At 64.3% G+C, this 115,343-nt stretch carries 90 protein-coding genes (1 of these 90 only partly in view); 41 read left to right on the forward strand and 49 right to left on the reverse strand.

Features of this window, described 5'->3' with window-relative positions:
• The 6 genes from U5782_RS13760 to U5782_RS13785 all read left to right on the forward strand — a co-directional run.
• A protein-coding gene (locus U5782_RS13760) for a branched-chain amino acid ABC transporter permease (protein ID WP_322044380.1) crosses the window boundary here: on the forward strand, positions 1–410 show its final stretch. Its footprint begins 460 nt before the window's first position; the window shows 410 of its 870 coding nt (coding positions 461–870); its start codon lies off the left edge, out of view; it ends in the stop codon at positions 408–410.
• Entirely contained in the window at positions 407–1,420 is a 1,014-nt protein-coding gene (locus tag U5782_RS13765; protein ID WP_322044381.1) for a branched-chain amino acid ABC transporter permease, read from the forward strand. The genes U5782_RS13760 and U5782_RS13765 overlap by 4 nt, the downstream gene beginning before the upstream one ends.
• A complete protein-coding gene (locus tag U5782_RS13770; protein WP_322044382.1) occupies positions 1,413–2,180 on the forward strand; it encodes an ABC transporter ATP-binding protein in 768 nt (255 codons plus the stop codon). The genes U5782_RS13765 and U5782_RS13770 overlap by 8 nt, the downstream gene beginning before the upstream one ends.
• A complete protein-coding gene (locus tag U5782_RS13775; protein WP_322044383.1) occupies positions 2,164–2,871 on the forward strand; it encodes an ABC transporter ATP-binding protein in 708 nt (235 codons plus the stop codon). Before U5782_RS13770 ends, U5782_RS13775 begins: the two co-directional genes overlap by 17 nt.
• A 74-nt stretch (positions 2,872–2,945) precedes the next feature.
• Positions 2,946–4,121, forward strand: a complete 1,176-nt coding sequence (locus tag U5782_RS13780; RefSeq protein WP_322044384.1) for an ABC transporter substrate-binding protein — start codon at positions 2,946–2,948, stop codon at positions 4,119–4,121.
• Between the two features lie 79 nt (positions 4,122–4,200).
• Complete coding sequence (locus U5782_RS13785) at positions 4,201–5,055, forward strand: SMP-30/gluconolactonase/LRE family protein (protein WP_322044385.1); 855 nt, start codon at positions 4,201–4,203, stop codon at positions 5,053–5,055.
• Between the two features lie 48 nt (positions 5,056–5,103).
• Here the strand turns inward: U5782_RS13785 and U5782_RS13790 are convergent, their stop codons facing one another.
• The 12 genes from U5782_RS13790 to U5782_RS13845 form a co-directional block, all read right to left on the reverse strand.
• Positions 5,104–6,672, reverse strand: coding sequence for a class I adenylate-forming enzyme family protein (locus U5782_RS13790; protein ID WP_322044386.1), 1,569 nt, complete (start codon positions 6,670–6,672; stop codon positions 5,104–5,106).
• A gap of 16 nt (positions 6,673–6,688) precedes the next feature.
• Positions 6,689–7,906, reverse strand: a complete 1,218-nt coding sequence (locus U5782_RS13795; protein WP_322044387.1) for an acyl-CoA dehydrogenase family protein — start codon at positions 7,904–7,906, stop codon at positions 6,689–6,691.
• 66 nt (positions 7,907–7,972) lie between these two features.
• Positions 7,973–9,061 carry a phosphotransferase gene (locus U5782_RS13800; protein ID WP_322044388.1) on the reverse strand — a complete coding sequence of 363 codons (1,089 nt, stop codon included), beginning with the start codon at positions 9,059–9,061 and terminating at the stop codon, positions 7,973–7,975.
• Between the two features lie 393 nt (positions 9,062–9,454).
• Entirely contained in the window at positions 9,455–10,261 is an 807-nt protein-coding gene (locus U5782_RS13805; protein WP_322044389.1) for an IclR family transcriptional regulator, read from the reverse strand.
• A 117-nt stretch (positions 10,262–10,378) separates the two neighbouring features.
• Positions 10,379–11,605, reverse strand: coding sequence for a porin (locus U5782_RS13810; RefSeq protein WP_322044390.1), 1,227 nt, complete (start codon positions 11,603–11,605; stop codon positions 10,379–10,381).
• Positions 11,602–13,080 (reverse strand): cytochrome c, encoded by a 1,479-nt coding sequence (locus U5782_RS13815; RefSeq protein WP_322044391.1) that lies wholly within the window; start codon positions 13,078–13,080, stop codon positions 11,602–11,604. Before U5782_RS13815 ends, U5782_RS13810 begins: the two co-directional genes overlap by 4 nt.
• A 3-nt stretch (positions 13,081–13,083) precedes the next feature.
• On the reverse strand, positions 13,084–14,733 hold the full coding sequence (locus tag U5782_RS13820) for a GMC family oxidoreductase (RefSeq protein ID WP_322044392.1): 1,650 nt from the start codon (positions 14,731–14,733) through the stop codon (positions 13,084–13,086).
• A 27-nt stretch (positions 14,734–14,760) separates the two neighbouring features.
• Positions 14,761–15,357, reverse strand: coding sequence for a sugar dehydrogenase complex small subunit (locus tag U5782_RS13825; RefSeq protein ID WP_322044393.1), 597 nt, complete (start codon positions 15,355–15,357; stop codon positions 14,761–14,763).
• A gap of 338 nt (positions 15,358–15,695) precedes the next feature.
• Positions 15,696–17,105 carry an MFS transporter gene (locus tag U5782_RS13830; RefSeq protein ID WP_322044394.1) on the reverse strand — a complete coding sequence of 470 codons (1,410 nt, stop codon included), beginning with the start codon at positions 17,103–17,105 and terminating at the stop codon, positions 15,696–15,698.
• 99 nt (positions 17,106–17,204) lie between these two features.
• Positions 17,205–18,032: a shikimate dehydrogenase gene (gene aroE / locus U5782_RS13835; RefSeq protein WP_322044395.1), complete on the reverse strand. Its 828-nt coding sequence runs from the start codon at positions 18,030–18,032 to the stop codon at positions 17,205–17,207.
• A gap of 69 nt (positions 18,033–18,101) precedes the next feature.
• On the reverse strand, positions 18,102–19,283 hold the full coding sequence (locus tag U5782_RS13840; RefSeq protein WP_322044666.1) for a YncE family protein: 1,182 nt from the start codon (positions 19,281–19,283) through the stop codon (positions 18,102–18,104).
• A gap of 65 nt (positions 19,284–19,348) precedes the next feature.
• A complete protein-coding gene (locus tag U5782_RS13845) occupies positions 19,349–20,125 on the reverse strand; it encodes a glucose 1-dehydrogenase (protein ID WP_322044396.1) in 777 nt (258 codons plus the stop codon).
• A gap of 152 nt (positions 20,126–20,277) precedes the next feature.
• Between U5782_RS13845 and U5782_RS13850 the strand changes: the two genes are divergently transcribed.
• Positions 20,278–21,174: a LysR family transcriptional regulator gene (locus tag U5782_RS13850; protein ID WP_322044667.1), complete on the forward strand. Its 897-nt coding sequence runs from the start codon at positions 20,278–20,280 to the stop codon at positions 21,172–21,174.
• A 640-nt stretch (positions 21,175–21,814) separates the two neighbouring features.
• Here U5782_RS13850 and U5782_RS13855 read toward each other — a convergent pair.
• From U5782_RS13855 to U5782_RS13880, 6 genes are all read right to left on the reverse strand, one after another.
• Positions 21,815–23,374 (reverse strand): methyl-accepting chemotaxis protein, encoded by a 1,560-nt coding sequence (locus U5782_RS13855; protein WP_322044397.1) that lies wholly within the window; start codon positions 23,372–23,374, stop codon positions 21,815–21,817.
• A gap of 13 nt (positions 23,375–23,387) precedes the next feature.
• Complete coding sequence (locus U5782_RS13860) at positions 23,388–23,696, reverse strand: hypothetical protein (RefSeq protein ID WP_322044398.1); 309 nt, start codon at positions 23,694–23,696, stop codon at positions 23,388–23,390.
• Positions 23,697–23,737: 41 nt separating this feature from the next.
• Positions 23,738–26,302 carry an EAL domain-containing protein gene (locus U5782_RS13865; protein WP_322044399.1) on the reverse strand — a complete coding sequence of 855 codons (2,565 nt, stop codon included), beginning with the start codon at positions 26,300–26,302 and terminating at the stop codon, positions 23,738–23,740.
• A 193-nt stretch (positions 26,303–26,495) separates the two neighbouring features.
• Complete coding sequence (locus tag U5782_RS13870; protein ID WP_322044400.1) at positions 26,496–28,298, reverse strand: hypothetical protein; 1,803 nt, start codon at positions 28,296–28,298, stop codon at positions 26,496–26,498.
• Between the two features lie 563 nt (positions 28,299–28,861).
• Positions 28,862–29,809, reverse strand: a complete 948-nt coding sequence (locus U5782_RS13875) for a DMT family transporter (RefSeq protein WP_322044401.1) — start codon at positions 29,807–29,809, stop codon at positions 28,862–28,864.
• A gap of 173 nt (positions 29,810–29,982) precedes the next feature.
• Positions 29,983–32,178 carry a TonB-dependent receptor gene (locus U5782_RS13880; RefSeq protein WP_322044402.1) on the reverse strand — a complete coding sequence of 732 codons (2,196 nt, stop codon included), beginning with the start codon at positions 32,176–32,178 and terminating at the stop codon, positions 29,983–29,985.
• Between the two features lie 306 nt (positions 32,179–32,484).
• Between U5782_RS13880 and U5782_RS13885 the strand changes: the two genes are divergently transcribed.
• Complete coding sequence (locus U5782_RS13885; RefSeq protein ID WP_322044403.1) at positions 32,485–33,096, forward strand: carbapenem self-resistance protein CarG family protein; 612 nt, start codon at positions 32,485–32,487, stop codon at positions 33,094–33,096.
• A gap of 452 nt (positions 33,097–33,548) precedes the next feature.
• Here the strand turns inward: U5782_RS13885 and U5782_RS13890 are convergent, their stop codons facing one another.
• Complete coding sequence (locus U5782_RS13890) at positions 33,549–34,667, reverse strand: MBL fold metallo-hydrolase (protein ID WP_322044404.1); 1,119 nt, start codon at positions 34,665–34,667, stop codon at positions 33,549–33,551.
• Between the two features lie 214 nt (positions 34,668–34,881).
• Between U5782_RS13890 and U5782_RS13895 the strand changes: the two genes are divergently transcribed.
• Positions 34,882–35,373: an NUDIX hydrolase gene (locus U5782_RS13895; protein WP_322044405.1), complete on the forward strand. Its 492-nt coding sequence runs from the start codon at positions 34,882–34,884 to the stop codon at positions 35,371–35,373.
• Positions 35,374–35,423: 50 nt separating this feature from the next.
• Here U5782_RS13895 and U5782_RS13900 read toward each other — a convergent pair whose 3' ends face one another.
• From U5782_RS13900 to U5782_RS13915, 4 genes are all read right to left on the reverse strand, one after another.
• Positions 35,424–36,710 carry a c-type cytochrome gene (locus tag U5782_RS13900; RefSeq protein ID WP_415914325.1) on the reverse strand — a complete coding sequence of 429 codons (1,287 nt, stop codon included), beginning with the start codon at positions 36,708–36,710 and terminating at the stop codon, positions 35,424–35,426.
• A gap of 52 nt (positions 36,711–36,762) precedes the next feature.
• Positions 36,763–38,364 carry a GMC family oxidoreductase gene (locus U5782_RS13905; RefSeq protein ID WP_322044407.1) on the reverse strand — a complete coding sequence of 534 codons (1,602 nt, stop codon included), beginning with the start codon at positions 38,362–38,364 and terminating at the stop codon, positions 36,763–36,765.
• A gap of 13 nt (positions 38,365–38,377) precedes the next feature.
• Positions 38,378–38,926, reverse strand: coding sequence for a sugar dehydrogenase complex small subunit (locus U5782_RS13910; RefSeq protein WP_322044408.1), 549 nt, complete (start codon positions 38,924–38,926; stop codon positions 38,378–38,380).
• A gap of 357 nt (positions 38,927–39,283) precedes the next feature.
• Positions 39,284–39,592 (reverse strand): hypothetical protein, encoded by a 309-nt coding sequence (locus U5782_RS13915; RefSeq protein WP_322044409.1) that lies wholly within the window; start codon positions 39,590–39,592, stop codon positions 39,284–39,286.
• Here U5782_RS13915 and U5782_RS13920 point away from each other — a divergent pair.
• Positions 39,591–41,456: a TonB-dependent siderophore receptor gene (locus tag U5782_RS13920; RefSeq protein ID WP_322044410.1), complete on the forward strand. Its 1,866-nt coding sequence runs from the start codon at positions 39,591–39,593 to the stop codon at positions 41,454–41,456. The two genes, U5782_RS13915 and U5782_RS13920, sit on opposite strands and share 2 nt — an antisense overlap.
• A gap of 53 nt (positions 41,457–41,509) precedes the next feature.
• Here U5782_RS13920 and U5782_RS13925 read toward each other — a convergent pair whose 3' ends face one another.
• From U5782_RS13925 to U5782_RS13940, 4 genes are all read right to left on the reverse strand, one after another.
• A complete protein-coding gene (locus U5782_RS13925; protein WP_322044411.1) occupies positions 41,510–42,646 on the reverse strand; it encodes a porin in 1,137 nt (378 codons plus the stop codon).
• Between the two features lie 84 nt (positions 42,647–42,730).
• The gene (locus tag U5782_RS13930; RefSeq protein WP_322044412.1) at positions 42,731–44,032 is read right to left on the reverse strand and encodes an MFS transporter; all 1,302 of its coding nucleotides are present in this window, start codon (positions 44,030–44,032) and stop codon (positions 42,731–42,733) included.
• Positions 44,033–44,107: 75 nt separating this feature from the next.
• Positions 44,108–45,574 (reverse strand): coniferyl aldehyde dehydrogenase, encoded by a 1,467-nt coding sequence (locus tag U5782_RS13935; RefSeq protein WP_322044413.1) that lies wholly within the window; start codon positions 45,572–45,574, stop codon positions 44,108–44,110.
• A 55-nt stretch (positions 45,575–45,629) separates the two neighbouring features.
• Positions 45,630–46,529: a TauD/TfdA dioxygenase family protein gene (locus U5782_RS13940; protein WP_322044414.1), complete on the reverse strand. Its 900-nt coding sequence runs from the start codon at positions 46,527–46,529 to the stop codon at positions 45,630–45,632.
• Between the two features lie 140 nt (positions 46,530–46,669).
• On the opposite strand from U5782_RS13940, the gene U5782_RS13945 reads away from it, so the two are divergent.
• Positions 46,670–47,338, forward strand: coding sequence for a helix-turn-helix domain-containing protein (locus tag U5782_RS13945; protein WP_322044415.1), 669 nt, complete (start codon positions 46,670–46,672; stop codon positions 47,336–47,338).
• 102 nt (positions 47,339–47,440) lie between these two features.
• Here U5782_RS13945 and U5782_RS13950 read toward each other — a convergent pair whose 3' ends face one another.
• The 7 genes from U5782_RS13950 to U5782_RS13980 all read right to left on the reverse strand — a co-directional run bounded on the left by U5782_RS13950 (position 47,441) and on the right by U5782_RS13980 (position 58,236).
• Positions 47,441–49,414: an alkyl/aryl-sulfatase gene (locus tag U5782_RS13950; RefSeq protein ID WP_322044416.1), complete on the reverse strand. Its 1,974-nt coding sequence runs from the start codon at positions 49,412–49,414 to the stop codon at positions 47,441–47,443.
• 67 nt (positions 49,415–49,481) lie between these two features.
• A complete protein-coding gene (locus U5782_RS13955; RefSeq protein ID WP_322044417.1) occupies positions 49,482–51,605 on the reverse strand; it encodes a cation-translocating P-type ATPase in 2,124 nt (707 codons plus the stop codon).
• Positions 51,602–52,735 (reverse strand): SPFH domain-containing protein, encoded by a 1,134-nt coding sequence (locus tag U5782_RS13960; protein WP_322044418.1) that lies wholly within the window; start codon positions 52,733–52,735, stop codon positions 51,602–51,604. Before U5782_RS13960 ends, U5782_RS13955 begins: the two co-directional genes overlap by 4 nt.
• Complete coding sequence (locus U5782_RS13965; RefSeq protein WP_322044419.1) at positions 52,732–53,772, reverse strand: protease modulator HflC; 1,041 nt, start codon at positions 53,770–53,772, stop codon at positions 52,732–52,734. Before U5782_RS13965 ends, U5782_RS13960 begins: the two co-directional genes overlap by 4 nt.
• Before the next feature lie 42 nt (positions 53,773–53,814).
• The gene (locus tag U5782_RS13970) at positions 53,815–55,737 is read right to left on the reverse strand and encodes an SPFH domain-containing protein (RefSeq protein WP_322044420.1); all 1,923 of its coding nucleotides are present in this window, start codon (positions 55,735–55,737) and stop codon (positions 53,815–53,817) included.
• A 296-nt stretch (positions 55,738–56,033) separates the two neighbouring features.
• Positions 56,034–57,068 carry a transporter substrate-binding domain-containing protein gene (locus tag U5782_RS13975; RefSeq protein ID WP_322044421.1) on the reverse strand — a complete coding sequence of 345 codons (1,035 nt, stop codon included), beginning with the start codon at positions 57,066–57,068 and terminating at the stop codon, positions 56,034–56,036.
• 214 nt (positions 57,069–57,282) lie between these two features.
• The gene (locus tag U5782_RS13980) at positions 57,283–58,236 is read right to left on the reverse strand and encodes a hypothetical protein (protein ID WP_415914326.1); all 954 of its coding nucleotides are present in this window, start codon (positions 58,234–58,236) and stop codon (positions 57,283–57,285) included.
• Between the two features lie 385 nt (positions 58,237–58,621).
• Between U5782_RS13980 and U5782_RS13985 the strand changes: the two genes are divergently transcribed.
• Positions 58,622–60,034 carry a DUF2252 domain-containing protein gene (locus U5782_RS13985; RefSeq protein ID WP_322044423.1) on the forward strand — a complete coding sequence of 471 codons (1,413 nt, stop codon included), beginning with the start codon at positions 58,622–58,624 and terminating at the stop codon, positions 60,032–60,034.
• 79 nt (positions 60,035–60,113) lie between these two features.
• Here U5782_RS13985 and U5782_RS13990 read toward each other — a convergent pair whose 3' ends face one another.
• On the reverse strand, positions 60,114–60,449 hold the full coding sequence (locus U5782_RS13990; protein ID WP_322044668.1) for a response regulator: 336 nt from the start codon (positions 60,447–60,449) through the stop codon (positions 60,114–60,116).
• Between the two features lie 411 nt (positions 60,450–60,860).
• On the opposite strand from U5782_RS13990, the gene U5782_RS13995 reads away from it, so the two are divergent.
• Genes U5782_RS13995 through U5782_RS14005 form a run of 3 tightly spaced genes read left to right on the forward strand, consistent with a single transcriptional unit; the run spans position 60,861 to position 62,689 of the window.
• Positions 60,861–61,643 carry a DUF2092 domain-containing protein gene (locus U5782_RS13995; protein ID WP_322044424.1) on the forward strand — a complete coding sequence of 261 codons (783 nt, stop codon included), beginning with the start codon at positions 60,861–60,863 and terminating at the stop codon, positions 61,641–61,643.
• A gap of 4 nt (positions 61,644–61,647) precedes the next feature.
• Positions 61,648–62,157, forward strand: coding sequence for a hypothetical protein (locus U5782_RS14000; RefSeq protein ID WP_322044425.1), 510 nt, complete (start codon positions 61,648–61,650; stop codon positions 62,155–62,157).
• Between the two features lie 19 nt (positions 62,158–62,176).
• Positions 62,177–62,689, forward strand: a complete 513-nt coding sequence (locus U5782_RS14005; RefSeq protein WP_322044426.1) for a hypothetical protein — start codon at positions 62,177–62,179, stop codon at positions 62,687–62,689.
• 29 nt (positions 62,690–62,718) lie between these two features.
• Here the strand turns inward: U5782_RS14005 and U5782_RS14010 are convergent, their stop codons facing one another.
• Together U5782_RS14010 and U5782_RS14015 are read right to left on the reverse strand one after the other, a co-directional pair.
• Entirely contained in the window at positions 62,719–64,557 is a 1,839-nt protein-coding gene (locus U5782_RS14010) for an ATP-binding protein (RefSeq protein ID WP_322044427.1), read from the reverse strand.
• A 133-nt stretch (positions 64,558–64,690) separates the two neighbouring features.
• Positions 64,691–65,341, reverse strand: coding sequence for a response regulator transcription factor (locus U5782_RS14015; RefSeq protein WP_322044428.1), 651 nt, complete (start codon positions 65,339–65,341; stop codon positions 64,691–64,693).
• 366 nt (positions 65,342–65,707) lie between these two features.
• On the opposite strand from U5782_RS14015, the gene U5782_RS14020 reads away from it, so the two are divergent.
• Complete coding sequence (locus U5782_RS14020; RefSeq protein ID WP_322044429.1) at positions 65,708–66,472, forward strand: hypothetical protein; 765 nt, start codon at positions 65,708–65,710, stop codon at positions 66,470–66,472.
• 21 nt (positions 66,473–66,493) lie between these two features.
• On the opposite strand, the gene U5782_RS14025 is transcribed toward U5782_RS14020, so the two are convergent.
• Positions 66,494–68,200 (reverse strand): ShlB/FhaC/HecB family hemolysin secretion/activation protein, encoded by a 1,707-nt coding sequence (locus tag U5782_RS14025; protein ID WP_322044430.1) that lies wholly within the window; start codon positions 68,198–68,200, stop codon positions 66,494–66,496.
• 112 nt (positions 68,201–68,312) lie between these two features.
• A complete protein-coding gene (locus U5782_RS14030; RefSeq protein WP_322044431.1) occupies positions 68,313–77,900 on the reverse strand; it encodes a YDG domain-containing protein in 9,588 nt (3,195 codons plus the stop codon).
• Between the two features lie 699 nt (positions 77,901–78,599).
• Between U5782_RS14030 and U5782_RS14035 the strand changes: the two genes are divergently transcribed.
• The 4 genes from U5782_RS14035 to U5782_RS14050 all read left to right on the forward strand — a co-directional run bounded on the left by U5782_RS14035 (position 78,600) and on the right by U5782_RS14050 (position 82,311).
• Positions 78,600–79,562 (forward strand): formylglycine-generating enzyme family protein, encoded by a 963-nt coding sequence (locus U5782_RS14035; RefSeq protein ID WP_322044432.1) that lies wholly within the window; start codon positions 78,600–78,602, stop codon positions 79,560–79,562.
• Between the two features lie 81 nt (positions 79,563–79,643).
• On the forward strand, positions 79,644–81,155 hold the full coding sequence (locus U5782_RS14040; protein WP_322044433.1) for an arylsulfatase: 1,512 nt from the start codon (positions 79,644–79,646) through the stop codon (positions 81,153–81,155).
• An 84-nt stretch (positions 81,156–81,239) separates the two neighbouring features.
• Positions 81,240–81,695, forward strand: coding sequence for a DUF202 domain-containing protein (locus U5782_RS14045; protein WP_322044434.1), 456 nt, complete (start codon positions 81,240–81,242; stop codon positions 81,693–81,695).
• 67 nt (positions 81,696–81,762) lie between these two features.
• On the forward strand, positions 81,763–82,311 hold the full coding sequence (locus U5782_RS14050) for a hypothetical protein (RefSeq protein WP_322044435.1): 549 nt from the start codon (positions 81,763–81,765) through the stop codon (positions 82,309–82,311).
• A 428-nt stretch (positions 82,312–82,739) separates the two neighbouring features.
• Here U5782_RS14050 and U5782_RS14055 read toward each other — a convergent pair whose 3' ends face one another.
• Entirely contained in the window at positions 82,740–82,973 is a 234-nt protein-coding gene (locus U5782_RS14055; RefSeq protein ID WP_322044436.1) for a hypothetical protein, read from the reverse strand.
• A gap of 400 nt (positions 82,974–83,373) precedes the next feature.
• On the opposite strand from U5782_RS14055, the gene U5782_RS14060 reads away from it, so the two are divergent.
• Together U5782_RS14060 and U5782_RS14065 are read left to right on the forward strand one after the other, a co-directional pair.
• On the forward strand, positions 83,374–84,693 hold the full coding sequence (locus tag U5782_RS14060) for a glycosyltransferase family 87 protein (protein ID WP_322044437.1): 1,320 nt from the start codon (positions 83,374–83,376) through the stop codon (positions 84,691–84,693).
• A gap of 521 nt (positions 84,694–85,214) precedes the next feature.
• Positions 85,215–86,609, forward strand: a complete 1,395-nt coding sequence (locus tag U5782_RS14065; RefSeq protein WP_322044438.1) for a sigma-54 dependent transcriptional regulator — start codon at positions 85,215–85,217, stop codon at positions 86,607–86,609.
• A gap of 56 nt (positions 86,610–86,665) precedes the next feature.
• On the opposite strand, the gene U5782_RS14070 is transcribed toward U5782_RS14065, so the two are convergent.
• Positions 86,666–87,604, reverse strand: coding sequence for a LysR family transcriptional regulator (locus U5782_RS14070; RefSeq protein ID WP_322044439.1), 939 nt, complete (start codon positions 87,602–87,604; stop codon positions 86,666–86,668).
• 175 nt (positions 87,605–87,779) lie between these two features.
• Here U5782_RS14070 and U5782_RS14075 point away from each other — a divergent pair, with 175 nt between their 5' ends.
• The 8 genes from U5782_RS14075 (at position 87,780) to U5782_RS14110 (ending at position 96,957) form a co-directional block, all read left to right on the forward strand.
• Entirely contained in the window at positions 87,780–88,385 is a 606-nt protein-coding gene (locus tag U5782_RS14075) for an FMN-dependent NADH-azoreductase (RefSeq protein WP_322044440.1), read from the forward strand.
• Between the two features lie 34 nt (positions 88,386–88,419).
• Positions 88,420–89,901, forward strand: coding sequence for a DHA2 family efflux MFS transporter permease subunit (locus U5782_RS14080; protein ID WP_322044441.1), 1,482 nt, complete (start codon positions 88,420–88,422; stop codon positions 89,899–89,901).
• Between the two features lie 38 nt (positions 89,902–89,939).
• Complete coding sequence (locus U5782_RS14085) at positions 89,940–91,724, forward strand: ABC transporter transmembrane domain-containing protein (RefSeq protein ID WP_322044442.1); 1,785 nt, start codon at positions 89,940–89,942, stop codon at positions 91,722–91,724.
• A 229-nt stretch (positions 91,725–91,953) separates the two neighbouring features.
• A complete protein-coding gene (locus U5782_RS14090; protein ID WP_322044443.1) occupies positions 91,954–92,454 on the forward strand; it encodes a hemerythrin family protein in 501 nt (166 codons plus the stop codon).
• A gap of 30 nt (positions 92,455–92,484) precedes the next feature.
• Complete coding sequence (locus tag U5782_RS14095; protein WP_322044444.1) at positions 92,485–93,474, forward strand: PDR/VanB family oxidoreductase; 990 nt, start codon at positions 92,485–92,487, stop codon at positions 93,472–93,474.
• A 47-nt stretch (positions 93,475–93,521) separates the two neighbouring features.
• A complete protein-coding gene (locus U5782_RS14100; protein WP_322044445.1) occupies positions 93,522–94,823 on the forward strand; it encodes a Rieske 2Fe-2S domain-containing protein in 1,302 nt (433 codons plus the stop codon).
• 26 nt (positions 94,824–94,849) lie between these two features.
• Positions 94,850–96,118 carry a Rieske 2Fe-2S domain-containing protein gene (locus U5782_RS14105; RefSeq protein ID WP_322044446.1) on the forward strand — a complete coding sequence of 423 codons (1,269 nt, stop codon included), beginning with the start codon at positions 94,850–94,852 and terminating at the stop codon, positions 96,116–96,118.
• Positions 96,119–96,129: 11 nt separating this feature from the next.
• On the forward strand, positions 96,130–96,957 hold the full coding sequence (locus tag U5782_RS14110) for an SDR family oxidoreductase (RefSeq protein WP_322044447.1): 828 nt from the start codon (positions 96,130–96,132) through the stop codon (positions 96,955–96,957).
• Between the two features lie 126 nt (positions 96,958–97,083).
• Here the strand turns inward: U5782_RS14110 and U5782_RS14115 are convergent, their stop codons facing one another.
• The 4 genes from U5782_RS14115 to U5782_RS14130 form a co-directional block, all read right to left on the reverse strand.
• Positions 97,084–97,686: an NADPH-dependent F420 reductase gene (locus U5782_RS14115; protein ID WP_322044669.1), complete on the reverse strand. Its 603-nt coding sequence runs from the start codon at positions 97,684–97,686 to the stop codon at positions 97,084–97,086.
• Positions 97,687–97,825: 139 nt separating this feature from the next.
• The gene (locus U5782_RS14120; protein ID WP_322044448.1) at positions 97,826–98,749 is read right to left on the reverse strand and encodes a LysR family transcriptional regulator; all 924 of its coding nucleotides are present in this window, start codon (positions 98,747–98,749) and stop codon (positions 97,826–97,828) included.
• 8 nt (positions 98,750–98,757) lie between these two features.
• A complete protein-coding gene (locus U5782_RS14125) occupies positions 98,758–99,663 on the reverse strand; it encodes a LysR family transcriptional regulator (protein WP_322044449.1) in 906 nt (301 codons plus the stop codon).
• A gap of 73 nt (positions 99,664–99,736) precedes the next feature.
• Positions 99,737–100,159, reverse strand: a complete 423-nt coding sequence (locus U5782_RS14130; RefSeq protein WP_322044450.1) for a DoxX family protein — start codon at positions 100,157–100,159, stop codon at positions 99,737–99,739.
• A 243-nt stretch (positions 100,160–100,402) separates the two neighbouring features.
• Here U5782_RS14130 and U5782_RS14135 point away from each other — a divergent pair, with 243 nt between their 5' ends.
• The 6 genes from U5782_RS14135 (at position 100,403) to U5782_RS14160 (ending at position 106,812) form a co-directional block, all read left to right on the forward strand.
• Positions 100,403–101,311 (forward strand): LysR substrate-binding domain-containing protein, encoded by a 909-nt coding sequence (locus tag U5782_RS14135; protein ID WP_322044670.1) that lies wholly within the window; start codon positions 100,403–100,405, stop codon positions 101,309–101,311.
• A 337-nt stretch (positions 101,312–101,648) separates the two neighbouring features.
• Positions 101,649–103,313: an AMP-binding protein gene (locus U5782_RS14140; RefSeq protein ID WP_322044451.1), complete on the forward strand. Its 1,665-nt coding sequence runs from the start codon at positions 101,649–101,651 to the stop codon at positions 103,311–103,313.
• Between the two features lie 59 nt (positions 103,314–103,372).
• Positions 103,373–103,744: a VOC family protein gene (locus tag U5782_RS14145; protein ID WP_322044452.1), complete on the forward strand. Its 372-nt coding sequence runs from the start codon at positions 103,373–103,375 to the stop codon at positions 103,742–103,744.
• A gap of 29 nt (positions 103,745–103,773) precedes the next feature.
• Positions 103,774–104,796, forward strand: a complete 1,023-nt coding sequence (locus tag U5782_RS14150) for an LLM class flavin-dependent oxidoreductase (RefSeq protein ID WP_322044453.1) — start codon at positions 103,774–103,776, stop codon at positions 104,794–104,796.
• A complete protein-coding gene (locus U5782_RS14155; protein WP_322044454.1) occupies positions 104,793–105,929 on the forward strand; it encodes a flavin reductase in 1,137 nt (378 codons plus the stop codon). Before U5782_RS14150 ends, U5782_RS14155 begins: the two co-directional genes overlap by 4 nt.
• A gap of 19 nt (positions 105,930–105,948) precedes the next feature.
• Entirely contained in the window at positions 105,949–106,812 is an 864-nt protein-coding gene (locus U5782_RS14160; RefSeq protein ID WP_322044455.1) for an alpha/beta fold hydrolase, read from the forward strand.
• Positions 106,813–106,885: 73 nt separating this feature from the next.
• On the opposite strand, the gene U5782_RS14165 is transcribed toward U5782_RS14160, so the two are convergent.
• Positions 106,886–107,662 carry an IclR family transcriptional regulator gene (locus U5782_RS14165; RefSeq protein WP_322044456.1) on the reverse strand — a complete coding sequence of 259 codons (777 nt, stop codon included), beginning with the start codon at positions 107,660–107,662 and terminating at the stop codon, positions 106,886–106,888.
• Positions 107,663–107,966: 304 nt separating this feature from the next.
• On the opposite strand from U5782_RS14165, the gene U5782_RS14170 reads away from it, so the two are divergent.
• The 4 genes from U5782_RS14170 (at position 107,967) to U5782_RS14185 (ending at position 111,419) form a co-directional block, all read left to right on the forward strand.
• Complete coding sequence (locus U5782_RS14170; protein WP_322044457.1) at positions 107,967–109,058, forward strand: porin; 1,092 nt, start codon at positions 107,967–107,969, stop codon at positions 109,056–109,058.
• A 232-nt stretch (positions 109,059–109,290) separates the two neighbouring features.
• Positions 109,291–110,082 (forward strand): pirin family protein, encoded by a 792-nt coding sequence (locus U5782_RS14175; protein ID WP_322044458.1) that lies wholly within the window; start codon positions 109,291–109,293, stop codon positions 110,080–110,082.
• Positions 110,083–110,130: 48 nt separating this feature from the next.
• Positions 110,131–110,565, forward strand: a complete 435-nt coding sequence (locus U5782_RS14180; RefSeq protein ID WP_322044459.1) for a DoxX family protein — start codon at positions 110,131–110,133, stop codon at positions 110,563–110,565.
• Positions 110,562–111,419 carry an aldo/keto reductase gene (locus U5782_RS14185; RefSeq protein ID WP_322044460.1) on the forward strand — a complete coding sequence of 286 codons (858 nt, stop codon included), beginning with the start codon at positions 110,562–110,564 and terminating at the stop codon, positions 111,417–111,419. The genes U5782_RS14180 and U5782_RS14185 overlap by 4 nt, the downstream gene beginning before the upstream one ends.
• A 57-nt stretch (positions 111,420–111,476) precedes the next feature.
• On the opposite strand, the gene U5782_RS14190 is transcribed toward U5782_RS14185, so the two are convergent.
• Positions 111,477–112,505, reverse strand: a complete 1,029-nt coding sequence (locus tag U5782_RS14190) for a porin (RefSeq protein ID WP_322044671.1) — start codon at positions 112,503–112,505, stop codon at positions 111,477–111,479.
• A 401-nt stretch (positions 112,506–112,906) separates the two neighbouring features.
• Here U5782_RS14190 and U5782_RS14195 point away from each other — a divergent pair, with 401 nt between their 5' ends.
• Positions 112,907–113,587, forward strand: a complete 681-nt coding sequence (locus U5782_RS14195; RefSeq protein ID WP_322044461.1) for a MarR family winged helix-turn-helix transcriptional regulator — start codon at positions 112,907–112,909, stop codon at positions 113,585–113,587.
• A 55-nt stretch (positions 113,588–113,642) separates the two neighbouring features.
• Here U5782_RS14195 and wrbA read toward each other — a convergent pair whose 3' ends face one another.
• The gene (wrbA, locus tag U5782_RS14200; protein ID WP_322044462.1) at positions 113,643–114,242 is read right to left on the reverse strand and encodes an NAD(P)H:quinone oxidoreductase; all 600 of its coding nucleotides are present in this window, start codon (positions 114,240–114,242) and stop codon (positions 113,643–113,645) included.
• Positions 114,243–114,314: 72 nt separating this feature from the next.
• Entirely contained in the window at positions 114,315–115,031 is a 717-nt protein-coding gene (locus U5782_RS14205) for a pirin family protein (protein WP_322044463.1), read from the reverse strand.
• Positions 115,032–115,343: the final 312 nt, after the last annotated feature.

Below are 115,343 nucleotides of genomic sequence, written 5' to 3' on the forward strand. Positions count from 1 at the left end.
TGCAACTGTTCCTGCATCACACCGTGGCGGGCTCGACCATTCTCGCGGTCGCGCAGAACCGCGAAGGCGCCGCGCTCATGGGCATCGATCCGCGCAAGGTCGGCATGGCCACATTCGCGCTCTCGGGCGTGCTGGCGGCCGTGGGGGCCGCGCTCTATGCGCCCATCAACCTCATCTATCCGGCGATGGGCCAGTTAGTCATCCTGAAGGCCTTCGTCATCATCATCCTGGGCGGCATGGGCAGCGTGCCCGGCGCCGTGGTGGGCGGCCTCATCATCGGCCTCGCCGAGAGCTTCGGCGCCTTCTACGTCTCGCCCGACTATCAGGATCTGATTGCCTTCGTCCTGCTCGTGGCGATTCTGTCGCTGCGTCCTCAAGGGCTCTTTTCGCGGGAGATGCGCGCATCATGACCCACACGCCAAACACTGCACGCGTGCGCCTGGGCTGGCTCGCGCTGTTCGCCGCCGGTCTCGTGCTGCCGTTCTTCGTGCGCAACGACTACTCGCTCACGGTGATGTCCACGGCCTATATCTTCGCGCTGGCGACGATCGGCCTGAACCTGCTCACCGGCTACACCGGGCAGTTCAATCTCGCGCACGGCGGCTTCATGGCGGTGGGCGCCTATACCGTGGGCATCCTGACCGTCGACTATCAGGTGCCGTTCTGGGCGGCTTTCGCGCTCGCGGGCGTCGTGAGCGTCGTGCTGGGTTTCTTCGTCGGCATCGTTTCGCTGCGCCTGAAGGGCAATTACTTCGCGATCTTCACGCTCTGCGTGGGCTACATCATCTTTCTCGTGATCGAGAAGTGGGACAGCGTCACGCACGGCGTGGTGGGCATCATCGGCATCGCCGCGCCGCCCGACATCGGCCCCATCTCGTTCGAAAGCCCGCGCGCGCTCTATTACCTCACCTTCGTGTTTCTCGCCGCGGGCATGGCGATCATGCATCGCATCGTACATTCGCTGCTGGGCCACACGTTCGTCGCGATCCGCAACAGCGAGCATCTGGCCCAGGCGCTCGGCATCGACCTCATGCGCAACAAGATGCTGGCGTTCCTGATCTCGACGTTCTATGCGGGCATTGCGGGCGGGCTCTATGCGGGCTTCGTGCGCTTTCTCGGCCCCGATCTCGCCAACATCAGCCACACCTTCGACATGACGATGTATGCGGTCGTGGGGGGCATCGGCACGCTGGTGGGCCCGCTGCTCGGCGCGATCGCCCTGCCCTGGCTCACGCAGTCGTTGCAGTTCATGCAGGACTATCGCTTCATCGTGTTCGGCCCCTTGCTGATCGTGCTGCTCATCTTCCTGCCGCGCGGTCTCGTAGGCCTCTATCAGAGCGCGCGCAGCCGTATCGCGCTGCGCGAAGTCGCCGCGCCCACTGCGCGCCGCGCCACGTCGAGCGGAGACGGCCATGCTTGAGATCACCACGCTTTCAAAACAGTTCGGAGGCCTGAAGGCGGTCACGAACGTCAGTACGCAGATCGAGGAAGGCCGCGTGAACGCCATCATCGGTCCCAATGGCGCAGGCAAGACCACGTTCTTCAACCTCATCAGCGGCATGTACCGGCCGAGCGCGGGCGCGATCCGCCTGCGCGGCCACGACGTGACGGGCCTGCGCGCGGACCAGATGGCGCGCCTGGGTGTCGCGCGCACGTTCCAGGCAACGGCGTTGTTCGAAGCGGCTTCGGTGCTGGAGAACCTGATCGTTGGCCACCGTCTGCGCACGCGCTCGAATCTTTGGGATGCGCTGCTGCGAACGAAGCGCTGCAAGAGCGAGGAACGCACCTGCCGCGACAAGGCGCGCGAAGCCCTCGATTTCGTGGGTCTCGCGCATCTGGAAGCGCGGCCTGCGGGGGGCATCACGCAGGAAGAGCGCAAGCGCGTGGCGATTGCGCTCGCACTCGCGACCGAGCCCACCCTGCTATTGCTCGACGAACCCGCGGGCGGCGTGAATCCCGAGGAGACCGACGGCCTCGCCGCGCTGATCCGCAAGATCGCGCAGCGCGGCATGACGGTGTGCCTCGTCGAACACAAGATGAGCATGATCATGAATCTCGCGGACAAGATCATGGTGCTGGATCACGGCGAAAAAATCGCCGAGGGCACGCCCGACGAAATCCGCAAGAACCAGGCCGTCATCGACGCCTATCTCGGGAGCGAACATGCTGACGTTCAATGACGTGAGCCTCGACTACGGCAGCTTTCGCGCGCTGCATGGCATTACGCTGCACGCCGACGAAGGCGAACTCGTGGTGTTGCTGGGCGCCAACGGCGCAGGCAAAAGTTCGATCTTTCGCGCGGCCAGCGCGCTCACGCGAGCGAGTACAGGACGCATCCGGCTGAAAGACGTCGATCTGATCGGCAAGGGTCCAGCCGATGTGGTGCGCGCGGGCGTGATCCACTGCCCCGAGGGGCGCAAGCTGTTTCCGGCGATGTCGGTGCTCAAGAACCTGATGCTGGGCGCTTATACGCACCGGCGCGACCGGGCGGGCAATCGCCAGCGCCTGGACGACGTGCTCACGCTGTTTCCCGATCTCGTGAGCCGCAAGGACGATCCCGCCGGGTCGCTGAGCGGCGGCCAGCAGCAGATGGTGGCCATTGGCCGCGCGCTCATGAGCCGCCCGCGCGTGCTGCTGCTCGACGAACCGTCGCTCGGTCTTGCGCCGCTCGTCGTCAAGCAGACCTTCGAGGTGATCCAGCGCATCAACCGCGCGGGCACCACCGTCCTGCTCGCGGAACAGAACGCACACGCGGCGCTGAAGATCGCGCATCGCGCCTATGTCGTGGAATCGGGCCGCATCGTGCTCGAAGGCACGTACGAAAGCCTGGCCAGTAACGACGCCGTGCGGCGCGCCTATGTGGGCGGCTGATGCCTGAAAAGGCCTGCATGTTTTTACGTTTGAATTCAGCGGTACTTCATCGTCACCCCTTCGAGGATACGTTCATGATCGTCAGGAAGCTGTCCCTTGCAGTTGCCGCTACTCTCGCCGTTTCCTTTGCCTTGAGCGCGCCCGCCATGGCGCAGGAAGCCACCGTGCACATCGGCTATTCCGGGCCGCTGAGCGGCGGCGCGGCAAAGTACGGACAGGAAGTGCTCGAAGGCATGCAGATGGCCGTGGCCGAAATCAATCAGGCCGGGCTCGTGGTGGGCGGCAAGAAGGTCAAGCTCGACGTAGTCGCGCTCGACGACCAGTACAACCCGAGCGAAACCGCCATCAACGCGCGCCGTCTGTCGCAGGAATACAGCGCGAGCGTCGTGCTGGTGCCTCACTCCGGCGGATGCTACGCAGTCCAGACCATCAACCAGCAACAGAAGCTGCTGCTGCTCGCCTATACGAGCGTGCCGCAACTGGCCGCGCGCGGCAATCCGCTCACCATCCGCATCCCGCCGGAATTCACCTCGTACACGGCTTCGTTCGTGAAGTACGAGATGGACAAGTTCGGCAAGGACGCGGCCATCGCGAATACCGACACCGACTACGGCAAGGCCTGGACCGCCGCGTTCAAGCCCGCGTGGACGGCGGCGGGCGGCACCATCGTCGCGGACAATCCCATGTCGTATAACCGCGCCACCGACTTCTACAGCGGCGTGAGCCGCGTGCTGGCCGCAAAGCCCAAGGTGATCTTCGTAGGCGGGCCTTCGGAGCCGACTGGCCTGATCATTCGCCAGGCGCGCGAACTGGGCTTCAAGGGCGGCTTCGTCGTGATGGACCAGGCCAAGCTCGACGAAGTCGCGAAGATCGCGGGCGGTTATGGCGCGCTCGATGGTTCCGTTGGCGTGATGCCGATCGGCGACGATCCGTCGCCCGACGCCAAGGCCTTCGTCGCTCGCTTCACCAAGACGCACGGCGGCCGCCTGCCGACCCAGGAGGCCTCGCTCAACTACACGGCCGTCTGGGCGACGGCGCAGGCGATGAAGCTTGCGGGCACAACCACCGACGCCGACGCGATCCGCAAGGCCTACGATCAGGCGCTCAAATCGCTCTCGCCGCAAAACAACCCGCACACGCTCACCGGCGTCGATGCGCGTGGCGGCATCACGATGGGCCGCGCCGTGGTCGCGGTGGTGGAAGGCGGCAGTCTCAAGTTGCTGCCGGATACGGCGCTTGCCGCCAAGTAATCGTTGTTCCGATCCTTGATGTGAAATACGCGGGTCGCACGTTCAACGTGAGCGGCCCGCCTTCCATTTGCGAGGCCGCATGACGACATCCACCGCTACGCTCGACGATTTCATAGTCGGGCTTTGCTTTCCCGAAGCGCCGCGCTGGCACGCGGGCCAACTCTGGTTCTCCGACTTCTATCGCCATGAAATCCTGCGTGCCGACACGCAGGGCCAACTCGACACGATTGCGCACGTAGATGCCTGCCCGAGCGGGCTAGGCTGGCGTCCCGACGGTACGATGCTGGCCGTCTCGATGCACGATTGCCGTCTGCTGGGCGTCGCCGATGGCAAGACCTCCACGCTCGCGGAACTTGGCGGCCACGTGCCCGGCCCCTGCAACGACATGCTGGTGGACACGGCGGGCCGCGCGTATATCGGCAACTTCGGCTTCAATCTTTACGCGGGCGAGCCGCCGCGCTCGACCGAACTGCTCTGCGTGCTGCCCGATGGAACGGTACGCGTAGCCGCGCAAGACTTGTTGTTCCCGAACGGCATGGCGCTCACGCCCGATGGCCGCACGTTGATCGTGGCGGAAACCTTTGGGCAGCGCCTGAGCGCATTCGATGTTGCGCCCGACGGCACGCTCGCGCGCCGCCGCGTGTTCGCCGATCTGGCGGGCAGCTATCCGGATGGGATTTGTCTCGACGCCGAAGGCGCTGTGTGGGTCGCCGATGCACGCGGCAACCGGGTGCTGCGCGTGATGGAAGGCCGGGGGATTGTAGAGGCCATCGCGATTAACGATCAGCAGTGCTACGCCTGCATGCTGGGCGGCGACGATGGGCGCACGCTGTTCCTCTGCACCGCGCCTGGCACGGGGCCGGAGAACGGCGCACGCCGCGAAGGCCGTATTCGCGCGGCGCGTGTGGATGTGCCGCGTGCGGGTCTGCCTTGACGCTGAAGCGGCACAAGCAAAATGGCGCGCCACGGGGCGCGCCATTGATCAAAGCGGACTGGATGGTCTGAAACCCTCGCGCAATTCCCGCTTCAATATCTTGCCGATTGCGCTACGCGGCAACGCATCGGCGATCACGACTTCCGAAACGCGCTGCATCTTCCCCAGCCTTTCATTGGCCCATGCCGCAAGCGCTTGGGCGTGCGCCGAGACATCGCCGCGCAGCGTGACGAACGCTACCGGGGTTTCGCCCCAACGCTCCGAACTCACGCCCACGACAGCGGCCTCCGCGATATCCGGATGCTGGAGCAACACCTGTTCGAGATCGCTAGGATAGATGTTGAATCCGCCCGAGATAATCATGTCCTTCTTGCGGTCCATCAGCACGAGAAAACCATCCTCGTCGAAGCGGCCGATATCGCCCGTGCGGATAAAGCGCTGGCCGTCGCGGTCGTACCACTCGGCTTCGGCGGTCTTGTCGGGCTGGCGGTAGTAGCCCGTCATCATGGTCGGCGAGCGGCCCACGATCTCGCCGATGCTGCCCGGCGGCAATTCATTGCCCGCAGGGTCGATCAGCCGCATCTCGTGACCGGGCATGACGCGACCGACCGTATGGAGCTTGTCCGGGTGCTCGTCGGCGCATAGCTCGCACGACGCGCCGCCTTCGGTCATGCCGTAGAACTCGGTCAGGCTGCCAGGCCAGCGGCGCACCACATCCGCCTTCAGGCCTGCATTGAACGGCGCACTCGTGCAGGACTTCGAAACAAAGCTCGACAGGTCGTAGCGATCGAAATCCGGCTCGGCCATAAGGCGCTGATACTGCACCGGCACCAGCATCGTATTGGTGGCGCGATGCTGCTGCGCCAGTTCCAGATAGCGCTTCGTCTCGAACTTCGGCATCAGCACGACCGTGCCGCCTAGCGCGAAGGTGGGGAAAAAACTCACGAGCGTGGTGTTCGAATAGAGCGGCGTCGAGATCAGCGTGACCGATTCCGGCCCGTAGCCACGCGCGACGCTGCGTAAGCCGTAGGCGAAACGCATCGCGTGCGACTGCACGATGCCCTTGGGCACCCCCGTCGTGCCCGACGAATAGATGATGTTGAACGCCCACTCGGGCCGGATATCGACATGGCGCGGCACCGCGCCGCGCGGCGCGAGCCAGGCGTCGATGCCGGTGGTGTCCTCGGCGTCGCCTTGCGCATCGAGTCGAACGGTACGCACGCTGGGTGGTGTGGCCGCGCTTTGCAACGCTTCACGCACCGAGGCATCGAGAAACAGCACACGCGCGCCGGCGTTCGCGATCATGCCCGCGAGGCTGTCCGGATGCGAAGAAGGCGCGAGCGGTGCAACGGCCGCGCCTGCGCGCAACGCGCCCAAAAACACCGCCGCATACCAGGGCGAGGCGTTCGCGCAGATCGCAACCACATCTTCCGGCATGACGCCATCGCGTTGCAGCGCGCTCGCGCAGCGGTCGATCATCACGTCGAAATCGGCGTAGCTATAGGTCGTGCCCTCGCAGACCAGCGCCGGATGGTCGCCCTGCTCGACCGCCCAATTGCGGATCTGATCGCCGATACTCACGAAAGGCGCGTCGTAGGGATTCGAAGTCGCGTTCATGGATTCCACTCCGCCCTTAAAGGTAGGCCGCCAGTTCCATCTTCGCGATGGCGTTGCGGTGCACTTCGTCCGGACCGTCGGCAAGGCGGATCGTGCGTGCGTTCGCATAGGCGCGCGCGAGGCCGAAATCGTCGCTCACCCCGCCGCCGCCGTGCGCCTGGATGGCCCAGTCGATCACCTGGCAGGCCATCGAGGGCGCGGCGACCTTGATCATCGCAATCTCCTTGCGCGCCGCCTTGTTGCCGACCGTATCCATTTTCCAGGCCGCATGCAGCACGAGAAAGCGCGCCTGATCGATCAGGATGCGCGCATTGGCGATACGTTCGCGCGTCACGCCTTGATCCGAAATCGCACGGCCAAACGCGGTGCGCTTCGTCGTGCGCTTGCACATCGCTTCGAGCGCGCGTTCGGCGCGGCCGATCAAACGCATGCAATGGTGAATGCGGCCCGGCCCGAGCCGGCCTTGCGCGATCTCGAAGCCGCGCCCTTCGCCCAGCAGCACGTTCGACACCGGCACGCGCACGTTCTCGAACAGCACTTCGGCGTGGCCGTGCGGCGCATCGTCGTAACCGAACACGGGCAGATGGCGCAGCACCGTCACGCCCGGCGTGTCGAGCGGCACCAGCACCATCGACTGGCGCTGATGGCGGTTGGCGCCTTCGGGATCGGTTTTACCCATGAAAATAAGGATCTGGCAGCGCGGATCGTTGGCGCCCGAGGTCCACCATTTGCGCGCGTTGATGATGTAGTGATCGCCATCGCGCTCGATGCGCGCCTCGATATTGGTCGCATCCGACGACGCCACGGCCGGCTCGGTCATCGCGAACGCCGAGCGGATCTTGCCGTCCAGCAGCGGCGCGAGCCATTCGCGCTTCTGCGCGTCGTTGCCGTAGCGCAGCAGGGTTTCCATGTTGCCGGTGTCGGGCGCCGAGCAGTTGAACGGCTCCGCGCCAATCGACGAACGTCCCATGATTTCGCACAGCGGCGCGTACTCCAGATTCGTCAGCCCTTCCTGGCCATCGTGCGCGGGCAGAAACAGATTCCAGAGCCCGGCTGAGCGCGCCTTGTCCTTGAGTTGTTCCATCACGGGCGCGGGCTGCCACGGATTGCCCGCGCGCCGGGCCGCGTCCATTTCGGCGGCGAATTGTGCCTCAGCCGGATACACATGCTGTTCCATGAACGCCGTGAGACGCGCCTGCAGTTCCTTGACCTTGCCCGAGTGTTCGAAGTTCATAAGCCTTTTTCCGCGTGAATTGTCAGCCTGAAGTTGTGCCTGCGTGCGTTCGACGGATGCGCCGCGCTAGCGCAGCGCGTCCACCTCGCGCGCGAGCGCCCATGCCTGCTCCGCAAGCGGCCGCGTGCGCTTACCGGTTTCGAGCGCGAGCGCGTTCGAAGCATTGCCTTGCAATGCGCGCGCCAGCACGCCTTGCAGGATGCCCACCAGCCGGAACATGTTGAAAACGAGGTAGTAGCCCCAATCCGTCTGCGGGACTTCCGCATTCGATGCGCGCGCAACCGTCTCAAGATAGCAGCGCAAATAGGTCTTTTCGTCGGGAATGCCGAGTGCCGCGAGGTCGAGACCCACGAGGCCGCGCCGCGCGCCGGCCTGCATATGCCAGATCATGCAGTGATAGGCGAAGTCCACCAGCGGATGCCCGAGCGTGGAGAGTTCCCAATCGAGCACCGCGAGAATGCGCGGCTCCTGCGGATGAAAAATGACGTTATCGAGCCGGTAATCGCCGTGTACGATGCGGCGCTCGTCGCCGGCCGGAATATGCTTCGGCAGCCAGTCGATCAGTTGATCGGCGGCCTCGATACGCTCGGTTTCCGAGGCGCGATACTGGCGCGTCCAGCGCGCCACCTGACGCTCGATATAGTTGCCCGCGCGGCCGTAATCGCCCAGCCCGATCGCGTCCGGATCGACCGAATGCAGCGCGGCGATCACGCGATTCATTTCGCCGTAGATCGCCCCACGCGCCTCGCGCGTCATGCCTGGCAGCGCCGCGTCCCAGAAGATGCGGCCCTCCACATACTCCATGAGATAGAACGGCGTGCCGATCACATCGGCGTCCTCGCAGAGCGCGTAGGCCTTCGCGACCGGCACCTCCGTCTGTGCGAGCGCGCGGATCACGCGATATTCGCGCTCCACCGCATGCGCCGAAGGCAGCAAGTCGCCAGGCGGTTTGCGGCGCAATACATACCGCTCGCCCGCGCTTTCGAGCAGAAAGGTGGGATTCGACTGGCCACCCTTGAACTGCTCGACACGTAGGTCGCCTGCAAAACCCTCGGCATGCTCGCGCATCCAGGCCGCGAGGCGCGCGACGTCGAAAGCGTGCGCGGGCGCGACAGGACGCGTCCCGCTAAAGCTCGACTGGAGATCGATGCTCATGGAATCGACAAGCCTCCATTGGCGGCAGCGTCACGGGGAGTCGTGACGGTTGGCCATCGTTAGATTATTCTGCAAAGCAAGTTTGAATTCTGCACTGCAGAAATGCTAACGCGTAGGATTCGTACCTGTAAAGCGCCGATTCGCATCAAGAGATTGGGAAAAACCCCACTGTTCAGGGCATGTTGGGGCAGAGAGGATTGTGTGGCGTGGGTGGGAAATAGCTTTGCCGCGATTCATTGAGCATTGAATTCACGACCGGCATTCTGATAGGCAGACGTGTGTTATCACCGCGCGAGACCCCGCATTTCACGCATTTATCGCTTGCATTTATTTAGCATCGCGAAATATCTAGCGCAAAAGAAAAGGCGCGAGCGACCCGCTCGCGCCTGTGCCTTACTGACCCGCGATCGCCGCTTCCAGCTTCGCAATCATCTGCAACAGCCGCGGTTTCACTTCGTCGAGCAGAAATTTCGGTGTAAGCGAAAAGGAAGGTCCACCCACGTTGATCGCCATCGCCGGCAGTCCGCCGCCTGGTTCGAACGCGCGCGCGATACCGTTGACATCCTTCTGCCACTCGCCGAACGAACAGGTGACGCCCAGTTCCGCATGATCCCTCAAACCCTGCTCGATGCCGCGGCGCACGCTCGGCCACGCCACGTCGTCGAGTTCGCGGATCTGCTCCATGACGTCCTCGCGCTCGCGCGCGGGCGCGGCGGCCAGCCAGGCCCGACCAATCGCCGAAGTCGCGAGCGGAATGCGCGAGCCCACGTCGAGCGTGAGTGCCAGCGCCGCCGTACTGCGGCAGCTTTCGATATACAGCATCGACAGCCGGTCGCGCGCGCCGAGCGAGACCGTGCCGCCCGAGAACTCGGAAAGCTCCTGCATCATGGGCCGCGCGAGCTTGCGCACGTCCAGGCGCGCGAGCATCGAACTGCCGAGCGCCAGGCAGGCCGTGCCGAGCCGATAGCGCCCGGTATCCTCCAGATGGATGAGGTATCCAAGTTTGGTGAGCGTCATCGTCAGCCGCGAGACCGTCGATCTGGGCAGCTTGCAGCGCTGGGCGATTTCCTGATTGGTCAGCGTCGTGTCGCCGCCGCGAAAGCACGCGAGGACGTCGAGTCCGCGCGCGAGCGCAGTGACGAAATGGCGGTCTTCCTTGTGAGCGCTGGCTCGGGCCGGCTTCTGCGCGGTATCGGACATTGCGGATAGTGGGAATATTGAGCGCGATAAACCGCGGGTGCGGTGAGTTCGCGAAATTATATTCTGTATCGCAAAATCGTCAGACGGCGTCAATGGGTAGGCGACCCTAATCCACCTCTAGAACAATTGCCGCAAGCCCACGCGCGCCACGAACTGCCGCCCATTGGCCGACGACGCGCCATTCGAGACATCGCCCAGCGACGCCGTTGCCGCCACCGCATTGCCCCACGCGTCGAGGGTGGCCCCACTGGCCTGCTGATAGCCCGCGAGCGCGTAGAGCCACGTACGCTTGCTCAGCGCGTAGAACGTCGAGAGATTGAACTCGTGATACTGCGCGCTCGCCGCGTCGCTCACCGAAGTGCGATGCGTGTAGCCGTAGCCGCCCGCCACGCGCAGCGCGGCCGTGGCCTGCCAACTGAGCGTCGCCTGTACCGTGTCGAATACCGCGCTGCCCGAGAACAGCGAACCCGCGCCCGCGTCATAGCGCGCGTTGCTCCAGTTGAGCCCCGCCGTGAGCGCGCGGTAACGATATGTCATCGCGGCGGCGAACACGTCGAGCCGTGCCGCGGACGCGAAGCCCTCATTGATCGACGACGAATAGTAACCGTCGTAGGTACCATTCCATGCGCCCTGCGATGGATCGCTACTGGCGTGCAAATACGCCGCCGCGAGATTCAGCGGACCGCCGCGATACGCGAGCCCCGCGCTCCACGCATTGCGCGCCGCCACACTGCCCGCTTCGCCGCCAAAGCCGTAGATCGCCTCGAACTGCCAACCGGCAAAGCGCGGGCTCGCGTATTTGATCGAGTTGTTGATGCGCGCGTTGTTGTCGACGTTGTCGATATCGCCGGGATGCGCGGCCATTCCCGTGAGAAAACTGGTCGGCCCGATCGAGCCGACCATGTCGATGACGGCGTCGTACTGGCGACCCAGCGTCAAGGTGCCAAGACGATCGTCGGCTAGACCCATATACGACTGTCGCCCGAACAAACGACCGCTCTGCCCTGCGGCGCCCGTGCCCAGATTGAAGCCGTTCTCGAAGTAGAACAACGCCTTGCGGCCCGCGCCTAGATCCTCGCTGCCGATCAGGCGCCAGCGGTCACCGTTCCAGGTGCCGCTCTGGAAACCGTAGCTCGGGCGGCCCACGTACACAGCGGGCGCTCCTGCCGCTCCCGCTGTCTGCGCGACACGCACGTTGCTGCTGTAGCCGAAGCCACCATCGACGATGCCCGAAAGCGTGATGCTGCCCTGTGCGGCGGCCGCACCAGAAAAGGCCACCGCACCGCCTACCACCGAAAACACTGCGAAACTGCGTACACGTGCGCCTGCTGCCAAACCCGTCATACCTTCCCGGCCTGCGGCGCTGCAACGGCCTTCGCGGCACGACGGCGCGCAAACCCGATCGCCAGCGCGATCACGAGCAAGACCGCCACGACGATTCCCGGCACCATCACCGGTTGCAGACGCGCAAGCAACGGACGAGGACCACCGTTGCGCGCCTGCGCAACCTCTTCGACGGAGACGCGTACATCGGCATTGCCGTATTGCGTGAGCACATAGTTCGCGATCGACGCAATCTGCTCATCGCTAAGCGGCTGTACATAGGAATCCTCGCCAAAACTCGGCATCAGCACATGCTGACCACCGGCTTCGCGATCCACGCCATAGAGCATCGCCGCGACGAGATTCGACGGGTTGAGCGAGCCGGTCGCCGTGTTCGCCGAAAGCGAGGGATACGCCTGGCTCGGACTGCCGGTGCCGTCCACGCGGTGGCAACTCGCGCAATAGCCGCTAAAGAGCGCCGCGCCCGTGGTGAGCGTGCCGTTGGCGTTCGAGGGCTGCATGCCGCGCAAACCCGTCTCGACGCTCGCCGACGCGCCATGCGCAAACGCGGGCTTCGTCTCGCGTGCATCACGGATCGGCGGCGTGCTGCGCAGATACGCGACGATTGCCGCGAGGTCGTCGTCGGAGAGATATTGCAGGCTGTTCTGCACCGCCTCCGCCATCGGCCCGGCCGCCTGGTTCTTGCCCGGCGCGCGGCCCGTCTTGAGATAGCTCGCGAGTTCGGCGTCGGTCCACGCGCCGATGCCGCTCACGGCATCCGAGGTGATGTTCGGCGCGTACCAGGCCCCAAGTTGCGCGCCGCCCAGATCCTGCTTCGCATCCTCGGCCATCATGAAGTTGCGCGGCGTATGGCAGGCGCTGCAATGCGCGAGCACATTGGCGAGATACGCGCCGTGGTTCCATTGGGCGTCGTGCCTGGGATCGGGGGCGAAGCGGCGCTCGTTCAGATAGAGCGTGTTCCAGAGCGCCATCGAGGCGCGCACGCTGAACGGGAATGGCAGCTTCGTCGGCGGCGCGGCGTCGTCTATGGGCGTCACGCCGTGCATGAAGTACGCGTAGAGCGCATGCACATCAGCATCGGTCAGGCCCGTGTACGACGTGTAGGGCATCGCAGGATAGAGATGCGCGCCGTCCGCACGCACGCCCTCGCGCAACGCCCGCGCGAACTGCACTTCCGTGTAGTTGCCGATACCTGCGGTCTTCGACGGCGTGATGTTGCTTGAATAGATCGTGCCCATCGGCGAGGCGATGCCGTAACCGCCCGCGAAGGGCTTGCCGCCATTGATGGCCGTGTGACAGGCCATGCAGTCGGCCGCAACGGCAAGCTGATGACCTTTGGCGATCAGCGCAGGATCGGCGTCGTTCGCCGTGACTTGCGCCGAAGCGAACTGCGCCGCGCCCATTAAACCGGCCGAAACCAACACGAGTACACCAGCGCGCTTCACATGCGTGCGAAGTTGATCAGCAATCCTCATGGCTTATCCCTTCAGGCTGACCGAAATCGAATCGGCCGCCTTGATGGCGAGTGCCGCCATCGAGAGCGTCGTGTTCACGACCGAGGCCGATGGCATCGCGCCGCCACCCGGTAGCCAGAGGTTGTCGTGATCGTGCGCACGGCAATTGCCATCGACGACCGAATCCTTCGCGCTCGCGCCCATGATGGTGCCGCCCATGATGTGGTTGTTCGCGTTGAGCGCGGTCGTGATGTTGAATTCGACCGCATTGAACAGGCTGCCGATGTGCTCCAGTTGCTTGTGCGCCGCTTCGGCGCCCTTGCGCACGTAGTCGCCCACGTCGTAGTGGATATCCGGGCACGCGAGGCCCAGCGGATCGACGCGCGTTTTGCTCAGCGTAAGACGGTTGTTCGGATCGGGCAGCGGCTCCAGGCTGATCGAGAGATCGACGCCATAGATCGCGCGGCGGCGGATTTCCTCGTCGAGCTCACGACCGACGAGGCCGAGCTTGAGCGCCTGCTGCGTGGCCGGACCAACGCGCGAGATATTGTTGAGAATCATCTTGTTCGCCGAGTATTGGCCACGGAATTCGCCATCGCGCGGCCCGACGATGCAACTGCTCTGCGCCGGCCCGCGGCCGAGCCACATCGGCTCGTCCGCAAGGAAGGTGCAGTGAAAACCCGAGTGGTCCATCATGTTGCGGCCCACCTGATCCGAACCGTTCGCAATGCCGTTGGGATTGCGTTCGTTGGCGGCGAGCAGCAACAGGCGCGGCGTTTCGATGCCGTTGCAGGCCAGCACGAAACGCTTGCCGCTAGCCTTGTGCGAATTGCGCGCCTTGTCGTACCAGTGCACGGCGGTGATGCGATTGTTCGCATCGGTGTCGATCCGATACACCACCGATTCCGCGAGCACGTGTGCGCCCTTTTGCTCCGCGCGCTGCACGTGATGGATGCCGTTGTACATCGCGCCGATCGGGCAGATCGGCTGGCAATTGTTGTTGCCGCAACAAGTCGGGCGGCCGTTCCAGGGGCGGGTGCTGCGCGCCTGCGGGATCGGAATCGAATGATAGCCGTGGGCGTTCACGACTTCCGCGAAGCGCTTGTCGCCGTGGCCCCAGGGCACCATGTCCATCGGATACGGGCGGCTGCGTTCGGTGGGCGACTGCATCGACGGATCGTTGGGACCGGCCACGCCCAGTTCCTCTTCTGCGCGGCAGTAGTACGGCTCCAGTTCCTCGTAAGGGATCGGCCAGTCGCGGCCCACGCCATAGGTCGAATGCATGCGGAAATCGACCGGCAGATGGCGCCAGCACGAAGCCGCCCAGTGCCAGGTCGTGCCGCCCACCGTGCGCAGATAGCCCTGCTGGAAGCTGTTGCCGTCCGGCCCGCTCAGCCCCACGTAGTTGTTCTTCGGGAAGTACAGCGGCGCGGGCGCATGTTCGGCCTGCGGATAAAGGCCCTGAAAATCAGAGCCGACGCGATTGTCGAACGGCATGTTGCGCCAGTTCTCGACCGCCTGGCCGCGCTCGATACGCAGACCGGCTTCGAGCATCAGCACGGAATGGCCTTCGCTCACGAGTTGATCGGCGATCAACGCACCGACCACGCCGGAGCCGACGATCACGACATCGGCGGTAACATCGCCATTGGCTTCAAATACAGGTGTTTTCATGGGGTGTGCGAGTCCGTGCGCGGACGCTTAAGCGGGTCGGTGGGCAGTGGCGGCGCGGCGCGCAGCCTGCGCAGCGGCGGGCGAGGCGACGTTCGCCGCCGGCGGCTCGGCGGTCCACCAGAGCGGGCCGTTTGCGCAGTAGGTGGGCGGGCTCATGCCGTCGCCGACGGTGCCGTACATGAGCGCATTCGCGTAGGTCACCATCACGGCTTGCGTGCCGTGGCCGACCGTGCCCGTGTACCACGCGGCCACGATCGCGAGCGCGGTGTCGCGTAACTTCGCGGCGTCCGCGGCGGCGAGCAGTTGCTGCGACGTCTGGCCGGCGTGCACAAGCTTCGCGAGAGCGGCGGCGCGGGCGGCGAAACCTCGATCGGCGTCGCTCAGCGCGCTGAAGAGTCGCGCACCGATGCCCGCATCCAGGTTCCGGTGGCCGGTGAGCGCCTGCGAGACGGCGACGAAATCCTGCGCGCCGAACGGCTCGCCCGCGAAAGCGCGCGGCGCGACGGCGAGGAAGCCCGCGTGCGTCAGGGCGGCCACGAGGGTCTTGAGCACGGTGCGGCGCCGGGCGCTGTGGCGCGGATCGCGCGGTGCGTCTCCAGCAGTCGGCGGGTTGATCTTTTTCATTTTCTTGAATGGTTACGCGGCCTTACCAGCATAGCCCTACGCCATGCGGCACAGCTCCAATGAGGCTTCCAACCGTGCGCGAGCCAGCACCCCAAGGCCTGGTGAACGCCGAGGGACTGCGACGATCTGAAGCGGCGCGAATTATGGAACCGGTTCCATTGATCCGTCAAGCACAGAACAATTGCTGAAAATGCAATAAATCTCCACGTGGAGATTTCAAGGCGCTTCGATTGATGCGGAATGGATCGAACGAGGGTTCACGGAACCGTGGGCTCGGAAAAGAAAAACGGCGGCCTGAATAGCCGCCGTCGTGCCGGGAGTGTTGGAGACGTCTTCGATCAGGCGTCGTTGAGATCGTCGAGACTGCGTCCGCGCGTTTCGGGGATATGGAAGGTCGTCAGCACGCCGATAAAGCTCAGGATTGCGACATAACTGGCGAGCGGAATCCAGGCGAGCACGGTGCCGTGGCCCGCGCCCCAATGCGTCGTGGCCCACGCGATGATGGACGCCCCTACCAGCGGCGCGACGCCGCCTGCGATCACGGCCGACACCTCGCGCCCCACCGCCACGCCCGCATAGCGGTGCTGTGCGCCGAACAATTCAGGCAGCAGCGCACCCTGGGTGGCGAACATGCCCCAGACGCCCGCGAGCGCCACGCACAGCATGACGATGCTGGCCGTGGCGTGACCGAGACTGAGCACCCACCAGGTGGGAAACGCCAGCAAAAGCTGATACAGCGCGAAGATTCGATAGGTCCGCACGCGCCCGATGCGATCGCTCAGCACTCCTGCCAGAGGAATCACGATCGCGCCGGATGCCCCCGCTAGCAACAGCGCAAGCGGCCCGATCTGGCCTTTGAGACCCGTCGCGGTAGCGATATAGCTGATCGCGAGCGACTGATAGATCGACGAGCCGCCATTCTCGGCCATGCGCAGCCCGATCACCTTGAGCAAGGTGGGTTTCGAGTTGCGTAGCAGATGCCGCAGCGGGCTTTCCTTGACCTGCTGGCGCGCTTCGAGCCGCGCGAACGACGGCGATTCGCGCAGGCGCAAGCGAATCCACACCGCCACCGCGATGATCACCGCGCTCAGCAGGAAAGGCACGCGCCAGAGCGGCGTCTGCGAGATGTCCTCCACACGCACGAGCGCGAAGTAGATCGCCGCCGCCATCACGGTGCCCAGCAGCACGCCCATGAACGGCAGCGCCGCGAAGTAGCCGCGCCGCTGCGGCGGGGCGAATTCGGCCATCAGCACGGCCGCGCCCGCCTGCTCCGCGCCCGCGCCAAGCCCTTGCAGCAGGCGGCAGCCCACCAGCAGAACCGGTGCCCAGACACCCACGCTCGCATAGGTGGGCAACACGCCGATCAGCGTGCTCGCCACGCCCATCAGCAGGATAGTCGCCATCAGCACGAACTTGCGCCCGTAGCGATCACCCAGCGCGCCGAACAGGATGCCGCCCACGGGCCGGATCGCGAAGCCGAGGAAGTAGGCGCCGAAGCTCGCGATCAGCCCGAGCGCGGGATCGCTCGACGGGAAGAACAGCGGCACGAAGATCAGCGCCGACGCCAGGTTGTAGAGCGCGAAATCGTAGTACTCGAGCGCACTGCCGATCGACGCGGCCCATGCCGCGCGGTAGAGGTCCGCCGACGTCACCTGGGCTTGCGCGGCGCCCGCCTGGGCAAGCGCGCTCGCGTTCGCACTCGTGCGCGGCGTGGCGCCGCTGCTCATCGCTACCGATTGCTGTTTCATGTCGTCTCCTTCCATGTCAACTCCTGTGCATGCGGGCGCCGCGTGCGGCTTCCCCCTCCAGCGCCCATCTGATGCGGGCTGCCGGCACACGCGGGTCTACTAAGCAGCCGCGCGCGTCACGCGTTCGATCTCGTCGAGCAGTGCCGTGCGCATCGCCTCGAACGGTGCGGGCCGATCGGTGTAAAGCTCGATCTGTCCGCAGAATTGATGAAGCAGCATGCGCGTGCCATCGACCGTCGCGCAGCCGGCTGCGGCCGCCTCGCGAATCAGGCGCGTCTCTACCGGCAGAAACGCTGCGTCCATCACGAACAGATGCGACGCCAGTTGATGTGCCGCGAGCGGACTCGCATCGGGCGCGCGAAACCCTGCCGCCGTAGCGTTCACCACGCCATCGAACGCGTGCGCATCGAAGTCCTCCAACGCACCGCCGAAGTGCAACCCGAAGGCATCGGCCAATGCCTGGCCGCGCTCGGCCGTGCGGTTGAAGACGGTCACGCTCGCGCCCGCGCGCCGCACGCCCCACGCGATCGCGCGCGCCGCGCCACCCGCGCCGAGCAGCGCGATGCGCTTGCCCGGCAAGCTGGTGACCTCTTCGAGCGCGCGTACCGCGCCAACGCAGTCGGTGTTGTAACCGGTCAGGTATCCAGAACGATTGTCGATGGTATTCACCGCGCCGATCTCGCGCGCCGTTTCGTCGAGCGCATCCAGATACGGAATGACAGCCTGCTTGTGCGGCATCGTCACGTTCATGCCGCGAATGCCGAGCGTGCGGATGGCCTGCACGGCGAGCGGCGCGTCTTCGACGCCGAAGCTCACGAACGTATAGTCGAGGCCCAGTTCGCGATAGGCGGCGTTGTGCACCTTGACGTTGAAGGTGAACGGCTGGCCCGCGAGCGAGCCGCAGAGTGCGGGTATCGAATGAGGCATGATCAAGGTAATAAGAGTCGGAATGGCTAGTAGTTAGTTATCTTTATTGTTTTTCACTGTCGGACCGGACTAGCGCGGCGTGGTGCGCAGCGACGACGGGCCGCCCTTGATCTCGATGCGCTTGCCGGAGTCGCGCAGATGCCCGCCATTGACCGCGTAGAGCGCCAGTTGATGCTCGACATTGAACTGCACGATCAGATAGCGGCTGTCCGCCGTGAACACGATGCCCTGCGCGGCCTCGCCGCCGGGCGCTTCAGAAACCTGATGCGCCACGCCGTTGCGAATCTCGAACAGCACGATCTTGCCGCGCGCATGACGACCGGGGTTATCGGGCGTGAGGTTCGAACCATCCATTGCCTGCACGCCGATCCAGCGGCCATCGGGCGAAATCGCCACGCCTTCGGGCAGCGAGGGCACCGTGAGATGCTGCACCGCGCGGAACGGCTCATGCGAGACGTCGATGAGCGTGATGGCGTCCGCATCGCCCGCGAGTTTGCCCGTGTAGTTCGGCAGACCCGCGAGGCCAACGTCGCTCACCACGGCCCATTTGCCATCGCTCGAAACGTCGATGGTGTAAGGCGCGACGCCCGACGACAAACGCACGCCGCTATCACTCACGTGGCCCTCGTTCACATTGAGCACCGCCACGCCCTGCTCGTCGCGCAGCGACACCAGCGCATGACGGCCATCGTGCGTGAAGCTCACGCCCGCGAGACGCTTTTCGCCCAGCTTGAGCCAGTCGACGATCTTTGCGCTCTTGCCGTCGATCTGCACCACTGCCACGCGGCCATCCACGCCGGTCACGAGCGCGAGACGGCCGCTGCGCTCGATCGCAATGCCTTGCGGATGCATGCCCAGATCGACACGCGTAACCGTGGGCGGCGTGGCTTGCAGATCGACGACTTGCAGGAACGTGTCCATGACGAGCTTCTTCGCGGTCTCGTCGTAGCGCGTGGGCGCGGCCACCAGCGCGAGCGCGCCGTCGGGCGTGATCGCCACGGCTTGCGGCGGCCCTTGAATGCCGTTTTCCACTTCCACGGTGGCTTTCACCTGCGGCGGGAAATGGCTCGCGTCGAGCAGCGTGAGCGTGTCTGGCGGCGGATTCGCGAGGTAGGTATCGCGCCCTTCCACGCGCTGATACTTGCCATCGTTACCGGACACGATCCAGTCGGCCGCATGCGCCGCCGTGGTCAACGTGAGCGCGAGCGTCATGCCCGCGAGCACACGCAGCGGCCGCGTTTTCAGCGTCATGTTGCGCTGGGTGGTTTGATTTGACTTCATTGCTTGATCCTTGATTGCGAGGTCGCGATGCCGCGTCACACTACGCTGGTGAGTCCGCCGTCCACGAAGAGCGTCTGCCCGTTGACGAAGTTCGACGCATCCGAGGCGAGAAACACGGCGGCGCCGCACAACTCCTCGACGCGCCCCCAGCGGCCCGCTGGCGTGCGCTTGCACAGCCACGCGCTGAACTCGGGATCGTCCACGAGCGCGCGGTTGAGGTCGGTTGCGAAATAGCCCGGCGCCAGCGCGTTGATCTGGAGACCGTGGCGCGCCCAGTCGGCGCACATGCCCTGCGTGAGCATGCGCAGCGCGCCCTTCGAAGCGGCATAGGGGGCGATGGTGGGCCGCGCGAGCGCGCTCTGTACGGAACTGATGTTGATGATCTTGCCGCGTCCGCGCCCGAGCATATGACGCGCAACGGCCTGCGAAACATGGAACACGCCGTCCAGATTCACGCGCATCAAGTCGTTCCAGTCGCTCGCGGCGAACTGGTCGAGCGGCGCGCGACGCTGGATGCCAGCGTTGTTCACGAGGATGTCGATGGGACCGAGACGGGCTTCGACGGCATCGACCGCGCGCGTGACGGCATCGGGATCGCTGACGTCGAACACGGCGATATCGGCTGCGAAGCCCTCGTCACGCAAACGCGCGGCCACGTCGGCGGCCTGGGCTTCATTGCGACCGTTGATCACGAGCGGCGCGCCGGCTCGCGCGAGGCCTGCGGCGAGCGCCAGGCCGATGCCTCGTCCCGAGCCCGTCACCAGGGCGCGGCGGCCTTGCAGGCCGAACAGGCGGAGTGTCTCGTTCGTCATTGTCGTATGCGTCGCGGGGGCGGACTACCCTCCGACCTCGCGTTGCGCAGAATTACGGTGTATTCCTCGTGAGTTGACCGTATTCTGCGCGCTTGCGCCAATAGTCTTTCGTGACCTTGTTATCATGAAACTTGATAACCGCGAGGATCATGATGGAACTGAAACACCTGCGCGCCTTCGTGGCGCTCGCGGAAGAACTGCATTTCGGCCGCGCCGCCGAGCGCCTGAACATCGTGCAGCCCGCACTGAGCATGCAGATCAAGGCACTCGAAGCCGACCTGGACGTGCGCCTGTTCGACCGCGACCGCCATCGCGTAGCACTGAGCGATACGGGCTCGGCGTTTCTGCCCGAAGCGCGCGCGACGCTTCATCAAGCCGCACGGGCGGAGCAGACGGCACGGCTTTCAGCGCGTGGCGAGATCGGTACGCTGCGCGTGGCCTTCGTGTCCTCGGTGCTGCCGCGCCTGTTGCCCGCCCTGATGCGTCGCATGCACGAACGCTACCCAATGATCGCGCTCGAACTCAAGGACATGCCCACGCCCGCACAGATTGCGGCACTGCATGAGAGCAAACTCGACTTCGGCTTGATTCGCCTGCCGGTGAGCAGTGCGGGCGTGGACATTCGCGTGGTCATGGAAGAAACGTTCGTGGTGGCCGTGCCCGAAGATCACGAACTGGCGCACAGGGCGCAGATTCGCCCCGCGGATCTGCGCGGCCACGCCGCCTTCGTGCTCGCGCGCCGCTATGCGCCTGGGCTATACGATGAGATGCTGGTGGCGTTTCGGCAGCAGCGCGTGTCGCTGGAAATCGCCGCGGAGCTGGGCGAGTACACGACCATGCTGGCGTTGATTGCTGCGGGGTTGGGTATCGGCGTGATTCCGCAGCATGCGGCGATGGCGCTGCCGCCTAAAGTCATCGCGCGGCCGCTGGATCTGCGCGATCATCGCACTGGTATTGGACTCGCGTGGCGCGATCTCGACAGTCCTGCCAAGCGTATTTTTGTTGACGTTATGCAAGCGTGCGCTGAAGAGGTGAAAGAGGCTAACTAGCAGCCTCATCTCTGTGATGCGATGGTTGGCGCTTGCGCGGCCAGCGATTTGATCGTGGTTCTTTGCGGTTTTGGCATTTTCTTGTTTTCTTGTCGGTCTATTAGCGTTGCCCCTGTGCGGGGCGGCACCTACTTTTCTTTGCCGCGGCAAAGAAAAGTAGGCAAAAGAAAGCCGCTCAAACCGCTAGTGTGACGCAGTCCACAACCAGCCGTTAAGGGAGAATGGTATAGGAGCGTCTGCCACCTCGCACCACCAAACGAAGTGACAAAGGACTCATTCATCCCGCTGCTCGCTACGCGTGCAGCGGACGGGTTTTCACGGGAAACCCCTGTACTGAAGGCATTTTCGCGAGTTCTGCCAAACCTTCGGTTTGCCGTTATGCCCCACGGGGCGCGCAGCGCCCCCGGATGTATGACGGCCTTGTCACTTTGTTTAGTGGTGCGATGTGACGGATGCTCCTATACCTTTCCCTCTAAAAGGCTGTTTGTGGACTTCGTCACACTGGCGGTTTGAGCGGCTTTCTTTTGCCTACTTTTCTTTGCCGCGGCAAAGAAAAGTAGGGGCCGCCCCGCACAGGAGCAACGCTAATAGACCGACAAGAAAACAAGGAAAGGCCAACACCAAAAAAGCCACGCCATAGTCAAGCACCAACCGCCCGCAATCGAAAAGTAGCAACAGCTTCAGCCATGACGCTAGCCTGCTGCTCGAGCGACCCAGCCGCGGCAGCGGCCTCTTCAACAAGCGCGGCATTCTGCTGCGTAACCTGATCCATCTGACTAACGGCCTGCTCGACCTGCTCGATACCAGCGGTCTGCTCCACAGTCGCGGAAGCGATCTCCTTCATGAGCCCGGAAACCTTCTCAATCGACTGAACGATTTCGGCCATCGTCTCGCCGGCCTCACTCACCCGCGCCCGCCCCCCAAGCACCTCCTTAACCGAAGCGTCGATCAGCGATTTAATCTCCCGCGCCGCCGCAGCACTGCGCTGCGCCAGCATGCGCACTTCCCCCGCCACCACAGCAAAACCCCGCCCCTGCTCCCCCGCCCGCGCAGCCTCAACCGACGCATTGAGCGCCAGAATATTAGTCTGAAACGCAATGCCATCGATGATGCCAGTGATATCGGCGATCTTGCCCGAGCTGCGCGTGATCGCCTCCATCGTCTCCACCGCCTCCTCGACCACACGGCCGCCGCGCTGCGCAACTTCAGCGGCACCCGCTGCCAGCGCGCTCGCCTGGTTCGCATGATCGGCGTTCTGGCGCACCGTAGCGGTCAGTTGCTCGGTGCTCGCCGCCGTCTGTTCGAGCGAGGCGGATTGCTGCTCGGTACGGCTCGACAGGTCGAGATTACCCGCCGCAATTTCGCGCGCCCCCGTGTTGATCGCGTCACAGCAGCCACGTACGTTGCGCACGGTCTGCGTGAGTCCGTCCTGCATGCGGCGCATGGCGTCGAGCAGTTGGCCGATCTCGTTGCGGCCGCCCGCCGCGATCGGTACTGCGAGATCGTTCGCGGCAATCTGATTGAGCGCGTCGACGGCCACGGCGAGCGGCGCGGTCACGAGGCGGCGCAGCGCCAGATGCGTGGCAACCACCAGCGCAAGCGCCCCCGCCAGGCCGACAGCCACCATCGCCATCACCCAGTCGTGCTCGCGTGCGCCCTGTGCAAGCGTCGCCCGAACGGTTGCGTCCGCATCGGTATGAAAAGCGGCGATATCGGCGTTGAGTTGTGCGCCGGCGTGCGCGATGTCGCCGAGGGCGAGCGTTGCGTACGCTGCGGTATCGCCGCGTTGAAGTGCATCGGCGGCGCTTTGCAGGGTGGCCGCAAGCGATGCCTGCGTGTCGATCACGGCCGTATTGCGCGATCGAGCGGCATTCGCGTTGCTGGCTGCCCGCAGTGCCTCGCCTTCATGCGTTGCCTGCGTGATGAGCGCGCGCGCCTCGCCAAGCGCACTGTCGCGTGCCGAGGTATCGCTCTGTTCCTTCAGCGCCGCATAGGCTCGCGCGAGCGCCGCCTCGGCCTGCGCCGCGTGTCGGCCCAATGCATCCGCCAGCACCGAAGCGCGTGCAGCTTCATGAACGCGGCGCGCCGCGTCGTCGGCCCGGCCGATCATCAGCACGCCGACGGCCGCGCCCACCACCAGCATCGCCGCGAACGTGCACAGCACCGCCAGCAGGCCGCTTCGAATCGTCAAATTGCGCATCGTCTCTCCGTTCTCAGCGCGGTGCGGCGGCGCTGTCGCCGAGCCGGTTCAACAGCACGTTGCTCTGTTCAAGCAGCGTAGCGCGGTAGTCGCCGGGCAGCGCCGCATGGCCGGTCTCGTCGGCCACGTCGAGCGCGTCGCCAATCAGCGCGCGAAACGCTTCGATCGTGCACTCGATCTGCGTCGTCGTCAGTTGCGGCAACACCGCTTCGGCGAACTTGCTCATTACGACCACGCTCGCGCCGAAACGCGAAATGGCCTTGCCGTGCGAGCTGACGAGCGCCGTCATCGAGCGCAGCAGCATCTCATCGTGAGTGGTCACGTCACTCTCCAGATCAACAGGATTGCAAAATGATTAGGTATTCAAACGAACAGGCCGTGGACTTCGAGGTCCGCCACGAAGGCAGGTAGCGCACGCGGCATCGTCGCGGCGGGTCCCGGCCGTGCGAGCAGGAAGCCCTGCGCACGATCGCAGCCGATTTCGCGCAGAAGTCGCCATTGCTGCGCTGTCTCCACGCCCTCCGCCACGACCGACACGTCCAGCGACTTCGCCATCGCCACGATCGCGCGCACGATGGAGCCATTGCCGCTGGCCGCGTCGCCGATCTGTGCGAGAAAGGAGCGATCGACCTTGAGTGTGTCCACCGGCAGCTTCTGCAAATAGCGGAACGATGAATAGCCCGTGCCGAAGTCGTCGATGGCGAGGCTGATGCCGCGCGCGGCCAGTTCCTGCAAGAGCGCCTCGATGCCGCCGTTGGTAGACGTCATCGCCATGCTCTCGACCAGTTCGAGTTGCAACCGGTTCGCCGGCAAACCGGTTTCGCCGAGGATGTTCGCCAGTTGCGGCAGGAAGCCGTCATGGAGGCACTGGCGCGCCGAGAGATTCACGCAGATGCGACCGAATTCGAACCCTTCGTCGAGCCAGGCGCGCGCCTGGCGGCACGCTTCGCGCAGCACCCACGCGCCAATCGGCACGATCAATGCGGACTCCTCCGCAATCGGAATGAACTGGTCGGGCGACACGAGCCCGCGTTGCGGATGCTGCCAGCGCACGAGTGCCTCGACGTTCGAGAAGCGGCCCGTCTTGACGTCGAACTCGGGCTGATAGTGCAGCAGCAATTCGTTCGCATGGATCGCGTGGTGCAGCTCCGTTTCGAGCTGGATGCGCTCCATCGCGCAACTGGTCATCGGCGCGGCGAAGAACTGGAAGTTGTTCTTGCCCGCGTCCTTGGCTTCGTACATCGCGCGGTCGGCCTGCATCAGCAGTTGCTTCGCGCTCTGCCCATCGTCGGGGAACATGCTGATGCCGATGCTCGGCGTGACGAAAAGCGTCTGCTCGGCGGCACGGATCGGTGCGGCCACGGTGGTCAACAACATCTCGGCGATGCGGCCCACGTGGCGGATATCGTCGATGTCTTCGATCAGCAGCGTGAACTCGTCGCCGCCCAGCCGCGCGACGGTATCGGTCTCGCGCACCGAGTCGCGCAGGCGTCGCGCGATCACGGTGAGCGCCTCGTCGCCCACGCCGTGACCCATCGTATCGTTGATGAGCTTGAAGCGGTCGAGGTCGAGAAACATCACCGCCACGCGCTTGCCCGAGCGCCGCGCGCGCGCCAGCGCCAGCGCGATGCGCTCGGTAAACAGCGTGCGGTTGGCGAGGCCCGTGAGTGCGTCGTGGGTGGCGAGGTAACTCAGGCGCTCTTCGGTTTCGCGGCGTTGCGTGATGTCCGCGAAGATCGCCGCGTAATGCGTGCAACGGCCGTGCGCGTCGCGGATGCTGGAAATCGTGAGGTATTCGAGGAAGATCGTGCCGTCCTTGCGGCGATTCCAGATCTCGCCCTTCCAATGGCCCGTCGTTTCGATGCTTTGCCAGAGCGACGCGTAAAAGGCCGCGCCCTGGCGGCCCGAGCTCAGCAGACGCGCGTTGCGGCCGACCGCTTCGCGCTCGGTATAGCCGGTGAGGCGGGTGAAGGCCGGATTGATGCGCTCGATCGTGCCCGCCAGATCGGTAATCATCACGCCGTCGAGCGTCGACTCCACCACCTGATCCGCCAGCCGCAGGCTCGCGCGCGACGCGAGCAGCGCGTCGTCGCGCTCGCGCAGTGCGTCCTGCAATTCGCGTACGTACTCGTGCTCCAGGTCGCGCAGGATATCCGCTAGACCTAGCAGGCCAGTCAGTTCGCCCGCATCGTCCACTACGCCGACGTGGCGCATGCGATGTTCGAGCAGATACTGGCGCGCGGAATACAGGCTGCGCGTGTGCGCGAGCGAGCGCAACGGGCGGCTGGCATAGCGGCCAACCTCAACGCTCGTCTGCGTGTCCTGTCGTTCCAGCGCGCCTTGTGCGACCGCTCGCACCACGTCGCGCTCGGTCAGGATGCCGAGCCCGCCGTCGGGATCGCGCACGACGATCGCGCTCAGGCGGTGCGCGCGCATCTGCGCCATCGCTTCCTCAAAGGTTGTGTGCGCATCGATGCAATGCGGGCGCGGCGGCTTCGCGCAGGCAAGCGTGCGCAGGCGCAGAAAGCACTCGGGGCCCTGGCTCATGACGAGATCGGTCTGCGTGACGAGGCCGAGCGGCTCCCCCGCCGCATCGACGGCGAGGCAATGGCGGATGCCTTCGCGCGCGAACAGCGCCGCGGCCTCGCGTGCGCTGGTGTGGGCCGGCAACGCGCGCACCGGCCGGCTCATCGCGGTGGCGATCGGCTGGGTGGCGGCGCTCGCTTGAGTGGCGTGTGTACCCAGCGCCAGCGCGTCGCGCTCGGTCCAGATGCCAATCGGCCGCCCCGCGTCGACGACGACGATCGCGCTGTAGCGATGCTCGGCCATCAGGCGTGCGGCTTCGCGGATCGTCACGTCGGGACCGCAGGCAAGCAGTGGCCCGGATAGAAGGCGCCCGATTTCGACGTCCAGCGTGTGGTGTTGCATGTCGCGCCCCGTACCGCTTGTGTTTGTCTTTTTGAGATGCGCTGAACTTAGCAGGCGGGGGGCTTTGATTAGATGATCTAGATCAAGGTTGTGGGAGATGGATGATGAGATGGATGCGCCGGCCCCGAAAGCGCGTGAGCGTTTCGGGGCCGGCTGAGGGTTACGCGATGCGATGAGCCCTGTGGGGTTGGCGTTAGTGCTTGTGCGATCCCGAGCCCGGCGTGGAGGTGGTGCCGCCACTGCTGCCGCCCAATCCGCCCGTAAGCCCGCCGAGCAGGTTCGTCAATGGCGAGAGCGGCGAGGACGTGCTGCTGCCCGCGTTGCCACCGCTGCCGCCACTACTCCCGCCACCGCTGCCGCCCGTCGCGCCGCCGAGCGCGCCCGTCAGTGTGCCGACAAGGTTCGTCAGCGGCGCTGCCGGACTGGACGTCGTCGACGACGACGACGAGCCGCCGCCCTTGTTGCCGTGCGAGGACGAGCCGCCCGATGCGCCACCCGTTGCGCCACCCAACGCACCGGTCAGGCTGCTGAGCGGGTTGGTCGACGACGAACCGGCATTGCTGCCGCCTTGCGAGCCACCGCTGCTCACCGGCAGCACGGACGCGCCGCCGAGCAAAGCCGTCACCGGCGCGAGCAGGCCGCCCGAGCTGTGGCCGCCTGAACCGCCTGAGCCGCCCGATGTTGCGCCGTGCGATCCCGCAGACGAGCCGTTGGCGACACCATTGCCGTTGCCACTGCCGCTGTTATTGCCGATCGTGATGGGCACGATCGGCACGCTCACGGCGCCGACGTTGACGATGAGGTTCGCGATCGGGCTCAACAGACCGCTGCTGCTCTGGTTGCCATTGCCGGAGCCGCCAACGCCCGTGTTGTTGCCCGGGTTACCGCCGGAATTGCCGCCGCCATGGCCGCCTGAGCCAGGGTTGCCGCCGGCGCCGCCGCCCAAACCTCCGTGGCCGCCTGAGCCGCCCGAACCACCACTTCCACCCGAGCCGCCGCTGCCGCCCGAGCCGCCGCTACCGCCCGAGCCGCCGCTACCGCCCGAGCCGCCATGACCGCCATCGCCAGAGCCACCGCCCCAACCGCCGTGACCGCCATCGCCCGAGCCGCCTGAACCACCTGTGCCACCGGAGCCCCCGCTGCCACCCGAGCTGCCCGAACCACCGCTACCGCCCGAGCCGCCATGACCACCATCGCCAGAGCCACCGCCCCAACCGCCGTGGCCGCCATCGCCCGAGCCACCTGAACCACCGGAGCCGCCGCTGCCGCCCGATCCACCGGTGCCACCATTGCCACCCGAGCCGCCACTGCCGCCCGAGCCTCCATGACCACCGTCGCCGGAGCCACCGCCCCAACCGCCGTGACCACCATCGCCCGAGCCGCCTGAACCACCTGTGCCACCGGAGCCCCCGCTGCCGCCCGAGCCGCCGCTGCCTCCAGAACCACCCGAGCCGCCATGACCGCCATCGCCGGAGCCTCCTGAACCACCAGAACCACCGGTGCCGCCACTACCACCCGAACCACCATGACCACCATCGCCAGAGCCACCGCCCCAACCACCGTGGCCGCCATCGCCCGAGCCTCCTGATCCGCCACTCCCACTCCCGCCGCCATCGCCCGAACCACCGTAGCCTCCGCTGCCACCGGAACCACCCGATCCGCCACCGCTCCACCCGCCTTGCCCACCTTCGCCCGATCCACTGGATCCGCTGGAGCCGCCGCCATAACCACCGCCACCATAACCACCGCCACCATAACCGCCGCTGCCCGAGCCCGAGCCGCCGCCATATCCCCATCCGTTCGAACTGCCAGGCAATGAACCTTCGGACCAGCCGAAGCCTGGCCAGGAGCCGCCCGCGACCGGCCAGCCGCCGCCTTGAACCTGCGAACCCGTGGGTGGGGTGGACGTAACGTCTCCAGCCTGCGCGGTAGCCGCAAGCGACCACCACAGGAGTGCGCTCGCCGATGCAACAAGAGTGTGTTTGAAGGGAGCCATGATTAGTCCTTTCGCGATGAAATCGCGACCTGATTGGTCAAAGGTGTAATCAGTGCCCCCGGGAAACCGCTGATCGATCTTGCTCTATGTCTATACGGTTGCTGGATATCCGATGCCGCGCGATCGCGCGTCGCCTTGGTTTATTTGCCGAGCGGGACGGGGTAGCGCCGTGCTCGTATGTGGCTGGATCGGCGGTCCAGATTTGCAAGTTCCAGGCCAATAAAAAAAGCGCGAATCGACATTCGATCCGCGCTTGCGACTGCAAAAGAAAGGTGTGAAAGAAAGCGCTCGGTGCCTTGATGGCTATGGCGACTCACATCGTGTGCGAATCAACGCAGCGTCGCATCGCTCAAGCGTGTTACGCAACACGCGTTACGTTTTCGGCCTCGATAGAACGTAACCCCGGAACGTAACCCCCGAACCGCAATCGCACGATTACGTTCTGTATGCTTCGGGATCCGAAGATAATTCAGACAAAATCACGGCTTCGATTCAACGGCAAATCCAGGCTCGAACAGTTTCATAACGTCTCTATCGAGCGCGCGAAAACAAGCCTGCGGCGCTCAGACGCTCGCGCCGCTCTGCGCCCGCGCACCACGCACGAATATCTGGCGCACGACGGCCGGGCCATTGACGATCAGCAGCCCCATCAGCACGAGCGCGGAACCGGCAAGAAACGCCGCATCGACATGTTCGTGCAGCAACACCACGCCCAGCGCAACGCCGAACAGCGGCGTCATGAACGACAGCACGCCCAGACGCGCCGCATAGTAGCGCCGCAACAGCCAGAACCAGACCAGATAGCTCGCGAACGTGACCACGACCGTCTGGAAGCCCAGGCTCGCCAGCGCGAACGGCGTGGCGTGGAAGGCGGTTTGTCCCGTCATGAAGGCGAACGGCAACAGCACTACGAACGCGCAGGCAAGCTGGCAAAACAGCGTTTGCGTGGCGGGCGCTTCGCTCAGCCGGGTCGTCCGCACCGCCACCGTCGTCATGCCCCAGGCCGCGCCGCCGCACAGGCCCATGAAGTCGCCGAGCAGCCAGTCCGGGCCCGCCACGGTGCCGCCGCCCACGAGCACCGGGCCGAGAAACGCAATCGCGATGCCCGCAAACGCCAGGCCGATGCCGCCCCACTGCACGCGGCCGAGGCGTTCGTCAGGCAACTTCAGATGCAGGCCGATGGCGGCGAACATGGGCGCCGTGTAGAGCAACACGGCGATGTGCGAGGCATTGGTCCTGCGCAGCCCCTCGGCGACGAAGAGAAATTCCAGTGCGAACAACGCGCCCACCACCAGCCCCGAGCGCAGCGCGATGCCCGGCAGCCAGCGCTCACGCAGCACGATGCGATTGAGCAGCCAGACCAGCGCCGCCGCGCCACCCGAGCGCAGCGCGACTTGCAGCATCGGCGTGATATCGCCCGCCACAGCCTTGATCGCGACCTGCTGCGTGCCCCAGATCAGGCACAGCGTCACCATGATGGCGACGGCCGCGCCGTCTACATGCTTTCTCATTGCGTCTCTCACCGACATTATTTTCTGATCGGCGTAGTATGGGTGCGGCGGAATCAAGTCATATAGCGCAAAACTGACAACCGATAGCGAAAGACCGCCAGCCATGCAACCGATGCGGTGCACGACTGGCGGTCCGATGCCGCGATGGCCGAATCAGATCAGCCCAGATCAGATCAAAAGTCGATCTTCGCGTTCAGGCTGACCGTGCGCGGGTCGCCCGGCGCGATATAGCTGTCGTACTGGAACATCCAGTAGCGGCGGTTCGTGAGATTGTCGATGGCCGCGCGCAGCGTGACGTCGTGGCCGCCGATGCGCGTCATGTAGTTCGCGCCCAGGTTCACGAGCATGTAGCCGCCCGTCTCCAGGTCGCCCGCCGGACGCACGGCGGTGTTGCCGGTGTATTTGGCGTCGGCGCCCAGTTGCAGGCCCGGCACGAACGGCACGTCGTAGGTCACGCGCGCGGCGGCCGTGAACTGCGGCGCACCCGCCACGCGCTTGCCGTTGTAGGCCTGCCCCTTCGCGTACCACGTGTCGAGCAGCATGACGTCGCCCGCCACCTGCCAGCTGCGGCCCAGACGCACGCTGCCGCCCGCCTCGATACCCTCGTAGATCGAGTCGCCGTCCTGCACCAGCACGTTCTGGTCGTTCGCATAGGACGCGCCGCGCTCGATGCGGAACAGCGCCGCGTTCGCGCTCCAGCGCGCGTGTTCGCTCTTGATGCCCACTTCATACTGGCGCGAGCGCAGCGGGTTCAGCACCGAGCCGCCGTTCGCATAGATGTCCGACACGATCTGGCCTGCCTCCAGCGCCTCCACATAGCTCGCGTAGACCGTCGTGCCGGGGTCGAGCTTGTACATCAGCGCGAAGGTCGGCGTGACGCTGCCGTTCTTGCCGTAGGCGGCCGTGGTCGCACCGGATTCGGCGAAGCTTTCCTGGTCGTAGTTGGTGTAGCGCAGGCCCGCGAGCACGGACCAGCGGCTCGTCAGTTGCACCGTGTCGCTCAGGAACAGCGCCTTCTGGTTGATCTCGCTCGCGCGGTATTTCTGCAGGCCGCTGCCCGAGTAGTAGGTGTACGGATTCTGCTCGTAGAGATTGCCGGTGCCGAGCGTTTTGCTGACCATGCCGGTCGCGGTTTCGTAGTCGTTGGTCTGATGCTGGACCGCCGCGCCGAACACGAGTTGATGCGTGAGCGGCCCGGTCTTGACCTTGCCCTCGAAGGTGCCCTGCCAGTAGATGTCCTGATGGCCTTCGTCGCCGTTCCAGCGGCTGTCCGTGTAGTCGCCCGCCTGGTTGGCCAGCGTGAGCGTGCTCTCGTTGCGGTCGCGCGCCGACTTGCTATAGCTCGCCGATGTATTGAAGGTCCAGTCCGGCGCGATCTGGTATTTCACGCCCGCCGTGTAGAGCTGGAGACTGGTGTTCAGATGCTGGTCGTTGTTGCCGAGCAGGTTGCTGCCGCCGCTGATCGTCGCGGGCAGGCTCGTGCCCACGTAGCTGGACGGAATGTAGATCGACGGCGTCTGGCCGCTCGATCGGCTCGTCTGATAGATCGCGTTGAAATAGACGTCGAGGTCGCGCGTGAGCTGACCGTCGAGCGCGAGCGCCACCGAATTGCGGTTGATATCGCCCGCGTTATAGGTCTTGCCTTCTTCGTGCGTGTAGTTGATGCGCGCGCCGAACATGCCGTCCGGGCCGAAGCGCCGGCTCAGATCGGCATGCTGGCTCAGCACGCCGTCCATGCGATAGCCGAAGTCGAAGCTCGTGACGGGATCGTTGCCCGGCTTCTTTGTCACGTAATTGACCACGCCGCCCGGCTGGGCGAAGCCGTACATGAAGCCGCCGAGGCCCTTGAGCAGTTCCACGCGCTCCAGATTCTCGTAAGGCATGGTGATGCCGTACGAAATGAACGGATTGCCGTCGATGCGAAAACCGTTCTGCCAGTCGATCGGCAGACCGCGGATCGTGATGTAGGTCGCCCAGGCGCTGTAGGCGTTGCTGTTGTCGGTGACCGAGGCGTCGCCCGCGAACACATCGCCGAGCTTGTTGGCCTGCCGATTGGCCAGATCCTCGCCCGTGACCACGGTGGTCGAGAACGGCGTGTCGAGTTGCGAACGCGTGCCGAGCGCGCCGTTCGACACGGGCGTCTTCAGATGCAGCGGCGTCTCGTCGACGCTCGTCGCGCTGACCTTGACGGCCGGCAGCGACTGTTCCGCACCGCTCGTCGAAACCGCCGCCCCACTCGCGGGCGCGGCCGTGGCGGCGGATTGGGCAAAAGCCGGCTGTGCGGCGGCAGCAAAAGCGAGCCAGGCGGCAATCTGCAAGGGACGAGCGAGTGAGCGCTCCGTGCGGCGTGTGTCTTGTTGATTATTCATGTCGGCCAGGAGATCGGAGCGCTGCTTACGACTTGCTGCCCCGCAATAACAATGAGAAGTATTCGCATTACATACGGGGCCGAATGTTAGCAAAGGGAAAGGGCTTTTGAAAGCTGACCGAAGCCGAACGGCCAATACGTTGTCAGGGTGTTGTACGGATGAGACGCGCTGCGATGGACCGGCCGCGGCGCGCGGCCTGCACGCGCCAGCGAGGTCAGGCGCAGTCAGACACGGCCATACACAGCGCACGGCTTTCGGGCGACAATCGCCGTCCTTTCAACCGTCCAACGCGTCCGTTCCGCTGCCATGAAGCCCCTTCTGCCCGCCCGTTCCCTGTCGCTCTCCCTGGCCCTGGCCGCCTGCTGCACGCTCACCTACGCTGCCCCGGCCGTGCAGGGCGCACGCGTGATTCCGGTGAACAACGGCATCAACACGCTCAAGTTGCAGGGGCAGCATGCGATGGCGGTGCGGGCGTGGCGCGAGAACTTCAACGCTCACGGTTTCGACGTGGTGACGATGTACGTACAGGATGGCGGCGCCAAACCCGGCGCGTGGAACATCGTGCCGGTGTTCGATCACGACGCGGTCAAGCCCGAGCATCTGGAGATCGTCGCGAGCGGCGGCGCCGACTGCATGCTGCGCGACTTCCGCCTCGTGAGTGCGGCGGACGGCAAATCCACGTCGCTCGTCACGGCCACGCGCGACATGGGCGATAGCTACGCCGATGCGGCCAAGGTCCGTTTCGACTACTACGTCCTGACCGAAAACGACGAGGGCAGCGCGGGGCATCCGCGTATGTATTTCGAGTGGAAGAGTTCGCGCACTGCGAGCCGCCCGTATTGCGACGTCAACGACGCCTTCAGGGACGAACTCCATCTGGGACCGACGAGTGGCCAGGGTGGCGCGGGCGGGGAGTGATTTCGGAAATTTTTTCGCCTTTGCGGCGATTTTTGAGACGCACGGTCAATTGTCAGAAGTAAAAACGGCTATCGTTGCGTGCGCCCAGCAATCAGAGATGTTGGGCGGAAAGACGGGGGATGCTCCAGCGCGTGCGCTCAGCCACGCTCAGGCCCACCGGGTGCAGTACGCCGCGCGGTCTCACAGGGGAGCCGTCGCAGCGCGCGCCTGGCGGACGCCCGCCCCCTCTGCGTCAGGACAGCGGTTGCGCATCACGACAATACCGCCGAGGGCCATGACCGGCAGCGGCTCGCTTCGACGAGTCAGACTGACCGGCGCATGCGCACCCGTTGTCCTGCGCAGGGGCGGGCAGCGTTGAGCAGGCGTGGCGAGATCGCACGCGCAGGAGCATTCCCCGCATTTCGTTTCAAGCGCGCTATGAAGCGCCGTAGATTGCCCAAGCGCCCGAAACTTCAGACACCCGCCTCCCGACACCAGCCGCCGCGCTTGCGTCCACTGCTTGCAGGTTGTGCTTCCCCGGCCTCGCGCCACCACCGCTCGCCGCGCTGCGGCTCGGCCAGATCGAGCCGCTCGCCCATGCGCGGCGTCGCCAGCGCCACGCCGCGCGCCGCGGCCAGCCCCATCACCCGTTCGAACGGCTCCTGCCAGCGGTGCAACGCCAGATCGAAGGTGCCGTTGTGGATCGGCACGAGCCAGCGGCCACGCACATCGCAATGCGCCTGCACCGTTTCTTCGGGCTGCATGTGGACGTAAGGCCACTGCGGGTCATAGGCGCCCGTCTCCATCAGCGTCACATCGAATGGCCCCAGCCGCTCGCCAATGGCACGGAAATGCTCCGAATAACCTGTATCGCCGCTAAAGAAGATGCGCAGATCGTCGTCGGCGATGGCCCACGACGCCCACAGCGTGCGGTTGCTGTCGAACAGGCTGCGCCCCGAGAAGTGCTGCGCAGGCGCCGCCGTGAAGGTGACGCCGTCGATCTGCGCGCTCTGCCACCAGTCGAGCTGGCGCACTTTCTTCGCGTCGATACCCCACTCGATCAGGCGGTCGCCCACGCCGAGCGGCGTGAGAAACACGCCTGTCGTCGCGGCGAGCGCGAGCACGGTCTCGCGATCGAGGTGGTCGTAGTGATCGTGCGAGAGGATCACGCCGCGCAGCGGCGGCAGGTCCGCCAGCGCGATGGGCGGCGCGTGAAAGCGCTTCGGCCCGAGACGCTTGAACGGCGAGGCGCGCTCGCCGAACACCGGGTCCGTGATCCAGAACTCGCCGCGCAATTTGAGCAGCAGCGTGGAATGGCCAAGGCGATAGAGACTGCGGGCGGGTGCGGCGTCGAGGTCGGCGCGGCTGAGCGCCTCGATGGGCAGCGCGGTCGTCGGCACGGTGTCGCGTGGCTTGCGGAACAACACGTTCCAGATGATGCCGAGACTTTTCAGCAGCCCTTCCTGCGGGCGCGGCTGGACGTTGCGAAAGCGCTCGCCATCGTGCTGCGGCGAGCCGCCCGACAACGCGCGCGAGCGTTGCGCGGCGGCGAAGCCGAGCGTGCGGCCAAGAAAATCAGGGATCGATGCCATGAGCGCCTTCCGACAAAAAGTAGACTATGCAGTGTAATTTATTTCGCGGGAAAGTAAACTGCCCGGTGTAAATCTAGCCCGAATTCGATACTTGCGCGCATCTCGAAAAGCGGCGTACGCGGCATGGTTAAAATAGCCCGGCCCGGCCCGGCCGCACGGCCGGGTTTGCGCATCGACTTCCTGGATTTCGACGACACCCGCCAACATGCGACCCATGCCAGGCCTTGAACGAACACGACTGACCCGATTCATCGATGCCGTCTGGCGCGTGGTCCTGCGCGTCGGATTCCGGCTCGCACGCGCGTGGTGGCAGGTGCGGCAACCGCGCCACGAGGGTGCGCTGGTCGCCATCTACGTTGGGCAGGCACTGCTGCTCGTGAAGTCGTCGTACCGGGCGGAATGGAATTTTCCCGGCGGCAGTATCCATCCCGGCGAGACGCCCGCTGCTGCGGCAAAGCGCGAGCTGGAGGAGGAGATCGGCCTCTCGGCGCAGCGACTGATCCCCGCGGGCAGCGCCAGTGGAATCTGGGACGGGCGACAAGACCAGGTGCACTTCTTTGAACTGCATCTGGAGTCCATGCCGCCGTTGCGGCTGGATCATCGTGAGATCGTGGACGCGCAGATGGCATCGCCCGAGCAATTGCCGGGCTTCGCGCTCACCGGCCCGGTTGCAGAGTGGCTCAATCGCCCCCGCAGCGGCCGTTGAAAACGACAAAGGGAGCCTAAGCTCCCCTTGTCGCCAGTCTCCGAAAACGCTTAACGCATCTTCGCGACCTTGTCCGCCGAAATTGTCGCCGACGGATTGCCGAATTGCGTCGTGACGAAGTTGACGAGCGTGGCCACTTCGCTATCGCTCAACTCGCCCGCGAACGCGGGCATCGACATATGGCCTGCGTTGGTCTGGCGGCTCACGCCGTGCAGCACGACCATCGTCAGATTGTCGGCATTCGATGCGCCCACGCTGGTGTTATGCAGCAGCGAAGGATACGCGCCCGCATCCTTGCCGCCCACGCCATTGCCCTGCCAGCCGTGGCAACTCGCGCAATTGGCGTTGAAGAGCGTGCGGCCGTCCACGGCCCCGCCCCCGCCCAGCACCGTCAGCGGCTGATTGCGCAGCGCCGTGACGCTCTGGATCGGCGAACCCCAGCCATAGCGCGGCTGGCTCGCGCCATCCGCGCCATTGCCTTGCGCGGGCACCGTGCGCAGATACGTCGCCATCGCTTTCAGATCCTGATCGGAGAGAAAGCGCGTGCTGTTCTCGACGACCTCGGCCATCGGCCCTGCCGCGTTGGCCTTGCCGGGGGCCGCGCCATCGCGCAGATACGCGATCAGTTCCGCATCGCTCCAGCCGCCGATACCGGCCACCGCGTCGGGCGTGATGTTATACGCCGTCCAGTTGCCCAACTGCGCGCCCGCGAGCGACTGCTTCGACAGCCCCTGCATGAAGTTGCGCGGCGTGTGGCACTCCTGACAATGGGCGAGCGCGCCCACCAGATACGCACCACGATTCCATTCGGCGCTCTTCGCGGGATCGGGCTGGAAACGGCCCGAGTCGAAGTTGAAGAGATTCCAGAACACCATCGCCCAGCGCTGGTTGAACGGAAAACCGAGCGTATTCGCGGGCGCGGCCTTCCCCACCGGCGCGATCGTGCGCAGATAGGCGCGGATCGCGAGGAGGTCGTCGTCGGTGAGTTGCGTATAGGACGTGTAAGGCATCGCCGGATAAAGGCGCTTGCCGTCCTTCGACTTGCCCTCGCGCACCGCGCTCATGAAATCCGCGTCGCTCAGGTCGCCGATGCCGTAGGTCTTGTCGGGCGTGATATTGGTCGAATAGATCGTGCCGAAAGGCAGATCGAAGGGCACGCCGCCCGCATAGGGCTGCGCCTTGTTCGACGTGTGGCAGGCAATGCAGTCCGCCGCGCGCGCGAGATATTCGCCGCGCTTGACGAGCGCGGCGTCGGCGCTGCTGCTGGCCGCGTGCGCGAACGTGCCGGTCAAGAGTCCGCTCAAGGCGAGCGCGCCCGCGGGCAGCCATTTGCGCAATGCGCCGAAGCGTTGGCGTGTCGTAGTGTTGTTCGTTTTCATCGCACTCGCCTCACGCATGCTTCATTTCGTCGATCAGCTTGTCGGCCAGTCGCATGGACAGCGCGCACAGCGTGAGCGTGCAGTTCACCGTGCCCGCGCTCGCCATCGTGCCGCTCGACGCGATGAACAGGTTCTCGTGATCGTGCGAACGCAGATCCTTGTCGACGACCGAATCGCGCGGGTCGTCGCCCATGATGAGCGTGCCCATGATGTGGTTGTTGTTGAAGTACTTGTCGTCGTAACGCACTTCGGTGCCACCAAACAGATTGGCGATGTTCGCGTAGTGGCCGCGCGCGACCTTCGCCGCCTTGTTGATGTAATCGTCGATGCGGTAGTGCACTTCCGGGCGCGCAATGCCCATCTTGTCCTTGAACTCGGTGCTAGCCGTGATGCGGTTTTCCGGGTCCGGCAGGATGTCGAAGAAGCTGTTCACGACGACCCAGCGCGAGGCGTATTCGCGAATCTTCTCGTCGAGTTCCGCGCCGTAGACGCCCTTCGAAATCAGGTAGTCGGTCACGGCACGCATCGGCGAATAGTTACCGACGTTGAGCTTCATCGCCGAGTATTCCGAGCGGAATTCGCCGTCGCGCAGATTGTTGATGCACGACAGACGCATCGGGCCACGGCCCGGCCACATGGGTTCGGCGGACAGGAACGTGACCGTCGTGCCCGGGTGGTCCATCAGGTTGCGGCCCACTTGATCCGAGCTGTTGCCGATGCCGTTCTGGAACTTGTCGCTCTTCGAAATCAGCATGAGCTTGGGCGTCTCGATGGCGTTCGACGCCAGCACGAAGATCTTGCCGGTCACGCGCTGCGTGTTGCCATCCGGGTCCTTGTAATGCACCGCGACGATGCGCGCGTGCTCGTCGTGCTCGATGCGATAGACCACGGCGTTGGGCAAGAGACGCGCCTTCGCGGCCTCGGCCTTGCGGATCGCGGTTTCGCCCGTGTATTGCGCCTCGATCGGGCAGATCGGCATGCAGTTGCTGTTGCCGCAACATGCAGGGCGGCCGTCGAACGGCGCGCTGTTGCGCGCGGCCGGCTCGGTCACGTGCTTGTAGCCGGCCTTTTCCACCACATCCTTGAACTTCTGGTCGAAGTCCGAGAGCGGCAGCGGCGGATGCGGATAAGGCTTCGAGCGCGGCGAGCCCAGATCGTCGGGACCGCCCACACCCATTTCGACTTCGGCCTCGTAGTAATACGGCTCGAGATCGTCATAGCTGATCGGCCAGTCGCGGCCCACGCCGTACAGCGTCTTCAGCTTCATGTCGTTGGGCAGCAGACGCCACGATTGCGCAGACCAGTGCCACGTCGTGCCGCCCACCATGCGCAGATAGCCGGCCTTGTACTGCTCCGGGCCGCGCTGCACGAGATAGTCGTTGTTGGGCGAATACTGCGGATGCGGCGCGTACTCCGTGGGCGGATACGGCGACTGGAAATCCGACTTAAATGGACTATTCCGGTAATTTTCGACGATGCGCCAGCGCTCGATGCGCGGGCCTGCTTCGAGCATGAGGACGTCGATGCCCGCCTTGGCGAGCTTCTGCGCGATCTGACCGGACGCGATACCGGCGCCGACGATCACGACGTCGGCGGATTGATTCGTTGCCATGGGTGTTCGGGGCTCAGGAATGGGACAGCACGGGCGGCTTGGCCCAGTAGCCGGGCACGCCACGCGCGTAGCTCGGCATGACGATGACGTCCGCGATCGGCGGATACATGAGCGCCTGTTCGTAGGCGACGGTGCGGGCATTCTTGCCCGTGCCGACCACGCCCAGATACCACGCGGTCACCACTTTTTTCGGCAGGCCCGCTAGCGTGGGCTGCGACGCGTCGAGCACGCTTTGCAGCGTATTTGCAGGCGTATTCGTGCGCGCGACGAAATCGTTGAGTTGCGCAATCATGGCGCTGGCGTTGGCGTCGTCGCCGCGCAGTCCCGCGAGGATCGCCCGGCCGATTTCGACGTCGAGCGCGGTCTTGCCGGTCAGATATTGCGAGAGGCGCATGAACGCCGCGAAGTCGGCGTCCGCGCTGGCAGCGGCCGCCTGGGCATGCGCGGCGCTCAGCGCGCCCAGGCCCGCCACGCTCAGCGATGCGAGCAAGGTGGTGCCGATAAGAAACTGTCGGCGCGAAGGCGCAAACAGGGGCGACGGGGGTTGTTGTGAGGACGTCATGTCGTTTCCAGGTTTTGCGTGCGTGTCGCTTGGCGGCGCGTCGATCGCGTGCCGATCAATTCAGCAAAATCTGTACTAACTAGTTAAAAACGGACGCAGTGTACTTGATGTGGCGTATTGGCGCACGCCCCCGTTGTCAGAAAAGACTAGTTCAAATCCGGCAAAGCACCAAACCACGCACCGCCCTGCCCGGATTGAGGCCCAACCCGACGCGCACGCAGCTTTGTCAGCCAAACGCAACATCGCCGTAATCATTTGCGCCGATACAACACGCATTGGCGGTAGGTGATAACCCGTAGTAGCATGCGCCACTCAATTAATAATGATTCTCGTTACGCTTGGGGTTTCTTTGATGCGTCACCGCCAGATCCACGCTGCACTTCTGCTCGCCTTCTCCGCGGCACCCACGTTCGTCTTCGCGCAAGCCGCCAGCCCGGATGCGGCGGCGTCCACCGCCGCAAGCACCACGAAAGGCACTGTAAGCAACGCCTCGACTGCCAGCACGGACAGCACCGCCGCTTCGACCGAATTGCCAGCGGTGAAGATCAGCGCCAGCAGCACGCCCAGCACCGCGTTCGACGTTCCCAAGACCGCCCAGGTCACGAAATCGTCGGTGCCCCTGAGCGAAACGCCGCAATCGATCAGCGTGGTGACGCGCGACCTCATGGACGCGCAGCAGGTCCAGACGCTCAACGACGCGCTCCACGACGTGCCCGGCGTGATCTCCGGCACCTACGGCCGGCGCGGCTGGGACGACTTCATCATTCGCGGTCAGACGGCCTCGGATTCGGTGTACCTCGACGGCCTGCGCACGGCCATCAACAACCGCTTCGCCGAAGAAGTCTTCGGCATGCAGCAGATCGAAGTGCTCAAGGGACCGGCCACCCTGCTCTCGGGTCTCGTGCTGCCGGGCGGCATGGTCAATATGGTCAGCAAGCGCCCGGAAGCCGACACCTTCGCCGACGTCGACGCCACCGTCGGCAGCCACGGCTACTACCAGGGCAGCGTGGACATGGGCACGCCGCTCTCGGCCGACGGCAAGGCCGCGTTCCGCATCAACGCACTCGCGATGAATTCGAACGACCAGACCAATTACGTCTGGTCGCGCAATCGCTATATCGCGCCGTCGCTGTCGCTCGATCTCGGTCCGCGCACGGAATTCACCATCCTGACGAGCTACCAGGAACGCAATTACATCCGCCAGCAAGGCCTGCCGTGGTCGGGCTCGGTGCTCGCGAACAAGAACGGCAGCCTGTCGCGCGACACGTTCACGGGCGAGCCCGATCAGCAGCCGTATTCGGGCCACGAGGCGCGCGTGGGCTACAGCTTCGCCCATCATTTCGATTCGGGCTGGACCGTCAACCAGAACTTCCGCTGGCAACAGTTCTCGCTCGGCGGCCAGCTCGTCGCCAACGGCAAGGTCGCCTCGAACGGCTACACGCTCAGCCGCACGGCCACCGATTCGCAATGGTCCGGCGACACCATCTCGCTCGACAATAACGCGCAGAAGACCTTCGACACCGCGCTCGGCCGCCACGAGCTGACCTTCGGCATCGACTACATGCGCGGGCGCGAGGACGCCGCGTCAACCACCTGCACGGTCGGCTCGATCGACATGTACGACCCGGTCTACACGGGCACGATCACCTGCCCGTCCACGCCGAAAACGCACACCTATTCGACGATCCGCGATCTGGGCTTCTACGCACGCGACCAGATCCAGCTCGCCCAGCGCTGGCACGTGCTTGCAGGCGTGCGTTACGACAGCGCGTCGAGCGACGTGCTCAACGAACTCAACGGCACGCGCAGCGGCAATCCGTCGAGCGCGACGACCGGCTCGGTCGCGCTGCTGTACGACTTGTTCCCGGGCGTGCACCCGTATGTGAGCTACGCGACCTCGTTCTACCCGAACAGCGGCGCCAACGTGAGCGGCCAGGCGTTCGATCCGGAAACGGGCAAGCAGTGGGAAGCGGGCGTGAAGTTCGATATCGAGAAGGGCCGCACGAGCGTGACGGTCGCGGCGTACGACCTGCGCCGCCGCAATGTGCTCGAAGACGACCCGAATAACGATGGCTATAGCATCGCCGTGGGCGAGGAGCATTCGCGCGGCCTCGAATTCAGCTTCAACACCGCGCCGACGAATCATCTGAGCATCACGGGTGGCTACGCCTATACGTCGGCCGTGATCGCCGACGACGGCGGCCAGACGCCCTCGACCGATGGCGAGCGCATCGCCAACGTGCCGCGCCACAGCTTCAACGTGTTCGCGCGCTACAAGCTGCCGGGCGAGCTGTATCGCTGGGAAATCAACGGCGGCGTGCGCGGCCAGAGCAATCTCTACGCGTATGGCTACACGATTCCGGGATTCGTGGTCAGCGACGTGGGCGTGGGCTACACGGCGCCGCGCTGGCATGCCGCGCTGCGCCTGAGCAATATCTTCAACAAGCACTACTACACCGGCGGCTTGAGCAACGCGGTGGCGCTGGGCGACGACCGCTCGGTGATGTTGACGCTCGGCTATAGCTATTGAGTGTTGCGGGGCGCGGGGCGGGATGGCTGATCGGCCGTCTCGCCCCGCACGCTTCAGAACATGTGACGCAAACCGACCATCATCCCCAACTGCGTCGAACCCGCGGCCGAACTCAGGCCGCAATAGCCTTGAAGCTGAGCGCCGATCAGGCCGCCGCGATACAGCGAGTAATCGCCTTCGGCATAGACGTCGGTGCTTTTCGACAGGCTGTAATCGGCCATCAGCTGAAACTGCGTCGCGTTGCCGTCGTTGCTCGCGGTCTTGCCCTCTTGCAGCGTGCGCCAGACGTTGGCCGAAAGATGCGTCGCACTGCCCACCGCCTGGGACACCCCGCCAAAGAACATCACACGCGACGAGAACGTATTGAACTTGAGCGCCGTGAGTTGAGCGGCGGTGAACGGCCCATTCGGGAAGTTGCCGAGGAAGCCGCGATCCTCGCGGTTCTGCGCCCAGCCGAAATTAACCGTCGTCCTGCCGAACGTATAGGCGCCGCCCGCGGTCCATGCCTTGAAGTGCGCCGAGGTGTTCACGGCATCGCGCGAATCCAGGTACGCCGCCGCCAGACGCAAGGGCCCTTGCGGCACGTAGGCAATCGAAGCCCCGATCTGACTGCCCGCGCCAAACGCACCGGCCTGCCCGCCCATTGCATAGGAAACCTCAAGGGTAATGTCGTGCCAGGTGGCGGCGTACTTGGCCATGCTGCTCGTCCACACGCCCTGAGCCATGTTCACTTCCGGCCTGAACTCGTAGACGGTCGGCAGCCAGCCCGCGCTCACGTAGGTCCGCAGCACCGCATCGGCAAGCGGATTGACCTGACGACCGAGCGTGAGCCGCCCGAACGTCGACGACTGCAAGCCGACGAATGCGGTATTGAACATCGGATACGCGGGGTCGATCGCGCCGCTATTGGAGAAGAACTTGTCCTCCAGCTGGAATACGGCCTTGTTGCCGCCGCCCAGATCTTCCACCCCGCGTACGCCCCAGATACTTTCGGTCGCCCCGCCGTTGGCGAGTTGAAGCTTGTCGTCGCCCGCCGCATTGGCGTGCGTGGTATAGCGGATCGCCGAATCGACGATGCCATAGAGTGTGACCGACGATTGCGCGTGCGCCAACGCGCCGTATCCGCCGATAGCCACCGCCAGCGCCACACGCGCCTTTGCCCTGCTGCTTGCTGCCTTGTTACGTTGCATCTTTGTCCCCGTCTTCTTTTGGAGTAATCGGCCTTAAGCCGGATAAGTCATCGTGCTCAATCTGTAGGTAGCGTGCCGGGACCGCTATGCGGTCACACGGCGCGAAAGCCGCTCGAGCGAGCGCTCCGGATTGAGCACCTTGAGCCCCGCCGCCGCCAGCACGACAAGCAAGGCGCCGGTCAGCAACAGCCCCTGCTCGAATCCTGCCGCCACGTTGTTATGGGCCGCGCGGATCATCCAGCCGACCGCAGGCGGCGCAACGATGCCGGCAATCCACGCCACGGAATATTCGATCGCGAGCGCCGAGCCCCGCTGCGCGGGCGGCGTGATCTGGGCGATCATCGCGGGCCCGAGCGAATAGACGATCGGCGTGGTGGCGATGGCGAGCGCGATCAGCACGACCTTCACGGCTGGCCCGCAATCACAGACCGCCGTGGCGATCAGCAGCAAGCCTCCGGCGCCAAGACAAGCGCACACGAAAGCGCCACGGGCGAGACGCGAAGCGACGCCGCGCGCCATCATCCGCTGCGACCAGCCCGAGAGCAGCAGGCTCACCGGCGCACTGGTGACGAGCACAGCCGCGAACACGGCGCCGGCCTGGCGCGGCGCATAGCCCAGGCCCTCGCTCAAGTACGCGGGCAGCCAGGTAAGCACGAGCGCCAGCGTGAGAAAGGCCGCGAAGTGCAACGCGATGATGGACAGCACGGTGCGATCCGTGAGCAGCACGCGGTAAGCCACGCGGCGCGTTGGTGCGTTTTCCCCGCTTGCGGGCGCGGCATCGTCGCCCGCAGAACTGGTTGCGTGCGCATCTAGCGAACCTTCGCGCCCGAACGCGAGCCACAACACGGCCCACGCGAGACCGAGCACGGCCAGCACGACGAAGTTCGTGCGCCAGCCCCACACCGCGTCGATCCACGGCACGGCGATGCCCGCGACCACCATGCCGAATACGCCCCCTTGCTGAAACACGGAAACAGGCAGATTGCGCCGCGCGTCGGGGAACCACTTGTAGCAGGCGTGAATCGCGATGGGCTGCGCGGGGCCTTCCCCCGCGCCGAGCAGCACGCGGCACGCAATCAAGGTTGCGAGGGACGAACCATAGGCAATCGGTAACTGCACGAGCGCCCAGACCACCGCCATGCCGAGCAGCAGCCAGCGTGTGGGCCAGCGGTTGGCGAGGAATCCGCCTGCCACGCCTGTCACCGCGAACAGAAAGAAAAAGCTGCCCGCCAGCAAACCGTATTGCGCTGGCGAGAGCGACAGCTCCTTCATGAGCGGCGCGGCGACAAGACCGAGCACGACCTTGTCGATGAAATTGATCGCCACGAGCAGAAACAACATCGCGGTCGTCAACCAGGCTCGCGCCGGTTGATAGGGTTGATTCATGGTAGGGATTCCGAATCAATGATGCGAATAGCGTGGAGTAACCCGCGCAATCGGTAAGGCGGCTTGAGTCGTGGTTTATCCACGCGATCCGAAGTACCAGCGCATCACGGCACGCTGGACGAATCCGCCATAGGGCGGATGAAACAGCTCGATGGGGAACCAGCGATGCTCGGTAAGAACGGCTTTTGCATGGGACAGTTCGCGAAAACCCTCTTCGCCGTGATAGTTGCCCATGCCGGAATGGCCCGTGCCGCCAAACGGCAGCGCATGGTTCATCGCATGCCAGCCCCAGTCGTTGAGCGTGACGCCGCCCGAATGGGTCTCGCGCAACACCCGTTCGCGCTCAGTGGCGTTCGTGCCGAACCAGTAGAGCGCGAGCGGCCGCTCGCCGGTGCGTACATGCGCCAGTGCGTCGTCGAAACGGTCATAGACGATTACCGGCAGCAACGGCCCGAAGATCTCCTCGCGCGCAATGCGCATCGACGGACGAATGCCCGTGATGATGTGCAGCGGCACCTGTCGGCCCTGCTGCTTCTGCTTCTGCTTCTGCTTCTGCTTGTGCTGCGCATGCGAACCGCACACGGTCACTGTCGCGCCAAGCTTGCGCGCATCCTCGACCAGATCGAGCATGCGCTGATGTGCGCGTTCGTCGATCATCGACGTATAGGCCGCCTCGCCGCCCGCGAGCGCATCGAAGGCCTGCGCGGCGGCGGCCACGAACGCGTCCTGCAACTCGCGCGGCACGAGCGCGTAGTCCGGCGCGACACATATCTGCCCGCCGTTGACAGTCTTGCCGTGCACGATGCGCCGTGCCGCGCGCGCCAGATCGGCTGTACGCGAGACGAGCGCGGGCGATTTGCCGCCCAGTTCGAGCGTGACCGGCGTGAGGTTCTCAGCGGCGGCGCGCATGACCTGACGGCCCACCGCGGGCGAGCCCGTGAACACGAGATGATCGAACGGCAACGCGCAAAAGCGCTTCGCACACTCGGCATCGCCCTCGACCACGCAAACCTCATCGGCGCCAAAGACATCGGCAAGCAGCGTACGCAGCGCACGCGACGCATGGGGCGCGTACTCCGACGTCTTGATGAGGCAGCGATTGCCCGCCGCAATCGCGGTGGCGAGCGGCCCCAGCGCGAGATAGAAGGGAAAATTCCACGGCACCACGATGCCGATCACACCCTTGGGCTGATACACCACCTTCGCGCGGTTCGTTTTGAACAGCAACTCGGTCGCGCGGCGCGACGGCCGCATCCAGCGGCGCAGATTGCGCAACAGATGGTCGATATGCAGCAGCGAAGGCAGCAGATCGACGAGCATCGTTTCGTCGGCGGCACGCACGCCGAAGTCCGCGCTTGCCGCCACGGCGCACTCACGTGCATGCCGTCGCAACGCCTCGCGCAGCGCGAGCAGACGCTTGCGCCGTTGCGCGGCGTGTGGATACGGCGCGGCCGCGAACGCCGCCCGCATGGCATGGAATTGCGCCGCGACGGGATCGTTCGTGCCTTGTATCCAGGACCGTTCCTGTTCGATCAGCTTCATGGGATTTCCCTCCTCGCTTTCGTGCCGGTTCGTGCCGGTTCGTGTTCAAACGTGCTTAAACCGGCACATCGCCGATGATCGTCGCGCGCAACATGCGCCGGCGCGCCGGGAAGTAGTCCTGAATAGCGTAATGCTGGGTCGAGCGGTTGTCCCAGAACGCGATGGTGTTCGGCCGCCACTTCAGGCGCACCTGATACTCGGGTGCAGTGGCCTGGCGATAGAGGTACTGGAGCAGGTCCATTTCCGCGAGGCGGAAGTCGAAGCCGAAACGCACATCGTGCTTCTCGATGTAATTCGCCAGATGCGTCGTGAACGCTTCGTTCACGTAGAGCACGCGCTCGCCCGTCTCGGGGTGCGTGCGCACGACCGGATGCATCACCGGCGGGAACGCGGCGCGGCGCGCATCGCGCTCTTGCGGCGTCATGCGCGTGCCGAAGGCGGGCAACAGATCGTGCACGGCGATCAGGCCGTCGAGCGAATCGCGCACCGCTTCTGGCAGCCGCCGGTACGCCTCGGCCATGTTGACCCAGAGCGTGTCGCCGCCCACGGCTGGGCACTCGATGCAGCGAAGCATCGAGCCCATCGAGGGCCGTGCGCGCCAGCTCACGTCCGAGTGATAGATGTTCTCGCGCCCGGGGATCTTGCTGTCGCCCCCCAGCACGACAAGTTCGGGATGGTCGGGGTGATGCGGAAAGACCGGATGCACTTCGAGCTCGCCAAAACGCTGCGCAAGCGCGACCTGCTGCGCGGCGGTAATGTTCTGATCGCGAAACACCAGCAGTTTGTGTTCGAGCAAGGCCGCGCGCAGCGCCTTGTACTGGTCGTCGTCGAGCGGCTGCGTGAGGTCGATATGGCCAATTTCCGCGCCAATGCTCGGCGACAGCCGCTCAATGCTGAACGACGTCTTGAGGGTTGCCGACCGGACGATCGCAGGACTTTCCGCACTGTTTTGCACGACTCTCTCCTCGAAAAAGGGAAGCACGGGCAGGCTCGCGAAGGGCTTCGCGGCGCGCCTACCCACAAAATGATACTCCAAGGTATCGTTTTAAAAGATGCTATTGGGTATCATTTGTCGGGTCAACCGAGGGTTTTCCCATGTCAGAAGCTAATCAGGCGCCGTTGTCGCAGTCGCTGGAAAGCGGGGACGGATTCGTCGCGCCGCGTTACCGGAGCGGGCAGCGCTCGGCCGACGCGCTGCTGGAAGCCGGCCGCATGCTGCTTACGCAGATCAGTTACGAGGGCTTGAGCGTCACCGATCTATGCAGTCAGGCGAATCTCACGAAGGGCGCGTTCTATCGGCGCTTCGAGACTAAAGACGCGTTCTTTCTCACGTTGCAGCGGCTGGCGCTGGACGACGCCTTGCGCACGCAGGCGATGCTCGCCGAGATGCATCGGCGCAGTGAGCACGGAGAGGATTTTTCGGCCAACGCGCGCGCCATCGTGGAAGCGATGCGCGCGTGGCACCTGAAGCACTGCGGGGTCTTGCGCGCGTCACTCCAGCGCCGCGATCACACGGCGGGCGGCTGGCAGCCGTTCAAGGAATTCGCGCGCGGCTTCGTGGATGAACTGGCCGCGCGCCTCGCGGGCACGGAGGCCTTGCGCGACGACGCAAGCGCGGCGATGCGTCTGCGCTTCGGCTTCCAGATGGTGATCGGGACGATGATCAACGCGGCGCTGAACGACCCCGGCCCGCTGCAACTGGCCGATGCCGCCATGACCGACGAACTCGCACGGATGCTGGTGCTCTACGTGCGTGGAGAATGAGGGGAAGAGTTTCGTCAGGCAGCCTAAAGAACAGAAACGGCCGTGCCGCCCTCGCGGGCAGCACGGCCGTCGTCCTGTTCACAGGCTCACACGTTCACGCGCTTACGGCGCCGGCCGCGGCGTGACGATCGGGAACAGCGGGTTGAAGCTGTCGGTCAGCGACAGGAGTTCGGTGATCTTGCCGCGATCGCCATCCACCTTCGCGCGCCCGGCCTGCACTTCCTTGTCGAGATTGGTCTGGTGCAGCATGATGTTGTCGAGGCTCGACTTCGGCAGCGAAAGCGTCACATCGGCGTTCTGGATCTGCTTGCCCTCGTTATAGACGAGCACGGAGTTCTCCAGCCGCACGGCGTACTGCTTGTGAATATCGGGGAAGACCCAGTTCACCGAAATCGTCTTTCCATCCGCCTTCTCCCCGTCGATATGCATCGAGAGGAATTCCAGCGCCATTTCCGGCGACATGGCGCGGATCGTATCGGGACTCGCGGTCTGCACCGCCGGCACCTTCGGGATGCCGTTGCGCAACTCATACGCGCCCATCAGATAGACGTCGCGCCACGGTCCGGCTTCCGACTGGTAGCCCAGTTGCTCGAGCGCATCGGCTTCGAGATTCTTCGCCTCCTGGTTATCCGGCTCGGCATACACCGCCAGATTCATGACCTGCGCCACCCAGCGATAATCGCCCTTCGCATAGGCATCGCGCGCCTTCTTCGTAACCGCCGGCACGCCGCCCATGAAGTCCATCGTGCGCTTGGCGGTATCCACCGGCGGCAGCGGGTGCAGGTCGGCCGGATTGCCGCTGTACCAGCCCATATAGCGCTGATAAACCGCCTTGGCATCGTGCACGACCGTGCCGTAGTAGCCGTGGTTGTACCACTCCTTGTCGAGGCTCGGCGGCAGCTTCACCATGTCGCCGATCTCATCCATCGTATAGCCCATGTTGAGCAGTCGCAGCGACTGGTCGTGCACATACTTGTAGGTATCGCGCTGCTTCGACAAATAGTCGTTGATGCGCGCGTTATCCCACATCGGCCAGTGGTGCGAAGCAAACACCACCTGCACCTGCGGCCCGAACATGTCGATGGTCGTATCGAGCGCCTGCCACCACTTGTTGGCGTCGCGCACCTGCGCCCCGCGCAGCGTGTAGAGATTGTGCAGCGTGTGCGTGGCGTCTTCGGCCGCGCATAGCGCGTGATACTTCGGGAAATAGAACAGCATTTCCGCCGGGGCTTCGGTGCCGGGCGCCATCTGGAACACGACATCGAGACCGTCGATGGTGCGCTTTTCGCCGGTCTTCTTGATGATGTCGGTCGGCGGAATCAGGGTGACGGTGCCGTTCGACGTCGTCTTGCCAAGGCCGCCGTCAATCTGCCCCTTGTCGCTGCGCGGCAGCAGCGACCCATACATGTAGATGGCGCGGCGGCTCATGGCGTTGCCCGCGAAGACGTTTTCGCTCACCGCCTCTTCCAGGAAGCCTTCCGGTGCGTAGATCTTCACCTTGCCGGATTTGACATCCGCCTCGCTCACCACGCCCTTCACGCCGCCGTAGTGATCGACGTGGCTGTGCGTGTAGATCACGGCCACGACCGGCTTCTTCGGCCGATGCTGGTAATACAGGTCGAGACCGGCCTTCGCCACTTCGGTCGAGATGAGCGGGTCGATCACGATGATGCCGTTGTTGGACTCGACGATCGTCATGTCGGACAAGTCGAAGCCGCGAATCTGGTAGATGCCGTCGGTGACCTTGAACAGGCCGTTGTTCATGTTCAACTGGGCGTTGCGCCAAAGGCTCGGGTTGATCGACGCCGGCGCGTTCTGGGCCTGGAGGAACTGATAGCCGTCGAGGGTCCAGACGGTCTTGCCGTCGGGCGTCTTGACGTCAATGTTCGGCAGCGTGGCGATGAAGCCGCGCTTCGCGTCTTCGTAGTCCTGACGATCGCTCATCGGCAAGGTTTTGAGCAGATCGGCATTCGCCTGCTGCGTGGCGGGCGTCGCGTCCTTGTTGGTTTCGGCGGCAAGCGTGGCGCCAAGGCACAGCGGAACGGCAACGAGTGGCAGGAGAAAGCGGGCTTTCATGGTCGACCTCACGTGGTGATCTCGGGTGTTGAACATCGTTGCTGGATGGATTGCCGACAATCGAACCTCAAACGCCGCGTGGCGGCGGCTCGTTGCCCGGCGCCTCGCAGGGCGGGCGCTGAGCAATTTCCTCCGTCCGGTCATCGGAAGAAACGGTGTACGCGTGGCCGGGTTCGGCGATCCTCAAGAGGCGCCCGGCATTGGCCAGCACGATAAACGTGCCGATGTTATGTAGCACTGCGATCCATACCGCTGAAGCCAGACCGAGTGCCGCGATGGCAATGACCGCCGCGGTCCAGGCCACGCCGATCATGGCGTTGACCGCCGCCGTGCGCCGGCAGCGGCGTCCGAGCTTCACGCAGGCCGGAATGCGCCGCAGATCGTCGCCGAGCAGGACGACGTCGGCGGACGCCACAGCGATATCCACGCCCCGGCCACCAATCGCAATGCTCGTCGCCCCGGCCTTGATGGCCAGCACGTCGTTGACGCCATCGCCCACCACGAGCGGATGGCGGCCTTGCGCCAGTTCCTGTTTGACGAATTCGAGCTTGTCGTGCGGCAACGCATCGGCGATCACCTGGTCGATGCCCACGCTTGCCGCCACCGCGTGCGCGACCGCCTCGCGGTCGCCGGACAACAGCGTTTGACGCACGATGCCGAGCGCGCGCAGTTCGGCCAGCGCTTCGGGCGCTTCGGCGCGCAGCGCATCCGCGAAAACGAACCACGCCAGCAGCCGCCCGTCGAGCGCAATGCCGGCCACGGAACCTTCGTGACGTAACCCGGGTAACGCGAACTCGCCCACATGCTTGCGCAGCAGCGCATCGCGGCCGAGCACCGCCAGGCCCTCGGGCGTCTGGGCGGTGATGCCCAGGCCGCGCCACTCGCGAATCGCTTCGTGGGCGTCGGGTTGATCCGGCTGATGGCCGCGTTCGCGCGCGTATGCACTCAACGCGCGGCTCACAGGATGGGCACTGCCCCGCCCCAGTCGCGCGGCGAGCGACAACGCACGCGATGCATCGACGCCCGGCTGCAACACCACATCGACCACGCGCAGTTCGCCATGCGTGAGCGTGCCGGTCTTGTCGATGATGAGCGAATCGAGATCGGCCACGCGGTCGAGAAACGCAGCATTGCGCAGCAGCAGCCCGTGCCGCGCGCCCACGGCGATACCTGCGATGGCGGTGGCGGGCGCGGCGAGCACGAGCGCGCACGGGCAAGCCGCCACGATGACGGCGAGCATCGCCGAGGCGTTCTCGGAGACGAACCAGACGAGCGCCGCGCCCAGCAGCACGAGCGCGAGGTAGCCGCCCATGTAGCGTTCGAGCGCTTCCGTGATGGGCGGCTTCGCACGTTCGGCGTGCGCTAGCAACTCGACGATCTTGCCCAGCGTCGAATGCTCGCCAACCTCGGTCACTTCCACGCGCAAGGCGCCCTCGATATTCATTGCGCCGCCATAGACCGCGTCGCCCGCCGCGACTTCGAGCGGCAGCGATTCGCCGGTGATCGGGCTGTTGTCGACCGCCGAACGACCGCCTCTCACCACGCCGTCGGTGGGAATGCGCGCGCCAGCCGCGACTTCGAGCACGTCGCCGCGTTCCAGCGCTTCGACGGCCACGTCCTCGACACCGCCATCGGGGCGCACGCGCATCGCGCGCGTGGCAGCCAGTTTCGTCAGCGCGCGGATCGCTTCCTGCGAACCGAGCACGCTGCGCTCTTCGAGTGCGTGCCCGAACGTCATCACGACGGGCAGCAGCGCCGCCGTGGCCATATCGCCGGTCGCCCAGGCCGCGAGCATGGCCAGCGCGATCAGCCGATCGGTCACGCCATGCAGACTCGGGTGCCGCAGGCTATGCCACGCGCCCGCGAAAACCGGCCCGGCGACGAGCAACGACGCGAGACCGGCCAGCACATCGGCGAGCGGCGCACCTTGCACCGTGACGTAACGGCACAACAGCGAAAGCAGTAGCAGGCCAGCGGCCGCGAGCGCAAGAACGATGCGCCGCGAAATGGCGGCGCGCTCCTCGGGCGCCAACGCAACGCCGGGCAAGTCCGCGATATCGGGCGCGGCCGCCTCGCTCGCAGGCTGCACCGGCTTGCGGCTCACGTCATGAGCATGGCCGTCATGCGCGCCGTGGGCATGGTCATGATGGTGTTCATGCGCGCGCGTCAGCGCTTCCACATTGGCATTCATGGCGCCTTCCCCGGCAGCACGAGACTCGACGTGTCGTAAGGGTCGATCGTCGTGACATGGCCCGCTTTCGAAAGAATCTGCTGGATGCGGTCGCGATACGCTCTCGCCAGCAGCCCCTGGTCGCTGTTCGCGCCCAGCGGCGCTTCCAGTTGCAGGATCGTCTGCGTTTCGGTCTGCGCCCGCGTCACGCGTTCCGTCGCACTGGCCTGCGCGCTTTGCACGATCTGGTCGGCGTGCTGCTGGGCCTCCTGACGCGTCGTCTCCGCGGCCGTGCGGGCGTCGGCCACCGCGCGTTCGGCGCTTTGCAGCGAGCTGAGCACCGAGTTGAACGCGTCGACGGCCGCCGCCGGCACCGTTGCCTGCACATCGATGCGCGAGACCTCGATGCCAAGCCCCGCATGCCGCGCTTCGAGCGCGTGCAGCCGGCGCTCGATCGCACGCGCGATGTCGTCGCGCAGGCGCTCGCGGCGCGCCGCCATTTGCGTATCGGCGGCCAGCAGTTCGGGCCGCGCGACGAGAATCGTATCGAGATCGCGCGATGCGCCCACCTCCGCGACCGCCGAAGCCGTGAGGCGCTCGATGGCGGGAGCGAGGAGCGCCTGCTGCAATACGTAATCGTAAGGAGAACTGACGCGGTAATAGAGCGTCGCGCCGAGTTGCACGACCGCGTCGTCGCCGGTGAGCACGTAGCCTGAGCCCGCGAGCGCGTCGGAGAGCGGCGAGCCGTTGGTTCCCATCGCCGCGTCCGGATGAAAGCCCCAGGAAGACATGTCGTTGAATGGCAAGGTGGTATCGGTGGGCGGCGCGTTGGGTGCGGGATCGAGCGCACGGGCGCGCGCATCGCGATCGAGCGACGCGATGCGCTGTTCCAGCACGCGCGCGGGTCCGGGCAACAGCACGACAGTTTCGAACGGCCGCGGCCACGCGACGAGCAGGCCCGCGCCCTGAATGCGCACGAACTTGCCAAAGCGCATGACGACCGCCTGACTGTCGGGCGGCACGCGTTGGACATTCGAGAACATCCACGCCAGCGCGGCGAGCACCGTGAGCGCGGCAACGAACCAGAACGCGGCCCGCACCGCCTGGGTGCCTGGGCTCGAGCGCGGCGATGTCGAGGCGAGCGTGCTCATGGCCGACGGCGCGCGGTGGACGGCGCAGTGGACGGTGCGGTCACGGCATCGAGCCCGGCAGGCCCCTGCACGAGCACGCGGAACGGCGCAGCATCGGTGCGCACGATCAGATTCGTGTTGCCGTTCACGACGGTGGACAGCGTATCGAGCGAGCGCAGCATCGTGTAGAGCTGCGGATTGCCCGCGTAGCTCTTGCCATAGATCGCGGCGGCGTCGCGCCGCGATTGCGCTTCGATGCCGGCGGCCTGCGCGCTGGCATCGGCCACGGCGACGCGCGCGTCGCGATCGGCATCGGAGCGCACCTGCGCGGCTTCGAGCTTGCCCTGTGCCGTGCGTTGCGCCGCGACTGTCTCGCGTTCGGCGCGCATGCGCTCGACCGTGGCGGACAAGGTCGCGGCGGGCAGCGTCAGGCGTTCTAGTCCGACCTGAACGGCGTGAACGCCGTAGGTCGCGTAAAGCTGCGCGTCGATCTGGCGGCGCAGTTCGTCCTCATAGGCTTCGAGCTTCACGTCGTTCGCATCGGTGTTGACGAGCGCCGAGAGATCGAAGCCCGACGTGATGGTTTGCAGTGCCGAGCCGAGCAGCGAGCGGATCTGGCGCGCCGCTTCGTCGGGTTCGTTGCGCACGGCGCGCACGAAGTGGCCCACGTCGGCCGCGTTATCGGGCACGCGCCACGCCACGTAGGCCTGCACGAGGATGCGCAGGCCGTCGCGCGTACCCACGTCCTGCAGCCCGCTCGACGTCGTGTGCAGGCGCAGATCGACCGGCACCGCGGTTTCGATCGGCGCGGGCAGCCGCCACGCGAGCCCGGGGTCGAGCACCACACGCACCGGCTCGCCAAAGCGCGTGACCACGGCGGCCTCGCCTTCGTGCACCTGCACGACGCTCGCAATCGCCACGGCAACCAGCACGCACAGCACCGCGAGCGCCACGCGCCAGCCAAAGCCGCGCCCGCCGCCACTCGCGCGGCTCTCGTCGTGGTCGCCGTGATGGTGGTGTGCGTGGCCATGATGCATGTGAAGATGTGAACCGCTCAAGGTCTGCTCCTCAAGATCAGGACACCCTATCAATTCAGCCGATCAATACAGCCGCTTCGCGCCAGCGGCGTCGCCGGTATTGAACGAGCGCAGGTCGATCGTCGCGCGCTTGTCGCTCACGAGGCGATCGTCGATCACCGTCAGGTTGGCGTTCTGCAAGCCCTGCTGCAGATTGCGCAGGTAGTACTCGAAGGCAAACGCGGGGCCGCCGGCTTGCTGGGCGGCGATATCCGCGTTGAACGTCGTCTGCTGGATATGCGCGGCCGAGAGCGTTTCCGCCGCATTCGCATTGGCCTCGGCCACGCGGGCCTGGGCCTGCTCCCGCGCGGTGCCCACGAGCGTCGCCGCGAGTCCGTGCGCCTCGGCCACGCTCGCCGCCGTGCGGATCTGCGCAGCCTGCACGCCGTGCCACGCAGCCGACGCGCCAGCCGGCGGGTGCACGCTTTCGATCACCACCGCCACCACCTCGATGCCACTGCCGAGCCGGTCGAGTTGCTGCTGCGTCGCGTGGCGAATCGCATCAGCAATTACGGTCTGGCGTGCTTCGACGAGGGCTTCGAGCGTGTGCGAGGCCAGATAACGAACGATCTCGCGATTCGCAATCGAGCGCACCACAGCGGGCACATCGGTGGCGCGATAGAGCGCAGCCCGTGCCGCAGCGTCGCTCGCACCGATGCGGTAGTCGAGTCGCACGTCGGCACTGACGATTTCGAAATTCTGCTGCTGTGCATTGGCCCCCGCGATCACCTGGCTCGTTTCCCACGGATGCGCGACATCCCAGAGCCGGTCGAGTTGCTCGGGCGCGCGAGCGTCGGCGGAGATCAACGGCGCGGCGACACTCGCGTTATCGGCGTTAGCGGCGTTGTCGGCAATATCCGAGACCACGATCTGATGCACCGCGCCGTTGTCGAGTTCGCGCGCGCGGCCGAAGGGCCAGGGCAGCCCGACATGCAGCCCCGGTTGCCAGACGGCGGCCGGCGCGCCGAAACGTTCATAGACCGCGCGCTGTTCGGGTTGCAGGATCGTGACGCCGCTCAAAAGCCAGCCTGCCGCCACGAGCGCCACGCCCGCGGCAGGCAGCATGCGCAGCGTGCTATGCACGACCCAGCTCTGGCGCAGGTCGATGCCGAAGCGCTTGCGCAGCGATTCGCGAAGTTCGGCCGGTGAAGCGGGCGGACGCATGAGCCATTGCACGACCACACTGTCCACGAGCGCGACCGCAGAGGCCGACGCGCGAGGCGGCGTGAACCAGGCGAGCATCGCGCGCAACGCGTATTCGCCCGCGACCAGCGCCGTGAGCAAGGCCATCGCGATCGCCAGCCAGCGGCTATCGACGCTTCGCCAGAGGTAAAGCGCAGCACTGCCCGCACAGGCCAGCGCGACGACGAGCGCGATGCGCAATGCGCCGGACAGAACGGCATCGGCATGATGCAGCGCCGCCCGCGTCGCGACCCCGCGCTCGAACACCAGCGTGACGAAAGCCAGGGCGAGTGCGGCGCCGCACGCCAGCGTCATGACATTGCGGACCTGCGAACCAGCCGCCGCTGCGTGCCGGTCGAATACGAACGTTGTGGCCACACACAACAGCAACGAAACCAGCGCGCCCGCCAGAACGCACCAGGGCCACCAGCGCACAGCGCGCAAGCCGCCCCACGTCCATACGGCCATCGCGCGCCACCACACTCGCCTGAACGGATTCCAGCTCGTGGGACGCGCCTGACGCGCCGACGATGCGTGATCCGCACGGCTGCCGCTCCTGCCAGCCATCTGGCAACCCAGCGCAACGAGCATGACGTTGACAGCCGTGGCGGCAAGCGGTGCGGTCCATCGCAACTCGGCCCAGCTCGTGCGCAGGAAAAGGCAGCACGCCAGCGCGCAGGCGAGCAGCAGGCCTGCGCCTGCGATCTGCCAATACGGTTGCGCGAGTGGCGCGCGAGCGCTACCGCCAGAATATCCGTTACCCATTTCGCAAGTGTGTTGCCTCGAGTGGCCCGGAGTCGTTGTCAAGCGACGCTGTCTACCGCTATCGCGCTCAGCGCTTACATGCTCAGCATGCCGAAGTGAATGCACTCACGAGCGAGGCGCTCGCCGTGAGCGCCGCCCGATTGCAAATCGACGAGCGCGATCCTGTCTACTGCGATCGAGTATCTTCTGACGTGTTGGACGCCGCCATAGGGACTTGGGGCAAAGCGCATTGCCCTTTCGGGCAATTTGTATTCGACGCGGCGCCCAGGCGTGCGAGGACTCGCGAAGGCGCGGGGCTACCTGGCCTGCGAGAACCACTTGCCGTAGATCTGCTCGTAGGTGCCATCCTCATACATGGCGAGCAGCGCTTCATTGAGGGACTTGCGCAGCGGACTGCCGTTCGCAACGGCGATGCCGTATTTCTCGGGACGGAACACCGCTCCCACGACGCTCACCGTCCCGTTACCGCGCCGTGCCGCCCAGTACTGCAAGGTTGGTGCGTCGTAGACGATGGCCTGCACGTCGCCATTCATGAGCATGCGGAATCCGTCATTGGCATTCGTCACATCGACAAACGGCAAGCCGCGTTGCGTGAGATATTGCGCCGCGACGGTGTCGGGCACCGTGCCGATCTTCTTGCCGGGTAAATCGTCTGGACCCCGTATGGTCGATTGCAGACGCGCCACGGTCTGCGACGACGTGACCGTGGCGGTGAGTTGCGCAATCAGCAGCACGCCAATCAGCCACATGGTCGGCACCAGTACGCGCTTGAAGAGCCCCGGCGTCTCGCGCTCGCCATGCTCGCCCGTGGCGATAATCAGCATGGTGACCCAGATGCCCTCGCCAATCGAGCGCCAGTAAGGCTTCTGGAAATTGGCGTCGCGCTTGCGCTCCATCAGCCACACAAGGTTGGCGAGAATAAAGACGATGCCGATCGTGATCGCCACGAGTTGCGCAATGGCGAGCCAGGGCACGGATTGCAGCAGGGCCATCACCGAGCTGTCGTTTTGCGCGCGCACCATGATTTGCAGGCCGGAATCGAAATACGGCAGCGAAAAATCAACCGTCTTCTCGCGCTCCGGCGTCATGGTGATCGCGGCGATGGCGACATCGGCATCGCCATGCTGGAGCGTGCGAAGCAATTCCGCTTGCGTAGCGAGCGGACGCCAGACGAAATCGACATGCATGCGTCGGGCGATTTCGTTCCAGATGTCGATGCTGAAGCCTTCGGGCGTGGCGGTCTGCGGGATCACGAAAGGCGCGACCGGTGCGATCGCCACGCGTAGCTGGCCTTGCGCGTCTGGCGTGGCGCTTGCCACCTTACTTGCCACCTTACTTGCCGCGTCACTTGCCACCGCACTTGCCGCATCACTAGCGGCAGCCGCTGCTGCGGGCACAATGAGCACCGCCAACACGAACAGCAAAGCCAGAAAAAACTGCCTCACACCTGGCTTGCGCATCGCCCTTTCTCCCGAGACCGCATTGAATACGCAGGGAACCCATGAACCGGCCGGCGTGCAACGTTGCGGGTTGCCGCGCGCGCGATCAGAAGCTGAGCGCGAGCCCCAGCGATGCGCCCGTGATGTCCTTGCCAAAAGCATAGCGCGCCACGATGCGCAGACGCGAGAACAGCTTCGTGATCGCTCCGGTATCGATTTCGAGGCCCGCGCCCAGCGACGTCAATTGATTGAAGCCGAGAATATCGGCCTGGCTGCCCAGATAGGTCGAATGCGAAAGTTCGAGCACGTAGCGCAACGGCCGATGAAACACCAGCAAGCCGGTGGGCGCACGCCAGCGCGCGTAGAGGTTGGTCGATTCAGCATTGGCCGAACCGCGCACGGCGCTCGACGAGCCAAAGCTCTGGAGATAGATATCCGTGTAGCGCAACTCGAGATCGAATTCATAGGGTTCCTTACGAGGATACCAGCCGATCATCAACGAGCCGCCGAGGCCGTAAGCGCTCATCGAGCCGTCACGAATAAAGTCGATATTGCTGTCGGTTTTTCGGTTGATCAGGAACTGCGCCGCGCTCGCGTCGCTCAGGACTTCGCCCAGAGAAAAATTGAAGATGGGCCGAATGACCAGGTCTTTCTTTTCGTTGAGCGGGAAATCCCAGCCAATACCGCCGGTCGCCGCCACGTTCGTCCAGCGTGTGGGCAGCGCGCGCTGCTCCTGCCCGTCCGAGACCACGAAGGTGGGATCGTAGCGCGATCCGCCAATCGCCCCTTCCAGATAAAGCGGAAAGCTCGGGCTCAGCGTGAAGCCGCCGCCCACCTGGGTCATGTTGAGCGAGGGATCGCCGGTCGCGCCGTTGCGGATACCGAGCGAGCTTGCCGACAGATCCGGCGTGACGGTAAACGACAGCATCGCCAGTACGCCGTTCGCACGTTTCTGAACGTCCGGCCCGGTCCAGACCGGCGTACTCTGCGCGCACGCTTCGATCGCCACGAAGCACTGCACAAGCGCCACCAGCACGACGCTAGCAAGAAACGGGGCCATTCTGCCGGGACGGCGTTGAGAGACATCGTCGGATAGCTTTTGCATGCTCATCCTTTTAGTCCGGTGGCGCGCCCTTCGCACTCTGCCCGGACACCAGTTTCACGAGGGCTGCGAGCTTGCCGTCGTGGCCCGCTGTGGCCATCTGCAACTGCGTAATGTAACAACCGCGTGTGGCGATTAAAAGGCCATTGCCCCGAATTGCCCCAAAGGGCAATCGAATTGCCCTAACTCCCTATCGATTGCGATCGCGCCCTGAACGACACTCTACAAGGCAAGCTCAGACTGGAATGACACGCGAAATCCGGGTGCTAGACTGAATCGCACGGATGCCCTCATCGAGGGTCCAACGCAGATCGACGTTCCGAACGACATAGCGGAGCACATCATGGCAGAAATCGAAACGCTGGCTCGGCGGCAGGAAATCGGGCGTGAGGCACGCGAGCGCGCGAGGCGCTCCCAGCACGCCGAAATTGGCGACACGAACCGGGACCCGGTCGAGTTGCTCAAGCAAAACAGCGCCGGCCGCGTGAGCGCGCTCGTTCCGCTTCGATACGGCCGCATGGGCGTCTCACCGTTCACGTTTTATCGCGGCAGCGCGATTATCCAGGCCCACGATCTCGCGGGAACGGTCAACACCGGCATCACCTTTCCGATTTGCGGCGATGCCCATTTGTCGAATTTCGGCGGCTTCGCCACGCCCGAACGACAACTGATCTTCGATCTCAACGACTTCGACGAAGTGGCGCCCGGGCCGTGGGAATGGGATGTCAAACGCCTTGCCGCCAGCTTCGTGATCGCGGGGCAGCACATGGGCATCAGCCGCGGTCCTATCGCCGATTTCGTGGCGACGGTCGCGCACGAATATCGCGACCGCATGCATGCGTATTCCGAATGCAGCACGCTCGATCTCTGGCACGACATCGTCACGTTCGAGCGCATGATCGACACGGCTGCCACCGACGAAGGACGGCGCCTGTTGCTCAAGACCAAAGAAAAGGCCGCCACGCGGACCAACGAAAGCATGCTCGCCAAAATGGCGGTTCAGGAAAACGGCCGCTGGATGCTTCAGGACGCACCGCCCGCGCTGTTCCATCCCGGCGGACCCAATACCTTGCTCGGCAAGGAAGAAGCGTGGACCGACAAGAAGGCCTGGGAAGGCAAGCTCGCCGCCGCTTTCGACGAATATCTGCGTACCCTGCCGGCGGATCGCCAGGCGCTGATCGGCCAGTTCCAGCTCCAGGACGTGGCGTTCAAGGTCGTTGGGGTTGGCAGCGTGGGCACCTTCTGTCTCGTGATGCTGTTCGTGGACAGCCACGGCGCGCCGCTCTTTCTCCAGGTGAAAGAGGCGCGCGAGTCGGTCATCGCGCGCTACTTCGCTTCGCAACCGATTCCCCATCAAGGTCAGCGCGTTGTCTCCGGACAGCGCCTGCTGCAAGCCGCCAGCGACGCGTTCCTCGGCTGGACCACCGGCCCCGCAGGCCGCGAATTCTACTTCCGGCAATTGCGCGACATGAAGGTATCGGCTGAAGTGGAGCGCATGAGCAACACGATCATGCAGGGCTATGCGCGCATCTGCGGCTGGGCGCTGGCCCGGGCGCATGCGAAAGCGGGCGGCAAGTCGGTGGAAATCGCCTCGTATCTTGGCAACGGCGAGCGTTTTTCCGACGCGCTCACCGAGTACGCCTTCGCCTATGCCGAGCAAAATAATAAAGACTACGATGTATTCATGCGCGCCTGCCGCTCAGGCAAACTCGAGGCGCGCACCGACGAGGACATGGCTGCGGATTTCCGCATCTGAGCGGCCGCTGCCTTCGTACGTGCCTGCCGTGCAGCGCGGTCGTGACAAACACGACCGCGTTGGCTCCGCACACTAAGCGCTAAAGCGCGCTACGCACTGCGCCGAGCAAATCCCGCCCGAGAAATGGCTTGGCCAGCAGGATCAGGCCGCCCGCGTTGGCGACCGCCTGCCGGGTGGCCGCTCCGTCGAAGGCCGTCACGAAGATCGCCGGTGGACGCGCTAATGGCAGTGATTCATAGAACGCGAGCCCCGACACACCAGGCAATTGCACGTCGATAATCAGGCAGCGCGCAGACGACGCCCACTGTGCGGCATCGGGATCTTCTGCACTGTTAAATGCCTGCGTGCTGAATCCCGATAAACGCAACAGACGCTCGACAGCGCGTCGCAATCCCGCGTCGTCCTCGATAATCACGATCAACTCGCCGTTTCCATCCATCATCCGCCCAGCGTTCGTTAGCTCAGCGTTATGCGACTCTTGCCGACGCAGTGACGCCGTGGTGCCACGCCCTGTCGCCACAAGACATTTGCTTACCACGCGTCGCCGGCGCTCGCGCTTACGAGCCGCGTGGCGGCACCTTACGTTTGCTGTATTCACCCAGTCTTGCCTGAATGCGGCGAGACATCCATAGGGACTCGGGGCAATCGCATTTCCCTTTTGGGCAAAATCGGGCAAACGTCTTTCCTTTCGGCGCGCTGGCCACTACATTACGCACAGCAACGGCACTTCGCACTCCGCTACGCACTCCACTTCGCACTCAAGCAAGACCGCTTAAAGCATCAATGTGCGTTCTCATCCCCCTCGCTCGCGCACCGGGAGAATACGATGAAGAGAAGGGCTTTATGCATTGCGATCCTCACAGCAACGCTCGCGGCGCCCCAGGCTCACGCGCAAGGCGCGGCTTCCGCACCGCAGGCCGCCAGCAGCGCGGCACCGGCCGTGGACCCGTCGGCTGTCGAAGCGCTCAAGAAAATGGGCACGTATTTGCAGTCGCTCAAGCGTTTTAGCGTATCGACCGAGTTGACCGGCGAACGCGTGCTCGAAGACGGCCAGAAACTCCAGCATTCAGCCAGCGCCGATCTCGACGTGGACCGTCCCAACCGCATTCGCGCCATCATGACGAGTGCGCGCAGCAATCGCGAAATCCTCTACGACGGCAAATCGGTCACGCTCTATACGCCTACCCAGCGCTACTATTCGACGGTGGCCTTCGACGGCACCATCGGAGCGTTGATCGATCGCCTGCATGAGCACTATGGCGTGGAGTTCCCGCTCGCCGACCTGTTTATCTGGGGCACGCCCGCCGCGCCGGTCGATCAGTTCGAGTCGGCGATGTTCGCCGGCGAAGACTATGTGGAAAACGATCTTTGCGATCACTATGCATTCCGCCAGAAGGATCTCGACTGGCAGATCTGGATCGCCGCCGGCGCGCATCCGTTGCCGCGCAAACTGGTGATCACGCGCCGCGACGACGACGCACGTCCGCAATCCGTTTCGATCATCAACTGGACAACCCGCCCCGATTTCAGGGACGCGATATTCACCTTCAAACCACCGTCGGGCGCGAAGAAGATCGAGTTCGTCCCTGTCGCAACGAACAAGGGGTAGGCCCATGAAGATCCCGTTTCAGCGCCATCGCGCCCTCTTCCTTCCGGCCATCCTGATCGTAGGTCTCGCCGTGTCGCATGCGCCCAGTGCAAACGCAGTGGGCCGCGGCGGTGGTGGCGGCGGCGGCCACGCCGCGATGCAACGCCCAGCCGGCGGCGGCCCGCGTGGCGGCGCTCAGATCAACAGCGCGCGCGCCGACGACCGCACACGCAACGTGCGCAACACGAGCGTCAACAACGTCAACCGCAACGTCAACGTGAACCGCAATGTCAATGTGGATGTGCACAACGACTATCACCACGGCGGCTGGGACGACGATTACCATCCGGTCGCCACGGCCGCTGCGGTCACCGCGGCAGTGGGCGTGACGTCCGCCGTGGTGGGCTCGATCGTGCGCTCCGTGCCGCCCAACTGTGCGCCTGTCAACTATCGGGGCATGGTGTACCAGCAATGCGGCAGTACGTGGTATCAGCCACAAGGTTCGCAGTACGTAGTGGTCAACGCGCCATACTGATTCGGGACAGGAGGGCACCATGAGCGCGGTTGTCGAAAAGATCAAGGAAGAGTTCATCAAGGTCCTGCCGCCTACGATCTTCTTTTTCATCATTCTTCACATCGTCGCGCTGATTCGCGCGCTCATGGTCCGGGAGGCCGGCATCTCGACCGAGACCACGGCGTCGGTGCTGATTTCATCGCTGATTCTCGGCAAGTCCGTGCTGCTTGCCGACATGCTGCCCTTCATCAATCGCTTCCCCGATAAGCCCCTCGTCTGGAACGTTGCCTGGAAAACGCTGATGTACGCGATCGTCGCACTCGTCATTCACTACCTGGAGCGGCTGTATGACTTCTGGAAAGAGGCAGGCAGCTTCGGGGCAGCGAATCAGGCGTTGCTCGCCCATATCAGTTGGCCGCGTTTCTGGGCCGTGCAGATTCTGCTCGTCACGTTGATTTTCAACTACTGCGTGATCGCCGAACTTGCCCGTGCGCTCGGTAAAACCACGCTCAAGCGCATGTTCTTCGGGCCGCTTCCTCCACGGCAAGGTTGAACGCCGCATCGGCACGCAGATCGACACACTCAATGCGTGCCGCGCGGCAGCCACACCACAAACGATGTCGCGCCGCCTTCGCGCGATGCGATGCTCACGCGTCCGCGATGCGCTTCCACAATCGAGCGCACAATCGAAAGCCCGAGCCCCATCCCATGCGGCTTGGTGGTATAGAACGGCTCGAACAGGCGGTGCGCGAGCGCCGCATCGATGCCGGCCCCACGATCGGTCACGCTGAACTCGACCCCATGCGCGAGCAGCACCGATTCGAGCGTGAGCACGCGGCGCCCGGGCTCCGTATCGTGCATAGCGTCCATTGCGTTGATGGCGAGATTGAGCACGACCTGCTGGAGTTGCACACGGTCGCCCATCACCTCCACCTGTTCGGCGCCAAAGCGCGTATCGACCGTGATATTGCGGCGCCTCGCCTCGGGTTCGACAAGCGTGAGCGCACAGCGCAGGGTGGCGTCGAGCGGCAGCGCCGCGAACGTCACGCCCTGCTTTTGCAGCAATGCGCGCAGGCGCTGCACCACTTCGTTGGCGCGAAGCGCGTCGCGTTTGACGTCGGAGAGGATCTCCTCCAGTTCCGCGTGATCGACACGCGAGGCTTTCACCAGCAGTTCGGCGGCGTCGGCGTTGCTCAGGATCGCGCCGAGCGGTTGCCCGACCTCATGCGCAATCGACGCGCTCAACTCGCCCACGGTGGCAAAGCGCGCGGCCCGCGCGAGTTCGCTGCGGCGCGCGACGGCCTCGGCTTGCGCACGCCGGCGCGTACGGCGCTGCGCGAGCAAGGCGAGAATCGTGGCGCCCTGCGCCAACAGCACGACCAGTGCGCTCAACGCCACGCCACGGTATTCGCGGAACACGGAGCGCGGCAGATTGCGCAACTGGCAATCGGGCGGCAGTGCATCGACGGCAAGGCCATAGCGTTCGAGTTGCGCCACGTTAGCCATGCAGCGAGCAGGCCAAGCCGCGAATTTGAGCTTGTCCACGGGACCGCCATCGCGCAGGATCGTGAGCGCTGCGTCGGCCGTCAAACGGCCGTTCTCAGCGAAGTCATAAGCCGCGCCTGCCACCGCGCCCTGCTCGATATAGAGGGAGAACAGGCCGTAGATGGGGGCGTGCGAAGCGGCGACCATCGGCGCGACGAGCTGGTAGGGAAAATAGCGCCTGCCTTCCCGGTCGCGATGCTGGGTCGTATAGATCACGGCCGTGTGAAGATCGAGCGTGGCGAGCCGCGCCTGCAGATCACGCAAGGTCAGCCCTTGCCAGGCTTCGACGGACGGCCAGCGCAAGCGGCGCGCAGCCGCCGCCTTCACGACGCGATCCGACTGGGTGCTATCCGCTGCACCCGCTCCGCTCACGACGACCAGTCTTCGCGCGTCGGGTTGTAACGCCTCGGCGATATCAAGCGTCTTCACGCTATCGACATCGAATGGCACGTGCGCAAAATTCGCGGGCACGGGGTGCTGCGCAAACCATTCGTCCGGCACGGCCGACAGCAGGACGGGCGCGCCTGGCCAGATCTGCGTGTGGTAGGCGGACGCGAAATCCGCCGCGTGACTGCCCAGCCCCACCACGAGATCGACACGTTGATGGGCGTACTTCTTTTTCGTCAACGCGAGAAAGTCCGGCATCAAATCGTCGACGCCAAAGCCCGAGCCGTCGAGCACGTCCAGATCGACCTCGGCGCCCCGGGAAAACGCCGCCGCGAGCGAACTGCGCAGCGCGTTGATCTGGACGTGCGCGGCCGGCTGCACGGGATCGAATCCCGTCAGCAACACGACGTGCGCAGGCGGCGGTGCCGACGCACCAGACGCGCCCATGCTCCACAGCACGAGCACGCCCGCGCGCAGCCAGGCGCCCATCAGGCGCCTGTATCCCCTCGCTCCTCTCATCACACCCCAACCCAGCCGGAACCCTGCACACAGCCCGTCTCGTGACCGCCCATAAACACGCCCTGTGGTTCGAAGAAAGCGCGGCCGCTCTGCGGCCAGCGCGCTATGCCGCGTAAGCGAGTGTCTGCGCGTGACGCACCAGATCGGCCAGCGAAAGCGCACCGAACTTGCGCATCAACCCGGCGCGGCAAGTCTTGATGGTTCGCTCGGAGAGTCCCAGATCGGCCGCGATCTGCTTGTTGCGCCGGCCTGCGACGATGCCGCGAAGCACGCATTTTTCCCGCTCGCCCAGGTCGTACGCGATCGCGTCGTTGGACGGCTCGGCGATCAGCACGGCGTGACCCGGGGCGCTCGCTGACTCCACAGCGCCCGCCGCGCCTGCAAGATCGAAGGCCATCGCCAGCGCATCCAGCAAGGCGTCGCGCTCGATGGGCTTGACGAGAAAATCCACCGCACCGGCTTTCATGGCCTGCACGGTTTGCGGTATGTCGCCGTACGCGCTCATGAAGACGATCGGGAGCGCGCGAGCCTGGCGCGACAACACCTGCTGCAATTCGAGACCGCTCGGGCCGCCCAGCACCAGATCGAGCAGGAGACAGCCGGTCCAGTCGTGGGGATCGCTCACGAGGAAATCCCCCACCGACGCGTATTCCTTGACTAAATAGCCGGAATGATTGAGCACTCTACCGAGCGCCCTTCTCATGGACGCATCGTCATCGACCACATGAACCAGTTTGTTTGCAGATTCGCTCACGGTTTACTCCATTGTTTCAATAAACGAAACCGGACAGAGGTCTGCAGTCCACCACGCATTCGCACGTTGTTTTCTCTTTTCGCGCCCCTCCCTCGACCCTCGGGGACTGTGTGCAGATGAGATGCTTTATAGCAAGTTAATTGAAATGATGGAGTCTGGCTGTCCGAATACCGCGCATAGGGCTTTCAGAGTTGCCATTTCGTCTGAAATGAATGCTTAACAGTTAATTCGTTTTCAAACATGCCAATTGAATTTCATCCACACTTTGAGAAATTCGATTTAAATCAGGCTTTAGCTATGGGTTGTCCGTGATGGTGTAAATTCCTTCAAAGAACGATTAATAACGAATGACATCCGGAAACCTCTATGACAGCGCTCATCCATCACCCGCTCGTTCTCTTCGTTGTGCTGGTCGTACTGCTCTCGCTCGCTGCGTCGCTCGGCGCGCTCGTCTTGCACAGGATTTCGCCGCTTTCCGAGGAAGCGCGCGAGAACTTCAATATCGTGCAGGGCGCCACGCTCACGCTGCTCGCGCTGCTGATCGGCTTCACGCTGTCGATGGCGGTGAGCCGCTATGACCAGCGCAAGAACTACGAAGAGGAAGAAGCCAACGCGATCGGCACGGAATATGTGCGCGCCGACCTGATCGGAGCACAGGGCGCCGCAACGATCAAGCCGCTATTGGCCCAGTATCTACAGGTGCGCATTGACTACTACACGACGCGCGATGCGCGCGAGCTCGAAGACAACAACCGCAAGACGGCGGATCTTCAAGGGCGCCTGTGGGCAACCGTGCGCGACGCCGCCCTCGCCCAGCCCAACCCCGTGACGGCGCTCGCGGTGGCGGGAATGAACGACGTACTTAACACCCAGGGCTACACGCAGGCGGCCTGGCTCAACCGCATTCCGCTCTCGGCATGGGGGCTGATGATCGTGATCGCCTTTTTCAGTAACCTGATGCAGGGCTACGGCGTGCGGGCGGGCGGCGGGCGCCGCGTGCTGCTGTTCGTGCTGCCGTTTACCGTCTCGCTCTCGCTTTCGCTGATCGCCGATATCGACAGCCCGCGCGGCGGTCTCATCCGCGTGGCGCCGCTCAACCTCATCAGCCTCCAGCAATCGTTTTCACCGTGACACGCAAACGCACTGCTGGCGCTAGAAAGCCTTGCGCAATTGCAGCCAGCAGTGCACGGACGTATTGGCGCTGGCGCTGAGTATCTCTGGCACACGGCCGAACGGAAAAGCAACGCTTGCCGTGATGAGCAGCTTGTACGGTCCATTCCATTGCACGCCAAAGCCGGCGCTGCTCAACTGCCCGGTGTTGGGTCCGCTCAGGAATACGTCCTTGTACTGCTGCACCCAGCCGGTATCGACGAAGGCCGAAAACTGCCAGATGCCGGGGATCGACTGGAAGGTTGCGTCGTGCCGGTACTCGAAGGTCGCGAGATAGCCGCGCGAGCCCGACAGCACGCCCACGTCGTAACCCCGCACGCTGTCCGGGCCGCCCAGATAGAACTGCTCCGAGGTGTCGAGATTCTTGTTCGCCGTCTGGCCGGAAAAGCCCAGGTACAGCGCATCGTGCCGCGTAAGTTGCTGCAGGCGCGACAACGATAAGGATAGCTTGACATAGTGCCCCGCGGTATCGGCGCCCAGCTGGTCGACGATATCGGTTTGCAGGTTGTTGGCGGCGAGCACCCCATAGGTCACGGCGAGCCGCGCGTTGACGACGCCGCGTGAATCGAGTTCGTCGCCCGCCAGCGTGGTCGTCACGCTGTTCGTGTGGCGGTCGTTCTGCAGCCCGATCACGTCGATGTTGTCGTTCAGGCGGCGGAAATCGTATTCGACCTGACCGTAGAGATTGCCACGCGTATTGCGTATCAGCGGCTGCGCGAGCACCACGCCGCCCACGAAGGCCGAACCGTGCGCCTCCAGATCGGAGAGATCGCTGCCGAGGTGATAGTCGAGCCCCGACACCGTCGCGCCCAGCGTCGTGCCCTGGCCGTTGAGCAGATAGCGGTAGTCCATGCGCCCGTAGGTCATGCCGTGGCCCGAGGTCAGCGCGCTGAAGTCGAGCAGATCGCCCTGATTGAACAGCCCGTTGATGTTCAGGTTGCCGCTGCCGCGCACGCGCCCGCTATACGGGTCGCCGAAATTGTCCACGCCGGCGTCACCGGTCACACGTTGCTGCGGCGTCACGTCCACGAGCAGATCCGAGGTGCCCACCTGCTGTCCCGGCCGCAGCGTCGAGGCGACCACCGCGCCGGGAATGTCCTGCATCAGCAGAAGCGTGCGTTCGAGTTCGAATTCGCTCACGGGCTGCCCCGTTTGCAGCGCCGCCAGCGTGTTGCCGAGCACGCGATCCGACACGTTGCTCTGGTTGTTCATCGACACCGCGCCGTAGCGCGCCTCCGCCACGTCGATGCGCACCACGCCGCCGTCGATCGTCTGCGCGGGCACGTAGGCGGTCGCAAGCGGAAAGCCATGCTCGTGATAGACGTCGCTGATGCGATCGGCCAGCGCGTTCAGATCGGCGAGCGTGAGGTCGCGGCCTTCGCTCGCCGCCACCACGGCATGCAGCAGGTCGGTGGGCAGTTGCGTATTGCCGGTGATCTCGATCGTGCGCACGGGAAACGTCTTCGTGTTGTCGGCCGGTTCGTTCTTCGAAGGCTGGATCGTGAGGTCGAGATTCGAGGCAGGCGGCTGCACCGAAGGCTGCGGCACCTGCTGGAGCAACTGGCCGCTGCCGCTGTTCGCGGGCGCCGTGGCCCGCACCTGGGCATGCGCGGCAAGCGATGCGGCGGCGAAGGCGATGGCAAGACAGATCCGGGTTCTACGCAGGCGTTTCGAGCGCATCTCGATCATGGTCGCGGTTCGGAAGATGTCGTGGGTCGCGCTCGCGCGCGTGGGGGGCGTTGCGTGTCGTTGCGTATCGTTTTACGAGGCGGCCCGGGCCTTGCCGGGCTGCGCCGGGACTTCAGTTGGCCGGCATGCGCACGCCTCCGTTGAGCACCGTGAGCGCGAGGCCCGGATGGAAATCCTGGCGCGCCACGTTGCGCTGATTCGGCTCGTCTTCCTGCATCTGGTTGCCGGTGTAGTGGCCCTGAGCAGTGTCCGCGGCGGTGCCGTAAGGCGTCGAGAGACCGGACGCGCCCATGGGCGCCTGCACGCCCGCCAGCGTCCCTGCGGGCACGGGCGCGACCGGCGCGACGATGTCGGCGGTCAGGCCCGATGGTTGCACGAGCACATAGTTGCCCGCGTCGGGGCCGTCGATCGTCATCGCGGTGCGCACGGCCTTGTTGAAGCCGACGGCGGGATCGTTGAAGTAGCCCACGCTGTCGTTGCCGAGCGTCACGCCGTCGCTGCCCAGCACGCCCACGAGGCGCTCGCCCGAGAGCGCATCCTCCACCGTGCCGTTGTAGGGCCGGTTGGTCGTCTTCGTATCGGCGACAGTGAGCGTGGCGGGTGTGATGCTCACCCAGTCGACGCCGCCCAGCAGCGTGTAGTTGCTGGCGAGCGCCGCTGCGTTGCCGCTCAGCGTGTAGCCCGCAAGGCCACCCGCCGCAAACCCGTTCTGGTTGCCGACGTTCTTCGTCGCGAGGGTGCCCGTGCCGGAGAGCGTGAGCGTTTCGCCGTTCACGCCCTGGAGCACGCCGTTCGCGCCAAAGAGGCTCGCCGCCGCGCCCGGCGTCGCGTCGTAGACTCGGCTGCCCGTGAGGTTCAGCACGAAGGGCGTGATGGCGGCCGACGTGCTCGCCGTCGTGTTGAAGGTGTAGTTGCCCGCGTCCGCGCCGCTGAGTGCGATGCCGCTCACCGCGATGGGAATGCCGTTGCCCACGTTGGCCGTGGCGAAGCTGGCCGACTGCGCGCCAAAGCTCACGCTGTCGCCGCTCAGGATGCCGCTGCTGCCCAGACTCACCGACGCCGCGCGCGTGCCGTCGTAGACCTTGTTCGCCCCGGTCGCGCTCACGGTGATGGCCAGCGGTGTGATGCTCACCCAGTCGACGCCGCCCGCGAGCGTGTAGTTGCTTGCGAGCGCCGATCCATTGCCCGTCAGAGTCAAGCCGCCCAGGCCGCCCGCCGCGAAGGGCTGCTGCGAGCCGGCATTGCGCGTCGAGAGCGTGCCGGCGCCCGAGAGCGTGAGCGTCTGCCCGGCCACGCCCGTGAGCTGGCCGCTATCGCCAAAGAGACTCGCGCTCGCCTGGTTCGTGCCGTCGTAGACGCGACTGCCGGTGAGGTTCAGCACGAAGGGCAGGATATTCGCCGAGGTCACCGCCGTGGTGTTGAAGGTGTAATTGCCCAGAGCGCTGCCCGTGCCCGTGATGCCCGCCACATCGACCTCGATGCCGTTGCCCGCGTTCGGCGAAACGAAATTCGCGCTGCCGGCGGTGAACGTGGCCGTGTCGCCCGCCACCAGGCCGCTCACGCTGAGGCCGTTGAGGAGCGCCGTGGTCGAGGCGTCGTAAGTCTTGTTCTGCGCGCTGGCTGTGATCGTCAGCGCACGCGGGGTGATATCGGCGCTCGTCACCACTACGCGGCTGCCGAAGGTGTAGTTGCCGATGTCGGTGCCATTGCCGTAAAGGCCGACCGTGACCGGAATACCGGTGCCCACGTTGGCCGTGGCGAAATTCGCCGAACTGTAGCCGACCGTGGCGTTGTCGCCTGCCACGAGCCCCGTCACCGTGAAGCTCGCAAGTTGCGCCGTGGTCGTGCCGTCGTAGATCTTGTCGTCGCCGACGGCCGTGATCGAGATCGGCTTCGGCGTGATGCTGACCCAGTCGCCCACGCCGCTGCCCAGCGTGTAATTGCTTGCGAGCGCACCGTTATTGCCGGCGAGCGTGAAGCCCGCGATGCCGTTCGCCGTGAACGGCTGCTGACTGTTCACGTTCTTGCTCGCGAGCGTGCCGCTGCCCGTGAGCGTGAGGGTTTCCCCATTCACGCCGGTGAGCACGCCATTGTTGCCGAACAGCCCGGCGGCCGCGCCGGTGGTGCCGTCGTAGACACGCGTGCCTTGCAGGCTCAGCACGTACGGCCAGATATCCGCCACGGTCGTGGCGGTGGTGTTGAAGCTGTAGTTGCCCGCGTCCGCGCCGCTCGCGGCAATGCCGTTCACGCTCACGGTGATGCCGTTGGCCGCGTTCGGGCTCGCGAAGTTCGCACTGCCGAAGCCGAAGGTCACCGAATCGCCCGCGAGCACGCCCGTGGGCGTGATGCTCGCCGTGGCGGCCGTCGTACCGTTGTAGTACCGGCTCTGGGCCGTCGCGCACACGCTCACGGCGAGCGGAGCGATCGTGACCCAGTCGGAGCCGCCCGCGAAGGTGTAGTTGCCCGGCAGCGCGCCGTTGATGCCCGTGAGCGTGAAGCCCGCCAGGCCGTTCGCTGCGAACGGCACCTGGTTGCCCGCGTTTTTGGTGGACAGCGTGCCGCTGCCGGAGAGCGTCAGCGTTTCGCCGTTGGCGCCCGTCAGCACCCCGTTGTTGCCAAAGAGGCTCGCGTTCGCGCCGGTCGTGCCGTCATAGGTGCGCGAGCCGGTGAGGTTCAGCACGAAGGGCAGGATGTTCGCCGTGGTCGTGGCGACCGTGTTGTAGGTGTAGTTGCCCGCATCCGTGCCGCTCGCCGCAATGCCACTCACGGTGACGCCGATGCCGTTGCCCGCGTTGGGCGTGGCGAAGTTCGCGTTGCCGCTTGTGAAGCCGAAGCTCACGCTATCGCCCGCCAGCACGCCTGTCGTGCCGACACTGGCGGTCGCGGCCGTGGTGCCGTCATAGGTCTTGTTCTGCGCCGTGGCGTTGACCGTGATCGCCAGCGGCGTGATGTTGCCGGTGAGGCCCGTGGGTTGCGTCAGCACATAGTTGCCGGCGTCTGTGCCGCCGATCGTCATGGTGGCGGGCGTCACGGCCTTGCCATTGCCGACGTTCTTGTCCGCGAAGGTGCCGGTGGTGTCGTTGCCGAGCGTCACGCTGTCGCCCGCGAATACGCCGGAGAGCGCCGCACCGCTCAAGGTCGCCGCGGTCGTGGCGTCGTAGACCTTGGTGTTCACCGTCGTGCCGGTGACGGTGAGCGACGCCGGGGTGATCTTGACCCAGTCGTCGCCCGCCAGGGTGTAGTTGGTGCTCAGCGCGCCGCTATTGCCCGTGAGCGTGAAGCCTGAGAGGCCGTTGGTGGCGAATGCCTGCGCGTCGCTCACGTTCTTGCTCGCGAGCGTCCCGGTCCCGGAGAGCGTGAGCGTTTCGCCATTGGCCCCCGCGAGCACGCCGTTGTTGCCGAACAGGCTCGCGTTGGCGTTGGTCGTCGAATCATAGACGCGCGCGCCCTGCAGATTCAGCACGAACGGCGTGATGTCGGCGCTCGTCGTCGCGCTCGTGTTCTGCAGCACATAGTTGCCCGCATCGGCGCCGCTGATGCCGATGCCGTTGACCGTGATGACAATGGCCGTGCCCACATCCTTCTGGGCGAACGTGGCCGAGCTGTCGCTGAAGGTGACGTTGTCGCCCGCCACGACGTTCGGACTGCCTAGCGCCACCGTCGCCGTGGTGTTGCCGTCATAGACCTTGTTGCTGCCCGTCGCGTTCACCACGATGATCGGCAGCGCCGTGATGCTGGCCGTGAGGCCCGCCGGCTGCACGAGCACGTAGTTGCTCGCGTCGGTGCCCGAGATCGTCATGCTGGTCGTCACGGGCTTGGCGGCGCCCACGTTCTTGTCGTTGAACTGGCCCACGGTGTCGTTGCCCAGCGTCACGCTATCGCCGCTCAGCACGCCTTGCAGCGTGGCGTTCGTCAGCTGCGCGTTGGTATTGCCGTCGTACTGCTTGTCGTGCGCGACCGTGTTCGCCACGGTGAGCGTGGCGGGCGTGATCGTCACCCAGTCCGCGCCGCCCGTCAGCGTGTAGTTGCTCGCGCTACCCGTGCCGTCGCCGAGCGCCAGCGAACCAAGCGTCGAAAACGGCACCTGATTGCCCACGTTCTTGCTCGTGAGCGTGCCGGTGCCGGAAAGCGTCAGCGTCTCGCCGTTCACGCCGTTGATCGAGCCGCTCGTCGCGAACAGGCTGGAGTTGGCATTGGTGGTGGTGTCGTAGACACGCGTGCCCTGCAGGCTCAGCACACGCGGCAGGATATTCGCCGTGGTGCTCGCGTTCGTATTGAGGAGCGTGTAATTGCCCGCGTCGGCGCCGCTCAGGCCAATGCCCGTCACCGTGACGGGCAGGCCGTTGCCCACGTTGGCCTGCGAAAAGTTCGCGGTATAGCCCGTGTAGCTCACGCTGTCGCCCGACACGACGCCCGGGCTCGCGAGGTTGACCTGGGCGGCCGTCGTGCCGTCGTATTGCTTGTCGATGCCGGTGGCGCTCACGCGGATCAACGCCGCCGTGATATCGGCCGTGATGCCGGTGGGTTGCACCAGCACGTAGTTGCCCGCGTCGGTGCCCGAGATCGTCATGCTCGTGCTCACCGGCTTGGCCGTGCCGACGTTCTTGTTGTTGAAGGTGCCCGTGGTGTCGTTGCCGAGTGTCACCGCGTCGCTGCCCAGCACGCCTGCGAGCAGCGCGTTTTGCAGCGTCGCCGCCGTCGTGCCGTCGTAGGTCTTGTTCAGCGCCACCGTGTTGAGCACCGTGAGCGTGGCGGGCGTGATCGTCACCCAGTCGGTGCCGCCCGCGAGCGAATAATTGCTCGCGAGCCCGGTGCCATTGCCGAGCGCGAGCGTGCCGAGATTCGAGAACGGCACCTGCTTGCCCACGTTCTTGCTGGTCAGCACGCCAGAGCCCGAAAGCGTGAGTGTTTCGCCGTTCACGCCGGCCACTTCGCCCGCGCTCGAGAACAGGGTCGCGTCGGCCCCCGTGGTGGCGTCATACACCCGCGTGCCCGTGAGGTTGATGATCTTCGCCGTGATCTGGCCGAGCGTGCCGGTGGCCTGGGTCGGCAGGTTGTAGTTCGACAGGTTGGTGCCCAACGCCGCTGTGTAGTCCGAAGGTTCGAGCGTCGCGCCAATGCCGATGTTGGTGCCCACGTTCGGCGAGAAATAGCCGCTCGACGCCGTCTGCGTGACCGTGGCGCTCTGGTTGCCGATAAAGCCCGTGATGGCGAAGTCCGACGCGCCGAGCGTCACCGAAGTCGTACCGTCGTAGGCCTTGACCGGATTGCCCGTGATCGTGACGGTGAGCGGCGCGGGCGTAATGTTGGCGAACAGGTTCGAGGGTTGCGAGACCGTGTAGTTGCCGGCCTGCGCGCCGCCCAGCGTGAAGCCGCTGGCGGTGACCTGGAGGTTGGTGCCGGCATTGGCGGTGGCGAACTGCCCACTCGCGCTACCCGAGGCGAGCGTGACCGTGTCGCTGCCGAGCACGCCCGAGAGCGTCGCCCCGGAGCTGTCGATGGTGGCGGCGGTCGTGCTGTCATACACCTTGTTGTTGGCCACCGCACCGCTGATCGTGAGCAGCGCCGGCGTGATGTTGGCCGTGAGCCCGGTGAGCGGCTGCAACGCGTAGTTGGCCGCCGCGCTGCCCGAGATGCTGAAGCCGCTGGCCGTCACGGTGATGTTGTTGCCCACGTTGGACTGCGCGAACGTACCGGTCGTGGACGTGTTGAGCGTGACCTTGCCCGCATCGACCGCCACCACGCCCGAGAGCTGCGCGCTGCTCACGTCGAGCGTGTCGGCGGTCGTCGTGTCGTAGACCTTGTTGGTGGCGTAGGCGTTGAGGATATAGAGCGGCGCTTGCGTGATGATCCCCGGCCCCGAGGCCGTGGTGGGCAACAGGTAATTGCTGAGCAGCGTGCCGTTGTTGGCCGTGTAATTGCCCGGCACGAGCGCGCCGCTGACGATCCAGTTGCCCGCGTTGGCCGACGCGTAATTGAACTGCGCGCTCGGCGTGATGGTGGCGCCCTCGCCGCTCACGAAGCCGATGGCCTGGAGGTTGCTGCCGTTCACGCGTGCAATCGTGTCGCCGTTGTAGACCTTGCTGGGCAGGCCGATGATCGCGACCGTGAGTTGCGCGGGCAGGATGGTGCCGGTGCCGTACGCCGCGACCGGGAACGAGTAGTTGTCCAGATCGGTGCCCGGCCCGGCCGTGATGTCGGTCTGCGCGAGCGAGGCGCTCACGCCCTGCGAACCCGCGTTCTTCGTCGCGTACTGGCCGGTGATGGTATGCGAGACCGTCGCGCTGTCCGTGCCCACGAAGCCGCTGAAGGTGAAGTCGCCCGCGGGAATCGTAGCGACCGTGTTGCCGTCATAGGTCTTCGACGGATTGTCCGTGATCGAGGCCGCCAGCCCGCCGTCGATAGGCCGCTTCACGATCGTGCCCATGCCCGTTGCGGTGGTCGGCAACTGGTAGTTCGACAGCAGCGTGTTCGGGCCCGCCTGGAAGTTGCCGCTCGTGAGCGTCGTGCTCACGCCCTGGTAGCCGACGTTGGCCGTGGCATAGGACCCCGTCGTCGGGTACGGGCTCAGCGCGATCGATTCGCCGGGGATCGCGCCCAGCACCTCATAGTTGCCTGAGCCGAGCGAGGCCGTGTCGGTGCCGTCGTACACCTTGGTCGGGTTGTTGATGATGTTCACCAACACCGGCGCGGGCGTGATGACACCCGCCAGCGTCGATACCGAACTCGGGAAAGTGTAGTTCGACATCGACGTGCCGCTCGCCGCCACGAAATCCGATGGCGTGAGCGCCGCGGTGACGGTGATGTTGTTGCCCGCGTTCGGCGTCGCGTAGGTAGCGGACACCTGGCCAATGGTCGCGCTCTGGCCGCCCACGAAACCGGTGATCGTGTAGTTCGACTGGTTCAGCGTAGCGTTGGCGCTGCCGTCGTAGACCTTGGTCGGCGAGCCGAGGAAGGTGATCGTGAGCGGCGCGGGCGTGATGTTCGCGGTGAGGCCTGCGATCGCCGTGACGGAATAGTTGCCCGCCGCCGAGCCGCCCAGCGTCATGCCGCTGACCGAGACCGCCAGGTTATTGCCCACGTTGGACTGGCTGAAGGCGCCCGTGGCCCCGCTCGTGGAGAGCGTCACGTTGCCGGCGTCCGACCCCACGAGGCCCGTGATGGTCGCGCCGCCCAGATTGAGCGAAGCCGTGGTGGTGGCGTCGTAGACCTTGTCGTTCGCGCTCACGCCGGTGATCGTGATCGACTTCGGCGTGATATTCGCGGTGAGATAGGTGGGCACCGAAATCGTGTAGTTATTCGCCCGCGCGCCCGTCAAGGAGAAACCCGAGGGCACGACCGAAATCTGGTTGCCCACATTGGCCGTCACGAAGGTGCCCACCCCGCCGCTCGTATCGAGCGCGACCTGGCCGCTATCCGCGCTGATCACGCCGAATAGCGATGCCCCGCCGGAATTGAGCGTGGCCGCGCGCGTGCCGTCGTAGACCTTGTTGTTGGCGATGAGCCCGCTGATCAGCAGCGGCGCGGGCGTGATCGTGCCCGTGCCGGTGGCCGAGGTCGGCAAGGTGTAGTTCGCGAGATTCGTGCCGCTGTTCGCGACGAAATTGGTCGAGGTGAAGGCCGCGTTGACCGCGATGCCCGTGCCCGCATCGGCGCTTGCGTAGGATACCGAACTGGCCTGATTGACGCTGGCGCCCTGTCCCGCCACGAAACCCGTAAAGCTGTAGTTGCTGGCCGTGAGCGGCGCGGACGTGGTGCCGTCGTACACCTTGGTCGGATCGTTGACGATGCTCGCGGTGAGCGGCGCGGGCGTGATGGTGCCGATATCGGCCGAGGCCTGCCCCTTCGCCTGATAGCCATACGCCGGAATGCCGCCCGAGGTGGTAACGACCACGCCCGCGAACGTCGTCGGCGAGTTCACGGTGATGCCGGTGCCCGCGTTCGAAGTCGCGTACGTGCCCGTTGCGCTCGCCACGACATCGCCGTTGACGAGCCCGGTGGTCTGCAGGTTCGCGTTGGTCAGGTTCGCCGTGGTGGTGCCGTCGTAGACCTTGGTCACGCTGCCGGTCAGGCCCGTGAGCGTGATCGTGGGCGCGAGGCTATAGAGGAAACCGTTGCCCGAGGCCGCGGGCGTAGTGCCGAACGGCGCGTTGTACTGGATATACGAGGCGACCAGTCCGCCTGGGGTATCGAGCCTGGGGTCGGTCGAGTAGATGCGCCAGGCCGCCGAGGTGCCGGTGCTCACGGCCGCGCTGCCCGCGTTGTTGACGAAGTTCGCCTGGGTGCCGAGCACCACGCCCGCCGCGCCCGTGATGGCCGCACCGGCGGCGATCGTCAGGTTGCCGGTGCCGGCCTGCATGGTCACGGCGCCCGCGCCCGTCACCGATGCGTTCACGTTGATGGCGTTAAGCGCCTGCAATGTGAGGCTCGCGGAGGCGTTGGTCCAGTTGATCGCCGAATTGACGTTGATATCGCCCGCACCGGGTGTCTGTTGGCCCGCGCCCGAGGCACCGGAGGCCGTCGTCTGCTCGACGACGTTGGTGCCGCCGTTCAGGGTGGTCGAGATCTGGCTGGCCGCTGTCGCGTCGATGGTGAGATCGGTCGGGTCGACGAGCCAGGTGCCTGCGCGCCCGAACGGCGCCGCAGCCGTGATGTGCGTGTCCGCGGCGATGTTGAAATGCGCCGCCGAGGTCTCGATCGAGCCGCCGTTGCCGCCGTTCGGCGCGCTGGCGTCCAGCGTGCCGCCCACGTTGACCGTGCCCGCTTCCATGCCGCCCAGCAGGACGATCTTGCCGTCGTGATCCGCCACGCTCTGCGCGCGGATCTTGCCCGTGTTGTTGACCGCGCTGGCGAGCAGCGCGTCCTTCGCGCCCGCCGTCATGATGACCTGGCCGCCGTCGGCCACCAGCAATTGCCGGTTCTCGGCCAGGTTATCGAGGGTGCTCGCGTCGACCTGGATCTGCACCAGTTGCGAGCCGTCGAACGTCAAGGTGGCCGCGCTGCCGCCCGCCAGCGCAATCGTGCCGAGCCGCGCGCTGATCACGCCTTGATTGGAAACATGGTTGCCGAGCAGCGCAACGTAGCCGCCGTCGGCGGCGATTATCGTGCCCTGATTGATGACCGCGCCATTGCCGTTGCCCGAGAAACGTCGTGTGTTGTTGTCCAGCGTGCTCGAATCGACATCGAGGGTGGACGCAACGATGCCACCGACGTTCACGCGCGCCGAAGGACCGAACAGCACGCCATTGGGATTGATGAGCCAGACCTGGCCATTGGCGTTCAGGTGTCCCAATATTTGGCTCGCCGTGCTGCTAAAGATGCGGTTGACCGCGAGCGCACTGCTGCCCGGCTGAACGAAGTTCACCGTCTGTCCCGCGCCAACGTCGAAACTGCGCCAGCTCAATTGCAAGGTGGGACTGCCCTGCTGGATGGTTGTGGTCGTGCCCGACTGACTGATCGAGCCGACGCCCGACACGATCTGGCCGCCGCTGGGCGCGCCCGCGGCAAACGCCGCGCCGCCCCAGAGCAGCGAGATCGATGCGAAGCATGAGAAGAGCAACGCTGCGACACGGCGCAGGCTGCCACGCGCACGCCCATCGCGACGGCTCTTTCCTTTTGACGGGCAACGGCGTGCCAGTTCAGATGCGACAACCCATTGCCTGAGGGTCGGATTCCAGCACAAGCGGTAAATGTGGTTCATGGCAACGCCCATCATCCGTTTGGAGAACGAACAACATCGGTCTGGCGTCGAGGGCAGAAATGCCTGGACGCGCAGCCTCTCGTGCCACGAAAAGCGCACACCCGGCCAGCGGGCGTGCTCGGAACGCTGACGCCGGGCGGGTCTTCCCGTAAGTTTTAGTAATTTGTCGGTCGACGACCATAGGGACAAAGGGCAAACGGATTGCCCTTTCGGGCAATGTTTGCGACACGGTCACCCAATCGGCCGGTTTTGCGTGAAGTCGGCGCAAAGACTTCCAGGAAACGGGGTGCTGGCGATAATGCCAGCGCGGTCGTGTTGTACGGGGTCCTGATCGGGTATCGAATGTTCCCGGAATAAGGACGTTAAATCGCACATGCCGTGAAACCGCCATCCTTACTATAGGTCACATAAAGTAACGCAAGGGAAGGCATGCGGCAATCGAATTGCAACCTGATTCGCCGCATGATTTTCCCGCAATGAAACAATCGCGCGCAGCATTTCATCCATCATTCAATGCGCGAAGCGCATCTGAGCCCATTGCACTTTGGGGCAATCGCGTTGCCCTTTATCCCGATAGCGAAAGCGCAGGCACGCTGTAATACTGACTTTCGCCGTTTCCCGCGCCGTCTCTCCACACGCAGCCCATCCCCTCGACCGATCATGGCCCTTTCTGTACGTGATGCAAACGACGGAACCCGTGTGGTAATCGAAACAGCGCCGCCAGCGGATATGGTGCCGATTCCCGGCGGCACCTTCCTCATGGGCTCGAATCATCACTACCCGGAGGAAGCGCCTGCGCACAAGGTTCGCGTGCGCGGATTCTGGATGGATCGCCATACGGTGACCAACGCCGAGTTCGAACGCTTCGTCCGCGCCACGGGACACATCACGAGCGCGGAGCGCCCCGCCAATCCCGACGATTACCCCGGCGCGCAGCCCGAGATGCTGGAACCTGCCTCGGTGGTGTTTGCGAAGCCAGCGCAACGCGTCGATCTGCGCAATCACTTCAACTGGTGGGTCTATACGCGCGGCGCCAACTGGCGGCATCCGCGCGGCCCGAACAGTTCGCTCGATGGTCTGGCCGATCATCCCGTCGTGCATGTCAGTTACGAAGATGCGGCGGCTTACGCCGCGTGGGCAGGCAAGGATTTGCCGACCGAAGCCGAATGGGAATTCGCGGCGCGTGGCGGTCTGGACGCAGCCGAATTCGTCTGGGGCGACACCTTCACGCCGGGCGGCCGGCACATGGCAAATACCTGGCAGGGCGAATTTCCCTGGCAGAACCTGGGCGAGGATGGTCATGAATGGACCGCGCCGGTCGGCTCGTTCGCGCCCAACGGTTATGGTCTCTTCGACATGGCCGGCAACGTGTGGGAATGGACCAGCGACTGGTATCAGGACCACGGCAAGATCGTGAAGACCTGCTGCACGCTGGACAATCCGCGCGGCGGCGCGCGCGAGGCCAGCGCCGACCCGCGCACGCCGCAGCTCGCCATCGCGCGCAAGGTCACCAAAGGCGGCTCGTTCCTGTGCGCGCCCAATTACTGCCGGCGTTATCGCCCCGCCGCCCGCATGGCGCAGCCCGTGGACACCTCCACTTGCCACGTTGGCTTCCGTTGCGTGATTCGCCATGACGCCCTCAATCCAACCCCACAGCAGTGATGGCCTCCCGCACACCGCACGACGACGGCTACGCGAGAGATCCGCTACCGGACACGGTGGCTCAATTCAAAGGAGTGTTCCATGACGGGCAAGAAGAAACCCAACTTCCTGATCCTGTGGGGCGATGACATCGGCCAGTCCAACCTCAGCATCTTCACCAAGGGGCTCATGGGCTACCGCACGCCCAATATCGACAGCATCGGCGAAGAGGGCGTGCTGTTTACCGATTACTACGGCGAGCAGAGCTGCACGGCGGGTCGCGCCTCGTTCATCACGGGTCAGTGCGGGCTGCGCACCGGCCTGACGAAGGTCGGTCTGCCAGGCGCGCCGCTCGGCATGCGCGCCGAAGATCCCAACATTCCCGAACTGCTCAAGGATCTGGGCTACAGCACGGGGCAATTCGGAAAAAACCATTTTGGCGATCGCGACGAGCATCTGCCAACGATGCACGGCTTCGACGAATTCTTCGGCAATCTCTATCACCTGAACGCCGAAGAAGAACCGGAACTGCCCGACTACCCCGATGCTCACGAGTTTCCCGATTTCCGCAAGAAGTACGGTCCGCGCGGCGTGCTGCACTGCTGGTCGGATGGCAAAGGTGGCCAGAAGATCGACAACACCGGCCCGCTCACGCGCGAGCGCATGAAAACCATCGACACGGAATTTCTCGCGGCGGCCAAAGCCTTCATCGAGAAAGCCCACAAAGAAGACAAGCCGTTCTTCCTCTGGTTCAACACCTCGCACATGCACTTCCGCACGCATATCGAGGACCGCATTCGCGGCCAGGCCGGGCGCTGGCAATCGGAATATCACGACTGCATGGTCGAGCACGACAAGCACATCGGCGAAATGCTCGCGCTGCTCGACGAACTGGGCATCGCGGACAACACGATGGTCATGTACAGCACCGATAACGGCCCGCACATGAACTCGTGGCCCGACGCCGGCATGACGCCGTTTCGCAACGAGAAGAACTCCAACTGGGAGGGCGCGTACCGCGTGCCCTGTCTCGTGCGCTGGCCAGGCGTGGTGCGCCCCGGCAGCGTGTGCAACGAGATCGTCAGCCACCTCGACTGGCTGCCCACCATCGTCGAGGCTGCGGGCGACCCCGACGTCAAGGAAAAGCTCAAGGCCGGCTTCAAGGCGAACGGCAAGGACTTCAAGGTCCATCTGGACGGCTTCAGTCTGCTGCCCTACTTCACCGGCAAGCTACCCAAACCGGAGCGCAAAGGCTTCTTCTATTTCACCGACGACGGCGACCTCGCGTGTCTGCGCTTCGACAACTGGAAGGTGGTCTTCATGGAACAGCGCGCAGCCGGCACGCTGAGAATCTGGGCCGAACCGCTCATCACGCTGCGCGTGCCGAAGATCTTCAATCTACGCACCGACCCGTACGAACGCGCGGACATCACGTCCAATACCTACTACGACTGGCTGCTCGATCACGTCTTCATCCTTGTGCCGGCCCAGGCCGGGGTGGCCGAATTCCTCACGTCGTTCAAGGAATTCCCGCCGCGCCAGAAGGCGGCCAGCTTCGGCGTGGATCAGGTGATCGACAAGATGATGGACGCCGCCGGAGGCGGGCACCGATAGCGGCGCGCCGTTCTGCTGCTGGCCTGTTGCGGGCGTTGCGCCGCCATCGCGCGACGCCCGGCATCGCCCTCTTTGGCCCACCTCATGCACCCTCGCGAAACTCCCGAACCTCACGATCCCTCGGGCCTCTACGCGCCGGTCCTGCCCGACGAGGGCACCTTGCAGACACGCATGCGCACGTCGCTTGCGGTCGAACGCACCTTTCTCGCGGTCGAGCGCACGCTGATGGCGTGGCTGCGCACCGCGCTGTCGATGATCAGCTTTGGCTTCACGCTGGCGAAATTCTTCGAGTATGTGGCCGGTCAACGCGGCACGCCGATCGTGGGCCGCTTCGGCGCGACATGGTCGCCCAAGGTCGTGGGCACGGCGATGGTGGTGATCGGCACGGTGGCGCTGATCGCCGCCATCGTTCAGCATCGGCGTCGTGTCAACGCGCTGCGGCGCGAAGGCCTTGTGACACAATGGAACCTTGTCTGGTGGGTCGCGATCGCCATTGCGGCGCTCGGCGCGTTTTCGCTCGGCTCGCTGCTGCTGGGTTGAGCGGCTGGATTGAGCAGCGCAAACCGCCCGTTCGATAAATTCCCTTTCCTTGCATTGAGCTTGCCCAGTGAATCAACACGTCATGTTGCTGGCTTTCGCAACGTGCGCGGCATTCGCCGCCACCAATGTCGATTCGGCCGCGCTGCTGGTCGCCTTCGCCACCACGGCGAAGCCCACCAAGGTCTTCGTCGCCTTTACCGCCGTGGGCGCGTGTGTGGTCGCGGCCAGTCTCGCCCTCAGTTTTCTCGCGAGTTCCGTGGACATTTCCGCGCGGCTCTTCGGTTTCGTGCCCTTGTTCGTGGGGCTTTCGCAACTCGTGAAGTACCTGAGGCACGGCGCCGGCGAATCGCTCGCGCCCGTGACGACCTCACTCGCGGCAATGATCGCCAGCTTTCTTTCATGCAGCGCCGATAACCTTTCGGTCTTCGTCGCGATGCTCGTCAGGAACGGGCCGCAAAACGCCCCCTGGACGGGCGGCCTGCTCGGCATGCTCTACGTCCTCGCGGGCCTCGCCGGCGCGACGGCGGCCAACGGCGCCATGCGCACGACCTTTCGATTGCCCGTGCTCGCCCCTTCGGTCACGGCTGGCGTCGGGCTCGTGATGCTGCTGCGTTGATCGCCCGTCGATAGAAAAAAGAAAATGGGCGCCGTACGGGCCACCCATTAAAGCCAGCGAACCGCGAAGCCCGCTGGTACGGGTAAAACGTCTGTCCGGCTGCGCACGCGTGCTGCTCGCATTCGCGCAGGTGTCCGAATCAAAATCCGATTGACTGGTGTCGATCGACAGCATCGTGCCGGATGTCCAGAGAGTCCATACACGTGTGCAGATACACAGCCTGCTGGCCCGCGCTGGCTGCTTGACACAACGATGTCTGGAGATCACACATCGCGAGCGTCATGTCGTACGTGACGTCGATGGATATGCGACAGTAGAGAGAATCCGCCGTGCGGCCAGCGTCCTGCATGCTGGCGCGCAACGGCGAGATAAGGTCAAACCTCTGGTCAAACTCGCACTAACCCCGTAGCTTATTTTTTTGCCCCGATTTATTTTTTTATACCCCGATTTACCTTCGCTTCTTTTTGCATCCGGTCTGTGCCGGTGCTGGCCGTCAGGTCTGCGATATCTGTTAAGTCCGTGATGTCGTCGATCTGCGTATCTAGTCCAAGGCAAACTCCGGGCCAGCTCTGCGAGAAGCCCGTCAATATTGGCTTCAGGACATTTCGGTCAGATTTTCCCGGCGCCCCCTCGCGATACAAATTGTTACCAGTTTGATACATGGGGGTGCCTGCGTCAGGCAGGTCCTCGGTGGCTGAAACCCTTTGTCGACAAGGCTTTGAGCATTCTTTCCAGGGCTTTCCCTGGGGCCTTGCGATGACGCGCTGCACACACTTTTTTTGCCTCCCCCCCGGAACGCGATCGCATTTGATGCAAGATTGAAACATCACCCGCGTTTTGGCGCTTCAAAGGTCTGCTAAATCGCCTGCCGCGCCCGTCTTGCGCGCCTCAAACCGAGGGGCAGGAATACGCGGGCTTGAAACGCGCGTCGATTTCTACACACAATTAAACGCAGGGACGTGCATGACTTGATGCGCGATCCATAGTGAGAAGCCACAGATTCAAATCGCACGACCGGAGGTCAATGCATTCCGGATCGGCTGAGCATTCGGGGGCAGGGAAATGGATATTCCAGTACGTTCGGCGCGCAGCGCTGAAGTTCGCGTTCATGGCTGGCTGACGAACGACCGGTTCGTCGCGTACAGTTTCCTGATGTGCGTGCTCTATGTGTGTTTCCTCTGGACCTGGGGGCGTGTCACGCACGGCTTCACCACCACGAGCTCGGCCCTGCCCGCTGGCGACTTCGCGGTGTTCTGGAGCGCATCGCACGTGATGCTGCACGGCACGGCCGCGCAGGTCTATGACTTCACAACGTTCTCGGCCGCAGAAAAGGCCTTGTTCAGCAGCTTTTCGAAAAGCACCTTCCTGCCCTGGCTATATCCGCCGACCTTCCTCGTGCTGGTGACGCCGTTGGCGCTTTTCCCCTTTCTTCTCTCCTTCGCACTGTTCATCGGCACGAGCCTGTTGGCATACGTGAAAGCCACGCTCGCGACCTCGGGGCTGGCCCGCTGGAGCGGCAACGCCCGCGTCGCCGTCGTTTTGCTGACGTGCTCGCCCTGTGTGTTCGGCGCGGCCCTGTTTGGCCAGAACTCGCTGCTCACCGCGGCACTGGCGGGCTTTGCCGTGCGCTGGATCGACCGTCATCCGCTGCGCGCCGGCCTCTGCATCGGACTGCTATGCATCAAGCCGCAAATGGCCCTCGTCTTTCCGTTCGTGCTGCTTGCCACGGGCGCATGGCGCGTCCTGGCCACCGCCGCCGCCACCGCCATCACGCTGACCGGGCTGAGCGTTGCCATCTGCGGCATGCATACCGTCAAGCTGTTCTTTCTCGCGACGGATCTCGCACGCAGCGTGATCCTCGAGCATGGCCCGATGTTCTGGTTCGCCTCGCCGACGCCCTTCGCCGCGCTACGTCTGAGCGAGGTGCCGCTGCCGCTCGCCTACCTGCTCCAGGGCACCATTGCCGCCTTGACGATCGCTGCGGCGTGCCATGTTTGGCGCCATACGCGCGATGCCGGCGCACGCGCCGCCATCCTCGCGCTCGCCACGCTGATCTCCAATCCCTATGTCTGGTTCTACGAGCTGACCTGGCTTGGCCTCGCGCTCGCATGGCTCATTGCTACGGGACTGCGCACCGGCTGGCTGCGCGGCGAGCAGACCATCGTCGTGCTGGCGTGGCTGTTGCCGCTCTACGAACTGGTCAATCGCTACGCGAAGCTGCCGCAGATCGGTCCTGTCGTTTTGCTGCTGGCGCTACTGCTCGTCCTGCGCCGCACGCGCGAGGCAAAGACGTCGCGCGCAACGCTCAGCACGCCGCTGCATGAACCTGCGCTGGCGCCCGCGCTGTTCGTCGCCGATCCAGACGCCTGGCGCAACCTGTAGCAGCATCAATCCTGACCTCGCGTACCCGCCATATCGGCCGTGCCAACCGCACCGACACCCGGCTCGCCAGACTCGTCGAGGCGAACACGCGTGGCGCCCGTTGCACGGGTACGCGCCATCTGCCGCTGGTCGCCTGAAGCGTTAATGCGATGTAGATGCGTACAATCGTTTATCCATCGCCGAGGATTTGTCAAAAGAATAAGTGCCATTTCCTGTACGTGACGACGCGAATGAAGAGGCGAACGCTCGGCGCGCTGCACGAAAACTTCATGCGGTTTTGATCTGATTGCAAGCGTGGCAGCCATCAATTAAGGTTCTTGTGTGTGTGCCACCGCGCTTTCAGATTGAACCGGGTCAGCAGGATGGGATCGCACGGGGGTTTATAAAGCGTAAGCACATAATTGAACGCTTACAGCATTTTTTTCATACCATTGTTCATACCCTGGCGCTCGCCACAAGATGACCCGGCGCGAGTCCCACGGTTTGAGTCGATATGGCGAAAATGCTATCGGGGGGAAGACATGACTACGCTTTCGGCTTCACTCGGGACGGGGCGCTCAGTGCTTTACGTCTCCGCCAATCCGGACCCGCGTATTGTCGAATTACTCACGGCGGCCGCATGGCAAGTGGCGGTGGCAACGGACGCCGACGGCGTGCAGGACGCGTTCGGCCAGGCTTCGCCGAGAGTCGGCCTGATCGAATTGCCCGCCAACGCCACGCCTGACCAGTTGAGCGCACTGCAAACGTGTGCCCGGCGCGTCAAGATCACCTGGATTGCGCTCGCCCGCCGCGGTCATTCCGAAGAAGCCGGCGCGCGCCAGTTCATCGTCGATCATTGCGTCGACTTCATCACGTGGCCCTACCCCGAGCAAAGCCTGCTGTTCGCCATCGGCCACGCGTATGGCCTTGCGACGCTGCGCGATGCGTCGAAGGCGTCGAATGCATCGAGCGCATCGAGCGCACCGCCCGTCGTGGCGGAAGAACCCAAACGCGCGTCCAGCAAGCGCTCGCACGGCCAGTTCGACATGATCGGCGAATGCGAGGCGATGCAGGAGCTTTACCGCGGCATCCAGAAATGCGCGCGCAATTCCGCCCCGGTCTTTATTCACGGCGAGTCCGGCACCGGCAAGGAACTTGCCGCGCTCGCCATCCATAATCGCTCGTCGCGTGCGCGCCATCCCTATGTGGCGATCAACTGCGCGGCGATTCCCGCGACGCTGCTGCAAGCCGAATTGTTCGGCCACGAACGCGGGGCGTTCACGGGCGCCATGCAGCAGAAGATCGGCCGCATCGAATCGGCGGCACACGGCACGCTCTTTCTCGACGAAATCGGCGACATGCCGTATGCATGCCAGGCCGTATTGCTGCGGTTTCTCCAGGAAGGCACGTTCGAGCGTCTGGGCAGCAACACCCCCATCAAGGTGGACGTGCGCATCGTCTCCGCCACACACGTGGATCTCGAAGCCGCTGTGGCGCAAGGACGCTTCCGGGCCGACCTCTATCACCGGCTCTGCGTGCTGAAGATCACCAAGCCTGCGCTGCGCGAGCGCGGCGCCGACATCGAACTGCTCGCCCACCATGCGCTGTCGCTCTACAAGAAGGACGCGCGCCACAAGATCCGCGGCTTTTCCGCCGATGCGCTGGTGGCGCTGCGCCAGTACGACTGGCCCGGCAATGTGCGCGAGCTTTTCAACTGCATCCGGCGCACCGTGGTCATGATCGAAACCCCGGTCATCACCGCCGCCGACCTCGGCTTGCGCGTCATACCCGAGTCGCTCGGCGACGCCTTGAGCGCGGCGCGCAAGGAAACCCCGGCGCCGCCCGCGAGCGGCACGGCGGACCCTCCGCCGATTGCGGGGGACCCGCCCGCGAGGGGAAAGAAGCCCGCTCGATCCGGCTCACCGACACATGCCTGAGGCCACTCGCTTCAATTCGCTTTAGCACAGTCGTTGCGGCAGCAACGAAGCACCCATCAGCGGGCCGGCCCTCGTGAGAGGCCCGCCATCGCTTCGTCCATCTTCTCCGTGAGAAATTCGGCGAAGACCGCAACCGCCGGCGGAATGGGCGGACGGCTCGTGTACACGAGTTGCAGGCCCAGTTCCGTATTCGCACGCCCCCAGGCGGGCAGCACCTGGACAAGTTGCCCCTGCTCGATGAGCGGCTGCGCCATCAATTGCGGCAGCAGCGCGATGCCCAGTCCGGCCACGCAGGCCTGGGCCAGCACGCGCATGTCGTTGACGGCGAAGCGGCTGTTGATGGCCACTTCCTGATCACCGCGATCACCGCGATTCCCGCGCGGTCCCTGCAAGCGCCACGCGTTGCGCCCCTGGCGGCTGGCAATCGTCAGACAGTCGTGCCCGGCCAGTTCGCGCAGCGTGTCGGGCGCCGGACGCCGCGCGAGATAGCCCGGACTGGCCGCGAGAATCATGGCGTTTGGCCCCAGGCGCCGCACCTTGAACCCGCTGCTCGTGTCGATGCCCATGCGCAAGGCCAGGTCGATGCGCTCGGCGATCAGATCGGTCGGGGTGTCGTCGAGCAGAAACTCGACGCTGATGTGGGGATAGCGCGCATAGAACTCGACCAGCCAGTCCATTTGCAGGATTTCGAACAGTCCGGCCATCGCGGTCACGCGCACCGTGCCGGACGGCGCCTGCGCATCTTCATGGCTGCGCTGGAGTTCGAAAATCTGGTCCAGCGCCGGCGCGTAGCGCTCGAACAGCACCTGGCCTTCCGTGCTGAGCGCGAGTTTGCGGGTCGAGCGATGCAGCAGACGCGTGCCAAGCTGCCCTTCGAGTTGATCGATGCGCCGGCTCAACGTGTTCGCGGGCATCCGCATGCGCCGCGCCGCCTCGGAAAAGCTGCCGGCCCGGACCACCTGCACGAACATCGCCAGATCGTTCAGATCGAGCATCCCATTTCTCCAAAAATGGATGAATTCAATCGAATCCTACCATCTAGTGCTGGATTCGCCGGATCGCCATACTGGGGGCATCGCACATCGGGCACACCACGCGGCGGATGTTAGACCGCGCCGGATCCCCCCGCCCGATGCCCTCGAGCAAGCCTACCGTTTGGAGACTATTCTCATGAAATTGCTACACGTCGATTCCAGCATTCTCGGACCCGGCTCGGTCAGTCGCGACCTTTCCGCCGACATCGTTGCGACCTTTCAGGGCCGCCGCACGGACGTCGAGATCGTTCGTCTCGATCTGGCCGCCACGCCGATCGGCCATCTCACTGCCGCCCACCTCGCGGCCGCGCAAGGCGCACCGGTGGACGACGCATTGAAGGCCGACCTTGCGGCAGGCCAGGCCGCGCTCGACGCGTTTCTGGCCGCCGACGTGGTGGTCATCGGCGCGCCGATGTACAACCTGGGCGTGCCTTCGCAGCTCAAAGCGTGGATCGACCGCCTCTCGGTGGCCGGCAAGACGTTCCAGTACAGCGAGCACGGCCCGGTCGGACTGTGCGGCGGCAAGAAGCTGATCGTCGCCTCGTCGCGCGGCGGCATCTATCGCGAAGGCTCGCCCGCCGCGTCGTTCGATCATCAGGAAACCTATCTAAAGGCGGCTTTCGGTTTTCTGGGGATCACGGATATCACCTTCATTCGCGCGGAAGGCGTAGCGATGGGGCCGGAATCCCGCACTACGGCCATCGCGCTGGCCAAGCAGGAAACCACGGCGCTGGCCGCCTGATCGAGCGTTCATCACGGACAAAGGAGCCCTCAGCATGACCCGCCCCCTTCACGGCAACCCACGCTGGCTGGCGCTGATCGTCCTGTGCCTCGGCATGCTCATGATCGTGCTCGACACGACGATCGTGAACGTGGCCTTGCCATCGATCGCCGCCGACCTTGGCTTTAGCGAAACCTCGCTGGTGTGGGTCGTCAACGCCTACCTGCTCACCTATGGCGGCTGCCTGCTGCTGGGCGGCCGTCTGGGCGATCTGTACGGCCACCGCAAGCTGTTCCTCGGCGGCATTGCGTTATTCACGCTCGCCTCGCTCGGTTGCGGTCTCGCACATTCGCAAGGCCTGCTGATCGGCGCGCGCGCCGTGCAAGGGGTGGGCGGCGCGGTCGTCTCGGCGGTCTCGCTCTCGCTCATCATGAACCTCTTCACGGAGCCCGGCGAGCGGGCCCGGGCGATGGGCGTGTACGGTTTCGTCGGCGCGGGCGGCGGCAGCATTGGCGTGCTGCTCGGCGGGCTGCTGACCCACTTGCTGAGCTGGCACTGGATCTTTCTCGTCAACCTGCCCGTGGGTATCGTGGTGTTCGCGTTGTGCGTCGCGCTCCTGCCCGCGGCGCGCGGTCACGCGCACGGCGAACGGCTCGACGTGGCCGGCGCGGTAACGGTCACGGCGTCGCTGATGCTCGCCGTCTACGCCGTGGTGAACGGCAACGAAGCCGGCTGGACTTCCGTGCAGACGCTCGGCCTGCTGTTCGCCGCGCTGGCGCTGCTGGTGCTGTTTCTCGGCATCGAAACGCGCGTGCAACATCCGTTGATGCCGCTCGGCCTGTTCCGTCTGCGCAACGTGGCGACGGCCAATCTGGCCGGCGTCCTCTGGGCGGCCGCGATGTTCGCGTGGTTCTTCGTTTGCGCGTTGTATCTGCAACGCGTACTCGGTTTCGATTCCTTGCAGGTGGGTCTCGCGTTTCTGCCCGCCAGCCTGATCATGGGCTTCCTTTCGCTAGGCCTGTCTGCGCGCATCGTCATGCGCCTGGGCCTGCGCTTGCCGCTCACCGCCGGGCTCGTCGCCGCCGCCTGTGCGCTCGCGTGGTTCGCACGCGCGCCGGTGAACGGCACATTCGTGTTCGACGTGCTGCCCGGCATGATCCTGTTCGGCATGGGCGCGGGCCTCGCCTTCAATCCGCTGATGCTGGTCGCCATGAGCGACGTCGACGCGCGCGATGCGGGTCTTGCATCCGGCATCGTCAACACCTCGCTCATGATGGGCGGCGCGCTCGGCCTCGCGTTGCTCGCGAGTCTCGCGGCCGCGCGCACCGAGGCGATGCGGGCGTCCGAAAGCGCCATCGCGGCACTCAACAGCGGCTATCATGTGGCGTTTTTAATCGGCGCGGTCTGCGCGGCGGCGGCAGCGGGACTGAGCGCTGCGTTGTTGAAGCGCGACCGGCCTGCGCGCGGCGCACAAGCCGATACCGACCGTCAAGGCGTCGCGCCACCCGGCAAGGCTGCGGCGACGGAACAGTCCTGAGCACACCCGCAGCGCCGATCCGTTGAACAGGAATGCCCATGCCAGATGTCACGCCCTCCAGCCGCCGTATCGGCCCGCTGCTCGCCCTGAAACCTTTCCTGCGCCCCTATGCCGGGCGCTGGGCGCTGGCGTTTCTGGCGCTGGTGACCTCGGTGAGCGCCACCCTGGCGCTGCCGGTCGCGTTCAGGTTCCTGATCGACCACGGCTTCGCCGGGGGCGACCGCGCGCATATCGACCGCTACTTTCTGGCGCTGTTCTTCGTGTCCGTGGTGATGGGCGGCGCCACGGCGCTGCGCTTCTACCTCGTCTCATGGCTGGGCGAGCGCGTCACGGCCGACTTGCGGCGCGCGGTCTACGACCACGTCCTGCGCATGAGCCCGCAATTCTTCGAGACCACACAGACCGGCGAGGTGCTGTCGCGGCTCACCGCCGACACCACCTTGATCCAGGCGATGGTGGGCACGAGCCTATCGCTCGGATTGCGCAACCTGTTCCTGATGATCGGCGGCGTGGCGATGCTGGTGGTGACGAGCCCGGTGCTATCCGGCTACATCATCGTGACGCTGGTTGGCGTGGTTGCGCCGATGGTGATGTTCGGGCGGCGCGTGCGGCGGCTTTCGCGCGCGAGCCAGGACAAGCTCGCCAATACGAGCGCGTTGGCGGGCGAGATTCTTAACGCCATGCCGACCGTCCAGTCGTACACGCAGGAGCCGTTCGAGACGCGGCGCTATGCCAGCGCGGTCGAATCGGCCTTCGACACGGCGCTCACGCGCATTCGCGCCCGTGCGTGGATGACTGCGCTCGTGATCGTGCTGGTGTTCGCGGCGATCGTTTTCGTCCTGTGGATCGGCGCGCAGGCGGTGCTGGCCGGGCGCATGAGCGCCGGTCAACTGTCCCAGTTCATCCTCTATGCCGTGTTCACGGCGGGCGCCGTGGGCGCGCTCGCGGAAGTCTGGGGCGATCTGCAACGCGCCGCGGGCGCAACCGAGCGTCTGCTGCAATTGCTGGCCGCGCGCTCGCCGGTGGTGGAAGCGCCGTCTCCGGTCACGCTGGGCGAGCGGGCCGCAGGAGGCGAAGGCATCCGCTTCGACAACGTCGGTTTCTCGTATCCCTCGCGCCCAGGCATTGCTGCGCTCAGCGCCCTCTCGCTCGATATCCGCGCGGGCGAGCACGTGGCCCTGGTGGGCCCTTCCGGCGCGGGTAAGACCACGCTGTTCCAGTTGCTGCTGCGTTTCTACGACTCGCAGTCGGGACGCATTCTGATCAACGGCGTTCCGACGCGCGATGTCCCGCTCGTCGAACTGCGCCAGCAGATCGGCGTGGTGTTGCAGGAGTCGGTCATCTTCTCAGGCAGCGTGCTCGACAATATCCGCTATGGCGCCCCCGATGCGACGCTCGCCGAGGTCCAGCAAGCGGCTGAAATGGCAGCCGCGGCGGGCTTTATCGACGAACTCCCGCAAGGCTACGACACGTTTCTGGGCGAGCGCGGCGTGCGGCTCTCCGGCGGACAGCGCCAGCGCATTGCGATCGCGCGCGCGATCCTGAAGAATCCGCCCATCCTGTTGCTCGACGAGGCCACCAGCGCGCTCGACGCGGCGAGTGAACGCCTTGTCCAACGCGCGCTGGACAATGCCGCGCAAAACCGCACCACGCTCGTGATCGCGCATCGCCTCGCGACAGTGCGGCAGGCCGACCGCATCGTCGTGCTGGAACACGGGCGCATCGTCGCGCAGGGCCGGCACGAAGAACTCCTGCAAACCTCTCCCCTCTATGCCCAGCTCGCCACCATGCAGTTTGGCGAGCCGCAGCGGCAAACGGCGTAATCCGCCCCCCTCTCACTACGTTCAACTAACACGACCCGCCGCCGGCCAACGGCGCGGGTCGCTTCGTGACGCCCGCTAGCCGGAAGCGTTGCGTCGTCATGACGTTTTTCTTCTTCGGAAGATCGCCTGTTCCTCAGCGTTTCCCCTACCTCGACACTGCCATGCTCATTATATATCTTCCACAGAAGATGTTTTGAGACGAGAACGATCGAACAGGCGTACGTTGAAAATGGAATCTCCGAAAGATCACCGCGCGGCCCATACGACCGCACCATTGCCCTCTCAATCACCTGACGAAAACCGCTTCGTGTGGCGCGACGACTATGCAATCGGCCATCGCGGCATGGACGACACGCACCACGAGTTCGTGGAGTGCGTGCAGGCTTTGCTCACCGTCGAGGATGCGCATCTGGCGGCGGCGCTGGAGACCTTTGCCGGGCACGCTCAGCGTCATTTCAGCGAGGAAGACGATGCCATGCGCGCGAGCGCTTATGGATCGGCAGGCTGCCACATCGACGAGCATGCGGCCGTGCTCAAGTCGGTGGACGACGTACGCGAGGCATTGGCCAATGGACGAACCGAGGTCGTGCGCACCTTCGCCCGCGCGCTGGCGGACTGGTTTCCCGAACACGTGCGCGTCATGGACCAGGGCCTCGCCCGCTGGTTGATCCAGCGCGAGCTGGGCGGCGCGCCCGTGGTCATCCGGCGAACCTTGCCCATCGCCGCTTGATGCCGAACCTACTTTTACCTGGATGTCCTCATGGAAATGCCTACCTCGTCAGTCAGCTCTTCATTGCAGGTTCGCGTTGCGGCCAGAACCTGGCTCGCCGACGATATTCTCGGCGTCGAACTCACACCGGTCGCGCATACGGCTTTGCCCGCCTTCGAAGCGGGCGCCCACATCGACGTACAACTGCCTGGCGACCTCGTGCGCCAATACTCGCTCTATCAATTGCCGGGCGACACGCCGCGCTACCGCATTGCCGTTCTACGCGACCCCAGGTCTCGCGGCGGGTCCTTTGCCCTCCATGAACACGTGCAAGAGGGCGATATCCTGACGATCAGCGCGCCACGCAATCACTTTGCGCTGCATAGCGGTCCCGAGAAGTCGATCCTGTTTGCGGGCGGCATCGGCATTACGCCTATCCTGTGCATGGCCGAACAACTTGCGCGCGATAAGCGGCCTTACACGCTCCACTACTGCGGCCGCGCTTTATCGCGCATGGCGCTGATCGACCGTATTCAAGGCATCGCATCGCCCGACGCTTCGCACGCGCACGTGCACGTGGATGACGGCCCGACAGAACAACAACTCGACGCCCGCGCCGCCATCGGCGCACCGTCCGCCGGGCATCATCTTTATGTGTGCGGGCCGACGGGATTCATGGACCATATCCTCAACACCGCGCGCGAACTCGGCTGGCAGGAGACGCACCTGCACCGCGAATACTTCGCGGGCGCGCCCATCGAAACGTCCGGAGACGAACGCTTCGACATCGAGATCAAGAGCACCGGCGAGGTGATCGAGGTTGCCGCTGGCCAGAGCGCGGCGCATGCCCTGCTGGATGCCGGATTCGATCTGCCGCTGTCCTGCGAGCAAGGTGTCTGCGGCACCTGTATGACGAAAGTGCACGCCGGCGTGCCCGACCATCGCGACCTGTATCTGACTGACGAGGAACGGAATCGCAACGATTGCTTCCTGCCGTGCTGCTCGCGCGCCAGGACTTCGCGACTCGTACTCGACCTTTGAACCCGCCCGACATGTAGCATCCAATACTCCATTCAGGGGAGACGTTTATGCTGAACAAGCAGGACAACGAATTGATGTGCCGTACGGGAGCCGGCACGCCGTTGGGCGACGCCATGCGTCGTTTCTGGCTGCCCGTGATCCAGTCCGCCGACATGCCGTCAGCCAATGGCGACCCGAAAACGGTCGAGCTACTGGGCGAGCGGTTTGTGGTGTGGCGCGACGAACAAGGTCGCCCCGGCCTCTTCGCCGAAGGCTGCCTGCATCGGACTGCTTCCATGCAGCTCGCCCGCGCGGAAGGAGACGGTCTACGTTGCATCTATCACGGCTGGAAGTTCGCGGTGGACGGCACCGTGCTCGAAACGCCGAACGTGGAAGACCCGCGCTTCAAGGAGCGAATCAAGGGGCGCACGTATCCGGTCAAGGAAGCGGGCGGCATTGTATGGGCCTATCTGGGTCCGCAAAACGAAGCACCGCCGCTCCCCCAATGGGCGTTCATGGATCTGCCCGATGCCCACCGTATCAACGCGCTGGCCGTCGTCAACGCCAATTTCGTGCAGGTGATCGAGGGGCTCGTCGACTCTTCGCATCTGACCGTGCTGCATAGCTCCGCGCTGGCCAGAACGAACGACTCCGGTCTCGACTATGCGAAGAAAACCTCGCATATGCAGTTCGACTCCGCGCCACGGATCGAAGCCGACGAAACGGACTTCGGCTTTCACTATGTCGCCATTCGCCAGACCGGCGGCAAGCGCATCGCCCGCGTCACGTCCTTTATCGCCCCGTGCTTTGTCGCCAACGCGAACGGCGACATCTGGCTCGCGATCGTCCCGGTCAACGACGAGCGCTGCAATCTCTATCACGTGTGGTGGGACGCTGAAAAACGCGTTGGCGAAGAGCCCTTGCGCAGCGAACAACTACTGTTCGTGGGTCTCGATGAACCGACACTACGCAAGTACGGCATGACGCCCGACACCTGCGACTCGCCCGCCGCCATGTCGCTCGCCAACGGCTTCGGCCAGGACCGCGTGCAACAACGCGCCGGCCATTTCACGGGCTTTGACAGCATCACGCAAGAGGACGCCGCCTGCAGCGTGTCGAGCGGCACGATACGCGATCGCTCGCTGGAAATGTTGTGCCCGGCCGATATCGCCATCAGCCGCCTGCATCGAAGCCTGCTGTCTTGCGCGCGCGCGGTGCGCGATCAGCGCGAACTGCCCGCGCTGCGCGCCGACGCCGGACGCGCCATCGGCATCTCTGCGGAAATCGGCCCGGATGACGACTGGCGTGGTCTCGTGCCCCATCACCGGATCGTTTCTGCGGCCGGTTCGCGCACGGAACGCAGCCAATAACCCTCGACACCCTTAAGGAATCCTCCATGTTGAAACATGAAGATAACGAGCTGCTTTGCCGTGTTGGTCCGGGAACGCCGGGCGGCACGTTGATGCGGCGGTTCTGGCATCCGGTCTGCACCTCGGCGCAACTGCCCCATCCGGACTGCGCGCCTTTGCGTGTGCGTCTGCTGGGCGAGAACTACGTAGCGTTCCGCGACACCGCTGGGCGCGTAGGCTTTCTCGAAGAACTGTGCATGCATCGGGGCGCGTCGCTGGCGCTCGGCCGCGTCGAGGAAGGCGGCATTCGCTGCCTCTATCACGGCTGGAAGTTCAGCGCCACGGGCAGCGTGATGGAAACCCCCAATCATGCCGATCCGAAATACGCCACACGCCTGAAAGCGCCCGCTTTCCCGGTGCGCGAAGAAGGCGGCATCGTCTGGGCCTATGTGGGGCCGGCCGAACAGGTCCCCGCGTTCTCGCGCTACGCGTTCATGGACACCGAACCGGCTCATCGTGTCGTCCTGCGCATCAACGTCGCCTGCAATTATCTGCAACTGGTCGAGGGCGGCGAGGACAGTTCGCATGTGGGCGTCCTGCACACCAACATGGCTCGCCCCGGCTGGAAGGAAAACGAATTCACGCGCAATACCGATGTCGTCAATCCCGCAGCGCTGGCGTCCAACGATCTCGAACCGGTACTGAAGATCGAAGAGACCGCGTTCGGCTTCCACTACGTCGCCTTGCGCAAGACCGACGACCCGACGATCCGCAACGCCCGTGTGGTGCCGTTCATCGTGCCCTATGGCCGTATCATTCCCGCACCGGCGTTTCTGTTCACCGTGCTCGAAGTGCCCGAAGACGACACGCACACGAGCACTTATATCGTCGTGCACGGCAACGCGCCGGTGACCGAGGAAAAGATCGTCGAATTGCTGGGACTCAACGATCCGGCCTACTACGACCGTACACAATGCACGTTCAAGGCGAACTGGTCGAACGCGTTCGGGCAGAACCGCGAGTTGATGAAGGAGAACTGGAGCGGATTGCGCGGCGTGGAAGTCGAGGACGCCACCATCGGGCTCTCGCAAGGCCCGCTCTACGATCGCTCGCGCGAGCACCTCGTCCCGGCCGACCAGGCAGTGGTGCGCGTGCGCCGCGTGCTGCTCGATGCGATCCGGCGCGTGGCGGCCGGTCAGGAGCCGCCTGCACTCGGCCTCGATCTGCGCGGCGTCGGCGCGTGCGATAGCGCACTGGAAGAAGGGGCGCCGTGGCAGGACCTGCTGCCATCGCACCGCGAAGCGACCGCTGCCTGAGGACGCGCGCCATGTCAGCCACCTCATCCGAATCTCCTATTCCGGACTACTTATCGCTTCTGCGGCTCGACGGGCGCGCAATCATTGTCCTGGGCGCCGGTCAGGGTATGGGCGAGCAGACCGTCCACGCACTCGCGCAAGCCGGCGCACGCGTTCTGTGCGTGGACAAGGATGCGCAACTCGCCCAACGTGTCGCCAGCGCGGTCGGCGGCATAGCCTGCGCGGCGGACGCCACGTCGCGCGCGGACATGCAGCGCGTATTCGATACCGCCCGCGAGCAGTTCGGACGCGTGCACGGCGTGGTCGACATCATCGGCGTCGCGGGCATCAAGCCCCTGGCGGCCGTCGACGATGCCTCGTGGAGCCAGCAGTTCGATATCGTGCTGCGCCACGCGTGGCTGGCGATCCAGATTGGCGGCGAGATGATGAAGGCCGATGGCGGTGGAACCTTCGCCTTCGTTGGCTCGCTCGCGGGCGATCGTGCGGTGCCTAACGAGGTCGCCTACGCCACGGCGAAAGCCGCGCTGCATCATCTGGTGCGCTGCGCGGGCGCCGAGTATGCGCGCCACCATGTGCGCATCAACGCGGTGTCGCCGGGATTCGTGCGCACGCCACGGCTCGTACAGCGGCTAAGCGATGCCAACTGGTCGGCCATTGACGAAGCGATCCCGCTCGGCCGCGCCGCGACACCCGCCGAGATCGCGGGCCACCTCCTCTATCTGAGTTCGGATCTGAGCGCGCATATGGCGGGGGAAATCATCAACGTCGATGGCGGCATCGGTGTGCTCGCCGCCGTGCCCGAGTTGAACTTCGCGCCGTCGGCAACGCCCACGCCCTGAGGGCAACGCGTTGAGGCGCGTTTGATACGGCTCCAGTGTTCTCCGCGTTTTACGGTCTTTTCCATTGAAGGCAGGAGGACTTGACATCCCGCCACGCAACACGCGTGGCGGGACTTTTTCGTTCGTTCAACCGAGCTTGAGCAAATTCTGAATGGCCAACTGGCCGCCGGGGATCTGGAACAGCGGGCCGCCAGCCTTGATCGAACCGAGGTCGATACCCACGAATCCCGCCTGCCCGATCAGACGCGACACGCTGGCGTTTGCTGCTGCATCGTCGCCCGCGAGGAACAGCACACGCCGCGCGCCTTCAACACCCGTATCGCTGGACACCAGTGCGGCGGGCAGGTGATTGAGCGCCTTCACGACACGCGCGCCCGGCACGAATTCCGCAAACACTTCGCTCGACGTTTTCCCGTACAAGTCGAATGGCTTGAATTCTGGCGCCTCGATCGGGTTGTTTGCGTCGATCACAATGCGGCCGCCGAAATCGGGCAAACCAGCCAAAGCGGCGGGCAGCTTCGACCACGTCACCGCAACCAGGACGATATCCTGTGCCGCCGCTTCTTCTCGGGTGCCGGCCTTGATGGTGGGGCCGAGTTCGCTGACAAGATCCGCGAGCGATTCCGGTTCGCGGCTGTTGGCGATGACCGCCTTGATGCCTTTCTGCGCCAACGCTTTTGCAAAAGCGGAGCCAATTGCGCCCGCGCCAATAATGCCGATCGTTTCCATGAAACTATTCCTGTTTGTCCGTGATGGGGTGTAGGCATATTGCCGCCGTTGCCATCCAACGAATAGACACACAGCGCTTGAAGCATTTTCAACCAATGCTTGAAGATTCGGCCAACGTGGCATGCCCCGCAAACGACGATCAAACCGCGGAATATTTCTGCGCCAGTTGCCGCTGCCTGAAGGCCTCGGTCATGAAGTCGGCGAATGCGCGCGCTCTCGCCGGCAGCAACGTGCGCGAAGCGTAGTAAATCGAAATCGAGCCAGCGTCTGCGTACCACTTTGGCAGCACGCGCACGAGCGTGCCAGCCTCGAAGTCGGCGAGCACATCGGGCAATGCCAGCATCGCGACGCCCAGATCGAGTCGCGCCGCTTCGCGCATCGCGCCGGGATCGTTCATCACGACGTCGTCGCTGAGCAGTGCAGTGGCCTCGCGCCCTGCTGCATCGCGCATCGTCCACTGACGAACGCGGCCGGTGCTGGTGGCCCGCATCGTGATGCCCTTATGTGCAGCGAGCCCTGCCGGATCTTCGGGCGGAATATGTTCATGCAAATAGTCTTTCGATGCGACCGCAACGATATGCGCAGGCGCAAGCGTTCGGGCGACGATGCCCGGCGCGAACGCGAATCCGCCGCCAATGGCAAGGTCGTACCCTTCCTTGACCAGATCGACCCGGCGACTTTCGAAGTGCCATTCGGGGCGAATGCGCGGATAGCGCTGCAGGAATGCCGGCAATAGCGGCAGGACATGCGTCAGACCGAAGGTCGTGCTCAAGCTCACCTTCAGTACGCCGGCGGGCTCGGGCGCATCCGAGGATGCCTCCTCGATCGCGGCCTGCAATGCATCCAGACTGCCGCCGATCGCGTGCAGCAGGCGCGCGCCCGCCTCCGTGAGCGTGAGCTTGCGCGTCGAGCGCTGAAAGAGCCTCACGCCGAGGTTGCGTTCGAGCATCGCCATGTTGCGGCTCACGGCCGCAGCCGTGAGCCCCAGACGCCGCCCCGCTGCGGCAAAGCTGCCATATTCGGCGCTCTTCACGAAGCTTTCCAGATTGGCGAGGGTTTCCATCGGCGCCTTTAATGGTTGTTCGCGCAAGCATCGCGCAAGTGCTCGATCAGCCATCGGCCAGCCGGACCTGGCGGCGCGGCCGAGGGGTAGACCGCCAGCATGGGGAGAATGTGCCCGCCCGGAGGAACGTCTTCGATCTGCAACTCGACAAGCTGGCCAGCGCGAATATCGTCCTGGATGGTGTGCACGGGCATGCCGCCCCACCCCAGCCCATGCAATAGAAAAGCGTGCTTGGCGAACAGATCGGCCACGCGCCAGGTGTCCGCCGACATCACGCCGAATTCGTGACCGGCGGACAGGTCGGTGCGATCGGTCAAGACGATCTGGGTGTGACGCGCGAGTTGATCGCGGGGAATCGTCACTTGCCAGGCGGCAAGCGGATGCGTGCGCGCCGCGACCATCGTGAATGCGATGTCGGCCAGCCGCTCATGCGCAAGCCCGGGTGGAACGAAAGGCAGCGAGCCCACGATACCCAGCGCGGCCCGCCCGTCCATGACGGGCTGATATGCGCCGCCAAGCGCTTCGGCGTAGAGCCGCAACGGGACAATCGGAAAGCGCTCGCGAAAGGCTTTAGCGGCCTCTACGACGACGTGAAAGGGAAAAAAGACATCAAGCACGACGGCAAGCTCCGGCTCGAGACCCGACGTCATGCCCTTCGCGCGCGCTTTCATCCCGTCCACGCCCGAGAGAATCGTGCGCGCGTCCGCCAGCAGAACGCGCCCCTCTGACGTCAACACGGGATAGCGGCCGCGCCGGTCGAACAGGCTGACGCCGACTTGCCCCTCCAGATTCGACACCAGTTCGCTGACCATCGATTGCGCGCGGCGCAGCTTGCGCGCCGCGCCGGAAAAGCTCCCTTCATCGGCAGCGGTGATGAAGGCGCGCAACTGATCCAACGATACGCCGTCCAGCATGGCGTTCTCCTGAGCTATCCGCGACGGTCGTATGCCGGCCTATGCGGGCATAGGCCGGCGCGGAACCACCGCATTAACCTGCGCTAGCCGGAACGAGTCCCGTACCCGCACGCCCACGACGCTGGTCGAGGCTATAAGCGCCCGCGCCAAAGTAGGCGATTTGCAGCAGGCCACCCGCCATCATGACGTTCTTCAGGAAGTGAATCATCTGGTTCTGGTCGGCGAAATTGTGGTGGAAGAACACGGCCGTCGCCAGACAGAACAGCGCCATCACCACCGACGTGAGGCGCACGCGATAACCCGACAGCAGCAACAGGCCGCCGCCCAGTTCGATCAATACCGACACGGCGAAGGCGAGCGGCGGCAGCGGCAGGCCAACGGCCGTGATATAGCCTACGGTCGCGGCATATGCGCCAAGCTTGCCCAACCCGCTCATGACGAACGGCGCGCCCAGCAGGATGCGACCCAGCAGCGGAAGAAATTTGTATCGTTCCATGACGATCTCCTCAATGACATTCACGTTGGTGGATCGGGATAAGGAACTCGAACTGGTTTCCACCCACACCAGTCCAGAGTATTCAGAGGCGCATTTCGTCGTACTGCAATTCCCCTCACGACCTGCACCTGTTCATTGCCGCCATACTAGTTGCGCAACGATCGGCTGCCTATCTCCCGAATTGCAATGAAACTTTGCGCGTGATAGAACGTTGAGGTCTTAGCGCGGGCGCCGAAGAACCCGATCACCGATCTCAATGACCTGCGCCTGTTCGTCGAAGTCGTCGAACAGGGCAGCTACACGGCCGCGGCCCGCACGCTTGGTCTGCAAACGTCGAAGCTCAGCCGGCGGGTTCGCGCACTGGAGGAAGAACTGGGCGTGCGCCTGCTCAATCGCACGAGCCGCAGCCTCTCGTTGACCGAAATCGGGCGGCGCTTCCACCAGCACTGCGTGGCGCTCGTGGCGGAATCGCGGGCGGCGCGGGACATCGTGGACCAGACGCGTTCGCAACCGCAAGGAACCCTAAGGATCAGTTGCCCGGTGGGAATGTTGAGCTCGGGCATCACGGCGATCATTGCGCAATATCTTCAGGACAATCCTCAGGTTCAGGTGCTGATCGATGCCACCAACCGCCGCGTGGATGTTGTCGAAGAAGGTCTCGATTTCGCCATCCGGGTACGTCTGCCGCCGCTGGAAAACACCGACCTCGCGGTGCGCCAGCTTGGCCTCTCCGCACAGGTGCTCGTTGCGAGCCCGAAGCTCGTCGCACGCCATACCACGCCCGCTTCGCTGGCCTCGCTCGAATCCTGGCCGACCCTTGCGATGGCGAGCAACAGCGAGCGCTTCACCTGGCACCTGGTGGACGCCGAAGGCAAGACCGCGTCGTTGACCCATCAGCCGCGTCTCGCGACGGACGATCTCGCCAGCCTGCGCATCGCCGCCCTCAACGGGGTGGGTGTGGCCGTGCTGCCGCGCGAGCTGGTCGACGCGGACCTGCGTGCGGGTCTGCTGCTGCACCTGCTGCCAGACCTGACGACCGCGCCCGGCCTGATCCACGCGATCTTTCCTTCGCGTCGCGGCATGGTGCCCGCCGTACGGCAGTTGCTCGACGCACTCGTGGCCGGTTTCGAGGCATTGAACCAGAAGCGTTAGACCCCATGCCGCCAGCGGGTGCAACGCCCCTGGCGCACACGAACGCCCTCGCGGCTGCCTGGCCGCGTTGAACATCGTCCCCCCCTTTTGCACCTTCGATCCGGCGCTCGGGTGAGCACCTCGGGCAGCGCTGCGCGCTGCGTTTTCGCGTCCGCCGTCCTGTCCAAAACGTGTTGACACCTCCAGTTTCGCCACCTAACATACAACAATACTGCATGCATTCACTATTGTTGAATATAGAAACCGCAGATGTGACGGCGCTGGATCCGTCATCCCTGTCCTGAACCAGGCGATAGCTTCGGGCGACGCAACGCCCTGAAGTCCAGGAGGAGACTTGATGAACCTGATTTCGTACGAGCGCGGCACACGCGCGCCAACGTTGATCGACAAGCCAATTGGCGAGCACTTCGATGAAATGGCCGCCAGAATGGGCGACCATGCCGCCGTAATCAGCCGGCACGAAGGGATCCGGCTGAGCTACGCCGAACTTCGCGAGCAAAGCGACGCGCTGGCTGCGGGACTGCTGGCATCCGGGCTCCAGCCCGGCGACCGGATCGGCATCTGGTCGCACACGAATGTCGCCTGGCTGCTCATGCAACTGGCCACCGCGAAGGCGGGCCTGATTCTCGTGAATATCAATCCCGCCTACCGGATCGCGGAACTGGAGCACGCGCTCAATCTGGTTGGCTGCAAAGCCATCGTGACGATGGTGCGCTATCGCACGAGCGAATATCTGGGCATGTTGACGGAGCTTGGGCGCGCGCGTTTGCCCATGCTTGAGACGATCTGGTGGATCGACGAGCCCGATGCGCAAGGCGTACCCGCCGAAGCCGGCGCGCAGCGTTACTCCGATCTATTCAACATCGCACCGGCAGGCAAGGCCTTGCTCGAGCGCGTACGCCCGAACCCGGACTACGCGGTCAACATCCAGTTCACCAGCGGCACGACAGGCTTGCCCAAGGCCGCGACGCTGAGTCACCGCAACATCCTGAACAACGGCTATTTCGTCGGCGAGTGCATGAAGCTGACCGAGGCGGATCGCGTCTGCGTGCCCGTGCCGATGTATCACTGCTTCGGCATGGTGATGGGCAACCTGGCCTCGCTCACGCACGGTTCGACCATCGTTTATCCCTCGGTGCGCTTCGACGCCGAAGCCGTTCTCGACGCCGTGCAGGCGGAAAAATGCACGGCATTGTTAGGCGTGCCGACGATGTTCATCGCGGCCCTGAATCATCCGCAGTTCGCGACCTACGACACGCGCAGTCTGCGCACCGGCATCATGGCCGGCTCGCCCTGCCCGATCGAAATCATGCGACGGGTGATCGACGCCATGCACCTGCCTGAAATCACCATCGCGTATGGCATGACGGAAACGAGCCCGGTGAGTTGCCAGAGCATGACGCACACGCCGCTCGAAAAGCGCGTGACCACCGTGGGCCAGGTCTTGCCCCATCTCGAAGTGAAAATCGTCGACCCGCTCAGCGGCGAAACGGTCGAGCGCGGCCGCTCCGGCGAGCTTTGCACGCGGGGTTATTCGGTGATGCTCGGTTACTGGAACCAGCCGGAAAAGACCCAGGACGCCATCGACGCCAAAGGCTGGATGCACACCGGCGACCTCGCCACGATGGACGCGCAGGGCTACGTCAATATTGTCGGGCGCATCAAGGATATGGTCATTCGCGGCGGTGAAAACCTTTATCCACGCGAAATCGAGGAATTCCTGTACAGCTGCCCCGGCGTGCTCGACGTGCAGGTGGTGGGCGTGCCGGACGAGCGCTTTGGCGAAGAACTCTGCGCATGGATCGTCACTCAGCCGGGCGCCTCGCTCGACGAAGAAGCGGTTCGCGAATTCTGCAAGAGCCGAATCGCGCACTACAAGGTGCCCCGCTATATTCGCTTCGTCGAATCGTTCCCGACCACCGTCACGGGAAAAATTCAAAAGTATTTGATCCGCCAGATCATGAGTGAAGAACTGGGCCTCAAGGAAGCCCATACGGCGTAATGCTCGCCGCGTTCCAGAGCACGCCTATTCCGCCACTACCGCTTACTGGAGTCACCCCAATGGTAGAAGTCGACATGCAATCGGTCTATATCGTCGCGAAAGATATGGACCGGCTCTCGGAGTTTTATCGCTCCGCCCTGAACCTGCCCATGCAGTTTCGCGATGCATCCAGGTGGACGCAGTTCCGGCTGCAACGCAGCGCATTCGCACTGAGTTCCGTGGAAGAAGCGGCACAAGGGGCCACCGGCGCAGTGCCCGTTTTTCAGATCGCGGGCGAGCACCGGGACGACATGGAGCAGAAGATTCTGGCCGCTGGGGGCCAGCTAATCGGCAAGCGCGACATGGGCTCGCACGGTTCCGTGTCCACGTATCAGGACCCCGAAGACAACCTCTTTCAGGTATTCAGCAAGGCTCCCGCACGCGAAGCCTGACGCTTACCTTATTCACTACTGGAAAAAACATGAAGTTCGGCATCTTTGATCAAAACGATCGCAATGGTCTTCCCATCAATCAGCAGTACGAAGATAGACTGAAAATTATCGAGCTTTACGACCAGCTCGGTTTTTATTGCTATCACATGTCGGAACACCACGCCACGACACTGAGCGCCTGCCCCTCGCAGAGCGTGTTCCTTGCCGCCGCCGCGCAGCGCACCCGCAATCTGCGTCTGTCGCCGCTCGTCTATATTCTGCCGATCCATCATCCGCTGCGTCTGGCCGAAGAAATCTGCATGCTCGATCATCTGAGCGGCGGCCGCTTCGAATACGGCGTGGGCCGGGGCGCGTCGCCTCACGAGATCGCGGCGCTGGGCATCGACCCTTCGACAGCTCAGGCCCGCTATATCGAGTCGTACGAAATCATCAAGCGGTTTCTCAGCTCGGACACCCTCAACCATGACGGGCAGTTCTGGCAATTCAAGGACGTTCCGGTCGAGATCAAACCGCTGCAATCGCCGCCTCCGACCTGGTATGCGCTTGCGTCGCCGGAATCGACGGTCTGGCCCGCGCAGGAAAAGATGAATATCGTCTGCGCCGGTCCCGTCCAGCGCGTACGGGCGATCACCGACCGTTATCGCGAAGAATTCGCGAAACGTCATCCGTCGGCCGCCGAGCCGCTCATGGGCGTGAATCGCTATATCGTCGTCGCAGAGACAGACGAGGAAGCCCTGGAGATCGGCAAGCGCGCGTGGTCCACCTTCTACCCGAACTTCTTCAAGCTCTGGAAGAAGCACGGCACCGAACCCGTCAACCAGAAGCTTCCGCCGAGCTTCGAACCGCTCGTGGAATCCGGGCTCGCCGTGGTGGGACGACCGGAAACCGTACGTGAAAAGCTGCTGGAGCAGGCGCATGACGGCGGCTTCAACTACCTGATCGGCACCTTCGTGTTCGGCGATATGTCGATGCGGGAAGCGAGGACTTCCATCGGTCTCTTCCACGAGTCGGTCATGCCCGCATTCAGCGAAATGGAACAGGTGCTGTCATGAATGCCCCCACGTTGTCCGCGCACGAGCAGGCCGCGATCGAGGCGTTCGACAAGCGTCAGTTGCGCAGCGTACTGGGTTCGTTCGTCACCGGCGTCACCGTGGTGACGACGCGCGACGCACAAGGGAAAATGCATGGCCTCACCGCCAATTCGTTTTCCTCGGTTTCGCTCGATCCGCCGCTTGTCTTGTGGAGTCAGGCCACGTCCGCTGGAAGCCACGCGGCGTTCAACGAGTCGGAGCGCTTCACGATCAATATCCTGGCGGAGGACCAGCATGGCCTCGCCAATCACTTCGCCACCCGAACGCCCGACAAGTTCGCGGGCATCGACTACGACGAAGGCATCGCCGGATTGCCCGTCCTGCGCGAGTGCAGCGCATGGCTGGAATGCAAGGTGGTCTCGCGCTTTCCCGGCGGCGACCACGTGATTTTCGTCGGCTCGGTGGAGCGCATCCGCCAAAGCGAACGGCGTCCGCTTGTGTTTGGCGGCGGCCAGTATCTCGTGGCCGATCCGCATGATCTCGGTCGCGCGCCAGTCGGCACGCAGGGCGCCATGAAGTCCCAGCCGCATGCGATGCGTCTCGCGAGCCGCCACATGGTGCGGCTCGCGCAGACGCTCGACAAAACGCTTGCGCTGGTGGCCTGGGGCAATCATGGTCCCACCGTGGTCGCGTGGCAGGCCGCCCGGACACCCGTGGCCGCGGATCTGCCGCTCGGACTCGTGCTGCCCGTGACATCCTCGGCATCCGGGCTCGCGCTCGCCGCCTTTCTGCCACCGGAAGCCATCGAGCGATTTGTTGCCGCCGAACTGCGCGAAAACGCACGCAATGAGTCGGCGGATCTGCCGGCTAACGCCGGGTCGCTTTCCGCGTTGCTTGAATCGATCAGGATAACGTACAAAGCGACGAGGCGGCCCGGCCCGTTCCATGGCGACCGGGTACTCGCCAACGCCGTCAGCGTGCCCATTCTTTCGCCGGACGGCGTGGCCGTACTGGCATTGACGGCCATCGGTCCGGCGGAACAGTTCGATGCTGCAACGGAAGCCTCTTGCGCGAACGCCCTCAAGGCGGCAGCGGAAGACATATCCGCGGCGTTGAAGGACGCCGCCAACGAAAACTCGCCCGTTGCGAGATGACTATCCGCCCCATTCGATCATGACTGAAACCGATAACCGTCTACTCGACACAGCGTTGCCCGCTGTCGAACAGATCACCTTGAATCTCGACGCGCTCGACGGCAAGCGCGCCATCTCGTACCGCGCGGCCGGCGACGTCAACGCGCCGCCCATCGTGCTGCTGCATGGCATCGGATCGAACTCGGCGGGCTACCGCGCGCAATTCGCCGGACTCGCTGCGCACCATCGTGTGATCGCCTGGAATGCGCCAGGCTACGGAGAAAGCAGCCCGTTCGCGATCCCTGCCCCACGCGCCACGGACTATGCCGAGGTCGTCATGGCGCTGATGACTGCGCTCGGCATTGCGCGCGCAACCCTCGTCGGCAGCTCGTGGGGCAGTGTTATCGCGGCGACGTTCGCAGCTCGATACAAGCGGGCTACGCACGCGCTCGTGCTGAGCGCCCCCAATGTGGCGCGCGGACATCTTGCTGAGGAGGCGCGGGCAGCAGCGCGCGAAGCGTTGATGAAAAGCGGCGCGGCCCAGTCGCCCGAAGCGCGCGCCGCCGTGGTCGACGCCCTGGTCGCGCCGCATACCGATCCTTTGGTGCGCGCGCTAGTGGCGCGACTGCGGGACGCCGTGACGCCCGCGGGTTGGCGACACGCGGTGGACATGCTGTTTTCGGCGTACACGCCAGCGGTCGTGGCTTCAGTCGAGGCGCCGGTCTCCGTGATCATCGGCACACTGGATCGCATTGCGCCGATCGACGAGCATGCGCGTCCAATTCACGCGGCGGCGCCCGGTTCGACGATGCATGTGCTCGATGGCATTGGCCACATGCCGAAGCTCGAAGCGCCGGATGCCTTCAATGCCATCGTATTGGCCGCTGCGGCTGGAATGGAATGAGTCGAGGTGGGCGTCATGACAGGTCCGTCGCGTACAGCGGCGGACCCTCGCGATGGGCCCGCGAGCGTGGCGCTTACGCGATCCTGCGGGACACCTTGCCCCCCAACGCCGTCGTGGCACGCAGCGCGCTATCGAGCAGCGCCTGGATGGCGTTGCCCTCGCGATCCGTATCCAGCGTGGAGGGCGTGCCGATCAGGCTGATCGCGAACTGGAGATGGCCATCGCGATCCCAGATCGGCGCGGCAACCGACACGTAGCCAAGATTGCCGCGATGAACCGTTGTAAAGCCCAACTCGCGCAATTCCGTGCTTGCCTCTTCACGCAGCGCGGCCGGGTTCCAGTCCCGCTCGGCCGACATTTCGCGCGCCATGAGGTCGTCGGTGCGACTGGCAGGCAGGCAAGCCACGAAAAGTTTGCCCGCCGCCGTCGTCACGAGTGGGATCAGGCCCGTGCGCAGTTCGAGGATGCTGCGCGCTTCGCCTTCCTGCTTGAAGAGGCTGACGGGTCCGTCGTCGGTCCAGGCGGTCACGGCCGCCGAGCTCAAGGTGGCGTCGCGCAAGGCCACCACTTCACGGCGCACGATATCGAAACCGTCGAGCTGGTTAATGGCGCTCATGCCCAGCGCGAGCGAGGCCGGCCCGAGTTTGTAGCATCCGGGTTTTTCGTCGGCGGATACGAGACCCGTGCGCACGAGACTAATCATGTAGTTGCTCGTAGCGCTCGGAGTCAGATCGGACAGCGCCGCAATCTCCTTGAGCGGCAATGCCCGCACACTGGTTTGCAACGCCGACAGGATCCGGAACGCGATCTCGACGGACTGAATGCCACGCCGCGCACTCACATTGGTCATTTTTCAGCCGTATTGAAATTGAAAATGAGGTCGAAAGTGAAGTCGATGAAATCACGCCGCCCCGGGTTTCTCCGGACAGCGGCTTTGTTGACACCCTTAGGGGCCATCCCTATAGTGTTCAACATAGATTCTGCCATTCATTATTGTTGAATGCAACACCCCGAGGGAGCGGGGAATCATAAGCTGTCGCCGCATGGCGGCCCCAGGGTTGGCGTTTCATATCTTCAACTTATTTAGCATTACTACTTTTTCGCGTCTCTCAACCCACCACCAAAACAATAACAACCGCTTCGGAGTCAGAGCAATGGCCTTTCTTGGACGTACGACGGCAGGAACCCTCGCAGCATTGTCAGTAGTCGGCATCGCACACGCGCAATCGAGTGTCACGTTATATGGCATCGCGGATACCGCTGTGCAGTACATCAGCAACGTGGGCGGACACGCGCTCTTTCAGGAAGGCAACACGCATTCACCCGATATTTATGGTTTGAAGGGCGTGGAAGATCTCGGCGGCGGTCTGCGCACGATCTTCGATCTTCAGGGCGAGTATTTGCTGAACAACGGCGAGTCGCTCGTGCCCGGATCGCTGTTCAATCGCAAGGCTATCGTCGGTCTGCAATCGGATTCTTATGGCACGCTGACGTTCGGGCATCAGCCAAGCTTTATGTATGACGTTTTGACGAACTATCAGACGCCCTTCCTGCTCGGCAATATTCTCTCGCTGCACGTGGGCAATCTCGATGAAGTCGCGAACTTCTATCAGTTCAACAATGCCGTGAAATACGTGAGCCCGACGTACGGCGGTTTTTCCGCCGGCGGCGAATTTGCGTTTGGCAACGTGCCCGGCGCATTCGCCGAAGGCCGCAACTATTCCCTCTTCGTCCAGTACAAGAACGGGCCGCTCAGCCTCGCGGCCACCTACGCGAACGAGAACAACCGCTATCTTGAACTGTCGAGTTTCATCGGCCTGCCGTCCCTGTTCGGCACTGCGCTGCGCCAGGGCGAAGGCGTGGTTGCCAACAAACTCGTCGACTGGGGGCTGGGCGCCACGTATCAATTCTCGCGCGTATTGCTGCACGCCACGTTCACACAGTCGCGCATTACCCTGACTACGGGCCAGGGGACCGCCAATACTGTCGACGCGGGCGCGAACTGGACGTTCAGACCCGACGACATCATTGCGATTGGCGGCTGGGTCGAAAATCTCGATGGCGGCAACTGGAAGACCATCACGGTATCGAACACATATCTGTTCTCGAAGCGCACCTCGGTCTATCAGCAAGTCACGTATCAGCACGCCTCGGGGGCGAATAGTTTCGCGTCGCTCACGGGGGCGGGCGTGGCGTCCGGCCGATCGACCACCGGCGTTTCGATCGGCATCCAGCACTTCTTCTGAGCCTTACACGCTTTTGCCCCTGCTAACACTCGCGCGGCGGGGAGCCACCCTCCGATGTATCGCTCCCAGCGATGGATCGCATCAAGAAATACAGGCTTCCCGCAAGGCGCGCTGGCGAATACCCTAAGGCCATATCCTCAGCAGCCTTTGGCAACCGAACATCATGTCGCTTCAAACAATTCCATTAGATACTGCATCGCCCGACATTCAACCTGCTCAAGAGCGAACGATCATGCTTCGCACGACGGGACATCAGCACGGTCCCGTGATCCGCATGGTCAGTCCAGGCGACCTCGGCGAAGTCCTGAAACCTTTCGTATTCCTAGATTATTTCGAAAGCTCGGCAGCCGCGGGCTTGCAGTTCGCCATGCATCCTCATTCGGGCCTGGCCACCACGACCTTGCTTCTGCAAGGGGAAGTGCAGTATGCCGATACGACCGGTGCGTCGGGAACGCTGCCCGCGGGCGGCGTGGAGTGGATGAACGCCGGTAGCGGCGTCTGGCATGGCGGCGGCGCCAAAGGCAGTGGCACCGTGCGCGGTTATCAGTTGTGGACCGCTTTGCCGCCAGCGCTCGAACTGGGTGCGCCTGCCAGCCAGTATCTGTCTGCGAAGGACGTGCCCCAGGTCGGCCAGGCGAGCCTGATTCTCGGTAAATACAAAGGCGTCACCAGTCCCGTCATGGCGCCGCCGGGTATCAACTACCTGATGGTGCGATTGTCAGCCGGCGAGCAATGGCAATACACACCGCCAGCCGGTCATACCGTTGCGTGGCTCAGCGTCCAGCGCGGCGCCGTGCATATCGGTCAGGAGCGCGTCGCGAATGAACTCGTCATCTTCGATAAATCGGAGCGCATGTTGAGCATTTCAGCCGACGAGGCAACCGAGTTTGTCATCGGCTCAGCTATTGCGCATCCGCACCCACTCGTGCTTGGCCATTATTCGGTTCACACCACAAGCGAAGCGCTGCGCGTGGGCGAAGCCCGGATCAGGGACATCGGCGCACAGCTTCGTCGTGCCCGCTAGTTTGCACCGCGTCCTTCATCATAGTTGTCCCGCCTCGAGATTTAGCCCATGAGTTCCGTGCGATTCCCAGCCAATGATTTACGCGCGCTGGCCGCGCGGCAGCTTTTCGCGGCGGCATTTGTCGCAAGCGGCATCGACAAGCTGTTCTGGCCGCTCGCAACCGTCGAGTCCTTCAGGTCACTCGGCTTGCCCGCTCCCATGCTGGGGTGTGTCGGCTCCATGCTGCTCGAACTCACATGCGGCGTGCTGCTCGTCGTGGGCTACCGCACCCGCGCCGCCGCAAACCTGCTGGCAGGCTGGTGCATCCTGAGCGCTGCGCTTTTTCATCATGGCTTGGCCGATCACCATCAACTGAGCGAGTTTCTCAAGAACTTCGGCCTGGCAGGCGGGCTGCTTGCGCTCTCCATTGGCGGCGCCGGAGCATTCAGTCTCGACCGCATGATGGTCGACGACGCCTTCGCGAGTACGCCGGCCAGGTATTGACCAGTCAGGAATCCTTTATGTTTAACGTTCAAGCGGGCGATGCCGCCATCCCGGCCATTGGCTTCGGCACTTATGGCGTCAGCGACGCGGAGATTCACCGGCTTCTCCCTGCCGCCATTGAGGCCGGCTTTCGCCATATCGATACCGCGCAGATTTATCGCAATGAGGCCGCTATTGGCGACTGCGTCGCCGCTTCCGGGATCGCAAGAAATGAATTCTTCCTGACCACCAAAGTGTGGGTCAGTCATTACGCCGAGGCATTCTTCGAAGCCTCCGTCAACGAGAGCCTTCGCAAGCTCAAGACTGACTATATCGATCTATTGCTGCTGCACTGGCCGGGTTCGGATGTCCCGCTCGCGGAACAGATCGCCGGGCTCAATGCCGTGGTTCGCGCGGGCAAGGTTCGGCATATTGGCGTGAGCAACTTCAACCGGGCACAGATGACCGAGGCCATTCGCCTTTCCGCCATCCCGCTCGTGACCAACCAGTTCGAATATCACCCGTATTTGAATCAGTCTCTGCTGATCGACAGTACGCTCGAGGCGGGACTGGCCGTGACCGGCTATTGCGGTATGGCGATCGGCCGGGTTTTTGCGGACCCGACGTTGAAGGACATCGCCGGCAGTCATGGAAAAACCATCGCGCAGATTGTGCTTCGATGGCTGATTCAGCAAGCGGGTGTCGTCACGCTTTCCCGCACCACCCGGATCGAGCGCATGGCGTCGAACCTCGCGGTGTTCGACTTTGAACTGGACGGTGCGGAGATGGCAGCCATTCACGCGCTGGCGACCAACAACAGCCGGATTGTCGATCCGCCTGGATTCGCGCCGGTCTGGGACAGCACCCGCGCGTAAAACCTTCGCGCGCCGTCCGGTTCCAGTGAGAACCGGCGGCGCGCAACGCGCTGCGCGCTAGAAAACGTGTTTGATGCCGACGTCGACACCCACCGTCGTGCCCGCGACGCCGAAGATCGCACCGTTGATCGACAGCCCCGTATTCATGCGCCCGTGATTGTTCACAACGCCCACCTGGCTGTACAACGACGTCGCCTTGGAAAGCGAATACTGCGTTCCCACGGCCCCCATGATCGAATGGTTCGACGTATCGTTTCGATCCGAGGTGAACCAGACACCGCCATTGAGATTCAGCGCGGGCGTCACGTAGTATTCGAGTCCGCCGCCATAGACATTGTTGCTGAACGATCCCGCGACCTTATAGCTGGAGAACGAGGCCTTGACGACGAGCGTTGCAAACCGGTACGCAATCCCCAGCACGCGGCCGAAGAAGTCAACCGTCGTGGGCAGCGGAGTCTGCTCGGCGCCGCCCGAATTGGCGTTATAGAACGCGGCGTCGATCAGCAGGCTGCCGTTGTCGTATTTCAGATCCGCGGAATATTGCCGGCCGGCCGCGAAATTGCCCGCTTCGCCACCGAACGCGTAAAGCACACTCCCCTGAAATCCGGCAATGGTGGGCGAGGTGTAGGACACCGCGCTGGAACTAAAGACACCCGTTGCCGCGACATTGTCTACGTAGATGACCGCGCCGCTGGCAAAGGTCGACGTACTGCGTGGATCGATACGGTTAAGGGCTAGAAAGAAGGGAGAAAACTGCAACCCGACCTTGACCTCGCCATACTGACTATTGAGTCCCCCCCAGGCCTGACGCCCAAAGAAGTTCCCGTTAGAGATGCCGACGCCGCCGTTGGCGACGCTGATGCCGCTCTCCAGCCTGAATTCCGCCTTCAGACCGCCGCCCAGATCTTCAACGCCCTTCATGCCGAATTCGGACGGCGACAAGCCCGCGTCGATCAGCGAAAACTGCTTCCCCGCGTTCTGCCCCGTTTCGAGATTCAAGGTCTTGCTCGTGTAAAGCAAGCCCGCGTCCAGAACACCATAGAGCGTCACGCTGCTTTGCGCGTGCGCCGTGCTGGTCAATGCCATGATGATCCCGGCGGCTATCCCCCGGTAGGTAAAGCGCTTCTTTTGCTCGCCCATCTGCCATCTCCTCCGATATCCCGGCATGAATATAGTTTTACGTCGGCCTTCCCATAACATCAGCATTCCTATTTAACTGCGCGACAAAACCGGGGTTCGAACCGCGTCTGTTTTGCGGACGCCACCCCAATACATCTTCCGTGGAAGATACATTCGACATGACCTAAACGTCAACCTCGTTCCGGCCAGGTAGTTTCCCGAGCGCGCGGCCCTATCGGGTCGCCAGCCCGGCGATACAGGTTCGTCCGCATCGGGGGGAATTTTTCGTACAATAGGGCACGGTCGCATGCGGGGCAGGCCCCACTGCACATGGCCGGACCGCACGAACTTCCAGGGAAACCATCGAGATGAGCGCTGCCCCCGCGAAACGATCCGCGTCTGAGCGAAGCCGCAAGAACGCAGTACCGGAACCCTCCGCGCCCGCCGGAAAATCACTCACTCCGGGGGCCAGCCAGATTGAATTCATTACGGCGCAATGGCGGCATGAACACGGCGAGCTCGACCTCTCCAACTTCCTGCTCGCGATTTACTTCATGCGCATCGGCACGGTAGTCGAGCAGGCCTTCGACAAGATGTGCAACAGCCTGTGTGGGATCAGCGGCTCGGACATGCGGGTGCTGCTGGCGTTGCGCCGCAGCGGCCATCCCTACGCGAAGCGGCCAACGGATCTGTACCGTGCGCTGCTCGTGACGTCGGGCGCGATCACCAAGAAAATCGACCGGCTCGCGGGCCTGGGTCTGGTCGAGCGTCAGCCCGACCCCGGTCACGGCGGCGGCTTCATCGTCCACCTGACCAAAAAGGGCCTGGAGATCGTTGAGAAGGCGATTGTGAAGCTCGCGGAAGAATCCTCGCTCGCGCCGGCAATGGCGCACTTTTCCGAGGAGGAGCGCGCCGCAGGCAACGCATTCTGTCTGCGCACGCTAGCCTTGATCGAGGAACTGGTCCTGCCGGGTCTGGAGGAGACCGACGCGGCGCCGGAAAAAGCCAAAGCGGGCCGCACGCCTCGCCCCCGCGCTAAACGCGTATAGCGCGCATGACGCTACGCGCGGGCATGCCGCCGCGCGTAGCCATGATGAAACGCAATCAGCCGAAGATCTTGTTCGCCACCCCGGCGACCAGCGCGCCTTGATGACGCGCGCCTTCCAGTTCGATCGCACTCGGCTGCCGTTGCCCCTGGCCACCCGCAATGGTCGTGGCGCCATAAGGTGAGCCGCCCACGATCTCATCGAGCGTCAACTGTCCTTGATGGCTGTACGGCAAGCCGACGATGACCATGCCGAAATGCAGCAGATTGGCGATGATGGAAAAGAGCGTCGCTTCCTGGCCGCCGTGCTGGCTCGCCGTCGACGTGAATGCGCCGCCGACCTTGCCGTTGAGCGCGCCGCTCATCCAGAGACCGCCTGCCTGATCGAGAAACGCCGCCATCTGTGACGAAATACGCCCGAACCGGGTTGGCGTGCCGATCACGATCGCATCGTAGTTGGCCAGCTCCGCCACCGTGGCCACGGGGGCCTGCTGGTCGAGCTTGAAGTGCGCCGCAGTGGCGATGTCCTGCGGCACCGTCTCCGGCACGCGCTTGACGTCCGCGCTCGCTCCCGTCGAGCGAGCGCCTTCTGCAACCGCCTCTGCCAGGGCTTCGACATGCCCATAGGTGGAGTAGTACAGCACCAAAACCTTCGACATAGCAGACTCCTTTGCATGTTTCCGGCAACGCCGGGATGACGAGGCGCGTAACGCTGGCGATGGCAGCGCCACTCACCTCACTGACGAATGCTCAACGGTTTCGACCATCACCAGTTCCGCGTCTTCCAGCGCCACGATCTCGCTGGACGCCACGTCCGTAATGGCCACGCCATCCAGTGGCCCGACAACCTCGCCGTCGATCTCGATACGCCCCGAGGCGACCACCAGGTAAGCGCGACTCGCCTGCCCCCACGCCTGCACGATACGCTCGCCCGCCATCAGCGTGGCCCCGAGTACGCGTGCATCGGCGCGGATCGGCAGGGCGCCTTCGTCGTGCGCGAATCCGCTTGCGAGCACGGCGAAGCGCCCTGACCGGTCGGCCTTCGGAAACGAGCGCTGATGCCAGTAAGGCTCGCCGCCGCGTTCGCGCGGCAACAACCAGATCTGATAGAGCTTGAGCGGTACATCGCCCTTGTTGGACTCGGTGTGCCGGATTCCCGTGCCGGTGCTCATGACCTGCACGTCGCCCGCGCGAAGCGTGCCTTCCGAGCCTATCGTATCCCGATGCGCCAGCACGCCCGCCCGCACGTAGGTGACGATCTCCACGTCACGATGCCCGTGCAGGGGAAAGCCGCTCCCGGGCGCGATTTCGTCGTCGTTCCATACGATCAATGGACCCAACGCACCGTGGGCACGATTGCCGCCCGGATCGACGGCAAAATGGTATTTCGCGCGCAGCCAGCCGAGATTACCCTCATCCAGCGATGCCCAACGTCTGTGTGCAAGCATTTGCGCCTTCCTTTGCAAAAAATGAGCGACAACCAATGCTATATCGGCAAGGTTTTCGGCGAAATGCGTGCGCTTACAAAGCAACGTTGCGTCGGATAGAACGATCTCAGGCTACGCGAGCGATGCCGGTTCGCCAGGACAACAACGGAAGCCTCGCCGGCATCAGCCGCCCGATTTTCCAAGAGGATTCCTGATCGAATTCCCTGCCCGACCAGATGGCTTACATGAAGATGGCCGGATCGACGTTCGGGCAAGCGCGCCGTCCGCCAGCGGGCGGCGCGACAAACCGCGCTATGATGAAGCGCCTTCACC

This window comes from Paraburkholderia sp. J67, from assembly GCF_905220265.1.
Lineage (GTDB): Bacteria > Pseudomonadota > Gammaproteobacteria > Burkholderiales > Burkholderiaceae > Paraburkholderia.

Bases quoted from the DNA above. Each gene is read 5' to 3' on its own strand.
- U5782_RS13905 (WP_322044407.1), bottom strand. From the start codon at position 38,364: ATGGCAACGAATCAATCCGCCGACGTCGTGATCGTCGGCGCCGGTATC.
- U5782_RS14170 (WP_322044457.1), top strand. From the start codon at position 107,967: ATGGCCTTTCTTGGACGTACGACGGCAGGAACCCTCGCAGCATTGTCA.
- U5782_RS13885 (WP_322044403.1), top strand. From the start codon at position 32,485: ATGAAGCCCCTTCTGCCCGCCCGTTCCCTGTCGCTCTCCCTGGCCCTG.
- U5782_RS13980 (WP_415914326.1), bottom strand. From the start codon at position 58,236: ATGGCCCCGTTTCTTGCTAGCGTCGTGCTGGTGGCGCTTGTGCAGTGC.
- U5782_RS14080 (WP_322044441.1), top strand. From the start codon at position 88,420: ATGACCCGCCCCCTTCACGGCAACCCACGCTGGCTGGCGCTGATCGTC.
- U5782_RS14125 (WP_322044449.1), bottom strand. From the start codon at position 99,663: ATGCTGGACGGCGTATCGTTGGATCAGTTGCGCGCCTTCATCACCGCT.
- U5782_RS13840 (WP_322044666.1), bottom strand. From the start codon at position 19,283: ATGACGCTGAAAACGCGGCCGCTGCGTGTGCTCGCGGGCATGACGCTC.
- U5782_RS14160 (WP_322044455.1), top strand. From the start codon at position 105,949: ATGACTGAAACCGATAACCGTCTACTCGACACAGCGTTGCCCGCTGTC.
- U5782_RS13790 (WP_322044386.1), bottom strand. From the start codon at position 6,672: ATGAACGCGACTTCGAATCCCTACGACGCGCCTTTCGTGAGTATCGGC.
- U5782_RS13890 (WP_322044404.1), bottom strand. From the start codon at position 34,667: ATGGCATCGATCCCTGATTTTCTTGGCCGCACGCTCGGCTTCGCCGCC.
- U5782_RS13820 (WP_322044392.1), bottom strand. From the start codon at position 14,733: ATGAAAACACCTGTATTTGAAGCCAATGGCGATGTTACCGCCGATGTC.
- U5782_RS13960 (WP_322044418.1), bottom strand. From the start codon at position 52,735: ATGAGCACGCTCGCCTCGACATCGCCGCGCTCGAGCCCAGGCACCCAG.
- U5782_RS14180 (WP_322044459.1), top strand. From the start codon at position 110,131: ATGAGTTCCGTGCGATTCCCAGCCAATGATTTACGCGCGCTGGCCGCG.
- U5782_RS14070 (WP_322044439.1), bottom strand. From the start codon at position 87,604: ATGCTCGATCTGAACGATCTGGCGATGTTCGTGCAGGTGGTCCGGGCC.
- U5782_RS13770 (WP_322044382.1), top strand. From the start codon at position 1,413: ATGCTTGAGATCACCACGCTTTCAAAACAGTTCGGAGGCCTGAAGGCG.
- U5782_RS13865 (WP_322044399.1), bottom strand. From the start codon at position 26,302: ATGCAACACCACACGCTGGACGTCGAAATCGGGCGCCTTCTATCCGGG.
- U5782_RS13970 (WP_322044420.1), bottom strand. From the start codon at position 55,737: ATGGGTAACGGATATTCTGGCGGTAGCGCTCGCGCGCCACTCGCGCAA.
- U5782_RS14055 (WP_322044436.1), bottom strand. From the start codon at position 82,973: ATGTATCAAACTGGTAACAATTTGTATCGCGAGGGGGCGCCGGGAAAA.
- U5782_RS14155 (WP_322044454.1), top strand. From the start codon at position 104,793: ATGAATGCCCCCACGTTGTCCGCGCACGAGCAGGCCGCGATCGAGGCG.
- U5782_RS13825 (WP_322044393.1), bottom strand. From the start codon at position 15,357: ATGAAAAAGATCAACCCGCCGACTGCTGGAGACGCACCGCGCGATCCG.
- U5782_RS13910 (WP_322044408.1), bottom strand. From the start codon at position 38,926: ATGACGTCCTCACAACAACCCCCGTCGCCCCTGTTTGCGCCTTCGCGC.
- U5782_RS14095 (WP_322044444.1), top strand. From the start codon at position 92,485: ATGGAAATGCCTACCTCGTCAGTCAGCTCTTCATTGCAGGTTCGCGTT.
- U5782_RS13785 (WP_322044385.1), top strand. From the start codon at position 4,201: ATGACGACATCCACCGCTACGCTCGACGATTTCATAGTCGGGCTTTGC.
- U5782_RS14005 (WP_322044426.1), top strand. From the start codon at position 62,177: ATGAGCGCGGTTGTCGAAAAGATCAAGGAAGAGTTCATCAAGGTCCTG.
- U5782_RS13805 (WP_322044389.1), bottom strand. From the start codon at position 10,261: ATGTCCGATACCGCGCAGAAGCCGGCCCGAGCCAGCGCTCACAAGGAA.
- U5782_RS13955 (WP_322044417.1), bottom strand. From the start codon at position 51,605: ATGAATGCCAATGTGGAAGCGCTGACGCGCGCGCATGAACACCATCAT.
- U5782_RS13985 (WP_322044423.1), top strand. From the start codon at position 58,622: ATGGCAGAAATCGAAACGCTGGCTCGGCGGCAGGAAATCGGGCGTGAG.
- U5782_RS14075 (WP_322044440.1), top strand. From the start codon at position 87,780: ATGAAATTGCTACACGTCGATTCCAGCATTCTCGGACCCGGCTCGGTC.
- U5782_RS14110 (WP_322044447.1), top strand. From the start codon at position 96,130: ATGTCAGCCACCTCATCCGAATCTCCTATTCCGGACTACTTATCGCTT.
- U5782_RS14090 (WP_322044443.1), top strand. From the start codon at position 91,954: ATGGAATCTCCGAAAGATCACCGCGCGGCCCATACGACCGCACCATTG.
- U5782_RS13920 (WP_322044410.1), top strand. From the start codon at position 39,591: ATGGACGCGCAGCAGGTCCAGACGCTCAACGACGCGCTCCACGACGTG.
- U5782_RS13830 (WP_322044394.1), bottom strand. From the start codon at position 17,105: ATGAAACAGCAATCGGTAGCGATGAGCAGCGGCGCCACGCCGCGCACG.
- U5782_RS13915 (WP_322044409.1), bottom strand. From the start codon at position 39,592: ATGAGGTCGCGCGTCACCACGCTGATCGATTGCGGCGTTTCGCTCAGG.
- U5782_RS14030 (WP_322044431.1), bottom strand. From the start codon at position 77,900: ATGAACCACATTTACCGCTTGTGCTGGAATCCGACCCTCAGGCAATGG.
- U5782_RS13795 (WP_322044387.1), bottom strand. From the start codon at position 7,906: ATGAACTTCGAACACTCGGGCAAGGTCAAGGAACTGCAGGCGCGTCTC.
- U5782_RS14045 (WP_322044434.1), top strand. From the start codon at position 81,240: ATGCACCCTCGCGAAACTCCCGAACCTCACGATCCCTCGGGCCTCTAC.
- U5782_RS13775 (WP_322044383.1), top strand. From the start codon at position 2,164: ATGCTGACGTTCAATGACGTGAGCCTCGACTACGGCAGCTTTCGCGCG.
- U5782_RS13925 (WP_322044411.1), bottom strand. From the start codon at position 42,646: ATGCAACGTAACAAGGCAGCAAGCAGCAGGGCAAAGGCGCGTGTGGCG.
- U5782_RS13780 (WP_322044384.1), top strand. From the start codon at position 2,946: ATGATCGTCAGGAAGCTGTCCCTTGCAGTTGCCGCTACTCTCGCCGTT.
- U5782_RS13935 (WP_322044413.1), bottom strand. From the start codon at position 45,574: ATGAAGCTGATCGAACAGGAACGGTCCTGGATACAAGGCACGAACGAT.
- U5782_RS14010 (WP_322044427.1), bottom strand. From the start codon at position 64,557: ATGGGCGCCTGGCTGCGCGCGGGCGTGCTCGTGCTGTGGAGCATGGGC.
- U5782_RS14025 (WP_322044430.1), bottom strand. From the start codon at position 68,200: ATGATCGAGATGCGCTCGAAACGCCTGCGTAGAACCCGGATCTGTCTT.
- U5782_RS14145 (WP_322044452.1), top strand. From the start codon at position 103,373: ATGGTAGAAGTCGACATGCAATCGGTCTATATCGTCGCGAAAGATATG.
- U5782_RS14140 (WP_322044451.1), top strand. From the start codon at position 101,649: ATGAACCTGATTTCGTACGAGCGCGGCACACGCGCGCCAACGTTGATC.
- U5782_RS14100 (WP_322044445.1), top strand. From the start codon at position 93,522: ATGCTGAACAAGCAGGACAACGAATTGATGTGCCGTACGGGAGCCGGC.
- U5782_RS13765 (WP_322044381.1), top strand. From the start codon at position 407: ATGACCCACACGCCAAACACTGCACGCGTGCGCCTGGGCTGGCTCGCG.
- U5782_RS13845 (WP_322044396.1), bottom strand. From the start codon at position 20,125: ATGACGAACGAGACACTCCGCCTGTTCGGCCTGCAAGGCCGCCGCGCC.
- U5782_RS14065 (WP_322044438.1), top strand. From the start codon at position 85,215: ATGACTACGCTTTCGGCTTCACTCGGGACGGGGCGCTCAGTGCTTTAC.
- U5782_RS14040 (WP_322044433.1), top strand. From the start codon at position 79,644: ATGACGGGCAAGAAGAAACCCAACTTCCTGATCCTGTGGGGCGATGAC.
- U5782_RS13880 (WP_322044402.1), bottom strand. From the start codon at position 32,178: ATGAATAATCAACAAGACACACGCCGCACGGAGCGCTCACTCGCTCGT.
- U5782_RS13930 (WP_322044412.1), bottom strand. From the start codon at position 44,032: ATGAATCAACCCTATCAACCGGCGCGAGCCTGGTTGACGACCGCGATG.
- U5782_RS14120 (WP_322044448.1), bottom strand. From the start codon at position 98,749: ATGGAAACCCTCGCCAATCTGGAAAGCTTCGTGAAGAGCGCCGAATAT.
- U5782_RS14060 (WP_322044437.1), top strand. From the start codon at position 83,374: ATGGATATTCCAGTACGTTCGGCGCGCAGCGCTGAAGTTCGCGTTCAT.
- U5782_RS14000 (WP_322044425.1), top strand. From the start codon at position 61,648: ATGAAGATCCCGTTTCAGCGCCATCGCGCCCTCTTCCTTCCGGCCATC.
- U5782_RS13800 (WP_322044388.1), bottom strand. From the start codon at position 9,061: ATGAGCATCGATCTCCAGTCGAGCTTTAGCGGGACGCGTCCTGTCGCG.
- U5782_RS14190 (WP_322044671.1), bottom strand. From the start codon at position 112,505: ATGGCATTGACCAGCACGGCGCACGCGCAAAGCAGCGTGACGCTCTAT.
- wrbA (WP_322044462.1), bottom strand. From the start codon at position 114,242: ATGTCGAAGGTTTTGGTGCTGTACTACTCCACCTATGGGCATGTCGAA.
- U5782_RS14020 (WP_322044429.1), top strand. From the start codon at position 65,708: ATGACAGCGCTCATCCATCACCCGCTCGTTCTCTTCGTTGTGCTGGTC.
- U5782_RS13945 (WP_322044415.1), top strand. From the start codon at position 46,670: ATGTCAGAAGCTAATCAGGCGCCGTTGTCGCAGTCGCTGGAAAGCGGG.
- U5782_RS13810 (WP_322044390.1), bottom strand. From the start codon at position 11,605: ATGACGGGTTTGGCAGCAGGCGCACGTGTACGCAGTTTCGCAGTGTTT.
- U5782_RS14205 (WP_322044463.1), bottom strand. From the start codon at position 115,031: ATGCTTGCACACAGACGTTGGGCATCGCTGGATGAGGGTAATCTCGGC.
- U5782_RS14115 (WP_322044669.1), bottom strand. From the start codon at position 97,686: ATGGAAACGATCGGCATTATTGGCGCGGGCGCAATTGGCTCCGCTTTT.
- U5782_RS14195 (WP_322044461.1), top strand. From the start codon at position 112,907: ATGAGCGCTGCCCCCGCGAAACGATCCGCGTCTGAGCGAAGCCGCAAG.
- U5782_RS14150 (WP_322044453.1), top strand. From the start codon at position 103,774: ATGAAGTTCGGCATCTTTGATCAAAACGATCGCAATGGTCTTCCCATC.
- U5782_RS13995 (WP_322044424.1), top strand. From the start codon at position 60,861: ATGAAGAGAAGGGCTTTATGCATTGCGATCCTCACAGCAACGCTCGCG.
- U5782_RS13875 (WP_322044401.1), bottom strand. From the start codon at position 29,809: ATGAGAAAGCATGTAGACGGCGCGGCCGTCGCCATCATGGTGACGCTG.
- aroE (WP_322044395.1), bottom strand. From the start codon at position 18,032: ATGCCTCATTCGATACCCGCACTCTGCGGCTCGCTCGCGGGCCAGCCG.
- U5782_RS14130 (WP_322044450.1), bottom strand. From the start codon at position 100,159: ATGGAACGATACAAATTTCTTCCGCTGCTGGGTCGCATCCTGCTGGGC.
- U5782_RS13850 (WP_322044667.1), top strand. From the start codon at position 20,278: ATGGAACTGAAACACCTGCGCGCCTTCGTGGCGCTCGCGGAAGAACTG.
- U5782_RS13870 (WP_322044400.1), bottom strand. From the start codon at position 28,298: ATGGCTCCCTTCAAACACACTCTTGTTGCATCGGCGAGCGCACTCCTG.
- U5782_RS14105 (WP_322044446.1), top strand. From the start codon at position 94,850: ATGTTGAAACATGAAGATAACGAGCTGCTTTGCCGTGTTGGTCCGGGA.
- U5782_RS13815 (WP_322044391.1), bottom strand. From the start codon at position 13,080: ATGAGGATTGCTGATCAACTTCGCACGCATGTGAAGCGCGCTGGTGTA.
- U5782_RS13950 (WP_322044416.1), bottom strand. From the start codon at position 49,414: ATGAAAGCCCGCTTTCTCCTGCCACTCGTTGCCGTTCCGCTGTGCCTT.
- U5782_RS14175 (WP_322044458.1), top strand. From the start codon at position 109,291: ATGCTTCGCACGACGGGACATCAGCACGGTCCCGTGATCCGCATGGTC.
- U5782_RS13855 (WP_322044397.1), bottom strand. From the start codon at position 23,374: ATGCGCAATTTGACGATTCGAAGCGGCCTGCTGGCGGTGCTGTGCACG.
- U5782_RS14085 (WP_322044442.1), top strand. From the start codon at position 89,940: ATGCCAGATGTCACGCCCTCCAGCCGCCGTATCGGCCCGCTGCTCGCC.
- U5782_RS14165 (WP_322044456.1), bottom strand. From the start codon at position 107,662: ATGACCAATGTGAGTGCGCGGCGTGGCATTCAGTCCGTCGAGATCGCG.
- U5782_RS13895 (WP_322044405.1), top strand. From the start codon at position 34,882: ATGCCAGGCCTTGAACGAACACGACTGACCCGATTCATCGATGCCGTC.